Here is a 114,147-nt window from a genome sequence, read left to right on the forward strand (position 1 = left end):
TCGCCGTTCTCCATGAACCCGGCGGGCAGGGTCCAGTAGCCGAGGCGCGGTTCGATGGCGCGGCGGCACAGCAGGACCTGGTTGCCATGGCTGGGCAGCACGCCGGCGACGATGTTGGGATTCTGGTAATGGATGGTCTGGCAGTGATCGCAGACATAGCGCAGGCGGGAATCGCCGTCGGGAATGCGCTGGGTGACCGGCTTGCCGCACGCGCTGCAGTATTTCATGCTTATCTTCCTTAGAGTTGCCGCTATCTTCGCGCTCCGTTCGCGCGGGCCGCAAGTGCGATCGTCAGCGGGGGTTGGGCGCGACGCGGCTTTGGTGCATGATGCAGGACGCTATTGGACGAGAGAAACCATGCTGGACGAGCTACTTCGCCGTGTGAGCAGTCACACCCCGGGCACTTTGGAAACCGACAGACGTTTTCCCGAGGCCGCGGTGTTGTTGCCCATCACCCGCAGCGAAGAGCCGGAGCTGGTCCTCACGTTGCGCGCCAAGGGCCTGTCCACCCATGGTGGCGAGGTGGCCTTTCCCGGTGGGCGCCGTGATCCGGAAGATCCTGACCTGGTGTTCACCGCGCTGCGCGAGGCCGAGGAGGAAATCGGCCTGCCGCCGGGCCTGGTCGAGGTGATCGGCCCGCTGACGCCGCTGGTGTCGCTGCATGGCCTGAAGGTCACGCCGTACGTCGGGTTGATTCCCGACTACGTCGAGTACCAGCCCAACGACGCGGAAATCGCCGCGGTGTTCACCGTGCCTCTGGAGTTCTTCCGCCAGGACCCGCGCGACCACACCCACCGCATCGACTACCAGGGCCGCAGTTGGTACGTGCCGAGCTACCGCTTCGGCGAATACAAGATCTGGGGATTGTCGGCGATCATGATCGTCGAACTGGTCAACCTGCTCTACGACGCCAGGATCAGCCTGCACCAGCCACCCGAACGCTTCACTCCAATCTGACGAGCGGGACCACCCGCCGCGCATCCACCGTGAGGATCCACGCATGAAATACCGTCTGGGCGACCTGCGGGTCGAGACCCATCCGCAAAGCTGGGTGGCGCCCAACGCCACGCTGATCGGCAAGGTGCGCCTGCAGGCCGGGGCCAGCGTCTGGTTCAACGCGGTATTGCGCGGTGACAACGAGCTGATCGACATCGGCGAGAACAGCAACGTCCAGGACGGCACGGTGATGCACACCGACATGGGTTCGCCGCTGACCATCGGCAAGGGCGTGACCATCGGCCACAACGCCATGCTGCATGGCTGCTCGGTGGACGACTACAGCCTGATCGGCATCAACGCGGTGATCCTCAATGGCGCGCGGATCGGCAAGCACTGCATCATCGGCGCGAACGCGCTGATCCCGGAAGGCAAGGAAATCCCCGACGGCTCGCTGGTGATGGGCTCGCCGGGCAAGGTGGTGCGCGAACTGACCGACGCGCAGAAGAAAATGCTCGAAGCCAGTGCCGCCCACTACGTGCACAACGCCCAGCGCTATGCCCGCGACCTGGTCGCCGAGGACGCGTGATGAGCAACACGGAAAAACCGGTCGCCTCGCCCTGTGTCAGCATCTGTGCGCTGGATGACCACGATATCTGCACCGGCTGCCAGCGAACCGCCACGGAAATCACTCGCTGGGGCCGCATGGACAACGCCGAGCGCCGGCAGGTGCTGGTCCTTTGTCACGAGCGGGCCCTGGCCGCCGGCCTGATCTTCGGCCAGGCCGCCAAGGTCAGCTGACTCAAGGGACTTGGCCGCGCAGGGGCTGTGCATTACCCTGTGCGGCTTGTCCATCGGTTCTCTCCCATGTTCTTTCTCATCGCCTACATCAGCAGCGTGGTGCTGATCAACTACGCCTTCTCCAGTGCACCGCACCTGGATGTGATCTGGTCTGCCTGGGGCGGGCTGGTGTTCGTCCTGCGCGACATGGTGCAGACCCGCTTCGGCCATGGCGCGCTGGTCGCCATGCTGGTGGCGCTGGTGCTGTCCTATGTCACCTCGGATCCTGCCATCGCCCTGGCCAGTGCCACGGCCTTCGCCGTGTCCGAGCTGATCGACTGGCTGGTGTTCAGCATCACCAAAAGGCCGTTGCATGACCGCCTGTGGATCAGTTCGGCGCTGAGCATTCCCATCGATACCTTCATCTTCTTCGGCATGATCGGCGCCCTGACGCCGGCGGTGGTCGGTACTGCGCTGGCGTCGAAGTTCGCCGGGGTCACCGCCGTGTGGCTGGCGATGGCCTGGCGGGTGCGCAAGAACGCCATCGCTGGCTGATCCGCGGAAGGACCCAAAGCGGGTGGGCTCATGTAAAATACGCCCCTTTCGCTGGCCCGCACCGTGCTGGGGCGGTCCTGGATCTATCCCGCTGAGGACCTGAAATGACTCGTATCGGAACTCCATTGTCGCCCACCGCGACCCGCGTACTCCTGTGTGGCTGCGGCGAGCTGGGCAAGGAAGTGGTGATCGAGCTGCAACGCCTGGGCGTTGAAGTGATCGCCGTGGACCGTTACGCCAATGCCCCGGCGATGCAGGTGGCCCACCGCAGCCACGTGATCAACATGCTCGACGGCGCCGCCCTGCGTGCAGTGATCGAGGCCGAGAAGCCGCACTACATCGTCCCCGAGATCGAAGCCATCGCCACCGCCACCCTGGTGGAACTGGAAGCCGAAGGCTTCACCGTGGTGCCGACCGCCCGTGCCGCGCAACTGACCATGAACCGCGAAGGCATCCGTCGCCTGGCCGCCGAAGAGCTGGACCTGCCGACCTCGCCGTACCACTTCGCCGATACCTTCGAAGACTACAAGGCGGCCGCCCTGGACCTGGGCTTCCCTTGCGTGGTCAAGCCGGTGATGAGTTCGTCGGGCAAGGGCCAGAGCCTGCTGAAGAGCGCCGACGACCTGCAGAAGGCGTGGGACTACGCCCAGGAAGGCGGTCGCGCCGGCAAGGGCCGGGTGATCATCGAGGGCTTCATCGACTTCGACTACGAAATCACCTTGCTGACCGTTCGTCATGTCGGTGGCACCACCTTCTGCGCACCTGTCGGCCACCGCCAGGAGAAGGGCGACTACCAGGAATCCTGGCAGCCACAGGCCATGAGCCCGGTAGCCCTGGCTGAGTCCGAGCGCGTGGCCAAGGCGGTCACCGAAGCCCTGGGCGGTCGCGGTCTGTTCGGCGTGGAGCTGTTCGTCAAGGGCGACCAGGTCTGGTTCAGCGAAGTGTCGCCGCGTCCGCACGACACCGGCCTGGTCACCCTGATTTCCCAGGACCTGTCGCAGTTCGCCCTGCATGCCCGGGCCATCCTCGGCCTGCCGATCCCGGCAATCCGCCAGTTCGGCCCGTCGGCCTCGGCGGTGATCCTGGTGGAAGGTACTTCGCAACAGACCGCCTTCGACAACCTGGGTGCCGCCCTGGCCGAGCCGGACACCGCGCTGCGCCTGTTCGGCAAGCCGGAAGTCAACGGCCAGCGCCGCATGGGCGTGTGCCTGGCGCGTGACGAGTCGATCGAAGCGGCCCGGGCCAAGGCGACCCGTGCTTCGCAAGCGGTCAAGGTAGAGCTCTAAGCGCAACGCATCGGACGGCCGCAATGGCCGCCCGATCTGCTTTCACAACTCCGAGTGCCGGGTTTCCTTCAGGCACAGCACCGCGATCAGGCTCAGCAGGGCCGCCACCGACACATACCCGCCCACCCAGCTCAAGCCTCCCATCAGCACCAGTTTCTGCGCGAAGAAGGGGGCTGCCGAGGCACCGACGATACCGCCCAGGTTGTATGCCGCCGACGCACCGGTGTAGCGCACGTGGGTCGGGAACAGTTCAGGCAACAGCGCGCCCATCGGGGCAAAGGTCACGCCCATCAAGAACAGCTCGATGGCCAGGAACAGCGCCACCCCGGCGGTGGAGCCGGAGGTCAGCAGCGGTTCCATGGCGAAGCCCGAGGCAATCGCCAGCAGGGCGCCGACGATCAGCACCGGCTTGCGCCCGTAGCGGTCGCTGAGCCAGGCCGACAGCGGCGTGGCCAGGGCCATGAAGACCACGGCGAAGCACAGCAGGCCGAGGAAGGTCTCGCGGCTGTAGCCCAGCGTCGATACGCCGTAGCTCAGGGAAAACACCGTGGAGATGTAGAACAGCGCGTAGCACACCACCATGGCCGCGGCCCCCAGCAGCACCGGCATCCAGTACTGGGCGAACAGTTCGACCACCGGCAGCTTCACCCGCTCCTGGCGGGCGATGGCCTTGGCGAAGACCGGCGTTTCTTCCAGCTTCAGGCGCACGTACAGGCCGACGATGACCAGCGCGGCGCTGAGCAGGAACGGAATACGCCAGCCCCAGGCGCGGAAGTCTTCGTCGCTGAGCAGCATGGCGAGGGCCAGGAACAGGCCGTTGGCGGCGAGAAAGCCGATGGACGGGCCCAGTTGCGGGAACATGCCGAACCAGGCGCGCTTGCCCTTCGGCGCGTTCTCCGTGGCCAGCAGTGCGGCGCCGCCCCATTCGCCGCCCAACCCCAGGCCTTGGCCGAAGCGCAGCACGCAGAGCAGGATGGGGGCCCAGATGCCGATGCTGTCATGCCCTGGCAGCACGCCGATCAGCGTGGTGCAGACTCCCATCAGCAGCAGCGAGGCAACCAGGGTCGACTTGCGCCCGATGCGGTCGCCGAAGTGGCCGAACAGCGCCGAGCCCAATGGCCGGGCGAGGAAGGCGATGCCGAAGGTGAGGAAGGCCGAGAGCATCTGTGCGGTGCCGGAGGTCTGCGGAAAGAACACCGGACCGATCACCAGCGCAGCGGCGGTCGCGTAGACGTAGAAATCGTAGAACTCGATGGCGGTGCCGATGAAGCTGGCGGTGGCGACCCGTGCCGGCGAGTTGCCGGACGGCGCGGCGTCCGCTTCGTTGTAGGTGCTGCTGGTTGTCATGCGGTGTACCCCTGACAGTCGAGTGCTCTTCTGGCGACCACGCACGGATGGCAGCGAGGGGCGCCGGAGCGTTATTTATTGGAATGACTCGCGTCGCCGAGCATACGCCCTGTGGGGATAAGGACGGGCGCGGGCACTGTTCGGGGTGTGAAGCAGTACCGCTGGAGCGCGCGATGCAGGCGGAGTGCGCTGGCCGCAAGGCGCCGGATGCGGGTAGCGGGCGCGACGGCAGGGCTGGGTAAGCGTGGAGCGAGTATAGCCACATTCGATACCGGATGTGTCTATCTCGGCGCCTGGCGGGTAGCGGATCAGGCGGTGGGCAGGCGCGCCACGGTCCAGGCCAGGATGCGGCTGGCGCGGTTGTCCTCGGTTTCGAGGATTTCCAGGCGATAGCGGCCGATCCTCAGGCAAACGGCGCTGTCCGGGATGCTCTCCAGGGCTTCGGTCACCAGGCCGTTGAGGGTCTTGGGGCCGTCGCTGGGCAGGTGCCAGCCGAGGCAGCGGTTCAGTTCGCGGATGGCGATGGCGCCTTCGATGACGTAGCGCCCGTCGGCCTGCGGGTGGATGTGCGGGTTGTCCTGGCTGTCCTGTTCTTCGAACTCGCCGACGATTTCCTCAAGGATGTCTTCGAGCGTGACGATGCCCTGCACCTCGCCGTACTCGTCGACGACGATGCCCATGCGCCGCTGCTGCTTGTGGAAGTTCAGCAACTGCATCTGCAGCGGGGTGCTTTCCGGAACGAAGTAGGGTTCGTAGCAGGCGGCCAGCAGGCTTTCGTGGGTCAGCTCGGCCTTGGGCAACAGGTGGGCGATGTGGCGCAGGTTGAGCACCGCCTGGACCTGGTTGATATCGCTGTGGAACACCGGCAGGCGGGTGTGCTTGCAGGCGACCAGTTGTTCGATGATGGCCTCGATCGGGTCATCGAGGTTGACCCCGTCGACCTCGCTGCGCGGCACCAGGATGTGGTTGACGGTGATCTTTTCCAGGGCCAGGAGGCTGTTGGGCAGGGTGTGCGGGCCGGGTTTTTCGTGGTCGTCCTGGTCGTCACCGGTTTCCTCGGGATCCTGCTCGTGGTGATTCACCAGTGCCGGCTGCACCGCGAAGGGCCGAACGATCAGGCGGGCAATGCCATCCAGCAGGCAGGCCAGCGGCTGTAGCAGGCGAAGGGGCAGCCTGAGGATGATGCCCAGGCCGATGAAGGCCTCGGGATTGCGCCGGGCCAGTTGGCGTGGCAGGTACTCGGCGCAGACCAGCAACAGCACGGCGGCGCCCAGGCAGCCCTGCCAGAAACCGCTTTCGCCCTGGCAGCGCAGGCCGGTGAGGGCGGCGAGGGCGAACACCAGCAACTTGCCGAGGCTTGCGGCCAGGACCAGGGACTGGGCCGGGATGCCGTCGAGGGCAGGGTGGCTGTCGCTGTGCCGGGTACCGGCCAGGCGCTGGCGCGCGGCGTCGACGGCGGTGAACAGCGCCGACCACAACAAGGCCAGGGCGAGGAGCCCGAGCAGCGGAGCCAGCGGCAGAGTGTTCATCGATCGCCCGTCAGATATGCAGGATGAATTCGCGTACCAGCTTGCTGCCGAAGTACGCCAGCATCAGCAGGCAGAACCCGGCCAGCGTCCAGCGGATCGCCTTGTGTCCGCGCCAGCCGAGGCGGGTGCGGCCCCACAGCAGCACGCTGAAGACGATCCAGGCGACGCAGGCCAGCAGGGTCTTGTGTACCAGGTGCTGGGCGAACAGGTTGTCGAGGAACAGCCAGCCGGAGATCAGCGATAGGGTGAGCAGGCTCCAGCCGGCCCAGAGGAAGCCGAACAGCAGGCTTTCCATGGTCTGCAGCGGCGGGAAGTTGCGGATCAGGCCCGACGGGTGCTTGTGCTTGAGCTGATGGTCCTGCACCAGCAGCAACAGCGCCTGGAACACCGCGATGGTGAACAGGCCGTAGGCCAGGATCGACAGCAGGATATGGGCCAGGATGCCCGGTTCCTCGTTGATCAGCGGCACCGTGCCGGACGGCGCGAACTGGGCGATCAGCGCCGTCAGCAGGCCGAGCGGGAACAGCAGCAGGAGCAAATTCTCCACCGGGCTGCGCAGGCAGGCGAGCAGCGTGATGGCGATGACCGCCGTGGCGATCAGGCTGGCGGCGCTGAAGAAGTCCAGGCTCAGGCCCAGGGGCGTGAGCAACTGCCAGAACAGCGCCGTGCCCTGGGCGACGACCGCCACTGCGCCCAGCAGGCCGAGCAGGCGCTTGTCGGCCTTGACACCGCGGGACAGCCCGGTGGCTTGGAGGGCGAACGCGGCGGCGTACAGGCAGGCGGCGATCAGGTTGGGTAGCAAGCTGGGTGACAAGGGGAGCATAAGTCCTGTTAGGCAAGCCCGAAAGTCGCCGAGTTTGGCATAGAACGCGGGCCCCTAGGAAGACTGCGCGCCGACGGCATGGTGTGCGCTGGCGCCAGTCTTCGTTATAATCGCGCCCCTGCCCGCGCCCCTGGGCTGGCTAAACCCCGGTTCCACAGAGCCTGAAAGGATCCCCATGTTTGAAAACCTGACCGATCGTCTGTCACAGACGCTGCGCCATGTCACCGGCAAGGCCAAGCTGAATGAAGACAACATCAAAGACACCCTGCGCGAAGTGCGCATGGCGTTGCTCGAAGCCGACGTCGCCCTGCCGGTGGTCAAGGACTTCGTCAACAAGGTCAAGGAACGTGCGGTCGGTACCGAGGTTTCCCGCAGCCTGACCCCGGGCCAGGCGTTCGTGAAGATCGTCCAGGCCGAGCTCGAAGAGCTGATGGGCGCAGCCAACGAAGACCTGAGCCTGAATGCCGCACCGCCTGCCGTGGTGCTCATGGCCGGTCTGCAGGGGGCGGGCAAGACCACCACCGCCGGCAAGCTGGCGCGCTTCCTCAAGGAACGCAAGAAGAAGACCGTCATGGTCGTCTCCGCCGACGTCTATCGGCCGGCGGCGATCAAGCAGCTGGAAACCCTGGCCAACGACATCGGCGTGACCTTCTTCCCGTCCGATATCAGCCAGAAGCCGGTCGCCATCGCCGAAGCGGCGATCCGCGAAGCCAAGCTGAAATTCATCGACGTGGTCATCGTCGACACCGCCGGTCGTCTGCACATCGACGCCGACATGATGACCGAGATCAAGGACCTGCACGCCGCGGTCAAGCCGATCGAGACGCTGTTCGTGGTCGATGCCATGACCGGCCAGGACGCCGCCAACACCGCCAAGGCCTTCGGCGACGCGCTGCCGCTGACCGGCGTGGTGCTGACCAAGGTCGACGGTGACGCCCGTGGCGGTGCCGCGCTGTCGGTGCGCGCCATCACCGGCAAGCCGATCAAGTTCATCGGCATGGGCGAGAAGACCGAGGCCCTGGAACCGTTCCACCCGGACCGTATCGCCTCGCGGATCCTCGGCATGGGCGACGTGCTCAGCCTGATCGAGCAGGCCGAGCAGAACATCGACAAGGCCAAGGCCGACAAGCTGGCCAAGAAGCTGAAGAAGGGCAAGGGCTTCGATCTTGAAGACTTCCGCGACCAGCTGCAGCAGATGAAGAACATGGGCGGCCTCGGCGGCCTGATGGACAAGCTGCCGAGCATCGGCGGGGTCAACCTGTCGCAGATGGGCAACGCCCAGGGCGCGGCCGAGAAGCAGTTCAAGCAGATGGAAGCGATCATCAACTCGATGACCCCGGCCGAGCGCCGCGATCCCGAGCTGATCAGCGGTTCGCGCAAGCGCCGCATCGCCCTGGGTTCCGGCACCCAGGTGCAGGACATCGGCCGCCTGATCAAGCAGCACAAGCAGATGCAGAAGATGATGAAGAAGTTTTCTGCCAAGGGCGGCATGGCCAAGATGATGCGCGGCCTCGGCGGCATGATGCCTGGCGGCGGCATGCCCAAGCTGTAAACCCTATTCCGGGGTGGTGGCGCTTGCGGCACCACCCTCGAAACCCGCCCCGGCGGGAAAATTGCCGCCTTATATAAGGCGGCCTCATTGCAGATCTGTATGACAGACAGGCAGTTGCCAGAAAAAAGGCATTTGCAAAAGTCCGTGCATTCCCCGAGAATATGCGGCCTTTCGGGCACCCGTGCCCGTTTGGCCTATAGATTTGCAGCACCGACTACAGGAACGATGTTCACATGGTAACCATCCGTCTTGCCCGTGGCGGCTCCAAAAAGCGCCCATTCTACCACCTCACCGTGACCAACAGCCGCAATGCGCGCGATGGTCGTTTCGTTGAGCGTATCGGCTTCTTCAACCCGATTGCTTCGGGCGCAGAAGTCAAACTGTCCGTAAACCAAGAGCGCGCCACCTACTGGCTGGCTCAAGGTGCACAGCCGTCTGAGCGCGTTGCTCAGCTGCTGAAGGAAGCTGCCAAGGCTGCTGCCTGAGCACTATGAACGCGACGCCAGAAACTGCGGATGACCTCATCGTCGTCGGCAAGATTTTTTCGGTACACGGCGTTCGCGGCGAGGTGAAGGTCTTTTCCTTTACCGATCCGATCGACAACCTGTTGCAGTACCGCCACTGGACGCTTCGGCGCGAAGGCGTGGTCAAGCAGGTAGAGCTGGTCAAGGGCCGATCCGGTCAAAAGGATCTGGTCGCCAAGCTCAAGGGGCTCGACGATCGCGATGAAGCTCGTCTTCTGAGCGGTTATGAGATCTGTATCTCGCGAAGCCTTTTGCCCAACCTGGCCAACGACGAGTACTACTGGTACCAGCTCGTGGGCCTGAGCGTCATCAACCAGGACGGACAGCTGTTCGGCAAGGTTGATCACCTGTTGGAGACCGGCGCGAACGATGTAATGGTGGTCAAGCCCTGTGCTGGCAGCCTCGATGATCGTGAACGACTGTTGCCGTATACCCGGCAATGCGTCCTTTCGATCGATCTGGCGGCAAGTGAAATGAGGGTCGAGTGGGACGCGGATTTCTAAGCAATGGCCAGCCTGCGCGTAGAAGTCATCACGTTGTTCCCCGAGATGTTCTCGGCCATCAGTGAGTACGGCATTACCAGCCGAGCGGTGAAACAGGGGTTGTTGCAACTGACCTGCTGGAATCCGCGGGACTACACCACGGATCGTCACCACACGGTGGATGATCGGCCTTTTGGCGGTGGTCCGGGCATGGTGATGAAGATCAAGCCCCTGGAAGACGCCCTGGTCCAGGCCAGGCAGGCAACCGGAGGCGAGGCGAAGGTGATCTACCTGTCGCCGCAAGGCCGCAAGCTGAATCAGTCGGCGGTCAAGGACCTGGCGAAGCATGAATCGTTGATTCTGATAGCCGGTCGTTACGAAGGCATCGACGAGCGTTTCATTGAAGCTCATGTCGATGAAGAGTGGTCGATTGGCGACTATGTACTGTCTGGCGGCGAGCTGCCGGCGATGGTCCTGATCGATGCGGTTACACGGCTGCTGCCCGGAGCTTTAGGGCATGTGGACTCGGCGGAGGAAGACTCTTTCACCGACGGTCTGCTGGATTGCCCGCACTACACCCGACCGGAGGTGTATGCGGATCAGCGTGTTCCCGACGTGTTGCTTAGTGGCAACCATGCACACATCCGGCGCTGGCGTTTGCAGCAGTCCCTTGGGCGGACCTGGGAACGACGCGCTGATCTTCTGGAAAGTCGCTCACTTTCTGGAGAAGAGAAGAAGCTGCTCGAGGAATACATCCGCGAGCGGGACGATAGTTAACGTATCGATGGTAAATCCGAGATTTGCCTTAGGAGCACAAGATGACCAACAAAATCATTCAGCAGATCGAAGCTGAACAGATGAGCAAAGAGATCCCTACCTTTGCCCCGGGCGACACCGTTGTCGTTCAGGTGAAAGTGAAGGAAGGCGATCGTTCCCGTCTGCAGGCGTTCGAAGGCGTTGTAATCGCCAAGCGCAACCGCGGTCTGAACAGCGCATTCACCGTTCGCAAGATCTCCAACGGTGTTGGCGTTGAGCGTACTTTCCAGACCTACAGCCCGCAAATCGACAGCCTGGCCGTGAAACGTCGTGGTGACGTGCGTAAAGCCAAGCTGTACTACCTGCGTGACCTGTCCGGTAAAGCAGCTCGCATCAAGGAAAAACTGGCCTGAGTCCAGTCCGACCTTTGCGAAAGAAAGGGCAGCCTGCGGGCTGCCCTTTTTGTTTTCCGCAAATCCAGTTTTTGCCCAAGTGATGCCATGACCACCCGAGACCAGGAAATCGAACGCCGCACCGAACTGTCGGTGACCCGCGTGACCAAGGCTGTGTTCCCTTCCACCACCAACCACCACAACACCCTGTTCGGCGGCACCGCCCTGGCCTGGATGGACGAAGTCTCGTTCATCGCCGCCACGCGTTTCTGTCGCCTGCCGCTGGTGACCGTGTCCACTGACCGCATCGACTTCAAGCACCCGATCGCCGCCGGCTCCATCGTCGAACTGGTCGGACGGGTGGTGAAGGTCGGCAACACCAGCCTCAAGGTGGAAGTCGAGGTGTTCGTCGAAAGCATGAGCTGCGACAGCCGCGAGAAAGCCATCCACGGTCTGTTCAGCTTCGTCGCCATCGACGAGGACAAGCGTCCGGTGCCGGTACTGCCCGGCTTCTGAGCCTTCACTCCTTCTGTTGCTGGATCAGTGCCAGCAATGTCCATCCCGGCCCCGGCTTGAGCGTACTGTCCGGCCCGCACACATGCACCCAGCCATTGGCGTCGCGGGCGAACAGCAAGGTCGCCCGCTCGCCATGCAGCGCGCGATAAGCGTCCCAGTCGAAGGCTTCGGTCAGGTGCGTGCTGTACAGCTCTGCGCCCTGGTGCAGCTGATTGGCCAGTTGTACGTAGGTCAACGGCTGGCTGCCCAGCGCCTGCCCGCGGTGTTCGTCGCTGGCGCGGTGCTTGTCGCTGCGGCTGAGCTCCAGGCCGCTGGCCAGGGAAAACAGGCGCTGTGCACCGAAATCATGGCGAAAGCGCATGCAGGCCAGGGCGTTCAGCTCACCCGCCGGCGACAGGCCGAGCAGGTGGCCCAGCCCGACCAGGTCCAGATGAGCATCGGCGTGCTGTGATGCAGGGTTGCCGAAATAGGTCGCCAGCCCGTCCATGCGCGCCGCGCGAATGTTCTCCCAGCTGGAATCGGTAAGCAGCACGCGGCTGCCCATCTCCTGCAAGGCCTTGGCGATGGCACGTGCCGGCGGGTTGGCGCCCACGATGAGAAAGCCGCTGGGCGCCGGTTCCGCCACTTTCAACAGGCGGGCCAAGGGACGCGCTGTGGCGCTCTGCAACACCACGGTGCCGATGATTACGGCGAAGGTCAGCGGCACCAACAGCAGGGCGCCCTCATGTCCGGCTTCGTCGAGGCGGATGGCGAAGATCGCCGACACCGCCGCCGCGACGATGCCACGCGGGGCGATCCAGGCCAGCAGGGCGCGTTCCCGCCAGTTCAGTGGCGAACCCCAGGTGGACAGGGCGACATTCAAAGGCCGGGCGACCAACTGGATCACCAGCAGCAGTGCCAGCACCGCCGGGCCGAGGCCGAGCAGGGCATGCAGGTCGAGGCGCGCCGCCAGCAGGATGAACAGCCCGGAAATCAGCAGGACGCTGAGGTTTTCCTTGAAATGCAGGATCTGCCGGACATCCACGCCCTTCATGTTCGCCAGCCACATGCCCATCACCGTCACCGCCAGCAGCCCGGATTCGTGCATGACCTGGTTGGCGGCGATGAAGATGCCCAGTACCGCCGCCAGCGAGGCCAGGTTGTGCAGGTATTCCGGTAGCCATTGCTCGCGCATCACCTGGCCGAGGATCCAGCCACCGGCGGCACCGAAGGCGCTGCCGCAGAAGATCACTCCGGCAAAGGTCTTCAGGCTCTGGCTCAGGCCGTCGTCCGCGGCGCTGGCGATGATGAAGCTGTACACCACCACGGCGAGCAGGGCGCCGATCGGGTCGATGACGATGCCTTCCCAGCGCAGGATGTTGGCGACCGCCGCCTTGGGCCGCACCACCCGCAGCATCGGCACGATCACGGTGGGACCGGTGACCAGGGTCAGGGTGCCGAACAGCACCGCCAGCGGCCAGTCGAATCCCAGCAGCCAGTGGGTGGCCACGGCGATCACCAGCCAGGTGGACAGCGCGCCCAGGGTGACCATCCGCTGTACCACGCTGCCGATCTCGCGCCATTGCGAAAGGTGCAGGGTCAGGCTGCCCTCGAACAGGATCAGTGCCACCGCCAGCGATACCAGCGGCATCAGCAGGGGGCCGAACATCTCCTGGGGATCGAGCCAGCCCAGCACCGGTCCGGCGACGATGCCGCTGAGCAGGAGGAAGAGAATGGCCGGCAGTTTCAGGCGCCAGGCCAGCCACTGGCAGGCCAGTGCCGCCGCGCCGATGCCGCCGAAAGCCAGCAGGATCTGTTGTTCGTTCATGCGGATTCCCTATCCTGGGCGGGTTATGGAAGACTAGCCACATTTCGGCGTTTTCATCGCCTGTTCTCAGAGCCGTCATGCCCGCAATAGACCATCCCCTGATCGACCAGTTTCTCGATGCCCTGTGGCTGGAGAAGGGTCTCTCCGACAACACCCGCGTGTCCTATCGCAGCGACCTGGCCCTGTTCAACGGCTGGCTGCAGGAAAAGGGTATTGCACTGCCCGACGCCGGTCGCGAGCTGATTCTCGATCACCTCGCCTGGCGCCTGGACAATGCCTACAAGCCGCGCTCCACGGCGCGTTTCCTTTCCGGCGTGCGCGGCTTCTACCGCTACCTGCTGCGGGAAAAACTGATCGCCGTCGACCCCACCCTGCAAGTGGACATGCCGCAGCTGGGCCGGCCTCTGCCCAAGTCCCTGTCCGAAGCCGATGTCGAGGCGTTGCTGCGCGCGCCGGACCTGGGCGAAGCCATCGGCCAGCGCGACCGCGCCATGCTTGAGGTGCTCTACGCCTGCGGCCTGCGGGTGACCGAACTGGTCAGCCTGACCCTCGACCAGGTCAACCTGCGCCAGGGCGTGCTGCGGGTGATAGGCAAGGGCAGCAAGGAGCGCCTGGTGCCGATGGGCGAAGAGGCGGTGGCCTGGCTCGAACGCTACCTGCGCGACGGCCGCAACGAACTGCTCAACGGCCGTCCCAGCGACGTTTTGTTCCCCAGCCTGCGCGGCGAGCAGATGACCCGGCAGACCTTCTGGCACCGCATCAAGCACCACGCCACCGTGGCCGGGATCGGCAAGGCGCTGTCGCCGCACACCCTGCGCCATGCCTTCGCCACTCACCTGCTCAACCATGGCGCCGACCTGCGGGTGGTGCAGATGTTGCTGGGCCACAGCGACCTCTCCACCACGCAGATCTACACCCACGTGGCCAAGGCCCGCCTGCAGGAACTGCACGCCCGTCACCATCCGCGCGGTTAGCCGCTATTTGGCTTCTCGACGGCCCGTGTACTGGGCAGTGAATGTGTTAGTCTTTCAATGTTTACGTCCTGGGCCGGCGAAATCCCCGCGTTTTCAGCACGGGCGTCCCTATTCCGGTCCTATGCAAGGAGTTTCCCCTCATGCGCTTGATCCAGACACTCGCGGCCGCCGCCCTGGCGCTGGTCACTTCGTTCGCCGTGGCTGACGATGCCGAAAAGGCGATCCGCGAAACGCTGAAATCGCTGGATTCCGAAATCCCCGTCGAGAGCATCGCCAAGAGCCCGTTCTCCAGCCTGTACGAAGTCAAGCTGCAGGGCGGTCGCGTTCTCTATGCCAGCGCCGACGGCCAGTATGTGATGCAGGGCAACCTGTTCCAGGTGGAAAACGGCAAGCCGGTCAACCTCACCGAGAAGGCCGAGCGTGCCGGTATCGCCAAGACCATCAACACCATCCCGACTTCGGAAATGGTGATCTACCCGGCCAAGGGCCAGGCCAAGTCGCACATCACCGTCTTCACCGATACCACCTGCCCGTACTGCCACAAGCTGCACGAGGAAGTCGCCGAGCTGAACAAGCTCGGTGTCGAAGTGCGCTACGTCGCTTTCCCGCGCCAGGGCCTCGGCTCGCCGGGTGACGAACAGCTGCAGGCGGTCTGGTGTTCCAAGGACCGCAACGCGGCGCTGGACAACATGATCGGCGGCAAGGAAATCAAGGCCGCCAAGTGCGAGAACCCGGTGGGCAAGCAGTTCGCCATGGGCCAGTCGATCGGTGTCAACGGCACCCCGGCCATCGTCCTCGAGGACGGCCAGGTGATCCCGGGCTACCAGCCGGCGAAACAGGTGGCCAAGCTGGCCCTGGCCAGCACCAAGTAATTCAATCAGCGGGCCGTCTTCATGGGGAGACGGCCTTTTTCACGACCGGCCGCGCGTCGGTCGTTCAATGGGGAGTTCACAGTGAAACCGGTCAAAGTAGGCATCTGTGGGTTGGGGACCGTCGGTGGCGGAACCTTCAATGTTCTTAAGCGAAACGCCGAGGAAATCGCCCGCCGCGCCGGGCGTGGCATCGAAGTGGCACAGATTGCCATGCGTTCGCCCAACCCGAACTGCCAGATTACCGGTACCCCCATTACCGCTGACGTGTTCGAGGTCGCGAGCAACCCCGAGATCGATATTGTCATTGAACTGATCGGCGGCTACACCGTGGCCCGCGACCTGGTGCTCAAGGCCATCGACAACGGCAAGCACGTGGTCACCGCGAACAAGGCGCTGATTGCCGTGCACGGCAACGAGATCTTCGCCCGCGCCCGCGAGAAGGGCGTCATCGTCGCCTTCGAGGCCGCGGTGGCCGGCGGCATCCCGGTGATCAAGGCGATCCGCGAAGGCCTCTCGGCCAACCGCATCAACTGGGTGGCCGGCATCATCAACGGCACCGGCAACTTCATCCTCACCGAGATGCGCGAGAAGGGTCGCACCTTCCCTGACGTGCTGGCCGAAGCCCAGGCCCTGGGCTATGCCGAAGCCGATCCGACCTTCGACGTCGAAGGCATCGACGCTGCGCACAAGCTGACCATCCTCGCGTCCATCGCCTTCGGTATCCCGCTGCAGTTCGACAAGGCCTATACCGAGGGCATCACCCAGCTGACCACCGCCGACGTCAACTACGCCGAGGCCCTGGGCTATCGCATCAAGCACCTGGGCGTGGCCCGCAGCACTGCTGCCGGCATCGAGCTGCGCGTGCACCCGACCCTGATTCCGGCCGACCGCCTGATCGCCAACGTCAATGGCGTGATGAACGCGGTCATGGTCAACGGCGACGCCGCTGGCTCCACGCTGTTCTATGGCGCCGGCGCCGGCATGGAGCCGACCGCTTCCTCGGTGGTCGCCGACCTGGTGGACGTGGTTCGCGCCATGACCGCCGACCCGGAAAACCGCGTACCGCACCTGGCCTTCCAGCCGGATTCGCTGTCCGCCCACCCCATTCTGCCGATCGAAGCCTGCGAGACCGCGTACTACCTGCGCATCCAGGCCAAGGACCATCCGGGCGTACTGGCCCAGGTGGCGAGCATCCTTTCCGAACGCGGGATCAACATCGAGTCGATCATGCAGAAGGAAGTCGAGGAACAGGACGGCCTGGTCCCGATGATCCTGCTGACCCACGAGGTGCAGGAGCAGCGCATGAACGACGCGATCGTCGCTCTGGAAGCGCTGCAGGATGTGATCGGCAAGGTCGTGCGGATCCGCGTCGAACAACTCAATTAATTCCAGCCGCGAGTCGCCGCGCCAGGTGTGCGGCTCGCGACGCCAAGAAAGGTTTGTCCCATGCGCTATATCAGTACCCGTGGCCAGGCGCCGGCCCTGAATTTCGAAGACGTGCTGCTGGCTGGCCTGGCCAGCGACGGCGGTCTCTACGTACCGGAAAACCTGCCGCGTTTCACCCAGGAAGAGATTGCTTCCTGGGCTGGCCTGCCGTACCACGAGCTGGCGTTCCGGGTGATGCGCCCGTTCGTCACCGGCAGCATCGCCGACGCTGATTTCAAGAAGATCCTCGAAGAAACCTACGGCGAGTTCGCCCACGCGGCGGTCGCGCCGCTGCGCCAGCTGAACAGCAACGAGTGGGTGCTCGAGCTGTTCCACGGCCCGACCCTGGCGTTCAAGGACTTCGCCCTGCAACTGCTCGGTCGCCTGCTCGACCACGTCCTGGCCAAGCGTGGCGAGCGCGTGGTGATCATGGGCGCCACCAGCGGTGACACCGGTTCCGCGGCGATCGAAGGCTGCCGTCGTTGCGACAACGTCGACATCTTCATCCTGCACCCGCACCAGCGCGTGTCGGAAGTGCAGCGCCGGCAGATGACCACCATCCTCGGCGAGAACATCCACAACATCGCCATCGAAGGCAACTTCGACGACTGCCAGGAGATGGTCAAGAACAGCTTCGCCGACCAGGGCTTCCTCAAGGGCACTCGCCTGGTGGCAGTCAACTCGATCAACTGGGCGCGGATCATGGCCCAGATCGTCTACTACTTCCACGCGGCCCTGCAGCTGGGCGGCCCGGCCCGTTCCGTGGCGTTCTCGGTGCCGACCGGCAACTTCGGCGACATCTTCGCCGGCTACCTGGCGCGCAACATGGGCCTGCCGATCAGCCAGCTGATCGTCGCGACCAACCGCAACGACATCCTGCACCGCTTCATGAGCGGCAACCAGTACGTCAAGGAAACCCTGCACGCGACCCTGTCGCCGTCGATGGACATCATGGTCTCGTCGAACTTCGAACGCCTGCTGTTCGACCTGCACGGTCGCAACGGCGCGGCGATCGCCGAGCTGATGGCCAACTTCAAGCAGGGTAGCGGCTTCAGCGTCGAGCAGGACCGCTGGACCGAAGCGCGCAAGCTGTTCGACTCGCTGGCCGTGGATGACGCGCAGACCTGCGAAACCATCGCCGAAGTCTTCGCCCAGACCGGCGAAGTGCTCGACCCGCACACCGCGATCGGCGTCAAGGCCGCCCGCGAATGCCGCCGCAGCCTGGACACCCCGATGGTGGTGCTGGGCACCGCGCACCCGGTCAAGTTCCCGGATGCGGTGGAGAAGGCCGGTGTCGGCAAGGCCCTGGAACTGCCGGCGCACCTGTCCGACCTGTTCTCGCGGGAAGAGCGTTGCACCGTCCTGGGCAACGACCTGGCCAAGGTCCAGGCGTTCGTCAGCCAGCATGGCAATCGGGGCAAGCCGCTGTAAGCCTGTTGTCTGATGCAGAAAAGCCCGTCTTGCGACGGGCTTTTTCATTTCCGCAGGATTGCCCTGCGATCCACCATCGGAAATAGAAGCCCTTTCTTCGGATTTGTCCTATAGGGGCCCCGGTGAGTTTTCCCTAGAGTGGCCGCTTCGTGCCATCACGGAGAACTGTCCATGCACTCCCTCAAGGTCCTGATCCTCGAAGACCATCCCTTCCAGCTCATGGCATTGCACCAGATGCTCAACGCGGCGGGCGTCTTCGATGTGCTCGCAGCAGAGTCGGTGAGTTGTGCCCGGCAGATGCTCGAACGCCGTGGCCCGGTGGACGTCGCCATTTGCGACCTGTACATGGATGGCCCGGACGGGCTGGCGATGATCAACCACCTGGCCGACAAGCGACTGGCCGGCGCATTGATCGTGCTCAGCGATGCCGAGCCTGCCTTGCTCGACACAATCGCCGAACTTGCCCCGCAACTTGGCCTGCAGCTGCTGGGCTGCTTGCAGAAACCAGCCAGTGGCGCCGTTCTCCACCGCCTGCTGAGTGAATACCGAGACTGGCGCGGTGATCCGCCAGTGTCGGCCAGCGCGCCGCCGATACATGCCTTGAGCCGGCTCTCGGCGGAGCAGCTGGCCCAGCTACGCCAGCAATGGCAAGTGAACTACCAGCCCAGAATTGACGCCGATGGCAGCCTGGCCTGCGTCGAAGCCTCGGTACGCTGGCAACATCCGACCCTCGGTTCACTGGTGGCGGGTCAGTTCTTCACCGTACCCGAGGGCACCGCACTGCTGGAGATGCTCACCTGGCACGTGCTGGAGAACGCCCTGGCGCTCAGTGCGACGGATGGCCGAGACCTGCCGGTGGCGGTGAGCCTGCCGCCCGCGTTGTTGCTCGACGAAGCGCTGGTCGAGCGCCTGGAACGCTTGCTGGCCCAGCATCGCCTGCCTGCCAGCAGCCTGACCCTGGCAATCGGCGAACTTCATTGCGACCAGCTCGATCCTTGCCAACTGCAACGCCTGGCCTTCCTGCACCAACTGGGTGTGCGGCTATGCCTGGACGAATTCGGTCGTGGCACCGCGAACCTGCCTCAGCTGTTCGACCTGCCCCTCAGCGAATTGAAGCTTCCCGTTGAGTTCGTCCGCGGCATGGCCGAGGAGGGCAGCAAGGCGGCAGTGGTAGCGGCGGCGCTGATACTGGCGCGACGTTCGGCGCTGGAAGTGGTGGTGACGGAGGTGGATACCCTGGCCGATTGGCAAGCGCTGCGGGGGCTGGGGCACCCCAGGGTGCAGGGGCGTTTCGTTGCCGGGCCGATGTCGGGCGACGAACTGCTCCGGTGGATAGACGCCCGTGCGTCGAAAACACGGGACGAACAAGGAGTGGCTTGATAGATGGGTGGCTTTTTGATATCACCGTTTCAGGGGGCATTCAATCTGTCATGTTTCCCGGGCATGCTCGCCTGACCCCTGGTAAAACCCCGCGTTGCCGAACTTTCCCGGCATTGGCGGGGTCAGTCGAAAACCACTTGGTCCTATCGAGGTGAAGATGGAATCGATCAGCGTGTTGCTCAATGAAGCATTGGCACCTTATCAGGTCACCCTGGTTCCCCAGGGCACTGGCGACTTCAGCGTGTCGCTGCGTGACGAGAATGGTTTCGACATATTGCAACGCACCGCCCGCGCCACTCAGTTGCAGGACCAGCGCCTGCTGGTGGACCTGGTGGACGGCCTGCAGCGCGACCTGCGCATCGCCGAGGGCCGCCTGCAGCCCTGCGTGATCGCGGCCTGGCAACATGCACGGCAGGGGCGTGGTTTATCGGCTACCTTGTGAGGGGAACCTTTGCCGGAGGAGGCAATCAGACACCATACAGGCAGGCAGTCAGCATTTTGCTCCGATGCTGACTGAATGCCTTCACGAAAGGCCCCCCAATTGGCCTTCGTTTAACCCCGTTCGGGCTCCCCACCGTTCGGGGTTTCTTTTTGCCTGCCGATCAGGGGTGGTCGTCGTTGAAGAAGTGTTGCGCGTCCTGCAGATAGGTCTCGCGGGTGTGCTCGTCGAGCCATTCGGCATACAGCGGCGGCAGGGCGCTTTCGCGCATCTGCAGCAGTAGCTGGTTCACATGGGTCACGGCTTCACGGCCCAGCGGCGTGTCGGAACAGCCAACATGAATGAACTGGTACTCGGCCATGCCTTGGATCGGGTAGAAGGTCAGCGCGTCCAATGGTTGGCCCAGCTCCTGGGTCAGGTAGCGGACTTCCGGCCAGTACCCCAGCAGCCATTTCAGCCGCCCCAGGTTCTGCATCTGCAACAGGCTGCGCACGGCGTCGTTGCCGTAGTGCGGGGTGAGGTTGTCTGGCGGGGTGGCCTTGAGCAGGATGTCCACCGGTGTGCTGTAGCTACGCTCGGCGACCATCCCCAGGCGCGCGGTCTGGCTCGCCAGCAGTGCCTTCAGATCGACACTGCCGTCCACCAGGAAGGGTTCGACCATCGCCGCATCCTGCTTGCGCACGATCAGGCCGTTGCTCAGGGTGCCCATGCTCGGCACCGAGAAATGAATGAAACGCGCCCGCTCCGGGGTCCACAGCAGGGTCGCGTCACAGGTGAAGTTGCGCTCCTGGAGCATCTGCAGGGCCCGGGCGCGATTGACCCGGAGGATGCTGTGGTCGTACTCGGGCATCTGCTCGATCAGACGGGCGAGCATCTGGTCCACGGCGCCCTGGCCCTTGCGCGTGCCCTCGAAGATGGTCAGCGGCGGCAGGTCGCGCAGCAGCCAGGTCAGTCGCTCCTTGGCCGTCACCATGCCGGAAGTGCCCAGCAGCATGCCGAGCAGCAGGCCCAGGCCAGTGACGCGCCAGAGCCGCTTCAGATGGCACCCTGCTCGCGCAGGTCGCTGATGGTCGCCGGGCTGTAGCCCAGTTCGCCAAGCAACTGGTCGGTGTGCTCGCCGAGCTTCGGCCCGACCCACTCGCTGGAGCCCGGGGTGTCGGACAGCTTGGGCACGATGCCCGGCATCTTGAACGACTTGCCGTCCGGCAGCTTCGCCTGGAGGAACATTTCGCGGGCGAGGAATTGCGGGTCGCTGAACATGTCTTCGGCGGAGTAGATGCGGCTGGCCGGCACCTGCGCGTCGTTCAGGGTCTGCATCAGGGCGTCCAGCGGCACGCTGTTGGCCCAGCGGTCGATCACGCCGTACAACTCGTCGCGGCGCAGGTCGCGGCCGTCGTTGCTGGCCAGTGCAGGATCCTCGGCCAGGTCGGTGCGGCCGATGGCGAGCATGAAGCGCTTGAAGATGGCATCGCCGTTGGCACCGATCTGCACGTGCTTGCCATCGGCGCTGGTATGGATGGAGGAGGGCGTGATGCCCGGCATGATGTTGCCGGTGCGCTCGCGGATGAAGCCGAACACATCGAATTCCGGGACCATGCTTTCCATCATGGCGAAGATCGCCTCGTACAGCGCCACGTCCACCACCTGGCCTTCGCCGCCGTTGACCTCGCGATGACGCAAGGCCATCAGCGCGCCGATCACGCCCCACAGGGCAGCGATGGAGTCACCGATGGAAATTCCGGTGCGCACCGGCGGACGGTCCTCGAAACCGGTGATATAGCGCAGCCCGCCCATGGATTCGCCCACCGCGCCGAAGCCCGGCTGGTCCTTCATCGGCCCGGTCTGGCCGAAACCGGACAGGCGCACCATCACCAGCTTCGGGTTCAGCGCCTTGAGCACGTCCCAGCCCAGGCCGAGCTTTTCCAGCACGCCGGGGCGGAAATTCTCGATCAGGATGTCGGCGTCGGCCAGCAGGCGCTTGAGGATCGCCATGCCTTCGGGATGCTTGAGGTTGAGGGTCAGCGACTGCTTGTTGCGGGCCTGGACGAACCACCACAGCGAGGTGCCCTCGTACAGCTTGCGCCACTTGCGCAGCGGATCGCCGCCGTCCGGCGACTCGACCTTGACCACCTGGGCGCCGAATTCGGCGCAGATGCGCGAGGCGAACGGCCCGGCGATCAGGGTTCCGAGTTCGACGACTTTCAGACCGGCGAGGGGTTTGCTGGGCAGCGACATCGGGGCATCCGTGGCAAAGGGTGGAGCGCTCGTTTTTATCACAGGGCGACAGCCTCAGATACTGTTGTAGCGCAGGATTGTGGCAGCGCGTCGTCGATTGTCGGCGCATCGGGTAGACTGTCCGACTTTTCCGATACCAGAAGCCCGCCCCCATGGCCCAGCCGTCCACCACCTACAAATTCGAACTGAACCTCACCGACCTCGACCGTGGCGTCTATGAAAGCGTCAAGCAGACCATCGCCCGGCACCCGTCGGAGACCGAGGAGCGCATGGCCGTGCGTCTGCTGGCCTATGCCCTGTGGTACAACGAGAACCTGTCGTTCGGCCGTGGTCTGTCGGACGTCGACGAAGCCGCATTGTGGGAAAAGAGCCTGGATGACCGCATCCTGCACTGGATCGAAGTCGGCCAGCCGGACGCCGATCGCCTGACCTGGTGCTCCCGTCGCACCGAGCGCACCAGCCTGCTGGCCTACGGCAGCCTGCGGGTCTGGCAGAACAAGGTGGTGGACGCGGTGAAGGGCCTGAAGAACCTGAACATTGCCGCCGTTCCCCAGGACGTCCTGGAGACCCTGGCCACCGACATGCCGCGTTCGATCAAGTGGGACGTGATGATCAGCGAAGGCACGGTGTTCGTCACCGACGATCGCGGCCAGCACGAAGTGCAACTGGAGTGGTTGCTCGGGGAGCGTGGCTGAGCCGTCCCATGCGCATCGAACCGCGATCCCTGCCGCCGACCCTGCCATTCCTCGGCGACCTGCCGCCACTGCTGACCCGCCTGTACGCCGCCCGTGGCGTGCAACGCGCCGAAGAGCTGGACAAGAGTCTGGCGCGGTTGCTGCCGTTCACCCTGCTCAAGGGCATCGACGGGGCGGTGGACCTGCTGGTCGAGGCCCTGGCCCAGCGCCAGCGCATCCTGATCGTCGGTGACTTCGACGCCGACGGCGCCACCGCCAGCAGCGTCGGCGTGCTCGGCCTGCGCCTGCTGGGCGCGGCCCATGTCGAATACCTGGTGCCCAACCGCTTCGAATATGGCTATGGGCTGACCCCGGAGATCGTCGCGGTGGCCTTGCAGCGCACGCCAGACCTGCTGATCACCGTGGACAACGGCATCTCCAGCGTCGACGGCGTGGCGGCGGCCAAGGCGGCAGGGCTCAAGGTGCTGGTCACCGACCACCACTTGCCCGGCCACGAACTGCCCCTGGCCGATGCCATCGTCAACCCCAACCAGCCGGGTTGCGAGTTCCCGAGCAAGTCGCTGGCCGGGGTCGGGGTGATCTTCTACGTGCTGATGGCCTTGCGCGCGCGCCTGCGTGCTCTCGGCCATTACGAGAACAAGCCGCAGCCGAACCTCGGCGAACTGCTCGACCTGGTGGCCCTGGGCAGTGTCGCCGACGTGGTGCCGCTGGACGCCAACAACCGCATCCTGGTGCACCAGGGCCTGGAGCGCATCCGCGCCGGCCGCGCCCGCGCCGGGCTCAAGGCGATCCTCGAAGTGGCCCGTCGCGACCATCGCCGCATCACCTCCACCGACCTCGGTTTCATCCTCGGTCCACGGCTCAATGCCGCCGGTCGCCTGGACGACATGAGCCTGGGCATCGAATGCCTGCTCAGCGAAGACGAGACGATGGCGCGGGAGATGGCGGTACAGCTGGACGAGCTGAACCAGGACCGCAAGTCCATCGAGCAGGGCATGCAGCGCGAGGCCCTGGCCCAGCTCAAGGACTTGCCCGTCGAGTCGATGCCATACGGCTTGTGCCTGTTCGAGGCGGATTGGCACCAGGGCGTGATCGGCATCCTCGCCTCGCGCCTGAAGGAGCGCTACCACCGGCCGACCATCGCCTTCGCCGATGCCGGCGAGGGCATGCTCAAGGGCTCGGCGCGCTCGGTGCCGGGTTTCCATATTCGTGATGCGCTGGATGCGGTGGCGGCGCGCCATCCGCAACTGATCAGCAAGTTCGGCGGCCATGCCATGGCCGCCGGGCTTTCGTTGCCGGCGGACAATTTCCCCGCCTTTGCCGAGGCGTTCGACGAGGAAGTGCGCAGGCAACTGCGGGAAGAGGACTTGACCGGCCGTCTGCTCTCCGACGGCACCCTGGCGGTGGAGGAGTTCCACCTGGAACTGGCCCGTGCCCTGCGCCATGCCGGCCCTTGGGGCCAGCACTTCCCCGAGCCGCTGTTCCACGGCGTGTTCCAACTGGTGGAACAGCGCGTGGTCGGCGAGCGGCACCTCAAGGTGGTGCTCAAGAGCGAATGCGGTTCGGTGAAGCTCGACGGTATTGCCTTCAGCGTCGACCGCGAGGTCTGGCCGAACCCCACGGTGCGCTGGGTGGAACTGGCGTACAAGCTCGACGTCAACGAGTTTCGTGGCCAGGAAAGCGTGCAACTGATGATCGCGCATATGGAGCCGCGCTGATCGGGGGTAGGATTGTGGTCTAGGCTGTGTAGGACCGGCACTGAGCCAAAAGGGAAGAACGAGCGCTCGGTTCGGCCTACCATTCGGAGTCCTGGGAGGTGCCCTCATGAGCCTGCTGCTTGAGCCTTACACCCTGCGTCAGCTGACCCTGCCCAACCGCATCGCCGTTTCACCCATGTGCCAGTATTCCAGCGTCGACGGCCTGGCCAACGACTGGCACCTGGTCCACCTTGGCAGTCGTGCCGTCGGCGGCGCCGGGCTGATCTTCACCGAAGCCGTGGCGGTTACCGCCGAAGGGCGTATCACCGCCCAGGACCTGGGCCTGTGGGACGACGTGCAGATCCCGCCGCTGCAACGCATCACCCGTTTCGTCACTGCCCAGGGCGCCGTCCCGGGCATCCAGCTGGCCCATGCCGGGCGCAAGGCCAGCACCCATCGGCCGTGGCTGGGCAAGCACGGCAGCATCAGGCCGGATGACGGCGGCTGGACCCCGGTAGGCCCGTCGAAGATCGCCTTCGATCCGGAGCACACGCCGCCCAGCGAACTCAGCGAAGGACAGATCCGTGACGTTATCGACGCCTTTGTTGCCGCCGCCAAGCGGGCGCTGGTGGCGGGGTTCAAGGTGGTGGAAATCCATGCGGCCCATGGTTACCTGCTGCACCAGTTCCTCTCGCCGTTGAGTAACCAGCGGCGGGACAGCTACGGCAGTTGCTTCGACAATCGCATTCGCCTGACCTTGCAGGTCACCGAGGCGGTACGCGAGGTGTGGCCGGAATCGCTGCCGCTGTTCGTGCGGGTGTCTGCGACGGACTGGGTGGAGGACGGCTGGAACCCGGACGAGACCGTGGAACTGGCCAGGCGCCTGAAGGCGCTGGGGGCGGACCTGATCGACGTGTCGTCGGGTGGGACTTCAGTGCATGCCGAGATTCCTACCGGGCCCGGCTACCAGACGCGCTTTGCCGAGCGGGTGCGCAAGGAGTCGGGGATCGCCACCGGCACCGTCGGCATGATCACCGAACCGGCGCAGGCCGAGCATATCCTGCGTACCGGGCAGGCCGACCTGATCTTCCTCGCGCGGGAGCTGCTGCGTGATCCGTACTGGCCGCTGCATGCCGATGATGACCTCGGTGGCAACAAGGCGACGTGGCCGGCGCAGTATCAGCGGGCTACCAGTCGGGAGCAGCCGATTCATGAGTCGGATTTACGGGAGCCCTAAGAGAAGTGTCGAATAAGGGAAAACATCGTTTTTTAAATATTTCTAGCTCTGGGCTTTCTATAGCGTCCGCGCTATTTTAGGCCCTTTCCGTGGCGCGATGAGGTCAGTGCTGTGGTGAGAGAACAGGCAACCTGCCGATCTTTGGTGCTGGTTTCCTCTGATTTGAAGTGAAAGGAGCAGGAGTGAAAAGGAGTTTATTCTTGAGAGATTTGTATGAGAATTAAAAGTATTGAGTTTAGTGGCTACAAGTCATTTTCCGGAGATGGCGAGGGTAGTGCTAGCCAGACGTTGAAGCTTGCTCCGCTGGTGTTGATATTTGGAAAAAATAACAGTGGTAAAAGTTCTACTGCTAGATTGCCTCGATTTCTGCTTGGTGGGATAGAGTGTTCCGATGGCAAGGTCTTGCCTCTTGATGTAAGAGGACTGCGGTATGGGGCGAAATTCCTTGATGTCGTTCATGGAGGAGCATTTTATCAAAAGCCATTTTTCAGAGTGCAAGCTGAATGTGAAGGTGGCCCTCTTGATTTTTCTGTGAAGTTGTATAGCGAGGGTGTCTTCTCCGCTGAAGATGCACCTCTGGTTTGGTCTTATATGATGACCACTCCCAAGCAGATCAATATGCCTTCGCCGGAGAATAAAGTCAGATTTTCTGGTCTTTTGCCCCCGGGTAACGAGTGGAGCGATCTTCGTCGAGCTGCAGGAGTGGTTCTAGACGAGATGGTCCACATAGGACCAATCCGAAGCTCGATAAAGCCAAGTTATTCTAATTTGTCTTTTGAGAGGATCGATTTCGAAGGGGCGAACGTTCCGCAATTACTGCGTGTCGACTATCGGTTGGCAGATGTTGTTGGGCGATGGTATGCGGAGTATATGGAGGGGTGGCGTCTCTCTTTACAGCGTGACTCTGAAAGCTTCAGCGTTCGTTTGAATCGTGGAGGAATAAACGCGAATTTGGCATATGGTGGGGAAGGCCTACAACAGGTTCTTCCTGTTGTTGCACACCAATTGTGGCGCCAAGCTAGTGGCTCTAAATATTTTTTGGATGTGGTAGAGCAACCGGAGCTTCATTTGCATGCAGCGGCGCAAGCACCGCTGGCTGATCTGTTCATTAATACTGCCAATTTAGGAAGTGGTTGTACTATCGTTGAAACTAATTCTGAGCCTCTGCTTTTGCGTGTTCAGCGTAGAGTTGCAGAAGGTTTAATCAGTCCAGAAAAAGTTTCTATGTATTACATTCAAACCAATGAAAATGGCAGCGAATTATTGCCCATAGAATTGCATGCTGATGGTGAAGTGGCATGGTGGCCTGCTGGGGTTTTTGAGGAGGACTTCAGCGAGGTGGCAGCTATTCGTCGTGCACAAAGGGAAAGAAAAATCAAGGAGTGATAGTGCGATTCGTAATTCATCAGGAAGCATTAAATGGAAGTGATGAGGTCCTAGCGCTCGTAGATCGTCTGATAGATCGGGTCGCAGATGAAATCCACAAGATTGAAGTCTTGGATGCTGATATGGTCAAATCATCTGCTTGGTATGCTAGTGCCAGGCAGACGAGAAAGAAAATTTTGATATCTGCAATATCCGTCCCACCAAGAGCCAGTCCGTCTTCAGATAGTATGCATTCTGGCACATTTGATATTGCTGATCTTGATGCAGCCATAATGGCTGATCGCCTGGCTCATGCGCCATTGACTATTTTGGTCGAGGATCGAGAAGCCGATGGGGTGTTTCTCGATATGGTTGTTGAAGAGTTGGCTTCTGATGAGTTTAAAGCTATATGGAAGAGAGGAGCTGAAAGTACCCCGAGAGCCTATGAAATAGTTACTTCTGGTGGAATAGATGCAATGCCGCTGCGCATTGAGAGACTCGTTGTTGATGCCCAGGCAGAGTCTCGACCCCATCGGGTCTTTGTATACTGTGATTCTGATGTCAGGTGGCCGGGGGACGAAGGACTTACCGCTAAGACGAGAAGCGATCTGAAGGAAAAATGCAGGCAACATGGTATAGCTCTCCATGTTCTATCAAAAAGGAATATAGAGAATTATATCCCCGATACCGTCTTTCAAGCCTTGCAGGCGGAACCGTATAATCATGCTAGGCAGCGTGTTTTCGACGCATTTTTCAAGTTGACTCCATTGCAAAGAGATCACTTCCCAATAAAAGATGGATTATCCAGAAGAGAACGGGATGAGGCTCATCGTGCGGGGCTGTACGTGCAGGCTGACCTTGAGACGTTGGAAGCCTTGGAGGAGCGGTTGTTGCCTAAGCGACCGAGGCCGATGATCACCGTCAAAAATGAGCGTCGTGATTGCATAACCGCTGCTGCTTTGAAAGAAAGGGATGCTCAGGGAGAGCTTGAGCTCTTGTTAATCAAGATTGCGAGTGAATTGTAAAATGTACGAGACTGAAGGCGCTTCGCTTGAGATAACTCCACAGGTTGTCCACTTGATTGATTTGCTTAAGAGAGCAAAAGAAGGTCGTTTGAGGGTTCCAAGATTTCAGCGAGAGTATGTCTGGCGTCGACAGGATATTATTGATTTGTTTGACTCTGTTGCAAGTCAGTATCCAATTGGAACACTCTTTCTCTGGGGGGGTCAACCAGTTCCCAATAGTAGGTCCAATATCGGTCCCTTGAGCCTCCCTCAGTACAATGGTGAAACTTGGTTGGTTCTGGATGGGCAGCAAAGGCTGACTACTCTTGTAGGGGTTCTGCTTTTGGGAGAAGAGCAATGGACTGACGTAGATGATGAGGATCCCGCTAGGTGGCTACTTTTTTTTGATGCGCAATCGAACAGTTTTGTTCATCTTTCACCAGGCGAAGCGGCGCCTGACTATTGCTTCCCGGTTCCAGCGTTGTTAGATACAGTCAAACTTTTTTCTCAGCTTGAGAAGTTGATGAAGTCTGTCGAGATAGATGGCGCTGGTGGCGGGTCTCGTGATCGAATATTTCAGTGGGTTACTCAGGCGCAGAAAGTTGCGAGGGCCATTCAAAGCTATCGTATTCCCTTGGTCGAAATTAAAACTAATGATCTTAGTGTCGCGGTTGAAAGCTTTTCTCGCTTGAATAAGAAGGGTAGAAGCATAGGGCAGGATGAAATGTTTTCTGCTCTTACCTATGGAGAAAGTGAAAGTAACGCGTTTCATTTGGCTGCTGAGATCGACAAGCTTCAAGAGGGGATGGTTCGCTCCGGTTTTGGAGAGGTTGATAGAAATATCTTGCTCCGCGCAGTGCTGACAGCTGCGGGTCTCGATATGTACCGTACGGACTGGACTCGCCTAGGTGAGCAGGTCAAGCAAAATCTACGTGGGCACTTGCCTCATGCGATAAAAGAGGCCGAAATCGGACTCGAATATGCACGGCGGTTTCTAATTGAATTGGGTGTTCTTAACGAAAGAATGCTTCCTTATAGTATGCAGTTGGTTGCTCTTTCTGCGTTTTATGGGAAGTGCCAAAATCCGACTGCTTCACAAAAGCAGCTGTTGACTCGATGGTTCTGGTCGTCCTCATTCACCGGCTGGTTTGGTTTTGGTAATCCTGCACGTGTAAGAAGATTGGTTGATGAGCTTCGAGATCAGGTTTCTCAAAACCCCAATCCTACGTGCTTGGATAATATGGATATTGAGCATCCTGCCTTGTCTACTCCCCTTAGATTTGATTTGCGTAGTGCTCGAGTTAGAGCAATGTTATGCGTATGTCTATCAAGGCGTCCTTTGCGGCCAGATGGCTCGGAGCTAGGCGTGGCGGAAGCAGCAAGACTCCTCTTCGAAAGAGGCCCGCAGTCCATGAGCACCCTTTGTGCTACTGTCCGTGACGCCGATCTCAGAAAGAGCCCTGCGAACAGAATCATCGACGTGACTTCTGATGCTTCCGGCCAAGCGAAAACTTGGATCTTGAGCTTGGGTTCAGACGTGAGAAATGCTGTTCTTTTAAGTCATGCAATTCCTCCTGACAGCATATATTTGTTAGCTTCCGGAAAAAACGATGAATTCCTTCAGAAAAGATTGGAGTTTCTATCGTCTATCGAGCGAGACTTCATGGCGAAGGTCGGGGTTACCCCTCCAGTATCAGATATCCCGGCACTATCACCATTAGACGCAGATGATGTCGACGACTTTAAGCTTGTCTAAAGACTAGGCGGTTGGAGGGCTTTTCAGCTCGCTAACCGCCCGCCACGCCTCATCGATCGCCGCATGCGCATACGCACTCCACGCCGCATCCGAGTTGGCGATGGTCACGTTGCCCAGCGGCTTGCGCGCGGTTTCCTGCCATTTCTCCGTCTGCTCGGGATCATCGAACAGCGTATTGGTGAAGCACGCATACCCGTGTGACCAGCGATTCACCGTGATCGCCAGAATGTCCTTCTGGTGATCGAAGCCACCCGGCCCCAGCATCCGCTGCAACTGATCGCGCAATTGCGCTTCCAACTGATCGAAGCTTTGCCCATACAGCTTGGCCCGCCCGGTACGCGCCTGGTCGCGGGCATTCATCCCGGCATTCGGCGTGGTCGGCACGTAGACCATGTGCAGGCCGATGGCCCTGGACGGATCCCGCGGATGCTCGTAGCCGCCCATGCTCACCGGATAATCCAGCTTGATCCGGCTGTACGGCTGGGTCACGGCATAGATCTCGTGCACACCCAGTTTCTGGAACGCCTGCCAGTTGCGCACCACCACCTTGGTGTACACCAGCGGGAACTTGACGTTCTGGCTCAGGGCATTGGCCTGCTCGGCCGGCAGGTCGCGCAGCAGGTAGGGGATCATCATGTTGTAGCAAGCCATCACGCAGTGCTTGCCACGCACCTGGGCCAGTTGCCCGCCGCGGCTGTAGCCGACGTTCACCCCGCCCTCGACGTTGCGCACGCTCACCGCCGTGCTGTTCAGGCGGATGCGCACCGGGTGCGCGGCCTGGTCCAGCTGGCTGTAGTCGAACTGCGCGAGGATGATGTCTTCCATGCCCTTGCCCGGTGCCACCTGGGGAATCAGGTCGCGTACCAGCAGGCGTGCCAGCGAGGCGTTGCCGTCGGGGAAGTGGTAGATGTACGGCTCTTCCATCTCCGCCCGGGCTTCCTCGCTGATCGGCTCCAGCTGCATCGCGGCGAAGCCGGGGAAGCCGACGTTGTAGGCGTCGGCCGCCGCCACCGCGTCGATGCTCAGGGCCATGAAGTCGTTGGTGCGCCCCTGGAAATACGCCACCGCCGTCGGCGACAGGCCGACGTCCTTGAGCAGGAAATCGCGGTAGCTGGTGCGCTCCAGATAGTCGGTCTTGTCCTTGAGACTCTTGCCGGCGAGATAATCGCGCGGCGTTTCGTGCAGGGCGATCAGCGCCTTGCGGTCGGCTTCCGACAAAGGGAAGTCGTTGATGAAGTCGCGGATCGAGCGGGCATTCAGGCGCTCCGGGGCGATGTCATCGGCCACCATCGGCGTCGGGTCGCCGGTCACCAGCTTGTCTTCGCCGAAGGTCTCCTTGTCGAAGAACACCCCGCGGGACAGTTTCAGGTCCGGGTAGAAGTTGCGGTCGAAGGCGCTTTCAAAGCGCTTGATCTCGACCCCCAGCGCCTTGAGCAGGCCGTTCACTTCCTTGCTGTACAGGTGGTTCGGCGACTGGAAGGCCTCGCTGCCGCCGTAGCCGATGATGGTCCGCCCGTCGGCGCTGAACTCGTTGCGCTTGGCATGGCCGCCGAAGTCGTCGTGGTTCTCGATCACCAGGATCCGCGCCTGCGGATGGCGCTGGCGATAGAACCAGGCCGCCGACAGGCCGCTGATGCCGCCGCCGACCACGATCAGGTCGTACTGCTCGGCGATCGGCAGGGCATCGGTGTCGAAGGTCTTCTTCTCCCAGCCCATCTGGTGCGCCACTTCGAAGGCGCCGGGGTGGCTGCCACGCAGGCCGGTCAGGGACGGCGGGTAGTAACGCCCGTCCGGTGCGGCCTGGAGGATCTGCAGCGGGGTCATGCCCGCTGCGATACCGATGGCGACGCCGTTGAGAAAATCGCGTCGTGTGATCTGCATGAAAGGTCCTTGTCGATCAGTGCTTGAACATCACATGGCGGATGCAGGTGTAGTCTTCCAGGCCGTACATGGACATGTCCTTGCCATAGCCGGACAGCTTCTGCCCGCCATGGGGCATTTCGCTGACCAGCATGAAGTGCGTATTGACCCAGGTGCAACCGTATTGCAGGCGCGCCGAGACGCGGTGGGCGCGGCCGACATCGGCGGTCCACAGCGACGAGGCCAGGCCATAGTCGGAGTCGTTGGCCCACTCCAGCACCTGCGCTTCATCGTCGAAGCGGGTCACCGAGACCACCGGGCCGAACACTTCGCGGCGGACGATCTCGTCGTCCTGCTGGGCATCGGCCAGCACGGTCGGCTCGAAGAAGAAGCCATCGCCCGGCACCGCCTTGCCGCCGGTGACCAGGCGGATATGCGGCTGGGCGATGGCGCGCTCGACGAAGCCGGCGACACGGTCACGGTGCTGCGCGGTGATCAGCGGGCCGAGCTCGGTTTCCGGGTCATCCTGCAGGCCGTACTTGATGCTCGACACCGCCGCGCCCAGCTTCTCCACGAACTGTTCGTAGATGCCGCTCTGCGCGTAGATGCGGCAGGCTGCGGTGCAGTCCTGCCCGGCGTTGTAGAAGCCGAAGGTGCGGATGCCTTCCACCGCCGCGTCGATATCGGCGTCGTCGAAGATGATCACCGGGGCCTTGCCGCCCAGTTCCATGTGCATGCGCTTAACGCTGTCGGCGGTGCTGGAGATGATGTTCGAGCCGGTGGCGATGGAACCGGTCAGCGAGACCATGCGCACCTTCGCATGGGTCACCAGCGGCGCACCGACGCTCGGGCCCTTGCCGAAGACGATGTTGAGGACGCCGGCAGGGAAGATCTCCGCCGCAATCTGCGCCAGGCGCAGGGCGGTCAGCGGGGTCTGCTCGGACGGCTTGAGCACCACGGTGTTGCCGGCGGCCAGGGCCGGGGCGATCTTCCACGCCACCATCATCAGCGGGTAGTTCCACGGCGCGATGGAGGCGATCACGCCCACCGGGTCGCGGCGGATCATCGAGGTGTGGCCCGGCAGGTACTCGCCGGCGGCCGAACCATTCAGGCAGCGGCTGGCGCCGGCGAAGAAGCGGAACACGTCGGCGATGGCCGGGATCTCGTCGTTCAGCGCGGCGGCGTAGGGCTTGCCGCAGTTCGACGATTCCAGTTTCGCCAGTTCCTCGCCGTGGGCCTCGATGGCATCGGCGAGTTTCAGCAGCAGGCCGGCGCGCTCCTTCGGCGGGGTCTGCGACCAGGCGTCGAAGGCATGGTCGGCGGCGCGAACGGCGGCATCGACCTGGGCGGCGGTGGCTTCGTTGATGCTCACCAGGGTGGCGCCCAGGGACGGGTTGAGCACGTCGTAGGCAGGTCCTTCGCCGGCCACCAGTTGGCCGTTGATCAGCAGCTTGGTTTGCATGATTCAGTCCTCGTCAGGTTATTTGCCGCTGCCAGCGACGCTTTCGCCGCCGCGGGTCAGGTAGTAGGCGCCAAGGATCGGCAGCATGGTCACCATCATCACCAGCATGGCGACCACGTTGGTCACCGGTACGTCGCGCGGCCGGCTGAGCTGGTTGAGCAGCCAGATCGGCAGGGTGCGTTCGTGTCCGGCGGTGAAGGTGGTGACGATGATCTCGTCGAACGACAGGGCGAAGGCCAGCATGCCGCCGGCCAGCAGCGCCGAGCCGAGGTTCGGCAGGATGATGTAGCGGAAGGTCTGCCAGCCGTCGGCGCCGAGGTCCATGGACGCCTCGATCAGACTCTGGGAGGTACGGCGCAGGCGGGCGATCACGTTGTTGTAGACGATCACCACGCAGAAGGTGGCGTGGCCGACCACGATGGTGAAGATCCCCGGTTCGATGCCCAGGCTCTTGAAGGCCGAGAGCAGGGCGATACCGGTGATGATCCCGGGCAGGGCGATGGGCAGGATCAGCATCAGCGAGATGCCTTCCTTGCCGAAGAAGCTGCGGCGGTACAGCGCCGCCGAGGCCAGGGTGCCGAGCACCAGGGCGATCAGCGTGGCCAGGCAGGCCACTTGCAGCGACAGCTTGATCGACTCCAGCACGTCGGGCCGCGAGAAGGCCACGCTGAACCACTTCAGGGTGAAGCCCTGGGGCGGGAAGCTGAAGGCCGCGTCCTCGGTGTTGAAGGCGTAGAGGAAGATGATCAGGATCGGGAAGTGCAGGAACACCAGCCCGCCCCAGGCCGCGATGCGCAGGCCCAGCGAAGCTTTTTCAGAGTGCATCGAAGGCCCCCAGGCGTTTGACGATGGACAGGTAGATGGCGATCAGCACGATCGGCACCAGGGTGAAGGCCGCGGCCATCGGCATGTTGCCGATCGCGCCCTGCTGGGCGTAGACCATGCCGCCGATGAAGTAGCCGGGCGGGCCCACCAGTTGCGGGACGATGAAGTCGCCCAGGGTCAGGGAGAAGGTGAAGATCGAGCCGGCGGCGATGCCGGGCACCGACAGCGGCAGGATCACCTGCATGAAGGTCTGCCGCGGCGTCGCGCCGAGGTCGGCGGAGGCGTGCAGCAGCGATGGCGGCAGGCGCTCCAGCGAGGCCTGGATCGGCAGGATCATGAACGGCAGCCAGATGTACACGAACACCATGAAGCGCCCCAGGTGCGAGGTCGACAGCGTGCTGCCGCCCACGCCGGGGATGCCCAGGATGAACTGCAAGACCGGCTCCAGGTGCAGCAACGAGACGAACCACTGGGCCACGCCGCCCTTGGCCAGCAGCAGGGTCCAGGCGTAGGCCTTGACGATGTAGCTGGCCCACATCGGCATCATCACCGCGATGTAGAAGAACGCCTTGGTCTTGCCCGTGGTGTAGCGCGCCATGTAGTAGGCGATGGGGAAGGCCAGGGCGGCGCTGGCGATGGACACGGCGATGGCCATGACCAGGGTGCGCAGGATGATGTCGAAGTTCGCCGGGTTGAACAGCGCGGCGAAGTTGGCCAGGGTCAGGTCCGGCGTCACCGCCATGGTGAAGTCGTCGAAGGTGTAGAACCCCTGCCACAGCAGGCCCAGCAACGAGCCGAGGTAGATCGCGCCGAACCAGATCAGCGGCGGGATCAGCAGCAGCGCCAGGTACAGGTTGGGCTTGCGGTACAGCAGGTTGGAGAAGCGCCGCATCGGCGATCCCGCATTCGGCGCAAGGGCCGGTTTTTCCAGGGCCAGGCTCATCTCAGCGGCCCTCGCCCAGTACGGTTTCCTGCAGCGGCGTCATCGCCTCGCGGGCCCAGTGCGCGGCCAGGCGCTGGCCCGGTTGCAACTGGGCGGCGTCGGCCTGCCACTGGTTGTTGGCCTGGCTGACGTTGAGCAACTGGCCGTTGTCCAGTTTCAGTTCGTAGCGAGTGGCGCTGCCCTGGTACTGGATGTCGTGGAGCACGCCGCTGACCTGCACCTGGCCGCTGGCCGCGGATTCGCCCAGGCGGATGTGCTCGGGGCGGATGGAGAACGGCTGGGCATTGCCCGCGAGCTGGCTGGCGAGGTCGCCACGCAGCACGTTGGAGGTGCCGACGAACTCGGCGACGAAGGTGGTGGCCGGCTTCATGTAGAGGTTGCGCGGGGTGTCCACCTGTTCGATGCGGCCGCGGTTGAACACGGCGACGCGGTCGGACATGGACAGGGCTTCGGTCTGGTCGTGGGTGACGAAGATGAAGGTGATGCCCAGCTGGCGCTGCAGCTTCTTCAGCTCGGTCTGCATCTGTTCGCGCAGCTTCAGGTCGAGGGCGCCCAGGGGCTCGTCGAGCAGCAGCACGCGGGGGCGGTTGACCAGGGCGCGGGCCAGGGCCACGCGCTGGCGCTGGCCGCCGGACAGCTGCACCGGCTTGCGGCTGCCGTAGCCGCCGAGGGCGACCATCGACAGTGCCTCTTCGGCAAGTGCGTGGCGCTCCTGCTTGCCGACACCCTTGACCTTGAGGCCGTAGGCGACGTTGTCCAGCACGCTCATGTGCGGGAACAGGGCGTAGTCCTGGAACACCGTGTTGACGTCGCGCTGGTAGGGCGGCAGGCCGGCGGCTTCGGCGCCGTGGATGCGGATCGAGCCGTCGCTGGGTTGTTCGAAGCCGGCGATCAGGCGCAGGCAGGTGGTCTTGCCCGAGCCGGAAGGGCCGAGCATGGAAAAGAACTCGCCGTCCTGGATATCGATGGATACCCGGTCGACGGCCTTGACCTCGCCGAACAAGCGGGAAACCTGGGTGAACTGGACTGCAAGGGTCATGGTGCGGTGCTCCGGATAGGCGTGGGTATGTGCAGCGGCCCAGGCCTGGACGACTGACGAAGGTGGTGCGGGTTTGCAGGTGGCATCAGGCTGATCGCGGACCCTGTGGGAGCGGGTTCACCCGCGATTGCGATGGTGAATCCACTACAGCAATCGCGGGTAAACCCGCTCCCACAGGGTTCAGCGGTGCCCTGGCGAAGGGCTAAGGCTTACCGCCCACCCATGATCGCGATGTAGTCCTGGGTCCAGCGGCTGTACGGCACGAACTTGCCGCCCTCGGCCTGCGGGGTTTTCCAGAAGGCGATCTTGTCGAACTGGTCGAAGCCGTTGGTCTTGCAGCCCTCGGCCCCGAGCAGCTCGCTGCCGGTGCACGCCGCCGGCACCGCCGGCAAGGAACCGAACCAGGCCGCCACATCACCCTGGACCTTCGGTTGCAGCGACCAGTCCATCCACTTGTAGGCGCAGTTCGGGTGCTTGGCCTCGACATGCAGCATGGTGGTGTCGGCCCAGCCCGTGGCGCCTTCCTTCGGAATGGTCGAGGCCACCGGCTGGTTGTCGGCCTTCAGCCCGTTGACCATGTAGCCCCAGGAGCTGGAGGCGGCCACGCCTTCGTTCTTCACGTCGCTCATCTGCACCGTCGCGTCATGCCAGTAGCGGTGGATCAGCGGCTGTTGCTGGCGCAGCAGGTCGAGCACGGCCTTGTACTGGGTCTCGTTCAGTTCGTAGGGGTTCTGGATGCCCAGTTCCGGCTTGGCCGACTTCAGGTACAGCGCCGCGTCGGCGATGTAGATCGGACCGTCGTAGGCCTGCACGCGGCCCTTGTTCGGCTTGCCATCCGGGAAGTTTTGCGGCTCGAACACCACGCCCCAGCTGGTCGGCGCCTGCGGGAACACCTTGGTGTTGTACATCAGCACGTTCGGACCCCACTGGTACGGGGTGCCGTAGACCTGCTTGTTGACCACGTACCATGGCCCGTCCTGCAGGCGCGGGTCGATGTTCTTCCAGTTGGGGATCAGCGCGGTGTTGATCGGCTGTACCCGCTTGCCGACGATCAGGCGCAGCGAGGCGTCGCCGGACGCAGTGACCAGGTCGTAGCCGCCCTTGGCCATCAGGCTGACCATCTCGTCGGAGGTGGCGGCGGTCTTCACGCTGACCTTGCAGCCGGTTTCCTTCTCGAAACCGGTGACCCAGTCGTAGGCCTTGTCGCTGTCACCGCGTTCGATGTAGCCCGGCCAGGCGACGATATCCAGCTGGCCTTCGCCGGCACCCACGGCCTTCAGTGGTTCGGCGGCCTGCAGGCTGGCGCTGGCCAGCAGGGCGGTGCTCAGGGCGCTGAGCAATGCGGTCTTGTGCACGAACATGGTGTTCCCTCTTGTTCAAATCATTGTCGGGGGCAGGTTGGCAAACGGTGCAGCGGTACAGCTTGTTGTAGTGCGAACGTGTTCAGGCCAGGGTTTCGCCATGGCGCGCCATGATGTGGCGGACCACGCTGTAGTCCTGCAGCGAATCGCTGGACAGGTCCTTGCCGTAGCCGGAGCGCTTGAGCCCGCCGTGGGGCATCTCGCTGACCAGCATGAAATGGCTGTTGATCCAGGTGCAGCCGTACTGCAGGCGCGCGGCGATCTGCATGGCCTTGTCCAGGTCGCGGGTCCACACCGAGGAGGCCAGGCCGTACTCGGAGTCGTTGGCCCATTCCACCGCCTGGGACAGTTCGTCGAAGCGGGTCACGGTGACCACCGGGCCGAACACCTCGCGCTGGACGATCTCGTCGCGCTGTTGGCAGCCGGCCAACAGGGTTGGCTGGTAATAGTAGCCGGCCCCCGAATGCACGGCGGCGCCGGTGACCCGCTCGATATGCGGCTGGCTCAGCGCGCGCTCGACGAAGCTGGCCACGCGGTCGCGCTGGCGGGTGCTGATCAGCGGGCCGATCTCGTTGTCGGCGTCGCGCTTGCTGGCGAAGCGCAGGCTGCTCACGGCCCAGCCGAGCTCGGCCACCAGCTTGTCGTGGATGCCGGCCTGGGCGTAGATGCGGCAGGCTGCGGTGCAGTCCTGCCCGGCGTTGTAGTAGCCGTAGGTGCGCACGCCCTGGACCACCGCTTCGAGGTCGGCGTCGTTGCACACGATCACCGGGGCCTTGCCGCCCAGTTCCAGGTGGGTGCGCTTGAGGGTTTTCGAGGCCGCCTGGAGGATCTTCTGGCCGGTGACGATATCGCCGGTCAGCGACACCATGCGCACCCGGGCATGGCTGACCAGGTGGCTGCCAACCCCTTCGCCGCCGCCGCAGACGATGTTCAGCACGCCTGCCGGCAGCAGCTCGGCGAGGGCCGGGGCCAGGGCCAGGATCGACAGCGGCGTGTGCTCGGACGGCTTGAACACCAGGGTGTTGCCGGCGGCCAGGGCCGGGGCGATTTTCCACGCCGCCATCATGATCGGGTAGTTCCACGGCGCGATGGAGGCGACCACGCCGAGCGGGTCGCGGCGCACCATGCTGGTGTAGCCGGGCAGGTACTCGCCGGCCAGCTGGCCGGTCTGGCAGCGCACCGCACCGGCGAAGAAACGGAACACGTCGATGGCCGCCACCAGGTCGTCCTGGCGCGCCAGGTGCAGGGGTTTGCCGCAGTTCAGGGCTTCCAGCTGGGCGAGGTGATCAGCCTGTTTGTGGATAGCGTCGGCGATGGCGAGGAGGATGTTCGAGCGTTGTTGCGGGGTGGTCCGCGACCAGCTGGCGAAGGCCTGGTGCGCGGCCTGGATGGCCGCCTCGACCTGCTCGGTGCTGGCCTCGGCGATGCGGGTGAGCACCTCGCCCGTGGCCGGGTTGAAAATCGGTTCGGCGACGCCCGCGCCGGCGACCAGTTCGCCGTCGATCAGCAATGCGGTGGACAGGGTCGGGTGCGCGCTGGACATTCGAATGCTCTTTGTTCTGTTGTTATGTATCGCCCTACCGGAGTGGGCGATATTTCTTACAGAGCCTAGAGCGGAGCGTGCAGGTCGACAAATTCTAAATACTGAAGGGTGCGTTCGATTAAATCGAAAGCTTGCGCCCGCTGCCCGGTTCGCGAGCCACCGTCAGGAAGGGATCGACCAATGCCGGCCGCGCCGTGCCGCGACGCCAGGCCAGGCCGATATCGAGGGTCTGGCTCAGGTCGGCCAGGGGGCGGGCCTCGATGATGTCGCCTTCCAGCGACCACGGGCGGTAGGTCATGTCCGGCTGGATCGATACCCCCAGGCCTGCTGCCACCAGGCTGCGCACCGCCTCGGTGGACGCCGTGCGCAGGCTGATCTGCGCCTGCAGGCCGGCGCCGGCCCACATGCGCCGGGCGTTCTGTTCCATCTCGTCGACGTTCAGCTGGATCAAGGGTTCGTCGGCCACATCGGCGAGGCTGATGCTGTCCCGTTCCAGCAACGGATGCTGGGCGGGCAGCCAGAGGCGGTGCGGCGAGTGGGTGAGGACTTCGGTCTGCAGGGCCAGGCGGTCTTCCAGGTTGGACAGGATCAGCACGCCGACATCGATCTCGCCGGACACCAGCAGGTGCTCGATATAGGGACGTTCGTCCTCGGTGACGCGGATTTCCACGTTGGGGTAGGCGCGCTGGAAGCGGGTCAGCAGGTCGGCCAGGTAATAGCCGGCGACCAGGCTGGTCACGCCGATGGTGAGCTGGCCGGCCACCTGGTCGGTGCTTTGCTGCAGGCTGCGCTTGGCGTTGTCCACGGTGGCGAGGATCAGGTGCGCCTGGCGCAGGAACTGGTGGCCCTGGTGGGTCAGGGTCATGCCCTTGGCGTGGCGGTTGAACAGGCTCACGCCGATTTCCTGCTCCAGTTGCTGGATGGCCAGGGTCAGGGTGGATTGGGAAATGAACACGGCCTGGGCGGCGGCGGAGATGGAACCGGTTTCCGCGACGGCGATGAAGTGGCGGATCTGGCGGAGGGTCATCATGGGGGAGGGGCTTTATGAGTTTTGTTGGTGCTGGGGAGTGTATATCTTTTTTTTCGATGGCTCCGCTGTGTGTTTGAGCCTTGCTAGCGCATGCCCATGTGGTTTTTTAATAAAGTTTGAACATTCATAATAAAGTATGTACATTCATAATAAAGTATGTACGTAAAGGCGCGGCTCAGCTCGGACTCCCCGGTAAGCAGCCCACGCTGTGGATTGAGGTGAGTGATGGCGCGTCGCAGGTACGAGATCGATGAAGCAAAAACTCAAAAATTCCTCAAAGAAGGGAGAGGGCAAGGCGAGGGCGCTCATTATCTTCCATGGCTGACTATCCAAGACGTTCCTAGCTCAGGCCGATCGACACGAGCCTTTGGTGGCACCACTGGTCGAACTCACCACCTTCTTTCTGACCTTGAAACTGGGCTTTTCCTAATCCTGGATCGCTCGTCGCTCGTGGTTGACATACGAGAACAGTTCCCCCTTCCCCGTGAGGAGACGCGACAAATTGCTGCCAGCATGGGGATCAAGCATCCTCGTGAGCCCAAAGCAGGCAACGATATTGTCATGACCACCGATTTCCTCATCACGATGCGAGAAGGATCCGAAACATGGGTTGTGGCGAGATCTGTAAAGCCCGCCGGAGAGCTTGAAAAAAAACGGGTACTTGAAAAACAAGAAATCGAGCGACGGTACTGGAGTTCTCAGTCCGTGAATTTTGGTATCGTGACTGAAAACGAAATACCAAAAGAACTTGTCAAAAATTTGAGATTTCTCAGTGAGATGAGATCACTGGATGGACTGATTGTGCCCTATGAAGAGTATTGGTCAGATCGTCAGTCGGTATTTATAAACCAATTCCGGAATGTCGCTAGCTGTACTTTGAAAGAGTTTTTTACTCATCTCGAAATTTCGCAGGGGTTTCAGGTGGGAGAGGCATTAACAGTCTTTCGTCATTTGGCTGCCAGAAAAATTATTTCGTTTGATCTGAGTAAAGAGTGGCATGTACATCTGCCAGTTGAGCATTTTGTTATTGAAAAATATGAATATGCTGCTGAGGTGAAACCAAATGTTATTGGTCAATGATGTCTTGGAGTACGTAGGTGCGGGTGCGCATCAGATTCGAGTACTTTGGATTTCAAACAAAGGCGATAATGCTGTAACTTTCGAAATTGGTAACCCCAAGGCACTTCCTGTTTTAGTTAAGTTGGAAGTGCTCTTGGAAGAAGTTGGCGAAGGTAAGCTCAAAATTATTCCTGATCCGTACCTGAGCGCGGCTAGTCCTAACAGTGCGAGTGATAAGGCGAAGTCCAAACGAGACCATAATTGGTCGCTCATAAAAGACGTTGTCAACGATGTACCAGCAGTTTTTGTCAAAACGAAACGTCATAAGTTGGTGAGCGAAGCTGCTGAGAAGAATTCGTTGTCACATGTCGGTTTCTATCGGCTGATGAGAAGATATTGGCAGAGGGGGCAGACCATAAACGCGTTGTTACCTGACTATAGACATTCGGGTGGCAAAGGCAAGCAGCGCTTCGCGAGTCCCTCATCAGTGAAACGTGGACGTCCAGTGAAGTTTGGTTCTCTTCCTGGCATGAACATAGACGAAAACTTGAAGGAAATATTTAGGATAGCTGTCCAGAGAAAATATGCGCGGATAAACGGGAGATTTAGTATCTCCGCAGCGTACGACGATATGATCAAGGAGTTTTTCTCTGATGTCATCGTAGATGAGAACGATGAGGAAATTGTATCGCTTCAAAGGCAGTACCAAGAGAGTGGTCCGCCCACTTATACCCAGTTTTATTATTGGATGACCCAAGAAGTTGATGTTTTAAATATTCGGCGAAAACGGGTTGGCGATAAAGCGTACAGCAAGGATATGCGTGGGTTGCCGGGTACTTCTGCTGCGGAGGTTTGGGGGCCAGGCGCGCGGTATCAAATCGATGCGACACTGGCGGACGTCTACATAGTTTCCGCGCTTGATCGTAGGAAAGTAGTTGGTCGTCCTGTGATATACGTCGTAGTTGATGTTTTCAGCCGTATGGTGGTGGGATTATACGTTGGTATTGAGGGGCCGTCATGGGTCACAGCGATGATGGCCTTAGCCAATGCAGCAACGGATAAGGTGGAGTATTGTGCGAAGTATGATATCCCTATTGAAGAAGCTGACTGGCCATGTAAGGCTCTGCCTGCGGTCTTACTGGGAGATCGGGGTGAGATTGCAAGTCATAATATTGAGACGCTTGAGAAGAGTTTTAATGTCTTTGTCGAAAACGCAGCTCCGTATCGAGCTGATTGGAAAGGCATTGTAGAAAGACAATTTAATACTATTCCATTAAGTTTCAAGCCTTATGCACCAGGTTACGTGCAGCCACAGCCTAGACAACGAGGCGAAAGGGATCATCGCTTAGATGCGAAGCTAAATCTGCATGAGTTCACACAAATTGTCATCACTTCCGTGCTGGCGTATAACAATAATCATGAGATCAAAGGATATGATCGATCTGCCGGGTTGGTCCGAGATGGGGTTCTTGCCATCCCTATTGATATGTGGGAGTGGGGGTGCCAAAACGCAAGTGGGGTGATGAGATCCTATCCTGCGGAAGCTGTTCAATTTGCCCTGATGCCCACAGCTCAAGCAACGGTGACGGTACATGGTATCAAAATATTTGACCTGTACTATGTTTCGCGGGAAGTTTTGGCAGATAAATGGCTAGACCGCGCTCGTCAAAGTGGTGAGTGGAAAGTAACCATATCGTACGATCCTAGGTCTGCGGATACTATTTACCTTCATTATCCAAAAGCAGTAGGTGGGTTTGTTGTCTGCTCATTGAGCGAGCGCAGTCGTGCCTACAAATCAGGCTCATTCTGGGAGTCTGGACAGTCGTTCGAAGATTTGAAAATAGCATCAGCAAATAATCGCGTAAAGCGCGCAGATGCTAAGTCTACGCGAAGCAAGCGAATTCAGGATATTGTTAAGAAGGCCACGGATCAAACAGAGGCTGCCGCCGCTTCTGCGGGAGATATAAGTGACGGTAAAATTTTAAAATCCATCGTGAAGAATCGCGCCGAGGAGAGGCGTAATAATCGCCTGTCAGAGTCATTTAAGTTGGGTGAGAAGAATATATTAGATACAGGAAAGGTTTTGGATTTCCCTAAGTCTAATAAGGCTGATTATTCATCCCCAAATATTTCTGAGTTGATTTCGGGATTTGAGGACGACAGCGATGAATGACGATGGTTTTTATACGATCCCGGAATATGATTGCAATCCCTTTATCGATAATTTGCCTCGGCTAAAAACTAGAAAGGCGATCTTTAAGGCGCTGCAGTTCAAGCCGGAGTACTCTGAAAGCGAGTGCGGCTATCCTTCGCACTATCGAAAACATTTCGTTTTACGATTGACGCGGTTCTTCGAACCTGTAAGCCGTCATGTCGAGTTGGCTGAGCGACTGGACTACATTTTGCGTCAAGGCTATGTAGGCCGAAATCCGCTGACTCATGATTATATTAGGCACCTTCAGAACGATTTTAAACGAACAATTCAGAAAAATGTTTACGCCGAAAATGTTTTGCGGGTTGAGAATACTGCTACAAGTTTTTCAATTATCGGGTGTTCAGGCGTCGGTAAGTCTAAAGCTATCGAAAAGATTCTACATCAATATCCTCAAACAATTACCCACTCGGAGCCATTTCGCCTCATCCAGGTGCCGTGGCTAAAGTTAGACTGTCCCCATCAGGGATCGCCGAGACAGCTCTGTAAAAATTTCTTTGTCTCTATTGATAAAATACTTGGAACTGAGTATGACAGGCTGTATGGAAAAACGAAGTCTAGTCTGGATGAGATGATGGTTCACATGGCCCAAGTCGCAAATCTGCACGCGTTGGGTCTGCTCGTTATAGATGAAATTCAACACCTTCGTAAATCAAAGAAGTCTGTTGATCTCTCTGGATCTGACCAGCTACTTAACTTTCTCGTTACGCTTGTGAATACGATAGGTGTGCCGGTGGTTTTGATTGGCACGCTCAGTGCAAAATCGATACTTCAAAAGGATTTTCGTCAAGCTAGGCGCGGTGCAGGCTTCGGTTCTGCTCAATGGGATCGTTACGCCTACGACGTCGAATGGAAGCACATCGTCCAACGCCTGTGGAAGTATCAGTGGACTACAAGCCACTCACCCCTAACGCCCGAGATTGAAAGAGTTCTGTATGACGAGTCGCAGGGGATCTTGGATGTATTGGTTAAGCTTGTGATTTTGTGTCAGCTTAAAGTGATAAGCATTAACGAGGCGCGTGGACAAGGTGAAGAAATAAATCCTGAGCTAATCAGGCGCGTCGCGTCCGACGAGTTTAAGTTGATACAGCCTATGATTGATGCTCTTAGGCGCAATGACCATAAGGCTATTTTTCAATATGATGATCTTTTTGATTTTGAGGAGCATATATCGGGTCGATACTCTCAGGTTGAAATGACCTCCAGAGCGAGCGAGTCTGCGGATGCCCCTCCGCCAGAGACCGATAAACTTGTAGTATTGATGAGGATGGGGATACCTGAAGAAGAAGCTAGGGGGATATTGAGAAATTTAGAAAAATCATCGACGCCTATCATGCCGGTTGACATGGTTGTTGACGAGTTTGGTTCGGGTATATCAAAGGTGCAGAAGGAGGAAAACCAAGTTCCAGGAGATTTACGTAACGCAAAACAATTAGTTTGTGAATCGCAGCCTTCGGTATACCACGTTCTCAAAGATCAGGGCATGATTTCTTGTCCATTAAAAGATTTCAAGGTTGGCACATAATGCATCGGAGGTGGGAGGAGGTACTGTTATCTGGTTACAGCTACGAAATATATTGGTTGATTGGTGTGGTCCGGGGGACGACAGGATGGATGGTAAAGTTCCTTATCAGAAAGGCGAGGACTAAAATTTATGAGGAAGTCATTGCTCCAATCAATAGATACCCTGGAATAGTAATAGGTGCTCTATACAAAGACGGCCAACGTTTGAGTGTTAGCAGGGGCGGGCTGAGTACAGTTGAGATATCTGACGCATCAGACTTTTACCGTGTTCCAATTAATGCAGTGCCAGCAGAACTTTATCCGATGCCTGCTCAGTATTCGCAGGATCTTATCACCTACACCGTAGGCGGCCAGTTATATCTAATCCCAGAGTCGGAATTGATTCGTGGGTTCTTTGAGCTTGATGTGTATCTTTCTGACATTGTCATGTCTCCCGGTGGGCTTTGTCTGCTAATATCTCCGCTATTAGAAACTAGAGATGATCGATATTATGCAGGTTTTTCTAAGTTGATTTCTCAGGCGCACCGGAAACTCATGAGGCTTGAACACTATGTTTGGTTGAGTTTTAATCCTGAAATTCGTAGGGCGTGGGATAGCATTGGGGAGTTTTCCACCTGTGAGAAAATATCGTTCAAGCCTCCGCCGGTAAAGTTGTCATTGACCATTGCTTCTATACAGCGTGGGAGCGTCCATTTTGTTACCGAAATCGTGCAATCCAATTCGGTTAACTCCTATTCAGGACTGCTCTGCATGACTTGAGGTTCTCGAATGAAATAATCGTTAACGATTCTCAACGATATCTTATCGCTGCCCCTTGAGTAATCATAGCTCCAACTTTCAATTATGTCGTGCTCATACAGTTGCTCCAGAGCTTCTCTTATGCGTCTGTTGTTGTCTGGATTCCTTTCTGAAAGTCTAAGTGGGCTGGCGTTAATTAATTTTGTAGAGGAAAGTAATGTGCTTTGGTTTGTAATCTCATTTTGGAATCTGACTATAAACTTGTATATGTGTCTTGCTAGGGATCCCATTTTTGTGACTTTCGAATAATCTAAACGCTCTGTTTCTCCGGAAAGAATGCGTGTGGAAGTAAACTTGCTAAATTTTATACTGGATTTTACATCTCGAGAGTCTTTTGTTGAGTCTCTGAGGGATAGATGAGTGAAGGGTTTGTAAATGCAGTTTTCGTATCGCTGTCCTTGAAAAGTTCCGCTAAAACTAAGGCTCGTTTCGAATAGCACATTAAGTGCGCTGCGTAGCTCTGGAACCGAGGGCGTTTTCTGGACTGAGATAAGCTCATTTCTTAGTTCGTAGATACTGAAGTAAACTGAAATAAATCCGTTGTCGTTGTAGCAGCGCTTGGATGCTAGATTAATTAGAGCGTCTTCGACATTCTCTTCCCTAATTCCGGGATACTGAAAGACTGTTTTCGCGCCATTTTGCGTAGCATAGCCGTGGTAAGTGATTTCACCAGATAATTCTGAGTCACTCGACTTAATGCTAAAGCTAGGGGTGCTTCCAAACTTACCTTTGGATGCAAAAAATCGTGGTACTTTGAATAGGCAGCTGTTCCATAGTTCGTCATGTGTGTCTTGCTCTTCCATAGAGAATAGTTCAAATAATTTATGCCTGTACATGCTTTCGCTCTTGACGGACTGGTCTATAATTTGATGGTTGCGGAGGGACTGTGATGTATGCATATTTCCCTGAGATGTATCCAGACGAGTCATTATACAGCGTTCTCGCGCGTTTGCGGACCCATTTGGGCGGTATGTCATCAATGCAATTTCAACGATGGCTATACGAAGATCGCCTCCACCCAGCAGACTTTGAGCTGATTGGCGGTGTTAACGTTATAGCTCATAATGTCTACGAAACATCAACGCTAATGCTTGATGCGCTTATCGATGAACATACTGGCTTGAACTATTATCTGAAATATCAGGAGCCTCAACTGGCAGAGTCCTGCCGGCGTATGTATGCCGGTGGTGAGGTGAGAGGTTTGCTAATTTGGACTGGGTCTGCTGACTCAAATATAAATAGGATAAAGAAAATCCGTTATTGTTCGGAGTGTTTGGAGGTAATGCGTACATCTTACGGAGAGCTTTACTGGCGACGAGCACATAATTTGCGCGGATGCCTAGTATGCCCTGATCATGGATGCCCCCTCTATTTGAGCTCAGCCGATCTGAACAGAGGTGGGCGGTTCGACTTTATATCGGCAGACATGGCGATATGTTCAGAGCGTGATCAGCTGGCGGCCAAAATGCCGCCGGAGGTTCTCCCGTTGGCACAACAGCTGGCCAAGACTTCCGAAGGTTTTCTTACAGCGTTCGACCCTCATCACAGTCCTGGCGGTTGGGCTACGGATTATATGAGTGAAATGCGGGCGCTAGGCCTGATGAGAGGTACCACCATGATCAACGAAAAAAAGCTGGCGATTATGGTGAATGAGGTCTACGGCCGAATTTATCCCTACTTGCAGGATTGCTTCACCGAGCGCAGAGGTAGTTTTTTCCCTATTTTCCGCATGCTCCAGAGCCCGAAGTCAGGCTTTCATCCTCTTGATCATACTTTGATGCAGGTCTTCCTATCTCGTGCTGGAAGCCCTTGCTCACATGAAATATCACGAGTCATCAATCTTCATGACCCTGAGCATGGTGTTATAGATGCCGGCTACCTTAGGCCCCGCTTTGACGATCTTGAGGACTGGGACTCGATTGATCGAGTGCTGAGTGCGGCAGTGCTTGTGATAGCGGATTGCATCGACGCGGAGCGGCCGCCCGTTAGAGTTTCTCGTGCCGAAATTGAGCGTCGGTTGCCGGTAGGGGGCAGGATAGGAAAGCGCCTAGAGCATTTACCCAGAACAGCTGAAGTTCTTCAACGATACGTGGAAACGACCCAGGCGTTCCAAGCTCGGAAGGTTCGTTGGCATATCAGCCAGTTTGTTCGCCTTGGAAAACCCATTACTGCCCCCGCGATCTTAAAAGCCACACACATACGTTTCGTCCATCGCTCCTGGATAGAGCAGTTGATTGTTGAGTTCACGGATTCCTGTACTTCTGAAGTGGTCGCTGGTTTAGAGCTCACCAAACGGGGAGTACCTTGAACGTACATGCTCTGATAACGGGCACTTATATTGCAGATTATGGCTGGCCCTTATGCTTCAGAAATCGAAAAACCACTCAAGAGCCTCCCTCTTCGCCAGGCCAGCATGCTTCACATACGGATCGAAGTGCGCATCCGGCAGCGTGCCCAATCGCTTGGGCTTCGAATGCCTCCAAGGCACGGTCTGTTGGCGTGAAGGTATCTTTCTCTGCCACCAGCATCAGTCAGCAAGGGCGCAGAGCGTAGGGCGGACACGCTCGATCAGCAGGCTGGGCTCGAACTCGCTGGCCTTTTAGCAGGATCCCAACGTCACCCGATTCTCCCAGCCTTCCGCCAGTGTCCAGGCCGCGCTGAAAAACGCCTCGGCTCCATTGCTGGAGCACATCTCCGATTCGAAGTCCTGGGCGATTATCCGACGATAGAGTGGACGTTCTGGTATCAGCTGATCGTCGGTACTGGCGACACCACGCAGCGCACTCTGCGATCCAGAGCACCTGTCACTTCTCAGATGGTCCGACCCCATATTTGCCCAAAATGATTACTTTTGGCAGCCACACTGTGGTCGTGAGCGGGACTACCTCAATACCGGTTGACGGTGAACCAGGTTAGGGCTTCGCCTAATTGTAAGCTATAAGGGCACATTACAGCGATTTGGACATCCAGTACATGGGCTCAAGAGTAGTTATTGACTGACAATTGGCCCTATGGTTCAAGCGCTGCCTTCCTAGGACTACGCTCGAGCTTAGAAGGCAGCTTACGCCTTTCAGAATGTCTATCTTATAATGCTATGAGTAAGGGTTTTCATGGTTTTATTGGGCTTTTCACCGTTTTTCTAATACGTAACCGACTCCTCTTAATGTATGTATTAGTTTGCTTTCGAACGGGTCATCTATCTTTGCTCGAAGCCGGCGAATTGATACTTCTACTACGTTTGTATCGCAGTCGAAGTTCATATCCCATACTTGAGAGATTATCTGTGTGCGGCTCAATACTACACCGGAGTTACGCATTAAATAGTGTAATAGTGCAAATTCTTTTGTCGTCAAATCAATTCGCTGTCCATCTCTAAAGGCTCTATGCCGGCTCTGATCAAGCTCCAAGTCAGCCACGCAAATTATTTCTACAGATGCAGGATGGTCGGATCTGCGCATCAAGGCGCGAACCCGGGCCAACAGTTCTGGAAACTCAAATGGCTTTATTAGGTAGTCATCTGCTCCGTTTTCAAGTCCCCGTACTTTATCTACCAAACGGCTTCTCGCTGTAAGCATCATGATGCGGGAAGGGCAGTTTTTGCGCCGTAACATCTCAAGGACCTGCCACCCATCCATTTCTGGAAGGTTTATATCGAGAATGATCAACTCGTAGTCGTGTTGCTTGGCTAAGAATAATCCATCTGACCCCGTGTGGACACAATCAACGACATAGCCGCATTCAGTCAGGCCTTGACGCACATATTCCGCAGTTTTTACTTCATCCTCAATTACCAGAATTCGCATGGATTTTTGTCTCGATATCGCTGAGCAATTAACCGCGCACGCGCGCCGGAATATTTACGGAATGGTAAAGCAAATTAAGCGCGCCGGGGTCTAAATGACGAATTTGTAATTTCTAGGTAATATGATTGATAGCCTTGCGGTATATCTTGTGGCGGTTTGGATTTGTAGATACGAGCCCTGTCTCCAGTAGGCGGTTTAACATTATGAAATATTGGATTGTTTTCTTCTTTGTATTGGCATCGTTCCGTTCAGATGACGGTGAGGTCGCCCACATTGTGGAGACAGGTCACTGGTGTAGTCATGAGCTTCATCGAGATGCGATGAATACAATTGAGCGGTTTTTTGAGTTCTAGAAAAAAGGCGCCCCAAAGGGCGCCAAATATCCACCTTTTACCAAAGGAGCTCTTAAGCCACTCAAGGTGAATTTGTAATGCTCGTTTTTCTAATCGGGCTAGTTGATGAGTAAACTAGCCCGATTAGCTAATTACAGAATCGAAAGGGGGTACTCAATGATCACGCGAGTTTCATCCAGATCCGATTCGAAGGCAGTGGCACGCGTAGTTGCCTGGCGCAACCGGAAGGACAGATCTTTTGCTGGCCCGGTTTGTAAAACATACTTGACCTCAACGTCACGCTCCCAACGTTTCTGATTGGTGAGCGGATTGCCGTTGTCGTCAGTACGCATGTAGAACTGGTTAGCGTTCGAGTAATCTGCGCCCGAGCCTCTGGCGTAGCGGGTCATGAACGTCAGACCTGGAATGCCGTAGTTAGTGAAGTTCAAGTCATAGCGCAGCATCCAGGAGCGTTCTTTCGGCGAGTTGAAGTCGCTGTACTGGATGGAGTTGTCCACGAAGATCGAGTCCGACTGACGCAGATAGTCGAAGTCATTGTCGCCGTTGTTGCGCTGGTGTGACAGTGCCAGAGTGTGTGCACCGTAGCGTACACCGACCTTAGCACTCCAGATGTTGTTGTCGAATTCGCCCAGGCGTCGCTTTCCTTCATCCACGGCTTTGTAGTAGTTGAAGCCACCGATCAGCGCCAAGTCGTTGCTCAGTGGGTAGGCGAAACTGGTGCCGGCGTAGTACTGGTTCCAGACATCTTTCAACTGGCTGCCATACACGCTCACAGTCCAGTTGTCGTTAATCGAATAATCACCGCCGCCGTAACCGATCCAAGGCGAATTCACTGGACCGCCATAGAAGGTAACGAAGTTGTCGTTAAGGTTGCTAGAGACCGGTTGACTCATCGCATGGAGTCGGCCGCCCTGTAGGGTAAGGCCTTTTATGCTGGTATTCTCAACAGTTACGCCGCGGAAACTTTCTGGCAGTAGACGCGAGTCACCCGATGCAACCACAGGAGTCGATGGGAAGACATCACCCACTTTCACGACTGTATCGAACAAGCGGACTTTAGCTGCTCCGCCGACCTTGGTATATTCGTCGCGAGCTTCGCCCTTGTTATCAACGGGCAACACATCAAATGAGCTACGACCACCGTTGCGCCCATCGCCGGTGTCGAGTTTGAGACCGATCATGGCAAAGGCATCAACGCCGAAACCGACGGTTCCCTGAGTAAAACCAGAGTTAAATTTGCTTATGATCGCGTGCGCCCAGGCTTCGGAGTAGCCATTGGTATTGCCCTTGCCACTGTTGTAAGTGGGCGCCGAGCCGTCACGGTTATCGCGGTTGAAGTAGAAGTTACGATTTAACACTGTAAGGCTGCTGCCTTCAATAAAACCTTCCGGCTTGTCCTCAGCTTGTGCCGTAATGGCATAGCTTGCTGATAGCGCCGAAACCGCTGCCAAGTACAGTGGTAATTTTTTTTTCATCAGATGCTCCTTTGATTCATGGCAGTTTTTATTATGGTTGCCGCGGGTGTCGTTATATTTCTCTTACCCGGAGGCGCGCCTAGCGTAGCGCCGACATCATATTTGCAGGCCGAAGATAACGAGATGGTGATAGGGTAATTACAATTTCGTCATCTTATTGTTATTTTCCCCCCTCGTACCGCGTGGTTGCCATCTCCATTGCTTGTAAAAAACTGTCGACAAGCTGAATTTCTCTGTGTTTATGGGGGCTGCAGAGTTTTATTACGGAATTGTAATTTTCTCGCCACCCCTCTGATAGCTACCGCTCATTAGAGTGCCACCACCTAATCAAGTGGGGCTTGGCAGCTGTTTCGGTGTTCTCGCCAAGCTTTATCGAAGTTTGTGCACGAGGACCCTAAAGTGCCCCGGTATAACCGCAATGTCTTATCCAAGACCTTCATCTCACCCTGGAGGATTGCCGCGCTCTGTGCCGCCATCTCCGGATTTATGGCGCCTGCAGCCTTTGCCCAAAGTATCAGCTTGCCCCAGGCGCTTTCGACGGCTATGGAATCCAACCCTGATCTGGCCGCAGCCCGGCAAGAGATTGGGATCGCAGATGGCGCTCGCAGGCAGGCCGGGCTTATCCCAAACCCCACAATTTCGTACGAAGTGGAAGACACCCGGCGCAACACCAGCACGACAACCGTTTCGCTCAGCCAGACCCTGGAGCTGGGCGGTAAGCGCGGTGCTCGTGTTGACGTCGCCACCTACGGACAGACCGTCGCACAACTGGAGTTGGACCGTCGTGTGAATGGTCTGCGAGCAGAAGTTGTGCAGGCCTTCTACGCAGCCTTGCGAGCACAGACTGGCCTGGACCTGGCCAAGCAATCTCTAGAACTGACTGAACGCGGCCTTCGCATTGTTGATGGCCGTGTTCGAGCAGGTAAATCGTCCCCTGTGGAGGCTACTCGCGCCCAAGTGCAACTGGCCGAAGCCAAGCTGCAAGCTCGACGCGCTGAAACGGAAAAAACAACCGCTTATCAACAGCTCGCTCAAATTACAGGGAGCTCAGTTACCGTCTTTGATCGCCTCGAATCGCCAACCCTTTCTCCGGGTTTGCCGCCTCGTGCAGACGATCTGCTGGCAAAGCTCGACCAGACAGCGGAAATGCGGCAGGCCGTGGTGCAGATTGATAAAAGCGACGCCTCGCTTGGTTCAGAGAGAGCTCAGCGCATCCCGGACCTCACTGTTAGCGTGGGGAGCCAGTACGACCGTTCTGTACGCGAGCGCGTCAACACTGTGGGGCTGTCCATGCCTTTACCGCTGTTCGATCGTAACCAAGGCAACATTCTCTCGGCTTCTCGACGCGCGGATCAAGCCCGAGACCAGCGTAATGCTGTAGAGCTGCGCCTGCGCACCGAAACCCAAACCGCCTTGAATCAGTGGTCTACCTCGATGCAGGAGGTCGAGTCCTACGACAAGACCATTCTGCCGTCAGCCCAGCAAGCCGTGGACACAGCAACCCGCGGGTTCGAGATGGGAAAATTCGGCTTCATCGAAGTGCTGGATGCTCAACGCACCTTGATCGTTGCTCGTGGCCAATACCTTGAGTCGTTGGCAGCGGCGACCAATGCGCGCGCGCAGGTGGAAAGGGTTTATGGCGAAGTCGGCTCAACTGCCGGCACACGCTGAACAAGCCAAACATTTTCTTCGGCACTCAGTCCTGAACAAGCCGGTGCCTTCGATCAGCAGGAGTAGCAATGGATAACAAACGCAAGATCGCCCTCGCGGTAGCCGCAGTGGCAGCCCTCGGGTTTGGCAGCCTTGCCTGGAACAATAGTTCCGGGTTGCAGGCTGCCAGTACCGCCGAGCACGGCGCTAACGACGGCCATGGTGATGAAAAGAAATCCGCATCAGCGACCAAAGAAGAGGGAGAGGAGGGCCATGGTGAAGAAGGTCACAGCGAAGAGGGCGGCGAAGAGGAGGGCAAGTTGACGCTCAGTGCTGAGCAGATCAAGGCAGCAGGTATTGTCCTGGAAGCTGCAGCGCCCCGTGACCTGGGGACAGTCGTGAGCTTCCCGGGTGAGATTCGCTTTGACGAAGACCGTACTGCACACGTCGTTCCTCGTGTCCCCGGTGTTGTTGAGACTGTTCAGGCTAACCTGGGCGAGACGGTCAAGAAAGGTCAAATCCTCGCTGTAATCGCAAGCCAACAGATCTCTGATTTGCGTAGCGAACAGCAGGCCGCACAACGCCGAGTAGAGTTGGCACGAGTGACCTTCGAGCGTGAAAAGCAGCTATGGCAGGACAAGATTTCCGCTGAGCAGGACTACCTTCAGGCACGTCAGGCGCTGCAGGAAGCTGATATCTCCCTTGCCAACGCAAAGCAGAAGGTTGGAGCGATCGGCGCCTCGGTTAACTCTGTCGGCGGCAACCGATACGAGCTTCGGGCTCCCTTCGACGCCGTGGTAGTGGAGAAGCATCTCACCGTAGGTGAAGTCGTCAGCGAGGCAACTAACGCTTTCATCCTTTCTGACTTGAACCAAGTCTGGGCTACCTTCGCCGTCCCACCTACCGATCTGGGCAAGGTCGTGACCGGCCGTGCGGTGAAAGTCTCTTCACCAGACATGAATGTAGAGGTCGAAGGCAAGGTGGGTTATGTCGGCAGCCTTCTGGGCGAGCAAAACCGTGCTGCGACAGTCCGCGTCACCTTGACCAACCCCAATGGTGCCTGGCGTCCGGGCCTATTTGTGAACATCGCCGTCACTTCCCAGACCGATCGTGTAGCTGTGACTGTGCCCGAAGGCGCCGTGCAGACCGTGGAAGACAAGCCATCGGTATTCGTACGCACTCCAGAAGGTTTTGACACGCGTCCAGTAAAAACGGGCCGCCGCGACAATGGGTACGTGGAAATCACAGACGGTATTGAGGCCGGCGCCCAGGTAGCAACCAGTGGCAGCTTCACACTCAAGTCCGAGCTCGGCAAAGCATCTGCCGAGCATGGTCACTGATGCGAACTGACAGGATGATTTCTCATGTTTGAACGTATCATCAGATTCGCCATTGAGCAGCGCATCGTAGTAATGATCGCTGTTCTGATCATGGCGGGTATCGGTATCTACAGCTATCAAAAGCTGCCCATTGATGCGGTACCCGATATCACCAACGTCCAGGTACAGATCAACACTGCGGCCCCTGGCTATTCTCCGTTGGAAACCGAACAGCGAATTACTTTTCCAGTTGAAACGGCCATGGCCGGTCTCCCGGGTCTTCAGCAGACCCGTTCCCTGTCTCGCTCTGGCCTGTCTCAGGTCACCGTGATCTTCAAGGATGGCACTGACATCTTCTTTGCCCGCCAGTTGATCAACGAGCGCCTACAGGTTGCGAAAGAGCAATTGCCAGAAGGGGTGGAGGCCGTAATGGGACCGGTATCCACCGGTCTCGGCGAGATCTTCTTGTGGACCGTTGAGGCCGAAGATGGCGCGGTCAAAGAGGACGGTACCCCGTACACCCCGACAGATCTGCGCGTGATCCAGGACTGGATCATTAAGCCGCAGCTGCGCAACGTCCCGGGCGTGGCTGAGATCAACACCATCGGCGGCTATGCCAAGCAGTTCCTGGTTGCGCCGGATCCGAAGCGCCTAGCTACCTACAAGCTGACCCTCAATGACTTGGTCGCAGCGCTAGAAAGCAACAACGCCAACGTCGGAGCTGGTTACATCGAGCGTAATGGGGAGCAGTTGCTCATCCGTGCGCCGGGTCAGGTAGGTAGCATCGAAGACATCGCGAACATCGTCATCACAAGCGTGGATGGTGCTCCGATTCGCATCAGCAACGTCGCGGATGTCAGCATCGGTAAAGAACTGCGTACAGGTGCTGCTACTGAGAACGGCCGCGAAGTCGTGCTCGGTACCGTCTTCATGTTGATTGGTGAAAACAGCCGTACAGTGTCTCAAGCTGTCGCCGCCAAACTGGCGGATATCAACCGTACCCTGCCAAAGGGCGTGGTGGCTGTGACCGTTTATGACCGTACCAACTTGGTTGAAAAAGCGATCGCGACGGTGAAGAAGAACTTGGTGGAAGGCGCGATCCTGGTAATCGCTATTCTGTTCCTGTTCCTCGGCAATATCCGTGCTGCACTGATCACCGCGATGGTGATCCCGCTGTCCATGCTGTTCACCTTCACTGGCATGTTCAACAACAAGGTCAGTGCCAACTTAATGAGTTTAGGGGCACTCGATTTCGGCATCATCGTCGACGGTGCGGTGGTTATCGTCGAAAACGCGATCCGCCGCTTGGCTCATGCGCAGCACAAGCATGGCCGTATGCTTACCAAAGCCGAACGCTTCCATGAAGTCTTTGCTGCCGCGCGTGAAGCTCGCCGCCCGCTGATCTTCGGTCAATTGATCATCATGGTGGTGTACCTGCCGATCTTCGCCCTCACCGGCGTGGAAGGGAAAATGTTCCATCCCATGGCCTTCACCGTTGTGATGGCGCTGCTGGGTGCAATGATCCTGTCGGTCACCTTTGTTCCTGCGGCGATTGCCATGTTCGTTACTGGCAAGGTCAAGGAAGAGGAAGGCATCGTTATGCGCACAGCTCGACTGCGTTATGAGCCAGTGCTGCAGTGGGTGCTTGGGCACCGGAACATCGCCTTCTCGGCTGCAGTTACCTTGGTCGTGCTCAGCGGTGTCTTGGCGAGCCGAATGGGTAGCGAATTCATCCCGAGCCTCAGCGAGGGTGACTTTGCGATGCAGGCCATGCGCGTGCCAGGAACGAGCCTCACTCAGTCCGTCGAAATGCAACAACGGCTGGAGAAAGCAGTGATTGCGCAGGTCCCAGAGGTAGAGCGGATGTTCGCTCGCTCGGGTACTGCAGAAATTGCATCTGACCCAATGCCGCCTAACGCTTCCGACGCCTACATCATGCTCAAGCCGCAGGATCAGTGGCCAAACCCTAAGAAGCCGCGTGATGAGCTGATTGCTGAGGTGCAGAAAGCCGCTGCCGGTATTCCAGGGAGTAACTATGAGTTGTCTCAGCCCATCCAACTGCGTTTCAACGAATTGATCTCGGGTGTGCGTAGCGACGTCGCGGTGAAGGTCTTCGGCGATGACATGGACGTGCTGAACAATACCGCCAACAAGATTGCGGCAGCACTCAAAGCGGTACCGGGTTCGTCGGAAGTGAAAGTTGAGCAGACATCCGGCCTGCCGGTGCTGACTATCAACATCGATCGTGAGAAAGCTGCACGATACGGTCTCAATATCGCGGATGTTCAGAACTCGATCGCTATCGCGGTGGGTGGCCGCCAGGCCGGCACGCTGTATGAGGGCGACCGTCGGTTCGACATGGTAGTACGTCTGCCTGAGACTGTTCGCACCGACGTAGCAGGTATGTCCAGCTTGCTAATCCCGGTACCTGCCAATGCGGCTCAGGGCGCCAATCAGATCGGCTTCATCCCGCTTTCGCAGGTCGCTAACCTGGACCTGCAGTTGGGCCCGAACCAAATCAGCCGTGAGAATGGCAAGCGTCTAGTAATCGTCAGTGCCAACGTTCGAGGTCGTGACCTGGGCTCCTTTGTTGAGGAGGCGACTGCCTCTCTGGATAAGAAAGTGCAGATCCCAGCGGGCTACTGGACCACTTGGGGTGGCCAGTTCGAACAGTTGCAATCGGCAGCAAAACGCCTGCAGATCGTTGTTCCAGTCGCCTTGTTGCTGGTCATGACCTTGTTGTTCTTGATGTTCAACAACCTGAAGGACGGCATGCTTGTCTTCACCGGTATTCCATTCGCACTCACCGGCGGTGTTGTGGCGCTGTGGCTGCGGGATATCCCGCTCTCGATATCGGCAGGTGTCGGTTTCATTGCGTTGTCTGGCGTCGCAGTACTGAACGGCTTGGTAATGATTGCCTTCATCCGCGGACTACGAGAGGAGGGGCGAACGCTAAGACAGGCGGTCGATGAAGGCGCATTGACCCGTCTGCGACCTGTTCTGATGACCGCACTGGTGGCGTCCCTGGGCTTCATCCCGATGGCCTTGGCTACAGGTACCGGTGCTGAGGTTCAGCGGCCTCTGGCGACTGTGGTGATTGGCGGGATCTTGTCTTCCACCGCACTAACCTTGCTGGTACTGCCTGCTCTGTATCACTGGGCGCATCGCAAGGATGAAGACGGCGAGGAGGCCGAAGTAGTTAGCTGATAGCCGCCAGCCCACAACACATGTTGTGGGCTTTTTATTTAATGTGAAGAAAATGCGCTTAGCTTTCAAAATTGTAAGTTTCTCGTCATGCCGGTGATGCCTATGCATTGCTAAGGTTAAGCTCGAGAGTATTTGAATTTGAGAGGGTTTATGAAGAATATAATTGTCGCTGCTGCACTTGTTGTTTTCTCTATGGTGTCGCAAGCTAGCTCTTTTTCCGAAAGTAGGCAGATACAATATATCAAGGAGCATCAAGCTGCTGTGGCCCGCTATGCGGAGAAGAATGGTAAGCCTATGCCGGAGATTCAGGACTACAAATATGGCATGAAGATAGACGTTGCTAAGTTTGTGCGCCAGTCAGAGGATCCCCGTAACTGCGAGGTCTCTCCACGGCTCATGAGTTATGAGGACTCTCAGGGTACACTTAAGACTGTTCGTTACTCCGTATTCTCTCAGTGTTCCAATAACAAGTAGTGAGTTTTTGGAATGTGGTTGTTGGATAATTAATAAATGCCAGGCAGTGCCTGGCATTTTTTATTGCTCCCGATGAGTCCTGTTATTTTCGAAATGATAATTTCTGGTGTCGGAATATCTTGTAGTAGACCTCAGCTAATTACTAGAAATCGCTCCCAACGGCAGAGCGAGATTGGAAACCTCAAAACCAGAGGGAAAAGTTATGAAAAATTTGCTTGAGCGCCCAAACGAACAGGCAGGGTGTGAAGTTCATGGCCATAAGCATGAAGGTATTTTCGGTATGAACACCGAGCTTGTTTTCGCGCTGATCTGTGGTGCCCTTCTGGGGGCCGGGGTCCTCGCAGGAAAACTCGGCCTAGTTGAACGGCTACCGCTGGTCCTATATGTGTCGGCCTACGTATTTGGCGGATGGTTCACTACCAAAGAAGCAATCAGTAACATCTGCCAAAAACGTTTCGAGATCGATTCACTGATGCTGCTCGCCGCTGCGGGAGCCGCGAGTATTGGTGCTTGGGCGGAAGGTGCTCTATTGCTGTTCCTCTTCAGTCTGGGGCACTCCCTGGAAAGCTATGCGATGGGACGAGCTAAGAAAGCGATCGAGGCTTTGTCCGCGCTCGCGCCAGCCACCGCAATCGTTCAAAGCACTAACGGAATGAAGGAAATTCCTGTGGAGCTTCTAGTGCCCGGTGATGTTGTCATCGTGCGCCCCAATGACCGGCTGCCTGCCGACGGCTTTGTAGTCACCGGGTTCTCAAGCATCAACCAAGCGCCAGTGACTGGTGAAAGCGTTCCTGTGGACAAGCAGCCAGTCGCTGACGCTGAGCTCGCACGCAGCAAGCCGGATGCAGTAGATGCAGCTTCGAAAGTCTTCGCTGGCAGTATTAATGGCGAAAATCTGATCGAGGTCGAGGTAACACGGCGCTCTTCGGAAAGTACTCTGGCCAGAGTCATCAAAATGGTCAGTGAAGCCGAGGTCAGGAAGTCACCAACCCAGCGATTCACGGACCGTTTCCAGCGCGTATTCGTTCCCTTAGTTCTTATGCTGGTGGTAGGGCTCATGTTTGCTAGCTTTTTCCTGGATGAGCCGTTCCGTGACTCGTTCTATCGAGCCATGGCTGTTCTGGTAGCAGCAAGCCCTTGTGCGCTCGCAATCGCGACCCCGAGCGCAATTCTTTCTGGTATCGCTAGGGCAGCCCGCGGTGGGGTATTGATCAAGGGGGGGGCACCGCTTGAAGAGCTCGGCTCCTTGAATGCCATGGCATTTGATAAGACCGGCACACTAACTGAAGGGCGCCCACGAATCACTGACGTGATACCGGTCGCAGGTACGAAGATTGAAGATCTGTTGGGCGTCGCTATCGCTGTGGAATCGTTGAGCGACCACCCACTTGCTGCTGCAATTGTGCGTGATGGTGAGGAGATGATAGGCACGAGACACCGATTCAGGGCTGGGAACATGAGCAATATGATTGGCCGCGGAGTGCGAGCCGAACTTGATGGTCAGTTCGTCTGGATCGGTAAGGTTGAGATGTTCGGTACTGATGGTGTTCCCGCTCTGAGTCAAGCAGCCCTGGAGGCTGCGGAACGTTTGCGCCAGTCTGGCCGTACAACTATGGTAGTACGTCACGCTGACAAGGACCTAGGCGCTATAGGGTTGTTGGACACCCCTCGTGGAGGAGCTAAAGAGGCACTTCAGAAACTCAGAGACATGGGCATCAGTCGCATGATCATGATTTCTGGTGACCACAATCGCGTTGCGGAAGCGGTAGCTGCTCAAGTTGGGTTGGATGAGGCGTGGGGAGATCTGATGCCAGAGGACAAGGTCAAGGCCATTAAGAAACTGCGCCTCAGTTCTAAGGTAGCCATGGTAGGTGACGGCGTGAATGATGCCCCTGCTATGGCCAACTCGAGCGTGGGTATTGCCATGGGGGCTGCCGGATCCGATGTCGCTCTGGAAACGGCAGATATAGCACTTATGACTGACGACATCAGGCAACTCCCCTTTGCGGTGGGGCTAAGTCGCTACACGCGATCGATCATCCGTCAGAACTTGTTTGTCAGCTTGGGAGTTGTGGCCATTCTGGTTCCGTCGACTATCATGGGCTTGAGCATTGGGGCTGCCGTTGCGATCCATGAGGGCTCCACATTGTTGGTGGTATTCAACGCCTTGCGACTGCTGGCCTACCGTAAAAACGCTTGATTACTCACTCTACGGGGAAAATCGGGGCTCGGAAAGCGCCCCGATTTTTACGTTTACTGGTGACTACTCAGAACACGTATTGCAGGCGGGACACGATTGCGTTGCCGCTATTGTCGCCGGCGGTGTTCTCGTTATTGTCGGTGCGCACGTTGATGTAGTCGGCACTGACTTTCACTGCCTCATTGACGTACCAGTTCACGCCAACAGTGTGGCTCTTGGCCTTGCGCTCGTTCGACTGGTTTACAGTAGTGACCAGGTTGCCGTCTTCGACTTTGATATCGTCAAAGCGGTAAAAGACTTCCCATGCACCCAGTTCTTTGTTCTGAGGCTTGATAGTGTCGAATTTGGCACCGTCAAGCTTGTAGATGCGCGGCTCGCCAGTCAGAGTGTACGCCATCTGAGCATAGTAACCGGAGGCCTTCAGGTCATTGCTGGCTTGGTCGGCTTTCAGTTTGCGACGAAGGTACTCGGCCTGGACCGAGAATGGACCGGTGGCCCAGGCACCCTCAAGGCCCCAAACCGAGTCATCCTTCCACAGGCCATCCTGCGCGGTAGCACCGCCAAACAGCATGCGGTTGCCGTTGGTGCCGGCATCTCCTCCGCCATTAGTATCTACCCCGCGGACGCCAAGGCGTGAGCGAATTCGGGTATCGACTGCGCTGTCCTTGAGGTCGCGGTAGGCGTATTGGGCGCCAACGTGCAGTACGTTTCCATCGCTATGCAGCGGCGCGAATACGCCACGTAAGTTGTAGCGCTTGGTGCTGTCACCATCCGAGTTGTTGTTGGTTTCGCTGAAAACGCTACCCGAGACGTAGGCCATTTCAGCGATGGTGCTGGTGGCCTGAACACCCATGCCAGCGTTGTCGTTGATCCAGTCGGCCAGATCGTATGAGAGATTCCGCTCCATGGCGGTGGTCCATTTCGAACTGGTAGCCTTCTCAAGACCGAAGTCGGTGTAGAAACGGCCGAAACGCAGCTGCACGGGTTTGAAACCGGTGTAGGTCAGGCTGGCTTCGTCGAAGTAACCGTCGGAATCGTTACCAGTGTTACGGGAGAGGTCGTAGTTGACCTGGTACTTCCAGTCTCGGTACAAGGTACCGCCGAACTCGATGTAGGCTCGGCGGAAGTATGCTGCATCCGCCGTATCGCCGTTCTTAGTGAAAACGCCATCGAATCTACCGTAATCAGCTTGAACTCGCCCCCCAAGTTTGAAGCTGAATTCCTTGTCAGTAGTCGATACTTCAAGACCGCCCTTGGTCTTCAGAACAAGATCAGCTCCGTCAGTGGTTACTGTTCCGGAGAATGCCTGAGAAGAAAAAGTGCTAATTATTGCGGCAGCCAACAGCTTTTCCCGCATGTTCGAAGAACGGATCATTGCTTGCCTCTCGTATGTTAAGTGCTTAGCTACCGACGTTGTATTTCGCCCCGCGTCGGCATAAATTGATCTTGCAGATTGAAGCAGGCCACGGTTGCCACCTGCTTTAACAAGATGCCTTTATTCTAAGCTCTCTGGCTAGGTCCTAAGCAAATATGACAGTTGTGTTTCTTTAGTGTTAACGGTAGGTTTCTTTGGCGTCGAAATTTTTCACTCGGAAAGCCAGTCGTTCTTATCCAAGAAACTTTTCTTAAATAATTTGTGAATTTCCAAAGCCTGTGGGTTTCGCAAAAGTTTAGTTTTTATTACAAGATAGACATGTTTGTCTTCTAGGTCGTCCAAAAAACCTGGTAGTGGTCGGAGGGTTCTCTCCATTTTTTGACTATATTCGGGCAGCACACCGATACATGCACCTCCAATAACAAGTGCGCGGGATAAACTATAGTTTTTCACCTTGGTTGTACCGCCATTATATTGGGCCATGATCGATTTCCACTTTATTGAGCTCGCTAGGAATTCATCATCCCAAGGGACAACTAGCATGAAATCGTGTAGGTCCAAATTTTTCACTGGAAGTGCGCCGCTTCTTGAGTAGCGACTGGAAATGAAAAGCTCATGTCCAATCCGACCAAGTCGTTCAAACTTATACGCAGGGTGGCGATCAATAATGTCATCATCACCCGGACTTACGAACGTTATACCCACATCAACTTTACACTCGGAGATCATTTGAGCCGTGCATTCAGAGTGGATCTCCAACTGCATTTCCGCATGATCTCGGACGTAGGCGACCAGATCGCGGTTCACAATGTCACTCAGCACTGGCTCTGTGACCGCGATGCTAAGTCGGGATAGTTCTCTTTCGCCAGCATTGCCAAGCCCGTCTGGGCCGAAGAGTTGGCAAAGGCTCTGGCTAACCCTTTCACCTGTTCGGGTCAGTGAAAGCTTGTTATTTTTGTAAACGAACAGGGGAGTCCCTATGTGCTCTTCAAGCTTTTCCAGGCGTTTCCGCAGGCCTACCACTGGAATATTGAGCCCTCGGGCAGCCTGTTTGAAACTTGCACACCGGACGGTTGCGAAAAACTCTACGGCCAGCTGATCATCAACTGGCAGATCATCCAATATGTTAGAACTGTAAGGAACGCCGCCGTTAGGAAATGTTTCATGTTGTGTAGCCATCTTATCCCCCTTAATTTGGGGAATTTATCTCAATGTCGTTTTGTGTTTCATATTTCTGACGAAATTGTAATTATTGAGCAATGTTGGTGTTATTGAGTTGCTTTATTGCAGGAGTGTAATTTTTAGGCAATCATTTTGATATTGTGGCGTGCTAGAATTAGGAGCTGACGTTATTAATTGCTGATGTGGTTTTTTTGTCAATGTAGTATTCATATTTGGTTCACTATTTTTTCACCTTTGCCTTCATAGGCTTTGGTCATGAAAAATAAAACACCATCTCTCATTACCTTGCTATTTCGTTATCTTGGAATCGGGGTTATAGCAACGGGAATACATTATGCGGTATTTCTGATTTTATTTACGACAGAGGCCGCTACTCCGTTGCTAGCCAGTATCTGTGGCAGCATGGCTGGCGCCGTCGCAAGCTTTATTGGAAATAAGACGCTCTGCTTTGTGGCAGATGGTTTTCGAAAACTTCAGCCTCTTAGGTTTGCATTGGTCGCGCTAGCAACCAACTTCGGCAACGGTGTTGGTATGTGGCTTCTTATCAAATCAAATATTTCGCCGTTTATATCCCAGGTGCTAATGACTGTGACGCTTACTTCACTTGGTTTCATTGCGCACCGCTTCTGGACATTTAATCATGCAGACATTACATCGATTTCCCGAGCGCCCTGACCCCTTGTTAACCATAGTGGTTCCGTGCTTCCAGGAAGAAGAGACAATTCCCGAATTCCACCAGCGCATCACTCTTGTCGTAAGGAACTTACCCGTCTCCTGCGAAATCCTCTACATCGACGATGGCAGCAATGACCGAACCGCCGAGCTATTGCGTCATTACCAAGATGGTTCATCTGTGCGCTGCCTGTTTCTGAGTCGTAACTTTGGCAAAGAGGCTGCTCTGAGTGCCGGCATAGATCACGCCCGTGGAAGCGCGCTGATTTTCATTGATGTCGATCTGCAGGACCCGCCAGAGCACATTTCAGTCATGGTGGACTACTGGCAGCGCGGCTATGACGTGGTGAACATGCAACGCAATTTGAGAATCGGAGATTCGTGGTTTAAACGCATGAGTGCCCGGGCCTACTACTGGGCCATGCAGCGACTGGTTGAGAAGGTGGATATTCCGGCCGATGTCAGTGACTTCAGGCTGATTGGACCTGCGCCGTTGGCTGCTCTGCGGGCACTGGATGAGCGCTCTAGGATTCTCAAAGGTATGATCGGGTGGGTAGGCTTTCGCACTATCGAGTTGCCCTACAACCGGACTGTTCGCCACGCGGGGAGTACCAAGTGGAACGCAGCTGGCCTGTTCAATTTGGCCGTTGAGAGTATTGTCAGCTTCTCCCGCAAGCCACTTCGCATTTTCAGCCTAATCAGCTTCGGTCTCTTCGTTTCAAGCATCTGCTATATGGTTGCGTCACTGGTGGCAGGCAGTTTCGACATCCATCATCTGATCGTCGGAATGGCTTCATTCATTTGCGTCGGTGTCGCCATGGTGGGTGAGTACCTTGGTGTGGCACTTGCGGAAGTGAAACGCCGCCCTCTCTATTTCCTGAAAGGCAACAGCAAGGCAGATCCTGTGCCGCTTCATCCTTCGGTTTCTTCGATTGAGGGTAAGAAATGCTGAGTCTGAAAAACGAGCGGACGCTGTGGTGGATCTTGGGTTCGATTTTAGCCTTGCGTCTATTAGGGCTGGGCATTTACCCATTGATGGACACTTCGGAGGCACGCTACGCCGAAATGGCTCGCAAGATGGTCGAGTTGAACGACTGGATAACGCCAATGTTCGACTATGGGGTGCCGTTTTGGGGTAAGCCGCCGCTGTCCTTCTGGACCCAGGCTGCGAGCATGACGGTATTCGGTGTGAATGAGTTCGCTGCTCGGTTCCCAGCCTGGCTGTTGCACTTAGCCAGTTGTTTCATCATCATCAAACTCGGCGCACAACAGATTTCGCGTAAAGCGGGCATCTGGGCCGCCATCATTCTTTCCAGCACCACATTGGGCCTAGTTTCCAGTGGTGTCGTGCTGACTGACCCTGTTCTGTCGTTCTCGATTCTGCTGGCCAGCTATGGATTCTGGCGTTGGATGAAGAGTGCCGGTAAAGCAGATGCTTACCTGATGTTCGCTGGCTTGGGATTGGGTTTGCTTGCCAAAGGGCCGCTGACCCTGGTGCTTATGGGAACGCCAGCTTTTGCCTGGATCACTATCTACAAGCAATGGGGTCGGGTACTTAGGCTTCCCTGGGGTACTGGCCTTCTCCTCATGCTTGGGATATCCGTGCCTTGGTATGTCGCGGCTGAGATGAAGACTCCAGGGTTTCTAGAGTATTTCTTCATTGGTGAGCATTGGAGTCGATACGTCGTCAGCAACTGGGCAGGAGATCTCTATGGCAGTGCTCATGCCAAACCTTATGGCACTATCTGGATCCAGCTCGGTTTATCGCTGCTGCCCTGGGCCTTCTTTCTCCCGCTACTGATTCGCAAGCGTGAATCAATGCAAGGCTTCGAAGCCTACCTGTGGCTTTGGGCCTTGGCGACGCCGGTCTTCTTCACGTTCGCCGGTAATATTTTGTGGACCTACCTGCTGCCTGCGTTGCCTGCCTGGGCTTTGTTGTTGTCCAGACGGATTAGCGAGGTTGGTTCGAAGACCACCTGGGCTGCCGCCATAAGCGCATTGGTGTTGCCAATCATTGGTGCGGGCTTGATCTATGCCGGAGTACTGGAGGAGCGGCCTCAGAACCAGCGAGATGTGGTTCAAGCTTGGCTCAATGTGCCGTCAGCCCAATCGGCGCCTCTGATCTACCCTGGTCGCCGCTCGTATTCGTCAGAGTTCTACAGTAGGGGGCAGTCAGAGAATATCAAGGATCCTGCCAAGTGGCCCCAGGATGGCCCGTTCTATCTGTCTAGGCGCTTGCGCGATAGCAAAGATGATTTGCCAGCTGATCTGGGTTGCGCAGAAATCACCGAAGTCAACGCCAGTCAGCTATTGTTGTGTCATTGGAATCGTACCGAGCAAGGTACCAAGGGGCTGGCTGGGGAAAGCGATTCGGGAGCGCCTCGCAAGAACGAAGGATAAATTACTGGCACAAAAAAGCCAGGTTTACCCTGGCTTCTTGTCGATTGCCTTCGTCATCTAAATTCCTACTTTACCACCGATTAGTTATCAGCTTTTTCATTGCTACTCTTCTCTTCTTTCTGTTGCTCTTGAGCAACTTTCTGCTTGTTCTGGTCCGAAGAGTCATTGCCCCACAGACGCGTCTGTTCGGCTCGGAAATTTTGGTTGAACTGTTTTGCTCGATCGTAACCATCTTCAGCGTAAGCAGTGCTCATAAGGCCAAGCAGCAGACTGCCAACAGCGATAGATTTGAAAATTTTCATTGTAAGCCTCGGTTCATACTAGACCAGCTTGATTAGCGGCCTTTGTTGGTTTCTAGTTTAGGAGCGAGTAGCTAACAGCAAGGTGAGTCAATAATTACAATTCCGTAATTTTAGTCTTGAACAGGATGCGTTATGCCTGAAAATCTGGAAGGATCAGGTCTATCTCGGAGCTTTCGAGGAAGAGTAAAACCTTTTATTAGATTACATTTTTGATATCTGGCGAGTTAATTCATCGCGGCTTTTTGGCCGCCCCAGGAGATACCCATGAATGACATAGAGCCTTGGGCAGTTGCCATTGGCGACTTTCGCCGTTGCAATGAAAAATTCACTGTCCAACTCGACGAACTGACCTCGCAAACTCGGACTTCTAGCGCTGTCCTAGAGATGTCGAACGATCTTGTGGTGCAGATGGATGCTGTCGGTCGTCAGATTCAGGAGGAGGTAGAAAAGGCACAGAAGGCTTGGTCCAACGCTGAAGAAGTAGCCTTGCGCGCAGCTGCAGAGGCCTATTCTGCTGCATGTAGGGGAGTGGATACTGCCATTCAACCGCTGATTTCAGAGCTTTCGACAGCGACAAAGGCTGCAAACGCCTCTATTGTCGAGCTTAAGCGCGCACCAGTATTGGCCAAGCGTTATGTGATGGTGGTGGCAACAGCGTTCTTCATTCTGGCGTTGATCTGCGTCTACTCGACCATGCGTCTCGTCGATGCCGTCGGCAGAGTAAATGCCCAAGAGAAAGTGAATGCTCAGTATTTCTCCCATCTGTGGAAGAATGCCAATCCAGACGAGCAGAGGATCATCAAATCGGTGATTCTGCGGTCGCCAATGGATCCTGTGGTTCTAAAGGACTGAGCTACTGAGGCAGGCCAAATGGCCCGTCGAACGACGGGCATATTTATGTCTGTGCTAATTAGGTGGCGGCCGTTACCGGTTGCAATAGGTGGGCGGCGGGAAAGTTAAGATGGAACCAAGTAAAGTTTTCTTCGGTCACTTCTACGCTCGCCGAACCCTGGTGCAGGCTCATGATTGACTGCACGATGGCTAGGCCAAGACCGGTTCCTCCTTCGCTTCGTGCTCGGCTCTTGTCCACACGATAGAACCGTTCAAACAAATGGGCATGGTGTTCCTTGGCAATCCCGCGGCCCGGGTTGCCGACGCTCAAGGTCGTACCGTTCGCAACGTGTTGCACCTTCACATAGACCGTACGGCCGCGAGGACAGTAGCGTATTGCATTCGATACGAGGTTCGAGACGGCTCGTTGAATCATTATCCGATTACCGCGCACCATGTCATCCCTGCCGGATATCTGCAGCTGGATTTCTCCTTCCTCGGCTGAAATGCTGAAAAGGTCGCACACCCGCTGAACCTCAGCGACCAGGGACACAGGTTCGAACTCCACCATGGATGCTGGATGACTGACCTGGGCCAGAAACAGCATGTCGGAAACCATGCGGCTCATGCGGTCCAGCTCCTCTGTGCACGACTCGAGAACCTCCCTGTACTCGGAAAGTGATCGTTCTCTCGTCAAGGCAACCTGAGCTTTACCCATTAGGTTGGAAAGTGGTGCCCGCAACTCATGTGCCAGATCGTCAGAGAACTGCGAAAGCTGTTGAACCCCCTCATCTAGGCGAGCCAGCATGATGTTGATGCCGTCGGCGAGCTCTTTGAGTTCTGCCGGCATCCCGTCAGTTGGAAGGCGATGTTCGAGGCTCTCGGTTGAAATCTTCGATGCTACCTTGAGGAATTTGGTCAGAGGTAACAGACCCCTGCGTACGGTCCACCAGCCGATGGCCAGGATCAACGCTAGGATAACGGGGGACATCATCAGGGCCCAGGTTAACAACGCATCGAGAAGCGCTTCACTGGATGACTGGTCCATGGTCATATAGACGCTGACCTCTGTTCCATCACCCAAGCGCATAACCCGAGAAGCGCTTAGCAGGGGGCGGTCCTGAGTGTCACGCCATTCGTGCTCTTTGGGCTGAGCAGATGGCTGAAACTTGTGAACCTCCAAATTGACCTGCTTCGATCCGATCGAAAGCAAGGGAGCCTGAGTTTTTGATGTATCGAATATGCTGACATACAGATTGTTGTGGCCCATTACTAGGTCGACGAGCTGATGCGCATCCGCATTGACGCCAGATATATCCGAAATGGTGGACAGGTTGTGAGCCATACCTGCCATTTTTACTTCCAGATCTGCTCTGGCATTTGTCTCCAGAGCCTTGCCTACAGTTAGGTATCCGAAGGTGGCGAACAGAAGTAGCACCGCTGCGCTCATCAATCCAACTTTTAACCCCAGCTTTGCAGCCAGGCTGAATGGCCTCATGCGCGCTCCTCAAAAACGTACCCAACGCCCCGAAGCGTGTGAATTAGTTTGGTCTCAAACGGGTCATCGATCTTAGAGCGCAAACGCCGGATGGCAACATCGATGACGTTGGTGTCGCAATCGAAATTCATGTCCCAGACCAGCGAGATGATCTGGGACCGAGTTAGCGCTTCGCCAGTTCTGCTCATGAGCAGATGTAGGAGCGCAAATTCCTTGGTAGTTAGATCGATACGTGTGCCTCCGCGAAAGACCCGATGGCGTACCGAGTCGAGTTCCAGGTCGGCAATTTTCAGCGAACTTTTCTCTACTAGCTCATCACCACGCCGTTGCAGCGACCGGATGCGAGCAAGTAATTCAGGAAATTCGAAGGGCTTCACTAGGTAGTCGTCCGCGCCGCCGTCCAAGCCCTTGAGCTTGTCGTTGATGCGTCCACGGGCTGTCAGCATGATGATGCGGACTCGGCTGGTTTTCCTGATGCTTTCCAGCAGATCCCAGCCGTCGATACCTGGGAGGTTTACGTCCAGAAGGACCAACGAATAGACATTAGTGTTAAACAAGTGCAGGGCATCAACACCGTTGTGCACAATATCAACGACATACCCGCTTTCGGAAAGGCCCTGCTGAAGATATTCGGCAGTTTTTATTTCGTCTTCCACAACTAGAACGCGCATAACTTATCTCAAGGTATGAGGAAGGAGTTGGTCTAATCCGCCAAGATTACGGCTGCAGGCTGTTCGACAGTTCGATTGAGGGTGTGGCATGTGGGAGTCGCTACCTCCGTCCATACACCGGGTCACCTGAGGACGCTTGAATCTTAACGCGAACAAGCTGTCAGCGGCGAAATCCTACAAATTTGTAATGTAGCCGCAAGATTGCTGACAGTCATGCGGCTCATCCCTGAGCATAGCGGATTCTGGGGCTTGCAACGGTTTATGGCGGTGTCGTTTGATGAACGGGCTTGATCTGGACGCGCAGCATTTCAGCCTCGTTCGCACAAGGGGGGTAATGGCTTTGTATCGTGCGCGCCACCTGGATGGTTCCTGTCACGTGCTTGCAACGCGCTGTGCCTTTTCTGCAAGTCAATCCGCCTAGCGGCTCAGCAGCATCTCGAGTCATAAATTTACAATGTGTTACATGTCCAAATTGTAATTGCGCGATCATCTTGTTGTTAGTCTCCTTTGCTAGCTTAGCGAAAGCGGAAGAGGCATCGCTGTTTTGGAATTTTCATTCCAAAGCGGCTTGGCAAGAGCAGCGAGAGGTTGTTCGTGTCAGTGCATTCACCTGTGAACCATACGCTCCTTTGGTAAGGTGAATTTTAGCGCCCTTCTATGGGCGCTTTTTTATTGTTGGGGCTTATTATTAACACTACGGTATCAGTGATCGCCGTGTTCATGCTCTTCTCACCTATTACAGTTAATGCAGAATTCAGTATGGAGCTCGGTCAGCGAATTGAGCGCTCTGCTAGAGAAGCTACTGAGGATTATGCTCAGAGAGTAAAAAAGCCAATGCCTCAAGTTGAAGATTACACCTATGGCATCAACATAGACATTAGTAAACTTGTGTATGTATCACCAGGCGTGCGGTACTACGGAAATGTAAGAGGTATGGTGACCTATGAGGACTCAAGGGGGGAGTTGCACATGCTTCGTTACCTATTGAAGGGCGATTGTATTATCAGTAGCTGAGCAGCATTAGATGGCGCTTTTTGTTGGCGAACTGTGGAAATTTAATGCCAAGTCGACGTGGTAGGGCGTATTCCGGTCGCTAGCCATAGGGATTAGGATACTGCCAATAAGTATCGGTCAAAATTCAAAGTTTGGTAGTGGCAGCGGAAGCACGGCAAACATTGGCGGTGCCGGTGGAGCGTACTGCGGCGTGTACCAGGTATGAGTGGAGAGTTTCTCTAGGCTCCTGGTCTCCAGGCGGGCGGGTGAGAATCAAGGCGTTGCTCAGGAGTATGGCGGCAATTAGGCTGCACAGCTTGTCACTGTGTTTTGCCGGTGCTAATACGAGAACCACTACTCTTGCAATGAGCAGGTGTCTCTTGATGATACAAGTCACCGATGGACCTTCAGGGGGTAGCAGAGAGGGGTATTTCTCTCGATTTCTATCTTCCCTGCCCCCTCCGTTTGGGCGGTGGGGGAGGGGACTGCCAGTCAGTGAGATGGTGATGTAGAGTTTTCGTGGAAGGTCCTGCGCTCGATCTGAATGGTGCAGTGATGGATTTCAAACGCGTCGCTGACTGCTTTAACGACGGCCGCCAGTACCTTATCCCCGTCTGCAGAGTCCTTCACCACTACATGCGATGTCATCACGTTGCTGCCGCTGCTGACGGCCCAAACGTGCAAGTCATGAACCTCTGTGACACCGTCGACACCGAGGATGCTGGACTCGATTGCGGTGATGTCGAGCTCCCTCGGAACGCCCTCCATCAAGATTCCCAAGCTTTCTCGAAGCAGTTGCCACGTCCGCGGTAATACCCAGAGGCCGATCGCCACAGCGACAATCGTGTCTACCCACGTCCAGTCGGTAAAGCGGATGATGAGAGCGGCTATGATTACGCCCAACGAGCCGAGCATATCGCTCCAGACTTCTAGGTAGGCCCCTTTTACGTTGAGGCTCTCCTTGCTCGCGGATGCTAGGAGGCGCATCGAGATTAGGTTGATGATCAGGCCGGCGATCGCAATCCACATCATCGCTCCGGTGGCGATCTCCGCTGGCATGAAGAAGCGCTGATAAGCCTCGTACAAAATGTACATCGCCACTAAGAAAAGCAGTACGGCGTTGAACGTCGATGCCAGAATCTCCAGGCGGGCATAGCCGAAGGTTCTTTTCTGGTCAGCCGGTCGCTTGGCTATCTGGAGTGCAATCAATGAGATTGCCAGAGCGGCGGTGTCCGTGAACATGTGAGACGCATCCGACAGCAGCGCAAGGCTGCCGGTGATCCACGCCCCGACTACTTCTGCGATCATGAAGCTGCCAGTCAAGGCGAGCGCTATGATTAGCTTCTTCTGATGCCCCTCGCGTACTGCAGTGCTGCCGTGATCATGATTTGAGCCCACGTAGTTCTCCTTGCGCAGGGTTGTGGTCTTGTTGGTCCTTTGCCTCGCATTTAGCGTGTGGCTTGGCCGCACTGACTGCAAAATTTTGCTCCTGGACTTAGCAAGGCGCTGCAGGCGGTGCAGCCACTCGATAGTGGTGTTCCGCAGTTTAGACAAAAGCGTGCTGATGGATCATTGGTCGTCCGGCATTGTCTGCACGCCTGCACTTCTTGAATGGAGGCTTGAACGGCTGTGCGCCCACCGTCATGCATCTGGTTGTCCCTGTTGCAGCTCTGCGGTCTGCCATGGTGGTCATATTGCTTGTTCCCATGTCCTTCACTGTGGTTTTTATGGCCATTGTGATTTCCACGATTATGATGGCCGCTCAGGAGATTTTTTAGGAAACTCATGGTGTTTGCCCTTTCTTGGTCTGCATAATAACTAGGAAAATAATCATCTGTTCGTAAATATGACTTCTAGATTTTTTTAAGGTTCAAGGCGAGCCTACGATAAAGTGAAGTGGTTTTTTTATTAAATTAAATTCATCTGGTTGGGCGCGGCGTGGCATTTTTCGGGCAAGATTATCCTATTGTTTATTGTGGTGCAGGTGGTGACAATTTAAAAACAGTAATTGAAATTCTTTCAGTATTGTAATTGTTAGGTCATCGTTCTGTTATCAGGTGCCAGAAATAATGTGCCCGCGAGATTTATTTCTCGTTAATCCCTATGCCGCAGACATCCTAAGCGTTCCTGACGCCTACGGGCTTAAGGCTTCTGGCGCTCTGCCCATTGCGCAATCGCCCAGCATCTGTCGATGGCTTTCCTGGCCGCTCCCGCTTACCTCCATAGCTATCGCCATGGATAAGCAGTGTTTCAGAGTTTGATAATGATATCTTCAAAATCCATTGTTCATGCCCTGCTAAATAGATGGATGTTCTCTATTCGCAATGCCCGGCAGGAAGGAGTAAGTACCAATCTTATAGTTGGGCTGGTGGCTCTTTGGTTATTGCTGTTCGCGAATGCCGAGCTTTGGAGTGTACTCTGGAAGCTAGCATTCAAAACTGATGTAGTGAACTGGTTGCTAGCTGCTAGCCTGCCAGTCATTGTGTTCGCTTGGGTGTTTACAGTACTGAGTTTGTTGTCATGGGGGCGGCTGGCTAAACCACTATTGTGCATAGTGCTGATCAGCGCCGCTTTTGCAAGTTACTTCATGAGCGCTTACGGTATTGTTATCGACTACACGATGTTCACCAATATTGTGGAAACCGACGTCGCTGAGGCGGCCGAGCTATTGAGTTGGAAGCTCGCTCTGTGGGTGGGAGCAGTTGGTGTGTTCCCCGTCTATCTGATCACCCAGGTTCCCATTCGTCGTAGGTCTTGGAGCAAAGCCTTGGTCAGCAGGCTCATTGCCTTGTTGATTGCTCTGTTGACCCTGTCCGGTATCGCACTCAGTCAGTACCAGTCATATGCCTCGTTGCTTCGTAACAATCGGGAGATCCGGCTTATTCTGGTGCCCACCAACCTTTTCGCAGCTGGTCATGGATACGTTAAACGTCAGTTGGCCATGCCTAAAACGCTGACTACCATTGGTACGGATGCGGTGGTTCGACTAGGTTCGGCTCGCAAGCCCAAATTGCTGGTGTTGGCAGTAGGAGAAACTGCTCGCTCCGCCAACTTCTCCCTCAATGGTTACTCCCGTAAAACGAATCCAGAGTTGGAAAGGCGAAATGTCATCAGCTTCTCAAATGTAAGCTCCTGCGGCACCGCCACCGCAGTTTCGCTGCCGTGTATGTTCTTGGACGTGGGTAAGGCGGATTACAAGGACGGCTTGGCCAAGAGTCGAGAAGGGCTGCTCGATGTACTTCAGCGGGCCGGTATCAGCGTGATGTGGGCTGACAACAACTCTGGATGCAAAGGAGTCTGTGATCGGGTCCCTAATCACAAGGTAGCCCCACGCGCGGATCCCAATCTTTGTACCAGTGAAGAGTGTAAGGACGGCGTGCTGCTCTCCGAAATGGAGGACTTCATCAAGCGTCAGGAGGGCGATGCGGTGCTGGTGCTTCACTACAAAGGCAGCCACGGCCCGGCCTATTACAAGCGCTACCCTCCGCAATTCAAGAAATTTGAACCCGTCTGCGAGACTAACGAACTAGATAAATGTCAGCAGCAGGAGGTGGTCAATGCCTACGACAACTCGATCCTCTACACCGACTACGTCACGGCTGGGCTAATCGACATTCTGGCAGCCAACACCAAATTCGACACTGCGCTCATGTATGTTTCGGACCACGGTGAATCATTGGGTGAGAGCGGCCTATACCTTCATGGACTGCCTTATGCGATGGCTCCGATAGAGCAAACTAGGGTGCCATTGGTGCTCTGGATGTCGGATTCACTCACAAAGAGCGAAAGGTTCAATGTGAGCTGTTTGAAAGCCGAGGCAAACTCACCGCTGAGCCACGACAACCTGTTTCACACCACTCTCGGGATGATGAACGTCCAGACGTCCTCGTATCAATCAGCGTTAGATTTCACAGCCCCCTGCAAGCCCTCGGTCGGAGGCTCTTACTCAGACCTATAATTGCTCGCAGTAACCCCCACCAAGCGGCTTTTGTGCCGTCTGTATTGACAGTTGCAAGAAACTGAACTAATTACATAGCTGCATTCAAAAAACCAAGCGATAAAGGAAATCTCGCATGAGCATCAAGCCAGGCCCTAAAAGAACGAACGAAGATGGTACTCCAGATAAAAGGCAGCGTGTCACGCCTGAAAAGCAGAAGGAGCACCCTGACCTGAAACCCCATAAGCATAAAAAGGGGGAGTAAGAAAAAAGCAGCTCCTGAGAGCTGCTTTTTGTGCGATTAAATCTAGATATCCACGCTGAGCAATCGTGCCGTGTCGTGAGCGAAAGGGGCTAGGATTAGAGGCAGGATCTTCCCCGCAGGCATTGGTGCAATCCACCGTTCATGAACCCACTCCCGGGCCATCCGCTCGACGTAAACTGTCATGTTCGGGTGAAGTCAATACTGATATCGCGAACCACGCTATCCAGTTCAAGCCCCCTCCCTGTTGTTTGATTATCAATGGAGCACAGAGCATCGGAATTTGCTGAATATCGACATGTTTTTCCGATTGCAGGTAGTGTGGTAGCTCGTAGACTCATTCGACAACGGCAGTCAGTGACTGACGTGATTCCCGAGCGCAGCGAGAAAGAAGAGGTATCGTTAAGGCGATCTGGAGGTAGGGACCGCTTCGGTTGTTATGTCGCCGAGAATCTGGCATCGATAGAAATTTTTCCCGATGATCACATCAATTCGGCAACTGATGCTGAGCTGTTGTTTGATATTCGCAGCATTTGACTTCAAGACGAAGCCGGCCTTCTAGCCGGCCTCGTCAGTCGTGTTTATAACCGCGCGTTGCAAACTCTTCTGTTTACGCTGCTCCTGTTTACAAAATCGCTGATGTTGTCCACTGCACCGTCCATCAGTTGTTGCATGGCATCCTCGCTGCTCCAGGCGATGTGCGGGTTGAGCAGAAAATCGTCACGCTCGATCAAGGTGAACAGCGGGTTGCTCGGGTGCAAAGGTTCGTGCTCGACCACATCCAGTGCTACACCGCCTAGCTGGCCATTCTCCAGTGCAGCGATTAATGCTGCTTCATTGATAACCCCACCGCGTCCGGTATTGACCACCACCGCATCAGGCTTCATCAGAGCTAGGTGTTCGGCGTCGATCAGGTTGTAGGTTTCAGGCGTCAGCGGGCAATTGATGGATAGCACATCGCAGCTTTCAAGCAGTTCGCCTAGTGGGCGGCAATCAGAACCGCGGCGCTTGCCACCGCGATCCTCAAACAACACCTGCATTCCCAGTGCCCGGGCCAGGTGCGCCAGCCGCAGGGCGATGGGGCCGCTGCCGATGATCGCCAGGCGTTTGTCACGGATATCACGTACCCGATGGTTGAAGTAAATGTTCTGATGCGGGGCCTGACCGGCATGGACCTGGCGCATCAGGCGAGTAAAGGCTGCAGGCCGGCGGAACAGCTCGAGAATCATCGCCAGGCTGTGCTCGGCCACAGTATTGGCAGCGTAGCCCGGCACACTTGAGACTTCGATACCATGGGCGTCGCAGTAGTCGACATCGACGATGTCACGGCCGGTCAGGGCTAGGGAAATCATTTTCAGTTTCGGCAACTGGCGCAGATGTTCGGCACGCAGTGGCACGCTGCAGGTCAGGGCGATAGTGGCATCCTGCAAGTGCTCCAGCACCTGGTCCGGATGGGTATAGGGGTACTGTAGCCATTTGTGTTCGAAGTCTGGACGTTTAAGGCGGGTCGACGGCGCCAAGCCGTCGTCATCGAGAAAGACGATCTGTTCAGTCACGATCAAATCCTTATTTCTTCTGTGCCGGCACGTAACCGGCAGGGGCCATGGCAACCAGTTGGCGGGTGACGAAACCGGCGTCTTGGTCGTGATCTTCGAGGGACTCCTTACGCACCAGGGCGTCACGCACCATGTGGGCTCCGAAAAAGCGGAACGGTTCCGGTGGCAATAGCTTCATCTTCTGGTTTACCAGCCCGCAATTGGCCCACTCGTCGTTGGCGTGCTCCACCAGCGACTTGATGATGCGGCTAGCGAATACTGTAGTGGCCACGCCATTGCCGGAGAATCCGATGCCGTAGCTGATGTTTTGGCGATGATCCAGGTAGCCGAAGTTGGGCAGACCTTTCATCGCACGGTCGATCGGCCCGGTCCAACTGCTGACCAACGGAACGTCTCGCAGTTGCGGGTAGAGGCGGCGCAGCTCCGCGGCGACTTTGTCGGCAGCCGGCGATGGTTTTTCATAGAGATTGCCAATTCGCCCGGCATAAGCAAACTGTCCCAGCGGCTTACCGAACACTACCCGTCCATCCGGGGTGTTGCGCCAGTAATTGAGCACGGTGCGTGAATCGGTCATGCACTCACCACCACGGAAACCGATGGCGTCAAGCTTTGCCTTTACTGGTGCAGTGGCGACCATGTCGCTGGACATGATCGCGATCATCCGTCGTAACTCAGGGAACTGGGCGCCCCAAGCGTTAAGAGCGAGCACTACCTGGTCAGCTTTTACATGACCCTTAGCGGTGTGCACCACCGGATGTGCGCCTCGTTCCAGATGTGTGAACGGCGACTTCTCGAAAATTTTTACGCCCAGCTTCAACGCTACCCGACGCAGGCCGCGGGCGAGCATCGCAGGTTGCACGGTGGCGGCGTTGGGGTCAAAGATCCCTCCCAGAACCAGTGGTGAGCCGACGCGGCCGCGGATGGTTTCACGGTCCAACTCAATGAACGGATTGACGCCCAGTTTCTGTAGGCCTTCGGTCAGCACTCGCCAGGAGTTCATCTGGCGCTGGTTGGTCGCGGTCCACAGCCAACCATCCTTGCGGTACTGGGCATCAATACCATGCTCCTCGCAGAAGCTGCCGATCTCGTCGATCGCTGACTCAGCGGCCTGGCAAATTCTTCGCGCTTCGACGTCACCGCAGATGGTACGAACAGACAGGTACTTGCCCCACCAGTTAGTCGCTACGCCGCCGTTGCGTCCACTGGCGCCGGAACCGCAGCGGTCGCGTTCGACGATGACGATATTCTTTTCGGGGTGGGCCTGTTTGAGGCGGATGGCCGACCACAAGCCAAGATAACCGCCACCGACGATACATACATCCGCATGAATGGAGTCTTGCAGTTCGGGGGCGAGGTCGCTGTCCAGGTCGAGCGCTTGGGCATACCAGAATCCACGGTACATAAGGGGGCCTTCAGCATGTGTTGTTTTGTGAGCACATGATGCGGAGCGGGACAGGGCGCTCACTATGATGCGGGGGACAATTGATAGAAGAACGTTGCAGGGGGCAGGTAAATCTTCAGGGCTCTTAAGAGCATGGGCGCGACATGCTTTAGAAGCCTGTCGCGCCTATGTTTACTATGCGGCTCTCAGTTGGCCGAACGCTTGGATTTCGATTCGATAATCTGGGCTCGCTAAGGCTGCACCGACACACGCGCGCGCTGGCGGCTGCTCGCCGACCCAGGCGTCGTACACCGCGTTCATCGCGGAGAATTCGTTCATGTTGGCCAGCCAAATTTGTATGCGGGTCAGGTTGTTCTTGTCTGCGCCAACCTGCGCCAGCCACGCCTCCAGTTGCGCCAGTACACAGCGCGTCTGCTCCGTGATGTCCCCTGGCGTAAGGGCGACGATGCCGGACGTTTCGATGCGCTCGTCGACCACTACCAACTGGCTGGCGCGGGTTCCTGGATTGATACGTTCGATCATCGTCGGCTCCTTAGAACAGCACGTAAGTTTTGCGCAGCGGCTCGCGGATGTCCCACACGCCTTCACAGTTTTCGGGGAACAGCACCGCGTCACCGGCGCGTAGTTCCACCGGTGCGCCGCCGTCTGGGGTGAAGGTGCACCAGCCGCTAACGATATGGCTGAATTCGCGGTTTTTCAGGTGACGGCGAAACATGCCAGGGCTGCTTTCCCAGACACCGATACTGGCGCCTGTTGCTGCGTCGGTCTGGGCCTGGCCGGTAGCGGCGACGGCAATCGTCTCGCCGATCGGCAAGCGCGCCGGGGCGGTTTCGCCCAGTGGAGAGATAGCGGCGTTGCGCACGACGGTGAGGACTTGGCTCATGAGTGGTTCCCTCTGGTTGGATGCCTTGCGGCAGACGGCTGGTACTTTTGCACCGCATGCGTGCGTACCGATATAACAGGACGGACCAGTCATTGAACGCCGTGATGACTCCAGTCGCGGCTAGGCGCCGGGATAATACAATTTGACCGGTTCATACAATTCAGGGGGGAGGCGCAGGGATAGAGTTCAGTTCGTTCGACAATAAATAGAAGAAGAGGGTCGTATGAGCCAGAGCGATGAGATTCTCTCGGTCCGCAACATTTTCAAGGTCTTTGGCCCCAATCCGGGCTTGGCCATGAACATGCTGAACAGCGGTGCCGACAAGGGCGAAATCTTTAAAGAAACCGGCCACGTGGTCGGTGTATTCGATGCCAGTTTTGCCGTACGACGTGGCGAAATTTTCGTGATCATGGGACTGTCCGGTTCGGGCAAGTCGACCATGGTGCGCCTGTTCAACCGCCTGATTGAGCCCACTTCCGGCAGTATCCACCTGAATGGCAAAGAAATTACTGGGTTGGGCGACAAGGCCTTGCTCGATGTGCGCCGCAAGGAAATGGGCATGGTTTTCCAGTCCTTCGCCTTGATGCCGCATATGAGCGTGCTGGAGAACGCTGCATTCGGCCTGGAAGTCTCTGGAGTCGCTGAGCGCGAGCGCCATGCCCGCGCCAGGGAAGCGCTGGCCCAGGTTGGTCTGGCCGGCCACGAATTCAGCTATCCCCATCAGCTGTCCGGCGGCATGCAGCAACGGGTCGGACTGGCGAGGGCGTTAGCCAATGATCCGACCATCCTACTCATGGACGAGGCGTTTTCCGCTCTCGATCCGATGATCCGCGGCGAGATGCAGGGCGAGTTGATACGCCTGCAGGCTGAGCAACAGCGCACCATCATCTTTATTTCCCATGACATCGAAGAAGCCGTTCGTATCGGTCATCGCATCGCGATCATGGAAGGCGGGCGGGTGGTTCAGATTGGTACGCCGCTGGAACTAATCGAACAACCGGTAAACGACTATGTGCGGGCGTTTTTCAAGGGCTTCGATGTCTCGCGCGTGATTAAGACCAGCGATGTCGCAGAGACCTCCACGGCCAGCCTGTGTCAGACGTGTCAGCAAGCGCTGCCGCGACGCCACACCCATCATTGAGCGATCGCCGCGAAGAGGTTAGCCAGGATGTCCGATTTCAGTTTGCTCGACCCGTTTCAGTCTACCGTCATTCCGCTCGGCAGTTGGGTGGAAGCCGCGTTGAACTATATGGTGCACAACTTCCGTGATGTATTCCGAGCCATTCGCTGGCCGATCGACCAGGTTCTCAACGGCATCGAATTCATCCTGATGAGCATTCCCCCCAGTATTGGAATATTGCTTTCGACGCTGCTTGGCTGGCAGTTGGCAGGCAAACGCATGGCGCTGCTGTGCTTTATCACACTGACCCTGCTGGGCCTGATCGGGGTGTGGTCGGAATCTATGACCACTTTGGCCCTTGTCCTGACCTCGGTGTTTTTCTGCGCGCTGATTGGAATCCCGCTGGGCATCGCTTGTGCCCGCAGCGACCGCCTTGAAAAGCTCACACGTCCGCTGCTAGACGCCATGCAGACCCTGCCGGCATTTGTCTACCTTGTGCCGGTGGTGATGCTGTTCGGCATCGGCAACGTGCCAGGCGTACTGGTGACCATTGTGTTCGCTCTGCCGCCTCTGGTTCGCCTGACCAACCTCGGCATCCGCCAGGTTCCGGAAGACAAAATCGAAGCAGCACGGGCTTTCGGTTGCACACCACGGCAGATGCTGACTCGGGTGCAACTGCCGCTGGCCACCTCGACCATCATGGCGGGCCTCAACCAGACCCTGATGCTGTCGCTGTCGATGGTGGTGATCGCCTCGATGATTTCTGTGGGTGGCCTGGGCCAGATGGTTCTGCGCGGTATCGGTCGGCTGGACATGGGCCTGGCGACAGTCGGTGGCTTCGGCCTGGTGCTGCTGGCGATCTTCCTCGATCGCCTAACGCAGGCCATGGGCGCCCGCACTCGCATCGACCCCAGCCGTCGCTGGTACCAAACCGGTCCGGTTGGTCTTCTGTTGCGCTTAAAAGGCGGCGGACAGCCAACAAAGCGGCGTGAGACCGCCTGAGCTTCACCCTTGTCTTTGATCGTCCTGCCATCCCAACAATAAAACCAGAACAGGTACGCAAAAATGCACGAGATGACTTTTACCCGCCGTTTGCTCCAATGCGCCTGCACCGTAGCGCTGACTGTGGTTTGCCTGGGCGCCACCGCCTCGTCGGACAAGCCGGGGGAGGGGTGAAAATCACTCCGGCATTCCCCACTGTCGATGAAGAACGTTTCCGTGGCGAGGTGGCGCTGAGTGGCTTGCGCGCATTGGGCTATCAGGTGCAACAGCCCAAGGAGACCGAATACGCCACCATGATCCTTGCCGTCGGTTTTGGCGATGCGGACTTCACCGTAAACGCTTGGGACAAGCTGCATGCGAGTTTCTACCAGAAGGCCGGTGGCGACGACAACATGCTCAAGGTGGGCAACATCATGCCAGGCGTGCTGCAGGGGTACCTGATCGACAAGAAAACCGCCGATCAGTACCAGATCAAGGACATCACCGACCTGAAGAAGCCCGAGATCGCCAAGCTGTTCGACACCGACGGCGACGGCAAGGCCGACATGACCGGATGCAACCCGGGCTGGGGCTGCGAGCTGGTCATCGAGCATCAAATGAAGGCCTACGACTTGCAGAAATCCATCCATGTGAACCAGGGCTCGTACTTCGCCCTGATGGCCGACACCATCACCCGCTTCAAAGAGGGCAAGCCGGTGCTCTACTACACTTGGGTCCCGCAATGGGTCGCCGGGGTACTGGTGGAAGGCCGCGATGTGGTCTGGCTGCAAGTGCCGAAGACCGACCTGCCGGCACAATACGGTAACGCCGATACGGTGTATGAGGGCAAGAACCTCGGCTTCGCTTTGGACCGGGTTGAGGCGCTGGTCAATCGCAAGTTCGCCGAGCGCAACCCAGCGGCGGTGAAGTTCCTCTCGCTGATGCAGATCCCCGCAGCCGACGAAAGTGCGCAGAACCTCAAGATGCAGCAAGGCGAGAAGTCTGCGGCAGACATCCAGCGCCACACCCGCGAATGGATCGCAGCGCACCAGCAACAGTTCGACAGTTGGGTGGCGGCAGCGCGGGCGGCGGCAACCCAGGCCAGCAACTGAACATGCGGCTCGCAGCCCGGCCGTCAGGCCGGGCTCCCCTCAAGCAGACCAGGAAGCTGCTCGCCATGATGACTTCGCCGTTTTCCATTCCCGCTCCTGCCCGCCGTATCGACCCGAACCGACACTCCTCCTTGAAGCCTGACGGCTCGCCGGACGATAACGACCGTACCGAGATTGGCCCGACGCCCCTGGCGTTCGCCGAATGGGCCGAACTGGGCCTGCAGGCACCGGACCTGTTGAGCATGCGCGGCTATCGCCTGCAACGTATCTGCCAGCAACTGGTAGCCCGCGACCTGGCTGGCATTCTGTTGTTCGATCCGCTGAACATCCGCTACGCCACCGACACCACCAACATGCAGCTGTGGACCACCCACAACCCGGCCCGCGCCTGCTTTATCGCGGCCAGTGGGTATGTGGTGCTGTGGGATTTTCACGGTTGCGATCATCTTTCCGCGCACTTGCCGCTGGTCAACGAGTTGCGCAGCGGTGCTTCGTTCTTTTATTTCGAGACCGGTGACCGTACCGAGCAACACGCCCGCCGCTTTGCCGCGCAGCTCGACCAACTGCTGCGCGAGCATGCGGGAAGCAACCGCCGCCTGGCGGTGGACCGTATCGAAGTCGCTGGCCTGCGCGCCCTCGACAAGCTCGCTGTGCAGGTCATCAATGGCCAGGAAGTTACCGAGCTCGCCCGGGTCATCAAGGGCCCGGACGAAATCCTGGCGATGCGCTGCGCAGTTGCCTCCTGTGAAGCGACCATCGTGGAAATGCGCGGCACCCTGCGTGCCGGCGCCACGGAAAATGATGTCTGGGCCGCGCTTCATGCCGGCAATATCCGCCGCGGTGGGGAATGGATCGAAACACGCATCCTCAGCTCCGGCCCTCGTACCAACCCTTGGTACCAGGAGTCCGGGCCAAGGGTCATCGGCGACGGTGACCTGCTGTCCTTTGATACAGATCTGATCGGTGTTTATGGCATGTGCGTAGACATGTCCCGCAGCTGGATCTGCGGTGACCTGGAGCCCACGCCCGAACAAAAACGTCTGTACCGCATCGCCCACGAACATATCAGCTACAACACCGGTCTGGTGCGCCCCGGTATGGGCTTCACCGAGCTGACCCGGCTGGGACACCGTCTGCCTGAGTCGTGCCGTGCCCAGCGTTACGGCGTGATGTTCCACGGTGTCGGTCTCTGCGACGAATACCCGTGCATCCGCTACCCGGAGGATGTCGACTCATATGGCTACGAAGGCGTGCTCGAACCGGGCATGGCGCTGTGCGTAGAGGCCTATATCGGCGAAGTGGGTGGGCGCGACGGGATCAAGCTTGAAAACCAACTGCTGGTCACCGAGACCGGCTGCGAAGTGCTGACCCGCTATCCGTTCGAGGAGAGCTTTTTGCGGGACTGAAAACGTTTTTGTCAAAGGAGGTAAAGCATGAGTGCAAGCAATAGGGGTGTGGTCTACCAAGGCGCCGGCAAGGTCGAAGTGCAGAACATCGATTATCCGAAAATGCAGGATCCGCGCGGCAAGAAGATCGAGCACGGCGTCATCCTCAAAGTGGTCGCCACCAACATCTGCGGTTCCGACCAGCACATGGTCCGGGGGCGCACCACGGCGCAGGTTGGCTTGGTGCTGGGACATGAAATTACCGGTGAAGTGATCGAGAAGGGGCGCGATGTCGAGCACCTGCAGATCGGCGATCTGGTTTCGGTCCCATTCAACGTCGCTTGTGGGCGCTGCCGTTCCTGCAAGGAAATGCACACTGGTGTCTGCCTCAGCGTCAATCCGGCGCGCGCTGGCGGCGCGTACGGCTACGTCGATATGGGCGACTGGACAGGGGGGCAGGCTGAATACGTGCTCGTGCCTTACGCCGACTTCAACCTGCTGAAATTACCGAATCGCGACAAGGCCATGGAGAAGATCCGCGACTTGACCTGCTTGTCCGACATTCTGCCTACCGGCTACCACGGCGCCGTGACGGCGGGTGTCGGCCCGGGCAGTACCGTGTATGTAGCGGGAGCCGGCCCGGTTGGCTTGGCCGCTGCGGCGTCGGCGCGTCTGCTGGGGGCGGCCGCGGTCATTGTTGGCGACCTCAATCCTGCCCGCCTGGCCCACGCCAAGGCCCAGGGTTTCGAGATTGTCGACCTGTCGAAGGACACCCCGCTGCACGAGCAGATCGTAGATCTGCTCGGTGAGCCGGAAGTGGACTGCGCTGTCGATGCTGTTGGCTTTGAAGCCCGTGGTCACGGCCATGAGGGGGCTAAACACGAAGCTCCGGCTACGGTGCTCAATTCGCTGATGCAGGTAACCCGAGTCGCCGGCAAGATCGGCATCCCGGGGCTGTACGTCACCGAGGATCCGGGTGCGGTGGATGCTGCCGCCAAGATCGGCGCACTGAGTATTCGTTTCGGCCTGGGTTGGGCCAAGTCCCACAGCTTCCACACCGGGCAGACCCCGACTATGAAGTACAACCGCCAACTGATGCAGGCGATCATGTGGGACCGTATCAACATCGCTGAAGTTGTCGGCGTGCAGGTCATCAGCCTCGATCAGGCGCCGCAAGGGTATGGCGAGTTTGACTCGGGCGTAGCGAAGAAATTTGTGATCGATCCGCACAAAAGCTTTTCGTGAGTCGTGAGTGCGACCCCGCTCATTACAGAGTAAACGCTAAGCAGACTATGTGAGGCGTGCAAGCCGAGAACAATGCCCGTATCGGTCGATACGGGCATTGTCGTTTATGAGCTTCATCCGCGGGTGTGATCAGGCTCGGCCTACTGGTACCCCTGATCGCTACATCACGAAGGGGCTCGGAATGCCAATGACACTCGCCAACTGCAGCCGATGAAGACGCGTTGCACGAATAGCCTGATGTTCCCCAGAAAAGCCAACGCCCCGAAATAGTCGGGGCGTTGGCTTGGCCTTGCTCTCAGCGTGTTTCACACAGTCTGCAAGACGGTCCTAGTTATTGATACTTTCTGGCACTCACCAGCGAAGCCCTAGTCTTCACCAGTGCATTTTCCATGGCCTTCAGCCCACTTCGGCAACCTCTCCACGATCACTGACAGCAATCTTGCCAGCCGAGAGATTCAGCTCCGCGTTTGCCTTGAGCGCCCGAATCAGACCGTGACTGGCGATTAGCATGTACACCGCTATCGGCAGGCCGATGACGATGCTTGCCATCTGAATCGCCACCAGCCCGCCGGCGATGATCAAGCTTGCCGCAATGGCCCCCTCAAGAACGCACCACAGCACGCGAAGCCAGTTCGGCGGGTTGATGTTACCCAACGAGTTGAGCATGCACAGCACCTGAGTACCGGCATCAGCAGCGGTGACGAAATGGACCGCGAGCAACAGGCAGACGATGATACTGAGGATGCCGCCGAGGGTTTTACCGTCCAGGCGTTCCAGCAGGGTGAACATCGCGGTGGTGGTTTCCTTGCGCGTGGCTTCAAGGATCGGGCCGCCGGTGAAGGGACCCGCCTCACTCTGCTCAGCGACCGGCAAGCTAGTGTAGGCCTGCCGAGTTCGCTGTTCGTCCTTGAGTGCGGTACCGCCGAACACCGCCATCCACAGGATGGTTACCAGAGTTGGCACTACCAACGCACCCACCACCAGTTCACGAATGGTCCGGCCACGGGAGATGCGCGCGATGAAGAGGCCTACGAATGGCCCCCAGGTCATCCACCAGGGCAGGTAGAAAGCCGTCCAACTTTTCTGCCAATTACTATCGTTCTGGGTATCTGTCCAAAGGCTCAAGCCCACGATGTTCTGCAGGTAATCGCCGGTCGATTCGAACAGCAGGTTCATGATGTAGTGGGTCGGCCCGAGCGTCAGTACCACCAACATCAGGCCAAGAGAAATGAACATATTGACGGTCGACAAGCGCTTCATTCCGCGCGACACCCCAGCCACTAGGGAGATCGAAGCAATCACCGTGACCACCGCGATGATTCCCAGCTTGAAAGACAGGCTTACTGGAACCCCGAACACTTGGTTCAGGCCAGTATTGATCTGTTCCACGCCCATGCCCAGCGACTGGGAGACACCGAAGGCGGTCACAGCAGCACCAATGATGTCGACGGTATGGCCGATCGGCCCATAGATGCGTTTGCCGATCAGTGGGTAGAGCACTGAGCGTAAGGCCAGGGGTAGGCCCTCGCGGTAGGCGAAGTACGCTAGGCCGAGGGCAATGACAGTGAAGATCGCCCATGGGTGCAGCCCCCAGTGGAACAGCGTAATGCGCATTGCCATGGAAGCGGCTTCATCACTTAGTCCTGGTGTGAAGGGGTTGCTGGCGTAATGTAGAACAGGTTCGGCGACTGACCAGAAAATCAGTCCCACACCCATTCCGGCGCTGAACAGCATGGAGATCCAGGCGGCGAAGCTAAATTCGGGCTTTTCCTCCGGACGGCCAAGCTTGAGCGTGCCGTGCTGGCTGAAGGCGATGTACAGCAAAAGGCCGAGCACTCCGCTGACCAGAGCGATGTAGAACCATTTGAGATTATCGAGGATAGCGTCGGAGGCGCGTTTGAATATGGTGGCGGCCTGTTCCCCTTGCGAGGCGCACAGCACCACGAATGCGACGACGATCAATAGTGACCAAATGGTCACAGCGGGATTTAGCCCTTTGAACGGGCCAGTTTTTGCACGCATCGTTTTTTCCTTTTTATTTTTGCGAGGCTGGGTGATGGACAGTAGAAAGGCGCCCGAAGGCGCCTTGTCAGAGGTCGATCACCAGATTGGACGTCGGGCGGCTGCAGCACAGCAAGCGCAGGCCTTTGTCTATTTCGCGCTGACGGATTCCGCCGTTGTGGCTCATATCCACACTGCCCTCAAGCACGGCGGTCTTGCACGTCCCGCAGACCCCTTGGCTACAGGAGGAGGGCACAACCGCGCCGGCTTTCTTCGCAGCCGAAAGCACGGTCTGGTCTGCGCTCATAGTGAACTCCTTGCCCGAGCGAGCCAGGCGCACAGTGAAGACGTCTTGGGCCAGCCCGGGGTCTGTAGTGCGCACGGGTTCGAGCACGGCTTCGGCACTGATGTCGAAGCTTTCCTGGTGATAGCGGGTCAAGTCGAACCCTGCGCTGCCCAAAAGTGATTTGGCCGCATCCATGTAACCCTTGGGGCCGCAGGTGAACACCGAGCGCTCCATGAAATCGGGGATGCGCTGCTGTAGTTCATCGATCGACAGGCGCCCGATCGGGCCCTTCCAGTCAGGCTCGTCACCCGTCCCTTCGCAGAAGAACAGGGTGCGCAGGCGCGGCATGCTGCGCTCCAAGCGAGCTAGCTCATCGCGGAAGATGATGTCCTTAGGGGTGCGGGCGCTGTGTACAAAGACGATATCGAGATCGGCATGCAGATCGGCTGCAGCACGCGTCATTGCCATCAACGGGGTAATTCCGGATCCGGCCGACAGGTACAGCAGTTTTCGCGCGGGGCCGGCCACCGGGGTGAAAATACCCGCTGGACCTGAGGCTGCCATCGCATCGCCGGCTTTAAGGTTATCGTGCAGCCAGTTGGATACCACACCTCCCGGTACTCGTTTCACGGTGATTGAAAAGGTGAACGGTCGGGTTGGGGTGGATGACAGCGTGTAGCAGCGCGACACGCTTTGCCCGTCGATCTGCGGCGACACGGTCAGGAATTGGCCCGGCTCGTAGGCCAGGGCCGGATAGTCGGGGCTGTGGAACGTGAAGGTCTTAACATCGTGGGTTTCCGCGACGACGCTCAGGCATTCGATACGTTTGCTGTCACCGCTGGCCCACTGGGCGCCATGGGCGGTCCAATGGTCGGTATCGGCGAAACGTTGGTCAGCGCGCAGGCTGGCGATGTTCTCGTACATGCTCATCACCGTTATACCCCATGGGCTTCAAGGCGCGCGCTGTACCAGCGCAGGAATTGGTCGACGTACGGCTCAGTGAACTCGGAGTAGGGCCCTGGGATGTAGGCTGGGTCCTGAGTGCCGTTGTGGGTGATAGCCACTAAGTCGGCGTCCTGGCGTGTGGTGGCGACCCAGACCTCGGTCAGACGCTGCAGGTCATAGTCGACCCCTTCAACGGCATCCTTGTGTACCAGCCATTTGGTCCTGACTAGGGTACGGTCCGGTGACAGCGGGATGATCCAACTGATCATGGCATGGTCGCTCATAACGTGAGTCCAAGCGTTGTTGCCCCACAGGTGAGTATCTCCGAGGTCCTTACGGGTAAGTTTGCCCAGTAATTTGGTGCAGGCGACTTTGGTGTCTAGGGTTTGGGATTCGCCGCTGCCAGCGATGATCATGCGCTGGGTACGGAACTGGGTAGCCGCGTGATCGTCTAGGTGTTCGACTGTTTCGAACAGGTGGCCCTCGCTAGCCCAGTTTGATTCGATTCCGGCCTTGCGCACCTGATAGGCGTCATAGGACGCACGTTGCTCTTCACTCATTTCTTCCAGGCTGACACCCAGGTCTTCTGACTGGTAGGACACCAACAATTCGGGGTGTGTGCCATGGCAGTGATAACACTCGCGATTGTTCTCCATGACCAGTTTCCAGTTGCCGTTCTCGACATAATCGAGTTCATAGGCAATTCGAGTATTGGTCAATTCATAAGGGGCAAAACGTGCCCCCATGATTTCTTCCTGATAAGCAATATCTTCCGGTGGATTATCGCTCAAGCAAACAAATACATGAGTCCCGATAACTTTAGAATGAACCGGGATGAGGCTGCGGCACTTGGGATCGAAGTTCTTGCCCATGTGCGCAGCATGCTTCAGGCTGCCATCGAGGTCGTAAGTCCATTGATGATAAGGGCAGACTAACATGCCGACGGTCGATTTTCCTGGTTCCTTGAGCCGCGCGCCACGGTGGCGGCAGACGTTGCGGTAAGCTCGAATCTGCTCGTCGTCGTCGCGCAGTACGATGATCGAGGACTTGCCGATATCGGTGGTAAAAACATCGCCGGGCTCTTCCACATCGGCGGTTACAGCAACGACGATCCAGTGTTTGTTAAAAAAAACATCAAGGTCGGTTTCAAATATATCCTGGCGGCTGAATATTTCACCGGGCATCCCGAAGCCGGGTTGACGGGACGCTATGACTTCGCGATGAGTTTTAACGGGCGCGTTGCTCATTGTTATTCCTCAGGCACTTTATTGTTAGTTTTTTAACACTTGTGCAAGGAATTATCTGAGGGGGTCAAAATACCGTCAATGCGCCTATTTTTACGCTTCGCATTACATAAAGTTATGAGTTTGCTTTCGATCAGGTTGGCAGCGGCGGGCGGTCCTGCAGCCATCGGATCACTGCTCGTATTTCGGGCGTCGCAGTGCGCCCATCGGGGATTACCGCATAATAGGCATCGGTAGGGCGCACGGAGAAAGGCTCCAGGCGGACCAAGGCGCCGCTGTCGAGCAGATGCTCTACCACGCGACCCCATCCCAATCCGATACCGTGGCCATGCACCGCCGCATTTACGACGTCGGCATGCAGGTTACCGCGCAAGGTGTAGTGGAACTTCTGCGAACTCAAGCCTAATTGCTTGAACCAGCCTTGCCATGTCAACCAGCCTTCGGAGGTGGAGTCTGAATCCAGCAGGCCAGCCGTGGCTAGTTCCTCCAGCGTGGTAGGGATGGGGTTGTGGGCGAGCCAGGTGGGGGAGCAGACCGGGAAAATTTCTTCCTGGAACAGCAGAATGGCTTCACCGTCATCCCAATGACCGTTGCCATAGCGTACGTAAAGGTCTGCCTCCTGCGTGCGTAAGTCGCCGGTGAACATCTGCGTAGTAAGGCGCAATTGCAGATCGGGCATAGCTTCGCGTAACGCAGCTAGGCGCGGTAGGAGTTGGAATTGGGAAAAGGAGGCAGTGATGCCGAGGCTGATTTCCCGGCGACCGCCCTCCTGGTTGATCTGGTCGAACACCGTGGCAATCTTTTGCAGCGACTCGGATATGGTTGCAAACAGGGCGATGCCCTCATCGGTCAATTCGATCCTGCGGTGGAGGCGATGGAACAGTTGGGCGCCGACGTTTTCTTCGAGCACCTTGATCTGTTTGCTTACAGCGGCCTGGGTGACGCCCAGCTCCTTTGCCGCTTGGGTGAAGCTTTTCAGTCGGGCGACCGACTCGAACTGGAGAAGGGCGGTCATCGATGGGATGATCCGTCGATATCCTTTTTGCCTGCTGCCAGCTTCTTGAGTGTGCATTGTTGTTGTTCTCAGGTTCGAAGGCCCCTTGGGGGGGCGGGCCATCCTATGAATTGATAGCTCGTCCCGTGGTGGCTCAGATTAGATGGCCATACTACGCTCTCGCAGGTCACTATTGAGGATGCGATCGTTCTCGCTGTAATCAACCGGAACGTCGATCACGTGCACGCCCGGAGTCTTGATGCAGTGCTCCAGCAGCGGCAGCAGGCCTTCGGCGCTTTCCACCCGGTGACCGTTGGCACCGTAGGCTTCGGCGTACTTGACGAAGTCCGGGTTGCCGTAGTCCAGGCCGAAATCGGTGAAGCCCATGTTCGCCTGCTTCCAGCGGATCATGCCGTAGCCATCGTCACGCAGGATTATCACGGTGACGTGCATGTTCAGGCGCACGGCGGTTTCCAGTTCCTGGCTGTTCATCATGAAGCCGCCGTCGCCGCATACCGCGATCACCGGACGATCCGGATAAACCAGGTGCGAGGCCATGGCCGACGGGAGGCCGGCGCCCATGGTCGCCAGGGCGTTGTCCAGCAGCACGGTGTTCGGTTTGTGCGCCTTGTAGTTGCGGGCGAACCAGATCTTGTAGATGCCGTTGTCCAGGGCCACGATGCCTTCCGACGGCAGGGCGCGACGGATGTCGGCGACCAGGCGCTGCGGGTACACCGGGAAGCGGTCGTCGTCCTTGCCTTCGGCGATCTGCGCTTCGTTGGCTTCGCGGATGGTCATCAGGCGGGTGAAGTCCCAGTGCGACACGTCGCCCAGGCCTTCGCCGATCGGCCAGACGGCGTTGGCGATGTCACCGATCACTTCGATCTGCGGGAAGTACACGGCATCGACTTCGGCGGAGCGGAAGTTGATGTGGATGACTTCGGTGCCGCCACGGACCATGAAGAACGGCGGCTTCTCGATCACGTCGTGGCCGATGTTGATGATCAGGTCGGCCGCCTCGACCGCACGGTGGACGAAGTCACCGGAGGACAGCGCAGCGTTGCCGAGGAAGCGCGGGTTGCGCTCGTCGACCACGCCCTTGCCGAGCTGGGTGGTGACGAACGGGATGCCGGTCTTGTCGATCAGTTGCTCGAGGACCTTGGCTGTCATCTTGCGGTTGGCGCCGGCACCGATCACCAGGATCGGGCTGCGGGCGGTGCGCAGCTTGTCGATGGCGGCGTCGATGGCCACGTGCTCGGCCAGCGGACGACGGTGCAGGCTTGGCGGGATCGGCAGGACGTCGGTCTGTTCGGCGGCGATGTCTTCCGGCAGTTCCAGGTGCACCGCACCCGGCTTCTCTTCCTCGGCCAGGCGGAAGGCTTCACGCATGCGCGACGGGATGTTGTCGGCGGAGGCGAACTGGTGGGTGTACTTGGTGATGGGGTCCATCATTGCGCACACGTCGATGATCTGGAAGCGGCCCTGCTTGGACTTCTTGATCGGCTTCTGCCCGGTAATCATCAGCATCGGCATTCCGCCCAGGTAGGCGTAGGCACCTGCGGTCACCAGGTTGGTCGCGCCCGGGCCGAGGGTCGACAGGCTGACGCCGGTCTTGCCGGTCAGGCGGCCATAGGTCGCGGCCATGAAGCCCGCGGACTGCTCGTGGCGGGTCAGCACCAGCTTGATCTTCGACTTGCGCAGGGATTCCAGCAGGTCGAGGTTTTCCTCGCCGGGAATGCCGAACACATACTCGACACCTTCATTTTCCAGGCATTGCACAACGACATCGGCGGCCTTGGCCATCTTGCTTTCAACCTCAAAATCGGGAGGTGAGATCAGAAATCTCTTTGTCTATCATCGGCCTCATCGCCGGCACTGCCAGCGAAGAGGTCATCGGTGATTCTGTCAATCCGTAGCCTTGGCTACATCAAGCCAACTGATAGGTGGTTTTGGTCCGGGTAAAGAACTGTCGGGCATGCGTGCCTTGTTCACGTGAGCCTAGACTGGAAGCACCGTTGCCACCGAACGGCACGTGGTAGTCCACTCCAGCGGTCGGTAGGTTGACCATCACCATTCCCGCAGAACTGTTGCGTTTGAAATGCTCGGCAGCTTTCAGCGAAGAGGTGACTATCCCACTGGATAGTCCGAATGAGGTGTCCTCGGCCGCAGCGAAAGCCTCCTCGTAGTCGCGTACCTTGAGCACGCTCAATACCGGGCCGAAGATCTCTTCACGATAAATACGCATGTCGGGATTAACCTCGGTGAACAAAGCCGGGGTGAAGAAATATGCACCTGCATCGTTCTCGATGCGCTCGCCACCACAGACTAGGTTTGCGCCCTGTTCCATACCACTGGCGACATAGGCCAGGTTCTGCTCCAACTGACGGCTATCAACAACTGGCCCGATATCGGTCGACGCTTGTAGTGCGTCGCCTACTTTTAGGGCCCGGGTACGTTCGGCCAGGCGTTCGACGAACGCGTTGTGGATTCCCTCGGTGACGATCACTCGGGAGCTGGCTGTGCAGCGTTGGCCGGTGCTGTAGAAGGAGCCGTTCAACGCAACATCCACTGCTTGTTCCAGATCGGCGTCGTCAAGAACGATCAGTGGATTCTTGCCGCCCATCTCCAACTGCACTTTCTTCATGCTCTCGGCGGCAAGACGGGCAATCTGCCGGCCGGTATTTTCCGAACCGGTGAAACTGATACCGTCGATCAATGGCGAGCGGATCAAGGTGTCGCCAACGCTGCGGCCCGGTCCTATCAGCATGTTGAAGACCCCGGGTGGCAGCCCTGCGCGGGAAATAATCTCTGCCAGCGCCCAGGCCGAGGACGGCACCAGCTCCGCGGGCTTGAATACCACACAGTTGCCGAAGCACAGCGCCGGAGCAATCTTCCAGGCAGGGATGGCGATAGGGAAGTTCCACGGTGCGATGATGCCAATCACCCCTAGCGGTTGGGTGAACACGTCGATGCCGACGTCCTGGCGTACTGACTGGTATTTTTCGCCTTCGGCGCGTAAGGCTTCCTGGGCATAGAACTTGAACGAGCGCCCAGCGCGTTCAACTTCGCCGCGGGCTTCACGTACGATTTTGCCTTCTTCTCGAGCGAGAAGGACGGCCAGTTCTTCGCGGCGCGCGAGAATTTCGCTACCGATGAAGTCCAAGGCATCAGCCCGCTGTTGCGGGTTGCTCCTAGCCCAACCCTGCTGAGCACGGCGAGCAGCGCTGATCGCCTGTTCGGTGAGCGCCTGGTCCGCCCGCACAAATCGATCGACGATGTCTTGGGGATTTGATGGGTTGTGGTTTTCCAGCAGGTCAGTGCTGCTTGTCGAGACAAATGTGCCGTCGACGTAGCTGCTCTTGATAACGGGGTTCATGCTTGGTGAATCCTTGTTGTGGGCTCTTCCGTGCATGATGCTCAGCGTGGTATCGCACCTGCTATTACGGGCATGACAATTGATAGGACGCACAAGTCGGAATAGCGTACGCCTGTCCGGAATATACGATTTGTCTGCGTTTATATGATATTCGGGTCATGCGACCAGGCGTAGAATGAATTTCTACCGGAGTCCCCCGGTGGCCCTGGAGACCGACCTTGAACACACAGCCTGCGGTGGTAAAACCAGATCTGCGAGTCGGTTTCGTATTGATGAACCAGTTTACCCTGGTACCGGTTGCAAGCTTGGTCGACTCTCTACGCTTTGCTGCCGATAAGTCGTTTCGCAGTCAGCAGGTGTATTGCCAGTGGGACTGGATGACCTGTAACGACCAGCCGGTTACCGCCAGTTGCGGCATGCCGATTTCTCCGACCAGACCGCTTAATCTCTGGGCGCAGTACGATTACATCGTGATCGCTGGCGGGTTGCTGGGTGAGACACGCAACCCGCCAGACTGGCTACTTGACGCGCTGCGGGATGTACACGCGGCGAATATCCCGATCATCGCCCTGTGTTCGGCGTCCTTTGTGCTTGGCAAAGCTGGTTTGCTCGACGATCGCCGTTGCGCCGTGCACTTCACTATTCGCGAGGAGTTTGGCGAGCTGTTTCCCAAGGCCACCGCAGTAATCGACAAGAGTTATGTGGATGACAGCGGCATCATTACCTGTCCGGGCGGCACAGCGATCGACCTCGCTGCCAGTTTGATTCGCCGTCACTGCGGCGAGGTACGGGCGCAGAAAGGTCTGGAATATCTGCTGGTGGAAGAGCGCGCCGATGAGAAAGACCAGGGTGGCAAGGTCTATCAGAATGACCGCGTGGAGCGGGCCATCGCCTTCATGCGCGATAACCTCGATGTATCGCTTTCGCTTAAAGCGGTAGCGGAGGCGGTGGGTACACATCCGCGCCAGTTGCATCGTGAGTTCGTAGCCAACACTCAAGAGCCACCAGCAAACTACTGGCGCAAGCTGCGTCTGGACCACGCTCGAAGACTGCTGGTCAACACCAGCCAAAACATCACAACCATCGCCTTGGCTAGTGGTTTCTCAGACGCCTCACACTTCATTCTGTGGTTCCGCAAACAATTCGGTGAGACGCCGTACAGCTTCCGTAAACGCCGCCATGAAGTGGAACGTTTCAATGGCGAGCGCTCTTTGCAGCGTGTCGGGCTCGACCCTGAGCTTTAACGCGGCAAGCGACTGAGCAACGCATCGAACACCACTTCGCAGGCCGCACCCAGGTGGCGTTTCCCGGTTGGTGATTGAGCACGTCCAGCCCGGTTGCGGTGAAGGTGCCGGGTGTGGCGATGGCCTTGCCCATGGATTTGAGGTCTTGATGCGGATTGGCACGGGCGCTGGCGATGCAATCTTCAAGATTGCCGAGCACCAGGGTGCGCGCTTGGTGCGCCGGGAGGCCTTTGTCTACTAGCCAGTGCTGCAAGTCATGCAGGAGAAAGTAGAACCATCCATTCATGCACGCTGCCACGGTAGCCAGTTCGAACGCTGCCTCGTCCTCCATCACCACTAGAGAGCCCAATGGGGCTAGCAGGTTTTGCGAGGGTAGGTCTGTCGGATAGATCGCTACTGTGGAGCGATTGAGTTGTGCAGCATAAGACAGCATCACCCGCAGTCCTTTGGCATACGCCCTCCAAGAACGGAGTTCGACGAACCAAACCAGAATGCCATCCCCCAGCCATCTTTTTTGGACGCTAGCGTGGTGATAACAGGGGCCAAACCTGGTCGGGGTTGGTAGTCGGCCGCAGGATCGAACGCGTAGATTGGAAAATAGTCGATGCCTTCATGGTGGAGGGCGAAAATCTTCCCTGCACGCCACCACTCAGCTACCAAGGAACACCTAAACTCTGAGTTCAACGGCGCAAGCTCGACAACCCTTTGAGCGGTTAACCAATCACCACTGTGCAGAATGCGAGTCTTTCCTTTTGCCAGCATTGCGGACTCACGTAGCTGGGTATGACGAGCAGGTTTTTGAGAAGTCATGTTAGGTTCCTAGCCGAGCAGTCACTGGCCATACGGCCTAAGTATAGCGGTGGGCTATGCCCTCAATGCTCACAGGTCGGCTTGATTATGAATCTAGGGCCTAGAGATGGGCGCGCCTGCCCTAGCCGGCTTGATCTGCCAGCGCCTTGAAAGCGCTGGAGTATTGCTATGGGGGTGTGTACAAACTTTATTAAAAAGGGAAATTGGCAGTTCAGCAGTTTACGTACAAACTTTATTATAAATTTTCTTTAGGGGTGTACGTAAAATCAAATAGTTACGTCTGTTTTTCGTACAATCGTTATTATAAAGAGACAGCCCATCAGCACTGATCTGGCTCTTTCGAGAAACGCCGAGAAGCTAGGCATTTGCTCTGCCAGGCGATCAGGATCAAATCCATTGGTGTCCAGCCAATCCACTAATGCCTCCGCAGTGGCGTCAGCTCCCAGTGCTTCGGCAAGCACCCGCTTGGCTGAGTTGGGAGAGTCGTCGTTGCCTGGAAGATCCTCGAGCGCTGCACAGTGCTGATAAGGATTTTGCTTGGTTGCGCAGAGAAACCAGGATTCCGACTTCGGGCGAGGCACGATGGGCACGCCGCGGTGAAAATCTGCCCTGATGAAGCCCCCTTCGATTGACGATGTTTTTCTTTCCCACAAGTCACGGGGAGAGGAATTGGTGCCATCCGTATCCCTGAACAGAAAGGCCGCGACAGAGTCGTTTTCTGCAGCCTCCAGTTCCAAAGCGATCTCACCGAGCATCCAGGCGTTGATGTGGAAGTAACCTGTCTCGACGCCCCGTTTCTTGCCGGTAAGCGAGAAGCCTTTTCGCGCTTTGGCACGTGCTGCCAAGGCCGATTCGCTGTAGTACCTGTAGCTTTCTGGATGTACCTCCCGAGGGCTATACCCCAGGCAAGTACTGACGATGCCGTCCACTACCAGGCTGATCGGTCCAAACCGGAAGTTGGTGCCGTCGCAGTTACCGATTTCGTTATCACAGACCCCTAAGTCGCTGATGCCCTCGCCGCTACACAGAATAATCATGCCTTGGTCTCTTCGGAGGCTGCCTTGTCATGCTCTGCGCATTCTTCCGCTAGCAATGAAAGGCTTGTATCCACGAATGCCTCGCCAGGCCCCATGATGCGTAATTTCTCTGCCATTCTCGGGATTTCAAATAACGGAACTGTTTTTGTGCCACCGTCAAAAGATCTGTAGACGAATCTCACGGACTGCTTCGCCACGTCATCCGGGAGATAGTTCAGAATCATAGGGCTATGAGTCGTAACAATAACCTGCTGGCCACAGGTTCGGAGAACATCGACCAGCTTTTCAACAACCTCTGGATTGATGCCGTTTTCGATCTCATCAAATAGCAGAAGAGACTTGCCGCTTGCCGACTGTGCGAGGATCGCGAGAATCCTCAAGACGCCATCATTGATATGCCTGGCATCTACTTCAACACGCTTTCCATCATACTCTTCGATTAGCGAAAGTTTTTTCCATCCTGCACGTTCTTGCTTCACCTTGAAGTCAACAACAGCTGGATAAAATTGCTTCAGCAGGCTAACCAGGTTTTCCCGAGATTCTCCTTTGATTCCATAGAGAAAGGGCGAGAGTTTTTCACCGCCCACCCCAATATCGATTGCAGTATCTCTATGAGATAACCTCATCAAATGAGGAGAGAGTAGTTCAAGGGAACGGATGCTTGAGAGCTCCGATTTGACTTCTCGCAACTCCGGAGTCAAAACATCATCCTTGAGGGTTGAAAGGATGGATCCCTGGTAGTTGAATGCCACCTTGGCTTCAAAATTTTCGCCGTCTGGAAGTTGTATGGAGTATCTTCCCTTGATTAGCGAGAATATTTTTTCCCCGCTTGATTCATCTATGACGTGCTCAACTGTACACATCATGGATGATCTATTAAAGCTTGCTACCCAAGTGAGATTTCGTCCTTTTTGAGTTTTAATTACGACGGCTAAAGAAATGTTCGACTGTGATGCGATTTTTGAGTGCAGATCCGAGGCGTTCCAGCGACGGTCACTGAGCCATCGGTCTATATCGCCTCGAAACAAATGGGAGGCGAAGTCTAGCAGCTGAAGTATCGAGCTCTTTCCCGCGCCGTTTAAACCAACGAAGCAAGTAAAGTTTCTCAAGTCCACGACAGAAAAACGAACCATCGATTTGAAAGCCCTTGCAGCAATCTCAACAATCATAGAGGCCGCCAACCTTTCTTGTGTGGAGTGCCATGAAGCATGTAGCCAGGAGCCGCCTCATCCCAAAAATTTCTTCCTGCAGTCACACGTTTCATTCAAAGAACCATACATGCTCGGATCTCGTAGCGTCGCAATGTATCACAAGCATAGTGCGACCCCTGTGCTCGTTTCAGAAACGGTTTTCAAAGAAATGGCCAAGACGTCACCGACTCAAGGTCGGGAGAGGACTTGGCACTGTTGGGACAGGGGTAAATTCTACACATCCACAAGATGTTGCATATCAGCCGCGAACTTCATTGATTTCCGGCTTTCTTGTAGGCAATTTCCCAAGCATACTCCCCGGCCCGCTTTTCGGTTGCGTGGCCTGGAAAGGGTGCCTAGTCTGCGTCGGTCGTTGCCAAATCAACGGCCGGATTTAGCAGTCCGACTTCCTCTCTACTCACCAGCCAGCAGTGTTATGGCGGCTGTACGCGTGGGCACCTTCGGGTGCGCCGGGTAAGTGTGGGTTCCAGAGGCTCGGTCTGCTAACCCGCGTACAGTCGCCACCCTTCGTTTAGCAGCGAGTCGTGGTTTTTCATTCCTCAATCTCTGCGAACCCAAAACCATGAAAAAGCTCGTCCCCGATCCACCTTATGCGCTCCACACCAAATCCGGCCTCACCCGCGAGGAAGCCATGCAACATGCACTGGAATACCTCGACAAGGCCATCGCCAGCATGGCCCGCCTGCCCGACCCGCCGATGGAATACGAGAAGCAGATGCTCACCGATGCCCTGATCGACATGAGGGTCAGCAAGGCGATGATGACGGTGGCGGTGGCGGCTTCTACCTTGAGTGTTCCGGTCTGACAGATCGCCTCGATCAACTGTGGGAGCGGGTTCACCCGCGATTGCGATGGTGAATCCACTACCGCAATCGCGGGTGAACCCGCTCCTACAGTGTTTCGGCAGTCAGAAGAACTTGACCTGATAACTCAGAATCACCCGGTTCTCATCGGCACTGTCCGCATAGTTCGACCGGTTGGTGGCGTTCCTCCAGCGCAGCGACAGGTTCTTCAACGGCCCGTCCTGCACGGTGTAGGTCAGGTCGGTGGCCCGCTCCCATTCCTTGCCATCGTCCCCCGCCGCGCGCAACGCCGCGCCCTGGCTGGTGCGGATATGCTGCGGATCCACCTCGTCCCCCTTCACATAGCGCAAGTTGAACGTCAGCCCCGGCACTCCCAATGCTGCGAAGTCGTAGTCATAGCGCAGATGCCAGACCCGCTCGTTTTGCAGGGCAAAGGTACTGACCAGCATCTCGCTGAACAGATAGGTATCACTGCCATTGAGATAGGCAAACGCCGTATCCCCCGAGCCCTTCTGGTACCCGCCGCTGAACCCGTGCCCGCCGATCCTGTAGCCGACGTTGGTGCTCACCGTCCGGTTATCCACCTCTCCGGCCAAGGCCCGTCCCTCATCGCGGGCAACGAAGTAGCGCACCTCGCCGAACACCTTGCCGGCCCCCAGCGGCTGGCTGAACTGTACTCCGGCATAGTCCCGCCGGTAGATATCGTCGAGCCGCGCATAGTGGTAGCTCAGGGTCACGGCATCGAGCTTGTAGTCGGCCCCCGCGTAATCCATCCCGTCACTGCGCGCGCTGCTGGAGTAGCCACCGGACATGCCGCTGATCGCCAGGTCCTCGAAATCCGAGGAATCCCGGTACTTCACCTGCTTGATCCGCCCCAGGGTCAGCGTGAGGTTGTCGATATCCGTGGACGTTAGCAGCCCGCCATTGAACACCTGCGGCAACAGGCGACTGTAGTTCGCCGCCAGCAGCGGCAGGGTCGGCGTCAACGCGCCGATGCGCAGCTCGCTGTTGCCCAGCCGCACCTTGGCCGTGGGCGCGAAGGTGGAGAAATCATCCGCCGCACGCCGGTCGGCATTCCTCGGCAACAGCCCGGTCCCGGCACGATCCGCGCTGGAGTCGAGCTTGAGTCCGAGCAGGCCCATGGCATCCAGCCCGAACCCCAGCGTGCCTTCGGTAAATCCGGATTGCACCTTGAGCACGAAGCCCTGGGCCCATTCCTCGCGCTTCGATTGGCTCGCCCCGTCGTTGCGAAAATCACGGCTGAAATAGAAGTTGCGAACCTCCAGCCCCGCCTTGGTATCCCCGACGAAATCGGCCAGTACCGGCCCCGAGCTCAAGCCCACGCCAAGCAGAACAACACCATGCCCGATCCTCATTTCGCCACCCGCTCTTTCGGCAGGCCCCAGAGAATCACCCCCACGCAGATCACGCAGAACGGCGCCAGGGCAAGCATGCCCATGTAGGTGTTGCCGGTCAGGTCATTGATCCAGCCCACCAGCAGCGGCGCGACCATGCCGCTCAGTTGCCCCACGGTGTTGATCGCGGCAATGCCGCCGGCGATCGCCAGGCCAGCGAAGGCCTGCTGCGGAATGGTCCAGAAGATCGGGATGGCGATGAACACGCCCGCCGTGGCGAGGATCAGGAAACTGGTCAGCAGCACGTAGTGATCGTTGAAGAAGCACGCGGCGAAGTAGCCGATGGCGCCCACGGCCATGCATTGCCACAGGTACTTGCGCCGCTCGCCCGAGGCATCCGAGCGGCGGGTGACGATGATCATCCCCAGCGCCGCCACCAGGTACGGCAGGGCTGTCAGGAAGCCTACCGCCAACTGGTTCTTGACTCCGGCCGAGCTGATCAGGTGCGGCATCCAGAAATTCAGGCCATAGCCGGTGAGCTTGATCATGAAATAGATGATCGAAAGGATCGCCACTTCGCGGGTGAAGATCACCTTGAGCAGCGAGGCATGGATCGGCTTGCTCTCCTTGCGGTCGTTGTCGAGGTTGCGCTGGAGAATGTCCTTTTCCGGCTGGGTCAGCCATTTCGCCGACTGGATATCACGGTCGAGACGGAACAGCACGATCACCCCGAGCAGGGCGCAAGGCAGTCCAGAAAGCACGAACAGCCAGTGCCAGCCGGCCAGGCCGAGGAAGCCGTTCATGTATTCGAGGATGAAACCCGACACCGGTGCGCCGAGCATTCCCGACAGCGGGATGGAGAGAAACCACAGGCCGTTCATGCTGGCGAGGTTCTTCTTCGGGAACCAGCAGGCGAGGTAGAACAGCAGCGCCGGGCCGAAACCGGCTTCCATCACGCCGATCAGGAAGCGCAGGAAATACAGGGTGAACTCGTTGTAGGCGAACACCAGTGCGGCGGTGGCCAGGCCCCAGGACACCATGATCCGGCAGATCCAGCTGGGTGCGCCGTAGCGCTTCAGGCCGTAGCTGCTCGGGACTTCGAAGAGCACGTAGCCAAAGAAGAAGATGCTCGCGGCAAAGCCGTAGGCCGCATCGCTCAGGCCCAGTTCGGCCTGCATCTGGGTCTTGGCGAAGCTGATGTTGATGCGGTCGAAATAGGAAAACAGGAAGCAGACGATCGTCAGCGGCAGGATGCGCCAGGCGACGCGGCGGTACAGCAGCAGTTCCTGCAGGTCGCGAGCGCCATCGGTGGCGCTCTGGGTCAGGGTGGCCATGGTGTATTTCTCCATTGTTGTAGTTGTCGGAGAGTCAGGTTGCTGCGCGCAGCAGCCATCGGTTTTTATCTCTTTGGCGGATCGAGCTCCTCTCGGGCCAGCAGCACGCCGTCCTCATCGGCGTACAGCCAGTCTCCCGGTTCGATGGAGACACCACCGAGCAGCAGGGGCACATCCAGCTTTCCGCCCTCACGGTTATGCGAACGCCGTGGCCAGGAGCCGAGGGCGAGAATGCCCAGGTCCAGCTCGGCGAGGGCGTGGCGGTCGCGGATATTGCCGTTGACCAGCACACCGGCCCAGCCGTTCGCCAGTGCCAGCGCGCCGAGCCGGTCGCCCAGCAATGCCCCGGGGTCGCCGCCGGCTTCGATCACCAGCACGCGGCCGGCTCCGGGCTCGGCCAGCTTCTGGCGGATCTCGCCATTGCAGCCCAAGGCATAGAGCGTCACCACCGGTCCGCTGAACCGGCGCCGCGCGCCGAACCACTGCCAGTTGCCCGGCAGGATGCGCAGCTCGGTGCCGTAGTGATCGCACAGGTCGGCGGTATTCATGCCACCTCCGCCTGCAGCTCGGCGAAGCTCGCCAGACGGCCAAGCAGGGCACTGGCGGCCACGGTGTACGGGCTGCCCAGCCAGACCTGCCCAGGTCCGGAGCGGCCGGGGAAGTTGCGGTTGATGGCGCTTATGGTGACCTGCTCGGCGCGGGTCGACGAGCCCGGCCCACAGTTCGCACAGGCGCCGCAGCCGGGCATGATCAGTTCCACGCCAGCCTGTTCGAAGGTGGCCAGGTAGCCCTGTTCGCGGCAGTAGTCGCGCACCGCCAGGGTGCCGAATTGCAAGTACAGGCGGGTGTGGTCGGCGACCTTCATGCCGCGCTCAAGACCCCAGGCCAGCACCTCGTGGTAGTAGTCGAAATCCTCGCGCTTGCCGGCGGTGCAGGAGCCGCCGTAGGCGATATCCACGCTCACCGGCGTTTCCAGTTCTTCGAGGGCCACGCCGTTGCCCGGATCGCCCGGCGCAGCCACCAGCGGCGAAAGGCTGGAGCAGTCAATGACCAGGTGTTCCTTGTAGTCGGCGTCGGCATCACTGAACAGCCAGTCCTCCAGCTCGACCTCGATGCCGCGCCGCTCGCGCAGGAAGTCCACGACCTTCTGGTCCGGCGCCACGATCCCGGTAAAGCCACCCAGCTCGGCGACCATATTGGTCAGGGTCGCCCGCTCATCCACGGACAGGGCACGCACCGCTTCGCCGCAGTATTCGAACACTGCGCCGATGGCCTGGCCCTGGCGAATCGGCTCGCTGCGCAGCAGTTCGAGAACGATGTCCTTGGCTGTGACGTCGGCGCGCAAGCGGCCGGCGAGCTCGACCTTGATGATCTCCGGCATGCGGCAGCGGATGAAGCCGGTGGCCCAGCTGTTGGCGATATCCGTGGCCCCGGCGCCGAAGGCCAGGCAGCCGAGCGCGCCGGAGTGCGGCGAGTGGGAGTCGGTGCCCACCACAACCTGGCCCGGCAGGGCGTGCAGTTCGGTCATCAGGGCATGGCAGATGCCTTCCGAACCGCTCTCGCCCTTGAGTGCGCCATGGGCTACCACCGGATAGCGGCGCACAAAATCGTCGTGGGCCGAGGCCAGGCCGCCCACCGCCGCCAGCAGGTTGTCACGGATATGCGGGTAGCTCTGGTTGGCCAGGATCAGGTGGTCCTGGAAGGCGATGATCTCGTGGGGACGGGCCAGTTCCAGGTTCTCGCCAAAGGCCTCGTGCATGAAGTGCGCGCACATGCCGGTGAAGTAGTCGTGGCTGAAGCGCCAGTCGGCGGAGAGGAACAGGCCGTCGCCCCGGGCAACTTCGCCGGCAGGGGCGACACGGCGGCGCTCGATGATCTTTTCCACCAGGGTCAGTGGCCGATGCGTGGGCAGCGGGTTGAAGACTTTCTGCGGCTGGCGTGGCAGGTGCAGCTTGCTGTAGGCCAGCAGGCCGCCAGCGCGGATCACCTCCTGAGTCACTGCATCGCGGCCGACCAGGAACTCTTCCAGGTCGATGGCCTCGCCGCTGCGGATGCGCTCGATCAGCGAGAAGTCGGTGGAGGTGTAGATGCCGATGTTGTCGCAGTTCTGCCGATAGATGCGCTCGAAGCTCTCGGCGATGATCAGGCGGATGCCTGCGGACTTTTCCGCCAGCGGGCTGGACTCGCGGGAAGAACCCTTGCCGTAGCGCTTGCCGGCCACGGTGATTTCGAAGCTGCCGTTCTTCACCGCATCGTTGCCGATGGGCAGCTCGCCTTCGGTCTTGAAGCCGACGTAGGGATAGGCGCCCAGACGCGAGTCGTAGGTCATCATGACCACTACCGGGGTGATCTCGTCGGTGGAGATGTTGTCGCGCAGGGGCAGGGCGTCGCTCAGTTCGAGGTCACGGCCTTCGAGCTGGGCGGTGACGGCCTCGCTGCTGCAGGACAGGAAAAGAAAGCGGCCGGCGAATTGAATTTTTCTTGTAGTCATAGTTATCTCCTCGATGCCCTGCATGTTAGGAACTGCGCGGCACGGGGCGTAGTGATGAAAATTCACGGCTGCCATCACCAAATATCGGGACCCATCATGCAAACCCTCTGGCGCTTCGATCCCACCTCGCTGAAGTTGTTTATCGCCGCCTGCGACGAAGGCAGCATCGCCCGCGCCGCCGAGCGCGAAAGCATGGTGCCGTCGGCGGTGAGCAAGCGCATCGGCGAGCTGGAAGAGGCGGTGGGTGCACCGTTGCTGTACCGGCATCAGAAAGGCATCGAGCCGACCCCGGCCGGCATCTGCCTGCTTGGCCATGCTCGCCACGTGCTGGAGGAACTGGCGCGGATGAGCGCCGATCTTTCGCAGTTCGCCAGCGGTGATCGCGGGCATATCCGCATCAGTGCCAACCGCTCCAGCATCATCCAGTTCCTGCCCGAGGATCTGAGCCGGTTCCAGCGCACCCATCCGAATATCGCCATCGAACTGCAGGAGCGCACCAGCGAGCAGGTCGGCGAGGACGTGCTGGGCAACCAGTGCGACCTGGGTATCGGTGCCGACCTCGGTGCGCTGGCGGACAGGGGCCTGCGGGTGCAGGAGTACCGCTCGGACCAGTTGGTGCTGATCGTCCCGGCCGGGCACCCGCTGGCGGGGCTGGAGCAGGTGCGTTTCGCCGACACCCTGGGCTTCGGCCATATCGCCCTGCACCGCGACAGCCCGTTGTACCGCATGCTCGACAAGGCCGCGCGAGCGGCGCGCAAGAGCATTCGCTACGGTATTCACCTGCAGAGCTTCGATGCGGTGTGCCGGATGGTCCAGGCGGACCTGGGGATTGCGGTGATACCGCGGCGGGCTGTGAGCTTGCAGCCCGAGGGGGCCGGGCTGGTGTGCGTGCCGTTGGAGGATGAGTGGGCGGTAAGGCGGTTCCAGATCGTCAGCCGGGCCGAAGGCTATCTGTCGGCGGTGTGCCGGGGGTTCCTGGAGTTCCTGGCCCGGGATTGAAAGACTGGCTCGTACCCTGTGGGAGCGGGTTTACCCGCGATTGCAGTAGTGGAATCACCGACGCCATCGCGGGTGAACCCGCTCCTACAGGAGGGGCGCAACTCAGACCTGAGTCACCTGAATCCTTTGAACACTGGCTTCATGAAACTGCGGCCCATTCCTCCATTCATCCAGCAGCTTGTGCCTTTGCGCTTCCGCCTTTTCAAGGTAGCGATCCTTCACCGCTCCATACCCGCGCACCGCATCCGGCAACGACGCCAGCTTCACTGCCAGCTCCAGGTTGTCCGCCCGCAGCCCTTTTTCCAGCTCATCCAGCACCGCCTCGTAGCTACGTAGCCATTGCAGTTCGACCTTGCGCTCATGAGTCCTGGCAAACGGGTCGAGCCAGGTATTGCGCAGCCGCCGTGCCTTCGCCAGTAGCTTGAAGCCCTTCATCATCCATGGTCCATAGCTGGACTTGCGGCCCTTGTTCAGCAACGGCGGGGCAAGGTGGAAATTCAGCCGATAGCCACCCTCGAAAGTGGCCTCGACCTGCTTGAGAAAATCGCCCTGGGTGAACAGCCGCGCCACCTCGTATTCGTCCTTGATCGCCAGCACCTTGAAGTAGTAGCGCGCTACCGCTTCCGACAGCGGCCCCGGCTTGCCATGCAGCCTGCGTTCGACCGCGATGAAGCGTTCGACCCGTACCCGGTACCCCTCGGCGAAGGCTGCATCCTGGTATTCGCTGAGGTAGGCGACACGCCACGCGACGATCTCCTCCAGTGTCTGCGCCAGTACTGGCGCATCGTCCTTGCGCAGCAGGGCCCGCACCCGTGCCAGGTCCACCGCCGCCCGCCGTCCCCAGAGGAACGCGGCCTTGTTGAACGGCACCGCCGCGCCATTGATCTCGATGGCCTGCAACAGCGCGGTCTCGCCCACCGGCAACCAGCCCTTCTGGCAGGCGAAGCCGAGCATGAAGGTGTTGGTGGCGATGGAGTCGCCCATCAGCGCGGTGGCCAGGCGGCTGGCGTCGATGAATTCGGCATGGGTGTCGCCCACCGCTTCGCGGATCTGCTTGTTCATCCCGGCAGTGGGGAAGCGGGTGTCCGGATGCTGTTGCAGGTCGCCGGTTTCCGCCTGGCGAGCGAAGGTGCGCACGGACGCGCTGGTCAGGCTTTCTTCGCTGTTGACCAGTGCATGGGTCACGCCCTGGCGCAGCTTGGACAGGGTTTCGGCATTGGCGCTGACCACCAGGTCGCAGCCCAGCAGCAGATCCGCCTCGCCCTCGGCGATGCGCGGGGCGTGCAACTGCTCCTGATGCCGGGCGATACGGATATGCGACCACACCGCACCGCCTTTCTGCGCCATGCCGGCCATGTCCAGGTTCAGCGTGCCCTTGCCTTCGATAAAGGCCGCCATGCCCAGCAGCGCGCCGATGGTGACCACGCCGGTACCGCCGACACCGGTGATGAGGATGCTGCAAGGCTGCTCCAGGCTGGCCAGCTGCGGTGTCGGCAGGGCCCAGTCATCATTCTGCGCCAGCGCCTTGGGCTTGCGCAGGCTGCCGCCTTCGATGGTGACGAAGCTCGGGCAGAAGCCATTGAGACAGGTGAAATCCTTGTTGCACGAGGACTGGTCGATGGCGCGCTTGCTGCCGAACTCCGTGTCGACGCTGGTCACCGACATGCAGTTGGATTTGCTGCTGCAATCGCCGCAACCCTCGCACACGGCCTGGTTGATCATCACCCGGCGAGCCGGGTCGGGGAACTTGCCGCGCTTGCGCCGTCGGCGTTTTTCCGCCGCGCAGGTCTGGTCGTAGATGATCGCCGAGACCCCGGCGAACTCGCGCATTTCCTTCTGCACCTCATCCATCCTGTCGCGACGCAGCACCGGGACGCCTGCAGCGAGGTCGGTGATCTGCGCGTAGCGCGAGGTGTCGTCGGTGACCACCACGATACGGCCCACGCCTTCGGCGGCAAGCTGGCGGGATATCTGCGGCACGGTGAGGCTGCCGTCCACCGGCTGGCCGCCGGTCATGGCCACGGCGTCGTTGTAGAGGATCTTGTAGGTGATGTTCACCTTGGCCGCGACCGAGGCGCGGATCGCCAGCAGACCGGAGTGGAAGTAGGTGCCGTCGCCGAGGTTGGCGAACACATGGGCCGTTTCGGTGAAGGGCGCCTGGCCGATCCAGGCCACGCCTTCGCCGCCCATCTGGCTGAAGGTCTTGGTCTGCGGGTAGATCCACGCCGCCATGTAGTGGCAGCCGATCCCGGCCAGTGCGCGGCTGCCCTCCGGGACCTGGGTCGAGCTGTTGTGCGGGCAGCCGGAGCAATAGTGCGGGACCCGCTCCATCAAGGTGCCGAAGCGGCCTTGCGCTGCAAGCCGGGCGTCCAGTACCGCCAGGCTGACCTGCAATTCGCCGCTTGGATGATGGCCGAGAATGCGCTTGGCCAGGGCCCGGGCGATCTGCGCCGGGGTCAGGTCGCCGGTGGCCGGCAGCAGCCAGTCGGTGTGCGGCCGGGTCCATTCGCCCTTGTCGTCGAACTTGCCGACGATGCGCGGGCGCACGCTCTCGCGCCAGTTGTACAGCTCTTCCTTGAGCTGGTATTCGAGCATGTGGCGTTTCTCTTCGACCACCACGATCTCGTCGAGCCCTTCGGCGAACTGACGCACGCCCTCGGCATCCAGCGGCCAGACCATGCCCACCTTGTACACCCGCAGGCCGATGGCGGCCGCGCGGGACTCGTCGATACCGAGGATCTTCAGCGCCTGGCACACATCGAGGTACGACTTGCCGGAAGTGATGATGCCGATCCGCGCCTTGGGCGAGTCCATGACCATCCGATCGAGGCCGTTGGCCCGGGCATAGGCTGCCGCCGCGTAGAGCTTGTGCTCCAGCAGGCGCTGTTCCTGGGCCAGGGGCGGGTCGGGCCAGCGGATGTTCAGGCCGCCTTCGGGCAGCGGGAAATCCGGGATGACCGGCTGCACGCGATTCAGGTCGATATCCACCACCGCGCCGCTTTCCACGGTATCGGCGACGGCTTTCATTGCCACCCAGCAGCCGGAGTAGCGCGACATGGCAAAGCCATGCAGGCCGTAGTCGAGGTATTCCTGGACCCCCGATGGCGCCAGCACCGGCATCATTACCGCCTTGAAGATGTGCTCGGTCTGGTGCGGCAGGGACGAGGAGCGGGCGCCATGGTCGTCGCCGGCAATCGCCAGCACGCCGCCGAACCTGGACGTGCCGGCGGCATTGGCATGGCGGAACACATCGCCGCAGCGGTCCACGCCGGGCCCCTTGCCGTACCAGATGCCGAACACGCCGTCGTAGCTGGCGCCGTCGAACAGGTTGACCTGCTGGGTGCCCCACAGCGAAGTGGCGGCCAGGTCCTCGTTGAGGCCGGGATGGAATTTCACTTTCTGCGCCTGCAGGTGCTCGCGGGCCTTCCACAGCGCCTGGTCGAAACCGCCCAGGGGCGAGCCGCGATAGCCGGAAACGAAGCCTGCGGTGTTCAGGCCGGCGGCCAGGTCGCGCTGGCGTTGCATCAGCGGCAGGCGGACCAGCGCCTGCACGCCGGTCATCAGCACCTTGCCGGTTGCCTGGGTGTATTTGTCGTCCAGCGTGGGAAGCACGGTACTCATGGCCAATCCTCCAGTTTCTTGTTGTTCAGGCGACCGTGGAGGCGGTGCGCTGATTTGCGCTGGAGTCTATGAACGCGGCCGGGTTATCGTAAATTCATAAAAAATGCGAACAGGTATCAGAAAAACAAATGTCAATTCGCAACGATATCTCCATGCGCCAGCTCCGCTACTTCGTCGCAGCGGCGGAGCTGGGCCAGTTTTCCCAGGCGGCGCTGACCGTGCATGTGTCGCAGTCGGCGATCACGGCGGCGGTCAGCCAGCTGGAGGACATGCTCGGCGTGCGCCTGTTCGAACGCCTGCCCCACGGGGTGAGCCTGACGGCCGACGGGCACCGGTTCTACCAGCATGCGAGGCATATCCTCGACACCCTGCAGGACGCCGTGGCCCAGCCGCTGTTCCAGCGCGACCGCCTGGCGGGCACGGCGCGGGTAGGGGCGTCCTACACGGTCCTGGGGTACTTCCTGCCGACCTTGCTGGCGCGCTTCAAGCGCAGTTACCCGCAGGTGGAGATCGACCTGATCGACATGGACCGGCCGGGGATCGAGCGGGGCGTGGCCGGTGGCGAGCTGGACCTGGGGCTGACCATCCTGTCCAACGTCGATGCCGCGCAGCCCTTCGAGCGGCATGTGCTGATGCGCTCGCGGCGGCAGCTATGGCTGGCCAGCGATCACCCGTTGATGGCGCTGGAGAGCGTGACCCTGGCGGATATCGCCGCGCATGCGTATCTCATCGCAACGATGGATGAGGGGGAAAGTTCGGCGATGCGTTATTGGCAGGCGGCGGGGCTGGCGCCGAGGATTGCCTTTCGCACCACCTCGGTGGAGGCGCTGCGCGGGCTGGTGGCCCATGGCTTCGGGGTGACCATCCTGTCGGACATGATCTACCGGCCCTGGTCGCTGGAGGGCAAGCGCATCGAGGCGCGGCCGGTGGCGGGGAATGTTCCGCCGATGGAGCTGGGGCTGATCTGGCAGGGGCAGCGGGAGATGCCGGAGGCGGCGCGGGCGTTCCAGCAATTCCTGATTTCGGCGACGCATTTGTAGGGGGCTTCCGGGCCTCATCGCTGGCAAGCCAGCGATGAGGCCCGGAAGAGCAATGAAATTCCTCAGGGCTCCAGACCAATGCCCCTTAACACCACCGCGGTGATCGTCTGCACCGCGCCCTCGAACTGCTCGTCACTGAGCGGCGCATGCCCGTTCAGCGCCCGCACCTGGTAGTCGAAGTCGGCATAGTGCTGGGTCGAGGCCCAGATCATGTACAGCAAGGCGAACGGCTCGATCGGCTTGATGCGCTTTTCCTCGACCCACTGGCGGATCTTGTTCTCCTTGAACTTGGCCCCGGCGAACAGGTGCTCGTCGAGGATGTCGCGGAACAGCGGGGCACCATGCATGATCTCGTTGGCCCACAGCTTCGAACCATGGGGCCGGGTGCGCGAGTGGGTCATCTTCTCGCGCACATAACTGGTCAGCACCACCCGCGGGTCGTCGAAGTGGGCGAAGCAGGCGCCTTCCTTCTCCCAGACGCTCAGCAGGTTGACCAGCACCTCGCGGTACAGCTCGTCCTTGGTGGTGAAGTAGTAATGCAGGTTGGAACGAGGCAGGTCGGCGTGCTTGGCGATATCGGACATCGAGGTGCCCGCATGCCCCTGCTCGGCGAACACCTTCTCGGCGGCGAGGAGGATCTTTTCGACGTTTTTGCGTCGGATATTGATCTTGTGGTTTGACATTGCATTCCTTGGCGTTGCCACTTGTGGCGGCAACGCTACTACAAGCACCGGGTGATTTCGTTGACATCGGACGCTGCCAGGGGCATTGGCGCTACAACTTTGTCGGACAATTCTGTCAGCGATAGATCTCCGCGTACATCGGCCAGTGGTCGGACACGCCCTGCGGGTAGTTGCCGCCCTCGAACCGCGCCGGCGACCCCCACTTGTTGACCTGGTAAGGGCTGTCCTTCGGCGTGCGGATGCTCGCGCTGTCCACCTTCCAGCCATTGAAGCCGGCGCCGGTCATTTCCTTGGGGAACAGCAGCAGGTCGAAGAACGACCATTCACGGTTGCGGTGGTAGTAGTAGCTGCCCTTGCAGTCGCCGCAGCCGATCAGGTGCGACACGCTCCAGGTGCTGGCCAGGCCGTTGGCGATGTAGTGGTGCTGGCGCTCTTCGCCGGCATTGATGTTGAAGTCACCGCCGACGATCGGCAGCACGTCTGCCGGCAACTGGCGCTTGAGCTCGGCCAGATGCTCCACCGCCTGGCGACGCAGGTAGCCGGGGCCGCCGCCGGACGGCAGGTGCACGGCGAATACTGACGCCTTCTGCCCGTCCGGCAGGCGCAGGCGCACTTCGAGGATGCCGCGGGTCTTGCCGGTCTTGTCCGAGGTGTCGCCGTTCTCGTTGCGGTACGGTACGCGATGCAGGATCGGCTCGCCCCACTGCGGCAGGCGGCTGAGCACGGCGGTGTCGATGCCGCGCTCGTCCCAGCCTTCCAGCAGCACCCGGGTCTGGTAGCCGGCCTTGTCCAGGCGGGCGTTGAGCTGCTCGACGACGTTGCGGTTTTCCACTTCCTCCAGCAGCAGGATGTCCGGGCCGCGACCGGCGTCGATCTGCTGGATCACCGACGCCAGGCGGGTGAGTTTTTCCTTGAGCTTGGCATCGGTCCAGTCGTTCTTCTCGCACTCGTCGCGCCAGGCCTGCACATTGATCCTGGCGCAGGTCGCCAGCCATTCCGGGTGCGCCTGCTTCAGGCTCAGGGGCAGGTAGGCGTAGTCCTCCTTGCCCTCGTCGTGGACGGTGTCGAACAGGTTCTCGACGTTCCAGGTCATCAGCGAAACCCGTTGTTCACCCTGCGGGGGAACAGGCGTCGAGGCACAGCCGGCGAGGCCGAGGGCGAGCAGCAGGGGCAGGTGACGCAAAGGCAAAGGGATCATGGAGTTCACGGTTCTCAGGAGGCGGGGCGACCGGCGACCAGCGCCGCGTTGAGCAGTTGTGCGAGGCGCACCGAGGCCAGTTGCACCTGCTTCTCGGCCACCGGCACGAAGGTGCTCATGTACCGGGCGTCGATGCCGTCGCCGGCGCCCTTGGGCTTCTCGTTCATCAGCTTGTCGCCGCGGCTGTAGTCCTTGCCGGTGCGGTTGTACTCGATGGCCTTGGCGGCGTAGTCGACACCGCCGTCATCGTCGTCGCCCTGGGTGCGGTGGCTCGGCAGCTTGCGTTTCTTCTCGGCCTTCTGCGGGTAGATGCCGTCGTCGCGGACGATGCGGCAGGCCTGCTGCGACCACTGTGCCGGATCGGCGGAGTCGGCGGCGGGCAGGCCGGCTTGCAGCTTGTCGGCGTAGGCCTTGACGTCCAGCCTGGCCGAGCCGAGCAGGAAGTCGTCCCAGACCTGGCGCAGGTTGTAGGTCTTGCCGCCTGCCTTGACCGGGAAGTCGTAGCCGCCCTTGTCGTCCTTGAAGCTGTTGTTCAGCGGCGAGCTGGCATCGCTGCTGTGGTGGATCAGGAACAGCAAGGCCATCAGCCGGGTCTGGTTGGGGGCCTTGGGGTCGGCCAGTGCTTTGCGGTTCTGCTCGATGGCCGCCACGCTGCAGGCGCCGCCGGGGCAGTCGCGAGGCAGCTGGAAGGTGCAGTCGTCGGCCTTGTAGATCACCAGGCGCTGGTTCTTCGTCTGCTCCCAGAGGTCCTTGGTCTGCGGGTTGTTGTCGAGGTTGCCGGCCCAGTTGGCTACCACCGCGAAGTCGTCCTGCTTGATCAGGCCCAGCAAGCGCATGGCCTCGGCCTTGGCTTCAGGCGTCAGCTGGCGCTGCGCCAGTTCACCGACCAGCGCGGTGCCTTGCTGGCCCCAGGCGAACACCTGGCCAGCCCACAGGCCGGCCAGCAGCACCAGGCCATTGCGTAGGGATTTGCTAACGATCACTTGCGGGTTCTCCTTGGAGGGCATCGAGGGTCAGTTTCATCATGGCGTGGAAGTCCAGTTGCCGTTGCTCGGCGCTGAGGGCCTCGCCGGTAAGGATGTGGTCGCTGACGGTGAGCACGGTCAGCGCCTGCTTGCCCAGTTCGGCGGCCACGCCATAGAGGCCGGCGGCTTCCATTTCCACGGCGAGGATGCCCATGCGGGTCATGCGCTCGAACAGGCCGGGGTCGGGTTCGTAGAACAGGTCGGCGGAAAACACGTTGCCCACGTGCACGTGCTGGCCGGCGTCATCGGCATGGCGTACCACCTGTTGCAGCAGGCGGTAACTGGCGATGGCGGCGAAGTCGAAGCCGTTCAGGCGCTTGCGGTTGACCGCGGAATCGGTGCTGGCGCCGAGGGCGATCACCAGGTCGCGGACCTGGATGCCCGGCTGCACGGCACCGCAACTGCCGACCCGGACGATGCGTTCGACGCCGTACTGGCTGAACAGCTCGTGGGCATAGATCGACACGGAAGGGATGCCCATGCCGGAGCCCATCACCGAGACGGGCTGGCCGTTGTACAGGCCGGTGTAGCCAAGCATGTTGCGGATGCCGTTGACCTGGCGGACATCGCTCAGGTAGTGCTCGGCGATCATCCTGGCGCGCAATGGGTCACCGGGCATCAGCACGGTGTCGGCGAATTCGCCCGGTTGGGCGGCGATATGCGGTGTGGGCATGTCAGGCATCTCCATCGAGGAACGAGCGGCCATGGGCCAGGGCGGGCAGGGCGAAGAACGCCGCCAGGGTCTGGCCGATGTCGGCGAAGCTGTCACGGGCACCAAGGCTGCCGGCCGTCACGCCCTTGCCCCAGGCCAGCACGGGAATGTGTTCGCGGGTGTGGTCGCTGCCCGCTGCGCTGGGGTCGCAGCCGTGGTCGGCGGCGAGGATCAGCAGGTCTTCGTCGCCCATGGCCGCCAGCAGTTGCGGCAAGCGTTGGTCGAAGGCTTCGAGGGCGGTGGCGTAGCCTTCGCTGTCGCGGCGATGGCCGTAGAGCATGTCGAAGTCGACGAAGTTGCTGAACACCAGGGTGTTGTCCGCTGCCTCGGCAAGGGCCTGCAAGGTGCTGTCGAACAGGGCGTCGTTGCCGTCGGCCTTGTACAGGCGGCTGATGCCCTGGTGGGCGAAGATGTCGCCGATCTTGCCGACGGCGAACACCTGGCCGCCGGCCGCGCAGAACTGGTCGAGCAGGGTTGGCGCCGGTGGCGGCACCGAGTAGTCGCGGCGGTTGCCGGTGCGCCGGAAGCTGGCCGCATCGACACCGCGGAACGGCCGGGCGATGACCCGGCCGATGTTGTACGGGTCGCACAGTTCGCGGGCCAGTTCGCACAAGGCGTAGAGCCGGTCGAGACCGAAGTGCTCTTCGTGGGCGGCGATCTGCAGCACGCTGTCCGCCGAGGTGTAGACGATCGGCTTGCCGCTGCGCAGGTGCTCCTCGCCCAGCTGTTCGATGATGGTGGTGCCCGAGGCGTGGCAGTTGCCGAGGACCCCGGGCAGGCCGCCGCGTTCGATCAGCTCGTCGAGCAGCGAGGGTGGAAAGCTGTGCTCCAGCGCCGGGAAGTAGCCCCAGTCGAACAGCACCGGCACCCCGGCCATTTCCCAATGCCCGGAGGGCGTGTCCTTGCCGCTGGACAGCTCCCGGGCATAGCCCCAGGCGCCCTCGACGGCGCAGTCGGCGACGAAGCCCGGCGGGAAGCTGCCGCCACTCAGCGCCGCCGCGTGCCCCAGGCCGAGGCGGGCAAGATGGGGCAACTGCAATGGCCGCCCGTCACGGGCACGGGCTTCGGCGATGTGCAGCAAGGTGTTCGCCCCGGCATCGCCGAAGCGTGCGGCGTCGGCGCTGGCGCCGATGCCGAAGGAGTCGAGGACCAGCAGCAGGGCGCGTTTCATGCGGGCTCCAGGCACAGGCCGGAAATCAGCGCCGGCGCTTCGTAGGGCAGGGTGGCGATGCTGTAGGCCGCCTGCACCGCGGCGGCTGCGCGCTCGGCCTGCTCCAGGTCGCGGGCATGCACCAGCGCCAGCGGCCGGTTGGCGCCTACCGCTTCGCCGGGGAAGCACAGTTGGCTCAAGCCCACCGCCGGGTCGATCGGGTCTTGCGGGTTGCGCCGACCGCCACCGAGTCCGACCACGGCGAGACCGATTTCCCGGGTATCGATGCGTTGCACGATGCCGGCCTGCGGTGCCATTACCGGGATTACCACCGGGGCCGCCGGCAGATGGTTTTCCGGGCGTTCGACCAGGTCCGCCGGCCCGCCCAGGGCCTCGACCATGCGCGCGAAGCGCTGCAGGGCGGCGCCGCTTTTCCACGCCGCGAGCAACTGTTCGCGAGCCAGTTCCGCACTGCTGGCCAGGCCGGCACAGAGCAGGGTCTGTTCCGCCAGCGCCAGGGTCACGTCCCACAGGCGCTGGCTGCGCACTTCGCCACGCAGCAGGGCGACGGCTTCCTCCACTTCCAGGGCGTTGCCCGCCGAACGCGCCAGCGGCTGGCTCATGTCGGTGATCAGGGCGCGGGTGCGCACCCCGGCGCCATTGGCCACGGCGACGATGCTTTCGGCCAGGGCCGCGGCGTCGCTGGCCTGGGCCATGAAGGCGCCGTTGCCGACCTTGACGTCGATCAGCAGCACGTCGAGGCCCGCCGCCAGTTTCTTGCTGAGGATCGAGGCGATGATCAGGTCGATGGACTCCACCGTGCCGGTGACATCGCGGATGGCGTACAGG

The 114,147-nt window shown here is 58.7% G+C and carries 100 protein-coding genes and 1 pseudogene (2 of these 101 running past the window's edge); 51 read left to right on the plus strand and 50 right to left on the minus strand.

Features of this window, described 5'->3' with window-relative positions:
* On the minus strand, positions 1–227 hold the start of the coding sequence (locus V0R59_RS08665; protein WP_330075068.1) for an NUDIX hydrolase. It extends 334 nt beyond the left edge of the window; only the first 227 of its 561 coding nucleotides appear in the window; it begins with the start codon at positions 225–227; its stop codon lies off the left edge, out of view.
* 130 nt (positions 228–357) lie between these two features.
* On the opposite strand from V0R59_RS08665, the gene V0R59_RS08670 reads away from it, so the two are divergent.
* From V0R59_RS08670 to purT, 5 genes are all read left to right on the plus strand, one after another.
* The gene (locus V0R59_RS08670; protein ID WP_330075067.1) at positions 358–957 is read left to right on the plus strand and encodes a CoA pyrophosphatase; all 600 of its coding nucleotides are present in this window, start codon (positions 358–360) and stop codon (positions 955–957) included.
* A 43-nt stretch (positions 958–1,000) separates the two neighbouring features.
* Positions 1,001–1,525 (plus strand): gamma carbonic anhydrase family protein, encoded by a 525-nt coding sequence (locus V0R59_RS08675; RefSeq protein WP_330075066.1) that lies wholly within the window; start codon positions 1,001–1,003, stop codon positions 1,523–1,525.
* Entirely contained in the window at positions 1,525–1,737 is a 213-nt protein-coding gene (locus tag V0R59_RS08680; RefSeq protein WP_330075065.1) for a DUF1289 domain-containing protein, read from the plus strand. Before V0R59_RS08675 ends, V0R59_RS08680 begins: the two co-directional genes overlap by 1 nt.
* Before the next feature lie 66 nt (positions 1,738–1,803).
* On the plus strand, positions 1,804–2,271 hold the full coding sequence (locus V0R59_RS08685; RefSeq protein WP_330075064.1) for a preQ0 transporter: 468 nt from the start codon (positions 1,804–1,806) through the stop codon (positions 2,269–2,271).
* Between the two features lie 104 nt (positions 2,272–2,375).
* A complete protein-coding gene (gene purT, locus V0R59_RS08690) occupies positions 2,376–3,557 on the plus strand; it encodes a formate-dependent phosphoribosylglycinamide formyltransferase (RefSeq protein ID WP_330075063.1) in 1,182 nt (393 codons plus the stop codon).
* Positions 3,558–3,599: 42 nt separating this feature from the next.
* Here the strand turns inward: purT and V0R59_RS08695 are convergent, their stop codons facing one another.
* The 3 genes from V0R59_RS08695 to V0R59_RS08705 all read right to left on the minus strand — a co-directional run bounded on the left by V0R59_RS08695 (position 3,600) and on the right by V0R59_RS08705 (position 7,256).
* Positions 3,600–4,904 carry an MFS transporter gene (locus V0R59_RS08695; RefSeq protein WP_330075062.1) on the minus strand — a complete coding sequence of 435 codons (1,305 nt, stop codon included), beginning with the start codon at positions 4,902–4,904 and terminating at the stop codon, positions 3,600–3,602.
* Between the two features lie 308 nt (positions 4,905–5,212).
* Positions 5,213–6,433, minus strand: a complete 1,221-nt coding sequence (locus tag V0R59_RS08700) for a transporter associated domain-containing protein (RefSeq protein ID WP_330075061.1) — start codon at positions 6,431–6,433, stop codon at positions 5,213–5,215.
* A 10-nt stretch (positions 6,434–6,443) separates the two neighbouring features.
* Positions 6,444–7,256 carry a cytochrome C assembly family protein gene (locus tag V0R59_RS08705; RefSeq protein ID WP_375547375.1) on the minus strand — a complete coding sequence of 271 codons (813 nt, stop codon included), beginning with the start codon at positions 7,254–7,256 and terminating at the stop codon, positions 6,444–6,446.
* A 175-nt stretch (positions 7,257–7,431) separates the two neighbouring features.
* On the opposite strand from V0R59_RS08705, the gene ffh reads away from it, so the two are divergent.
* From ffh to V0R59_RS08735, 6 genes are all read left to right on the plus strand, one after another.
* A complete protein-coding gene (ffh, locus tag V0R59_RS08710; protein WP_330075059.1) occupies positions 7,432–8,808 on the plus strand; it encodes a signal recognition particle protein in 1,377 nt (458 codons plus the stop codon).
* 233 nt (positions 8,809–9,041) lie between these two features.
* Positions 9,042–9,293, plus strand: a complete 252-nt coding sequence (gene rpsP / locus V0R59_RS08715) for a 30S ribosomal protein S16 (protein ID WP_042122088.1) — start codon at positions 9,042–9,044, stop codon at positions 9,291–9,293.
* Positions 9,294–9,298: 5 nt separating this feature from the next.
* Positions 9,299–9,835: a ribosome maturation factor RimM gene (gene rimM, locus V0R59_RS08720; RefSeq protein ID WP_330075058.1), complete on the plus strand. Its 537-nt coding sequence runs from the start codon at positions 9,299–9,301 to the stop codon at positions 9,833–9,835.
* 3 nt (positions 9,836–9,838) lie between these two features.
* Positions 9,839–10,591 carry a tRNA (guanosine(37)-N1)-methyltransferase TrmD gene (gene trmD / locus V0R59_RS08725; protein WP_330075057.1) on the plus strand — a complete coding sequence of 251 codons (753 nt, stop codon included), beginning with the start codon at positions 9,839–9,841 and terminating at the stop codon, positions 10,589–10,591.
* Positions 10,592–10,632: 41 nt separating this feature from the next.
* Positions 10,633–10,983, plus strand: a complete 351-nt coding sequence (gene rplS / locus V0R59_RS08730; RefSeq protein WP_042122082.1) for a 50S ribosomal protein L19 — start codon at positions 10,633–10,635, stop codon at positions 10,981–10,983.
* An 87-nt stretch (positions 10,984–11,070) separates the two neighbouring features.
* Positions 11,071–11,478, plus strand: a complete 408-nt coding sequence (locus V0R59_RS08735) for an acyl-CoA thioesterase (protein WP_330075056.1) — start codon at positions 11,071–11,073, stop codon at positions 11,476–11,478.
* A 4-nt stretch (positions 11,479–11,482) separates the two neighbouring features.
* Here V0R59_RS08735 and V0R59_RS08740 read toward each other — a convergent pair whose 3' ends face one another.
* On the minus strand, positions 11,483–13,285 hold the full coding sequence (locus V0R59_RS08740; protein ID WP_330075055.1) for a cation:proton antiporter: 1,803 nt from the start codon (positions 13,283–13,285) through the stop codon (positions 11,483–11,485).
* Between the two features lie 77 nt (positions 13,286–13,362).
* Here V0R59_RS08740 and xerD point away from each other — a divergent pair, with 77 nt between their 5' ends.
* The 6 genes from xerD (at position 13,363) to V0R59_RS08770 (ending at position 19,809) form a co-directional block, all read left to right on the plus strand.
* Positions 13,363–14,259, plus strand: coding sequence for a site-specific tyrosine recombinase XerD (xerD, locus tag V0R59_RS08745; protein ID WP_330075054.1), 897 nt, complete (start codon positions 13,363–13,365; stop codon positions 14,257–14,259).
* A gap of 140 nt (positions 14,260–14,399) precedes the next feature.
* On the plus strand, positions 14,400–15,131 hold the full coding sequence (dsbC, locus tag V0R59_RS08750; RefSeq protein ID WP_330075053.1) for a bifunctional protein-disulfide isomerase/oxidoreductase DsbC: 732 nt from the start codon (positions 14,400–14,402) through the stop codon (positions 15,129–15,131).
* A gap of 81 nt (positions 15,132–15,212) precedes the next feature.
* A complete protein-coding gene (locus V0R59_RS08755) occupies positions 15,213–16,517 on the plus strand; it encodes a homoserine dehydrogenase (RefSeq protein WP_330075052.1) in 1,305 nt (434 codons plus the stop codon).
* A 60-nt stretch (positions 16,518–16,577) separates the two neighbouring features.
* Positions 16,578–17,987, plus strand: a complete 1,410-nt coding sequence (gene thrC / locus V0R59_RS08760; RefSeq protein ID WP_330075051.1) for a threonine synthase — start codon at positions 16,578–16,580, stop codon at positions 17,985–17,987.
* A 171-nt stretch (positions 17,988–18,158) separates the two neighbouring features.
* A complete protein-coding gene (locus tag V0R59_RS08765; RefSeq protein ID WP_330075050.1) occupies positions 18,159–19,367 on the plus strand; it encodes an EAL domain-containing response regulator in 1,209 nt (402 codons plus the stop codon).
* Positions 19,368–19,524: 157 nt separating this feature from the next.
* Positions 19,525–19,809 carry a DUF3509 domain-containing protein gene (locus V0R59_RS08770; protein WP_330075049.1) on the plus strand — a complete coding sequence of 95 codons (285 nt, stop codon included), beginning with the start codon at positions 19,525–19,527 and terminating at the stop codon, positions 19,807–19,809.
* A gap of 160 nt (positions 19,810–19,969) precedes the next feature.
* On the opposite strand, the gene V0R59_RS08775 is transcribed toward V0R59_RS08770, so the two are convergent.
* On the minus strand, positions 19,970–20,800 hold the full coding sequence (locus tag V0R59_RS08775) for a TIGR02285 family protein (protein WP_330075048.1): 831 nt from the start codon (positions 20,798–20,800) through the stop codon (positions 19,970–19,972).
* A 41-nt stretch (positions 20,801–20,841) separates the two neighbouring features.
* On the minus strand, positions 20,842–22,041 hold the full coding sequence (locus V0R59_RS08780; RefSeq protein WP_330075047.1) for a CaiB/BaiF CoA transferase family protein: 1,200 nt from the start codon (positions 22,039–22,041) through the stop codon (positions 20,842–20,844).
* Positions 22,042–22,193: 152 nt separating this feature from the next.
* Between V0R59_RS08780 and V0R59_RS08785 the strand changes: the two genes are divergently transcribed.
* The 6 genes from V0R59_RS08785 to V0R59_RS08810 all read left to right on the plus strand — a co-directional run bounded on the left by V0R59_RS08785 (position 22,194) and on the right by V0R59_RS08810 (position 29,795).
* Positions 22,194–22,736: a YaeQ family protein gene (locus V0R59_RS08785; RefSeq protein ID WP_330075046.1), complete on the plus strand. Its 543-nt coding sequence runs from the start codon at positions 22,194–22,196 to the stop codon at positions 22,734–22,736.
* An 8-nt stretch (positions 22,737–22,744) separates the two neighbouring features.
* Positions 22,745–24,454, plus strand: coding sequence for a single-stranded-DNA-specific exonuclease RecJ (gene recJ / locus V0R59_RS08790; RefSeq protein ID WP_330075045.1), 1,710 nt, complete (start codon positions 22,745–22,747; stop codon positions 24,452–24,454).
* A gap of 106 nt (positions 24,455–24,560) precedes the next feature.
* Entirely contained in the window at positions 24,561–25,670 is a 1,110-nt protein-coding gene (locus V0R59_RS08795) for an NADH:flavin oxidoreductase/NADH oxidase (RefSeq protein ID WP_330075044.1), read from the plus strand.
* A 213-nt stretch (positions 25,671–25,883) separates the two neighbouring features.
* Positions 25,884–27,056 carry an AAA family ATPase gene (locus tag V0R59_RS08800; protein WP_330075043.1) on the plus strand — a complete coding sequence of 391 codons (1,173 nt, stop codon included), beginning with the start codon at positions 25,884–25,886 and terminating at the stop codon, positions 27,054–27,056.
* A 2-nt stretch (positions 27,057–27,058) separates the two neighbouring features.
* A complete protein-coding gene (locus tag V0R59_RS08805) occupies positions 27,059–28,060 on the plus strand; it encodes a hypothetical protein (RefSeq protein WP_330075042.1) in 1,002 nt (333 codons plus the stop codon).
* A 1-nt stretch (position 28,061) separates the two neighbouring features.
* Positions 28,062–29,795, plus strand: a complete 1,734-nt coding sequence (locus V0R59_RS08810; protein ID WP_330075041.1) for a GmrSD restriction endonuclease domain-containing protein — start codon at positions 28,062–28,064, stop codon at positions 29,793–29,795.
* 3 nt (positions 29,796–29,798) lie between these two features.
* Here V0R59_RS08810 and V0R59_RS08815 read toward each other — a convergent pair whose 3' ends face one another.
* The 8 genes from V0R59_RS08815 to V0R59_RS08850 all read right to left on the minus strand — a co-directional run bounded on the left by V0R59_RS08815 (position 29,799) and on the right by V0R59_RS08850 (position 39,858).
* The gene (locus V0R59_RS08815) at positions 29,799–31,676 is read right to left on the minus strand and encodes an FAD-dependent oxidoreductase (protein WP_330075040.1); all 1,878 of its coding nucleotides are present in this window, start codon (positions 31,674–31,676) and stop codon (positions 29,799–29,801) included.
* 16 nt (positions 31,677–31,692) lie between these two features.
* The gene (locus V0R59_RS08820; protein ID WP_330075039.1) at positions 31,693–33,117 is read right to left on the minus strand and encodes a gamma-aminobutyraldehyde dehydrogenase; all 1,425 of its coding nucleotides are present in this window, start codon (positions 33,115–33,117) and stop codon (positions 31,693–31,695) included.
* 18 nt (positions 33,118–33,135) lie between these two features.
* Positions 33,136–33,942 (minus strand): ABC transporter permease, encoded by an 807-nt coding sequence (locus V0R59_RS08825; protein ID WP_009403624.1) that lies wholly within the window; start codon positions 33,940–33,942, stop codon positions 33,136–33,138.
* Entirely contained in the window at positions 33,932–34,885 is a 954-nt protein-coding gene (locus V0R59_RS08830) for an ABC transporter permease (RefSeq protein ID WP_330075038.1), read from the minus strand. The genes V0R59_RS08825 and V0R59_RS08830 overlap by 11 nt, the downstream gene beginning before the upstream one ends.
* Before the next feature lies 1 nt (position 34,886).
* Entirely contained in the window at positions 34,887–35,924 is a 1,038-nt protein-coding gene (locus V0R59_RS08835) for an ABC transporter ATP-binding protein (RefSeq protein WP_330075037.1), read from the minus strand.
* A gap of 209 nt (positions 35,925–36,133) precedes the next feature.
* A complete protein-coding gene (ydcS, locus tag V0R59_RS08840; protein WP_330075036.1) occupies positions 36,134–37,285 on the minus strand; it encodes a putative ABC transporter substrate-binding protein YdcS in 1,152 nt (383 codons plus the stop codon).
* Between the two features lie 82 nt (positions 37,286–37,367).
* Positions 37,368–38,828 carry a gamma-aminobutyraldehyde dehydrogenase gene (locus V0R59_RS08845; protein ID WP_330075035.1) on the minus strand — a complete coding sequence of 487 codons (1,461 nt, stop codon included), beginning with the start codon at positions 38,826–38,828 and terminating at the stop codon, positions 37,368–37,370.
* Between the two features lie 118 nt (positions 38,829–38,946).
* On the minus strand, positions 38,947–39,858 hold the full coding sequence (locus V0R59_RS08850) for a LysR family transcriptional regulator (RefSeq protein ID WP_330075034.1): 912 nt from the start codon (positions 39,856–39,858) through the stop codon (positions 38,947–38,949).
* A 225-nt stretch (positions 39,859–40,083) separates the two neighbouring features.
* On the opposite strand from V0R59_RS08850, the gene V0R59_RS08855 reads away from it, so the two are divergent.
* From V0R59_RS08855 to V0R59_RS08870, 4 genes are all read left to right on the plus strand, one after another.
* On the plus strand, positions 40,084–40,938 hold the full coding sequence (locus tag V0R59_RS08855) for a TnsA endonuclease N-terminal domain-containing protein (protein ID WP_330075113.1): 855 nt from the start codon (positions 40,084–40,086) through the stop codon (positions 40,936–40,938).
* The gene (locus tag V0R59_RS08860; protein WP_330075033.1) at positions 40,922–43,090 is read left to right on the plus strand and encodes a Mu transposase C-terminal domain-containing protein; all 2,169 of its coding nucleotides are present in this window, start codon (positions 40,922–40,924) and stop codon (positions 43,088–43,090) included. The genes V0R59_RS08855 and V0R59_RS08860 overlap by 17 nt, the downstream gene beginning before the upstream one ends.
* Complete coding sequence (locus V0R59_RS08865; RefSeq protein WP_330075032.1) at positions 43,083–44,654, plus strand: ATP-binding protein; 1,572 nt, start codon at positions 43,083–43,085, stop codon at positions 44,652–44,654. The genes V0R59_RS08860 and V0R59_RS08865 overlap by 8 nt, the downstream gene beginning before the upstream one ends.
* A gap of 89 nt (positions 44,655–44,743) precedes the next feature.
* Positions 44,744–45,412, plus strand: a complete 669-nt coding sequence (locus V0R59_RS08870) for a hypothetical protein (protein ID WP_330075031.1) — start codon at positions 44,744–44,746, stop codon at positions 45,410–45,412.
* On the opposite strand, the gene V0R59_RS08875 is transcribed toward V0R59_RS08870, so the two are convergent.
* The gene (locus V0R59_RS08875) at positions 45,385–46,287 is read right to left on the minus strand and encodes a hypothetical protein (RefSeq protein ID WP_330075030.1); all 903 of its coding nucleotides are present in this window, start codon (positions 46,285–46,287) and stop codon (positions 45,385–45,387) included. The genes V0R59_RS08870 and V0R59_RS08875 overlap by 28 nt on opposite strands.
* 74 nt (positions 46,288–46,361) lie before the next feature.
* Between V0R59_RS08875 and V0R59_RS31865 the strand changes: the two are divergent.
* Positions 46,362–46,808, plus strand: a pseudogene (locus V0R59_RS31865) (TniQ family protein); the annotation flags it as partial.
* Between the two features lie 258 nt (positions 46,809–47,066).
* The gene (locus V0R59_RS08880; protein ID WP_330075029.1) at positions 47,067–47,759 is read left to right on the plus strand and encodes a hypothetical protein; all 693 of its coding nucleotides are present in this window, start codon (positions 47,067–47,069) and stop codon (positions 47,757–47,759) included.
* Positions 47,760–48,579: 820 nt separating this feature from the next.
* Here the strand turns inward: V0R59_RS08880 and V0R59_RS08885 are convergent.
* Both V0R59_RS08885 and V0R59_RS08890 read right to left on the minus strand, forming a co-directional pair.
* On the minus strand, positions 48,580–49,254 hold the full coding sequence (locus V0R59_RS08885; protein WP_330075028.1) for a heavy metal response regulator transcription factor: 675 nt from the start codon (positions 49,252–49,254) through the stop codon (positions 48,580–48,582).
* A gap of 484 nt (positions 49,255–49,738) precedes the next feature.
* On the minus strand, positions 49,739–51,082 hold the full coding sequence (locus V0R59_RS08890) for an OprD family porin (protein WP_330075027.1): 1,344 nt from the start codon (positions 51,080–51,082) through the stop codon (positions 49,739–49,741).
* A 399-nt stretch (positions 51,083–51,481) separates the two neighbouring features.
* On the opposite strand from V0R59_RS08890, the gene V0R59_RS08895 reads away from it, so the two are divergent.
* From V0R59_RS08895 to V0R59_RS08915, 5 genes are all read left to right on the plus strand, one after another.
* On the plus strand, positions 51,482–52,753 hold the full coding sequence (locus V0R59_RS08895) for a TolC family protein (protein ID WP_330075026.1): 1,272 nt from the start codon (positions 51,482–51,484) through the stop codon (positions 52,751–52,753).
* Between the two features lie 68 nt (positions 52,754–52,821).
* Positions 52,822–54,072, plus strand: a complete 1,251-nt coding sequence (locus V0R59_RS08900; protein ID WP_330075025.1) for an efflux RND transporter periplasmic adaptor subunit — start codon at positions 52,822–52,824, stop codon at positions 54,070–54,072.
* Positions 54,073–54,096: 24 nt separating this feature from the next.
* Positions 54,097–57,258, plus strand: a complete 3,162-nt coding sequence (locus V0R59_RS08905) for a CusA/CzcA family heavy metal efflux RND transporter (protein ID WP_330075024.1) — start codon at positions 54,097–54,099, stop codon at positions 57,256–57,258.
* A gap of 150 nt (positions 57,259–57,408) precedes the next feature.
* Positions 57,409–57,732, plus strand: coding sequence for a DUF2790 domain-containing protein (locus tag V0R59_RS08910; protein WP_330075023.1), 324 nt, complete (start codon positions 57,409–57,411; stop codon positions 57,730–57,732).
* A gap of 202 nt (positions 57,733–57,934) precedes the next feature.
* Entirely contained in the window at positions 57,935–59,932 is a 1,998-nt protein-coding gene (locus V0R59_RS08915) for a heavy metal translocating P-type ATPase (protein ID WP_330075022.1), read from the plus strand.
* 67 nt (positions 59,933–59,999) lie between these two features.
* Here the strand turns inward: V0R59_RS08915 and V0R59_RS08920 are convergent, their stop codons facing one another.
* Positions 60,000–61,307 (minus strand): OprO/OprP family phosphate-selective porin, encoded by a 1,308-nt coding sequence (locus V0R59_RS08920; protein ID WP_330075021.1) that lies wholly within the window; start codon positions 61,305–61,307, stop codon positions 60,000–60,002.
* A 210-nt stretch (positions 61,308–61,517) separates the two neighbouring features.
* The gene (locus V0R59_RS08925) at positions 61,518–62,486 is read right to left on the minus strand and encodes a LysR family transcriptional regulator (protein ID WP_330075020.1); all 969 of its coding nucleotides are present in this window, start codon (positions 62,484–62,486) and stop codon (positions 61,518–61,520) included.
* Positions 62,487–62,744: 258 nt separating this feature from the next.
* Here V0R59_RS08925 and V0R59_RS08930 point away from each other — a divergent pair, with 258 nt between their 5' ends.
* From V0R59_RS08930 to V0R59_RS08940, 3 genes are read left to right on the plus strand one after another with little or no spacing between them, the layout of a single operon-like run.
* The gene (locus tag V0R59_RS08930; protein ID WP_330075019.1) at positions 62,745–63,164 is read left to right on the plus strand and encodes a GtrA family protein; all 420 of its coding nucleotides are present in this window, start codon (positions 62,745–62,747) and stop codon (positions 63,162–63,164) included.
* Positions 63,130–64,113, plus strand: a complete 984-nt coding sequence (locus tag V0R59_RS08935) for a glycosyltransferase family 2 protein (RefSeq protein WP_330075018.1) — start codon at positions 63,130–63,132, stop codon at positions 64,111–64,113. The genes V0R59_RS08930 and V0R59_RS08935 overlap by 35 nt, the downstream gene beginning before the upstream one ends.
* Positions 64,107–65,561 carry an ArnT family glycosyltransferase gene (locus V0R59_RS08940; RefSeq protein ID WP_330075017.1) on the plus strand — a complete coding sequence of 485 codons (1,455 nt, stop codon included), beginning with the start codon at positions 64,107–64,109 and terminating at the stop codon, positions 65,559–65,561. The genes V0R59_RS08935 and V0R59_RS08940 overlap by 7 nt, the downstream gene beginning before the upstream one ends.
* A gap of 80 nt (positions 65,562–65,641) precedes the next feature.
* Here V0R59_RS08940 and V0R59_RS08945 read toward each other — a convergent pair whose 3' ends face one another.
* Positions 65,642–65,863, minus strand: a complete 222-nt coding sequence (locus V0R59_RS08945; protein ID WP_330075016.1) for a hypothetical protein — start codon at positions 65,861–65,863, stop codon at positions 65,642–65,644.
* Positions 65,864–66,127: 264 nt separating this feature from the next.
* Here V0R59_RS08945 and V0R59_RS08950 point away from each other — a divergent pair, with 264 nt between their 5' ends.
* Positions 66,128–66,715, plus strand: coding sequence for a hypothetical protein (locus V0R59_RS08950; RefSeq protein WP_330075015.1), 588 nt, complete (start codon positions 66,128–66,130; stop codon positions 66,713–66,715).
* 58 nt (positions 66,716–66,773) lie between these two features.
* Here the strand turns inward: V0R59_RS08950 and V0R59_RS08955 are convergent, their stop codons facing one another.
* Positions 66,774–68,192, minus strand: coding sequence for a heavy metal sensor histidine kinase (locus tag V0R59_RS08955; protein ID WP_330075014.1), 1,419 nt, complete (start codon positions 68,190–68,192; stop codon positions 66,774–66,776).
* Positions 68,189–68,863, minus strand: a complete 675-nt coding sequence (locus V0R59_RS08960; RefSeq protein ID WP_330075013.1) for a heavy metal response regulator transcription factor — start codon at positions 68,861–68,863, stop codon at positions 68,189–68,191. The genes V0R59_RS08955 and V0R59_RS08960 overlap by 4 nt, the downstream gene beginning before the upstream one ends.
* Positions 68,864–69,550: 687 nt before the next feature.
* Between V0R59_RS08960 and V0R59_RS08965 the strand changes: the two genes are divergently transcribed.
* Positions 69,551–69,877, plus strand: a complete 327-nt coding sequence (locus V0R59_RS08965) for a DUF2790 domain-containing protein (protein WP_330075112.1) — start codon at positions 69,551–69,553, stop codon at positions 69,875–69,877.
* A 471-nt stretch (positions 69,878–70,348) separates the two neighbouring features.
* On the opposite strand, the gene V0R59_RS08970 is transcribed toward V0R59_RS08965, so the two are convergent.
* Both V0R59_RS08970 and V0R59_RS31870 read right to left on the minus strand, forming a co-directional pair.
* Positions 70,349–71,254 carry a cation diffusion facilitator family transporter gene (locus V0R59_RS08970; RefSeq protein WP_330075012.1) on the minus strand — a complete coding sequence of 302 codons (906 nt, stop codon included), beginning with the start codon at positions 71,252–71,254 and terminating at the stop codon, positions 70,349–70,351.
* Positions 71,255–71,304: 50 nt separating this feature from the next.
* Positions 71,305–71,643: a zinc ribbon domain-containing protein gene (locus V0R59_RS31870; RefSeq protein ID WP_408005215.1), complete on the minus strand. Its 339-nt coding sequence runs from the start codon at positions 71,641–71,643 to the stop codon at positions 71,305–71,307.
* Positions 71,644–72,119: 476 nt separating this feature from the next.
* Here V0R59_RS31870 and V0R59_RS08975 point away from each other — a divergent pair, with 476 nt between their 5' ends.
* From V0R59_RS08975 to V0R59_RS08985, 3 genes are all read left to right on the plus strand, one after another.
* On the plus strand, positions 72,120–73,814 hold the full coding sequence (locus tag V0R59_RS08975) for a phosphoethanolamine transferase (RefSeq protein ID WP_330075111.1): 1,695 nt from the start codon (positions 72,120–72,122) through the stop codon (positions 73,812–73,814).
* A 115-nt stretch (positions 73,815–73,929) separates the two neighbouring features.
* Positions 73,930–74,058, plus strand: a complete 129-nt coding sequence (locus V0R59_RS08980) for a hypothetical protein (RefSeq protein ID WP_023094431.1) — start codon at positions 73,930–73,932, stop codon at positions 74,056–74,058.
* 354 nt (positions 74,059–74,412) lie between these two features.
* Positions 74,413–74,592: a hypothetical protein gene (locus V0R59_RS08985; protein WP_330075011.1), complete on the plus strand. Its 180-nt coding sequence runs from the start codon at positions 74,413–74,415 to the stop codon at positions 74,590–74,592.
* Positions 74,593–74,636: 44 nt separating this feature from the next.
* Here V0R59_RS08985 and V0R59_RS08990 read toward each other — a convergent pair whose 3' ends face one another.
* From V0R59_RS08990 to V0R59_RS09005, 4 genes are all read right to left on the minus strand, one after another.
* Positions 74,637–75,611 (minus strand): NAD(P)-dependent oxidoreductase, encoded by a 975-nt coding sequence (locus V0R59_RS08990; RefSeq protein WP_330075010.1) that lies wholly within the window; start codon positions 75,609–75,611, stop codon positions 74,637–74,639.
* 10 nt (positions 75,612–75,621) lie between these two features.
* Positions 75,622–77,013 (minus strand): NAD(P)/FAD-dependent oxidoreductase, encoded by a 1,392-nt coding sequence (locus tag V0R59_RS08995; protein ID WP_330075009.1) that lies wholly within the window; start codon positions 77,011–77,013, stop codon positions 75,622–75,624.
* Between the two features lie 174 nt (positions 77,014–77,187).
* A complete protein-coding gene (locus V0R59_RS09000; RefSeq protein ID WP_330075008.1) occupies positions 77,188–77,535 on the minus strand; it encodes a RidA family protein in 348 nt (115 codons plus the stop codon).
* A 10-nt stretch (positions 77,536–77,545) separates the two neighbouring features.
* Positions 77,546–77,896 (minus strand): cupin domain-containing protein, encoded by a 351-nt coding sequence (locus V0R59_RS09005; RefSeq protein ID WP_330075007.1) that lies wholly within the window; start codon positions 77,894–77,896, stop codon positions 77,546–77,548.
* Positions 77,897–78,119: 223 nt separating this feature from the next.
* Here V0R59_RS09005 and V0R59_RS09010 point away from each other — a divergent pair, with 223 nt between their 5' ends.
* From V0R59_RS09010 to fdhA, 5 genes are all read left to right on the plus strand, one after another.
* Positions 78,120–79,037 carry a quaternary amine ABC transporter ATP-binding protein gene (locus V0R59_RS09010; protein ID WP_330075006.1) on the plus strand — a complete coding sequence of 306 codons (918 nt, stop codon included), beginning with the start codon at positions 78,120–78,122 and terminating at the stop codon, positions 79,035–79,037.
* 27 nt (positions 79,038–79,064) lie between these two features.
* Positions 79,065–80,018 (plus strand): glycine betaine/L-proline ABC transporter permease ProW, encoded by a 954-nt coding sequence (gene proW / locus V0R59_RS09015; protein WP_330075005.1) that lies wholly within the window; start codon positions 79,065–79,067, stop codon positions 80,016–80,018.
* Between the two features lie 170 nt (positions 80,019–80,188).
* Positions 80,189–81,109: a glycine betaine/L-proline ABC transporter substrate-binding protein ProX gene (proX, locus tag V0R59_RS09020; protein WP_330075004.1), complete on the plus strand. Its 921-nt coding sequence runs from the start codon at positions 80,189–80,191 to the stop codon at positions 81,107–81,109.
* Between the two features lie 65 nt (positions 81,110–81,174).
* Positions 81,175–82,515 carry a dimethylsulfonioproprionate lyase DddP gene (dddP, locus tag V0R59_RS09025; RefSeq protein ID WP_330075003.1) on the plus strand — a complete coding sequence of 447 codons (1,341 nt, stop codon included), beginning with the start codon at positions 81,175–81,177 and terminating at the stop codon, positions 82,513–82,515.
* A gap of 27 nt (positions 82,516–82,542) precedes the next feature.
* Positions 82,543–83,739 carry a formaldehyde dehydrogenase, glutathione-independent gene (gene fdhA / locus V0R59_RS09030; RefSeq protein WP_330075002.1) on the plus strand — a complete coding sequence of 399 codons (1,197 nt, stop codon included), beginning with the start codon at positions 82,543–82,545 and terminating at the stop codon, positions 83,737–83,739.
* Positions 83,740–84,135: 396 nt separating this feature from the next.
* Here fdhA and V0R59_RS09035 read toward each other — a convergent pair whose 3' ends face one another.
* From V0R59_RS09035 to V0R59_RS09060, 6 genes are all read right to left on the minus strand, one after another.
* The gene (locus V0R59_RS09035) at positions 84,136–85,761 is read right to left on the minus strand and encodes a BCCT family transporter (RefSeq protein WP_330075001.1); all 1,626 of its coding nucleotides are present in this window, start codon (positions 85,759–85,761) and stop codon (positions 84,136–84,138) included.
* 67 nt (positions 85,762–85,828) lie between these two features.
* Positions 85,829–86,956 (minus strand): hybrid-cluster NAD(P)-dependent oxidoreductase, encoded by a 1,128-nt coding sequence (locus tag V0R59_RS09040; RefSeq protein ID WP_330075000.1) that lies wholly within the window; start codon positions 86,954–86,956, stop codon positions 85,829–85,831.
* 5 nt (positions 86,957–86,961) lie between these two features.
* Positions 86,962–88,218: an aromatic ring-hydroxylating oxygenase subunit alpha gene (locus tag V0R59_RS09045; RefSeq protein ID WP_330074999.1), complete on the minus strand. Its 1,257-nt coding sequence runs from the start codon at positions 88,216–88,218 to the stop codon at positions 86,962–86,964.
* Between the two features lie 130 nt (positions 88,219–88,348).
* The gene (locus V0R59_RS09050; RefSeq protein WP_330074998.1) at positions 88,349–89,230 is read right to left on the minus strand and encodes a LysR substrate-binding domain-containing protein; all 882 of its coding nucleotides are present in this window, start codon (positions 89,228–89,230) and stop codon (positions 88,349–88,351) included.
* A gap of 138 nt (positions 89,231–89,368) precedes the next feature.
* Complete coding sequence (locus V0R59_RS09055; RefSeq protein ID WP_330074997.1) at positions 89,369–91,012, minus strand: acetolactate synthase large subunit; 1,644 nt, start codon at positions 91,010–91,012, stop codon at positions 89,369–89,371.
* 124 nt (positions 91,013–91,136) lie between these two features.
* A complete protein-coding gene (locus V0R59_RS09060; protein ID WP_330074996.1) occupies positions 91,137–92,585 on the minus strand; it encodes an aldehyde dehydrogenase family protein in 1,449 nt (482 codons plus the stop codon).
* 218 nt (positions 92,586–92,803) lie between these two features.
* On the opposite strand from V0R59_RS09060, the gene V0R59_RS09065 reads away from it, so the two are divergent.
* The gene (locus V0R59_RS09065; RefSeq protein WP_330074995.1) at positions 92,804–93,829 is read left to right on the plus strand and encodes a GlxA family transcriptional regulator; all 1,026 of its coding nucleotides are present in this window, start codon (positions 92,804–92,806) and stop codon (positions 93,827–93,829) included.
* Here V0R59_RS09065 and V0R59_RS09070 read toward each other — a convergent pair.
* From V0R59_RS09070 to V0R59_RS09085, 4 genes are all read right to left on the minus strand, one after another.
* Positions 93,780–94,262, minus strand: coding sequence for a pyrroline-5-carboxylate reductase dimerization domain-containing protein (locus tag V0R59_RS09070; protein WP_330074994.1), 483 nt, complete (start codon positions 94,260–94,262; stop codon positions 93,780–93,782). The genes V0R59_RS09065 and V0R59_RS09070 overlap by 50 nt on opposite strands.
* A complete protein-coding gene (locus V0R59_RS09075) occupies positions 94,262–94,639 on the minus strand; it encodes a hypothetical protein (protein ID WP_330074993.1) in 378 nt (125 codons plus the stop codon). Before V0R59_RS09075 ends, V0R59_RS09070 begins: the two co-directional genes overlap by 1 nt.
* A gap of 266 nt (positions 94,640–94,905) precedes the next feature.
* Positions 94,906–95,676, minus strand: coding sequence for a hypothetical protein (locus V0R59_RS09080; protein WP_330074992.1), 771 nt, complete (start codon positions 95,674–95,676; stop codon positions 94,906–94,908).
* Complete coding sequence (locus V0R59_RS09085; protein WP_330074991.1) at positions 95,673–96,845, minus strand: AAA family ATPase; 1,173 nt, start codon at positions 96,843–96,845, stop codon at positions 95,673–95,675. The genes V0R59_RS09080 and V0R59_RS09085 overlap by 4 nt, the downstream gene beginning before the upstream one ends.
* Before the next feature lie 604 nt (positions 96,846–97,449).
* Between V0R59_RS09085 and V0R59_RS09090 the strand changes: the two genes are divergently transcribed.
* The gene (locus V0R59_RS09090; protein ID WP_330074990.1) at positions 97,450–97,692 is read left to right on the plus strand and encodes a hypothetical protein; all 243 of its coding nucleotides are present in this window, start codon (positions 97,450–97,452) and stop codon (positions 97,690–97,692) included.
* A 102-nt stretch (positions 97,693–97,794) separates the two neighbouring features.
* Here V0R59_RS09090 and V0R59_RS09095 read toward each other — a convergent pair whose 3' ends face one another.
* The 4 genes from V0R59_RS09095 to V0R59_RS09110 all read right to left on the minus strand — a co-directional run bounded on the left by V0R59_RS09095 (position 97,795) and on the right by V0R59_RS09110 (position 102,870).
* A complete protein-coding gene (locus tag V0R59_RS09095) occupies positions 97,795–99,066 on the minus strand; it encodes an OprD family porin (RefSeq protein ID WP_330077006.1) in 1,272 nt (423 codons plus the stop codon).
* On the minus strand, positions 99,063–100,379 hold the full coding sequence (locus V0R59_RS09100; RefSeq protein ID WP_330077005.1) for an MFS transporter: 1,317 nt from the start codon (positions 100,377–100,379) through the stop codon (positions 99,063–99,065). Before V0R59_RS09100 ends, V0R59_RS09095 begins: the two co-directional genes overlap by 4 nt.
* Before the next feature lie 65 nt (positions 100,380–100,444).
* A complete protein-coding gene (gene rraA, locus V0R59_RS09105; protein ID WP_330077004.1) occupies positions 100,445–100,927 on the minus strand; it encodes a ribonuclease E activity regulator RraA in 483 nt (160 codons plus the stop codon).
* Positions 100,924–102,870, minus strand: a complete 1,947-nt coding sequence (locus V0R59_RS09110; protein ID WP_330077003.1) for an aconitase family protein — start codon at positions 102,868–102,870, stop codon at positions 100,924–100,926. The genes rraA and V0R59_RS09110 overlap by 4 nt, the downstream gene beginning before the upstream one ends.
* A gap of 96 nt (positions 102,871–102,966) precedes the next feature.
* Here V0R59_RS09110 and V0R59_RS09115 point away from each other — a divergent pair, with 96 nt between their 5' ends.
* On the plus strand, positions 102,967–103,869 hold the full coding sequence (locus tag V0R59_RS09115) for a LysR substrate-binding domain-containing protein (protein WP_330077002.1): 903 nt from the start codon (positions 102,967–102,969) through the stop codon (positions 103,867–103,869).
* A gap of 102 nt (positions 103,870–103,971) precedes the next feature.
* On the opposite strand, the gene V0R59_RS09120 is transcribed toward V0R59_RS09115, so the two are convergent.
* Positions 103,972–107,490, minus strand: coding sequence for an indolepyruvate ferredoxin oxidoreductase family protein (locus V0R59_RS09120; RefSeq protein WP_330077001.1), 3,519 nt, complete (start codon positions 107,488–107,490; stop codon positions 103,972–103,974).
* 128 nt (positions 107,491–107,618) lie between these two features.
* Here V0R59_RS09120 and V0R59_RS09125 point away from each other — a divergent pair, with 128 nt between their 5' ends.
* A complete protein-coding gene (locus V0R59_RS09125) occupies positions 107,619–108,530 on the plus strand; it encodes a LysR family transcriptional regulator (protein WP_330077000.1) in 912 nt (303 codons plus the stop codon).
* A gap of 62 nt (positions 108,531–108,592) precedes the next feature.
* Here the strand turns inward: V0R59_RS09125 and V0R59_RS09130 are convergent, their stop codons facing one another.
* The 6 genes from V0R59_RS09130 to deoA form a co-directional block, all read right to left on the minus strand.
* Positions 108,593–109,213, minus strand: a complete 621-nt coding sequence (locus tag V0R59_RS09130) for a TetR/AcrR family transcriptional regulator (RefSeq protein ID WP_330076999.1) — start codon at positions 109,211–109,213, stop codon at positions 108,593–108,595.
* A gap of 115 nt (positions 109,214–109,328) precedes the next feature.
* Positions 109,329–110,411, minus strand: a complete 1,083-nt coding sequence (locus tag V0R59_RS09135; protein ID WP_330076998.1) for an endonuclease/exonuclease/phosphatase family protein — start codon at positions 110,409–110,411, stop codon at positions 109,329–109,331.
* Positions 110,412–110,425: 14 nt separating this feature from the next.
* Positions 110,426–111,394, minus strand: coding sequence for a S1/P1 nuclease (locus V0R59_RS09140; protein ID WP_330076997.1), 969 nt, complete (start codon positions 111,392–111,394; stop codon positions 110,426–110,428).
* Positions 111,384–112,109 carry a purine-nucleoside phosphorylase gene (gene deoD / locus V0R59_RS09145; protein ID WP_330076996.1) on the minus strand — a complete coding sequence of 242 codons (726 nt, stop codon included), beginning with the start codon at positions 112,107–112,109 and terminating at the stop codon, positions 111,384–111,386. Before deoD ends, V0R59_RS09140 begins: the two co-directional genes overlap by 11 nt.
* A gap of 1 nt (position 112,110) precedes the next feature.
* Entirely contained in the window at positions 112,111–113,319 is a 1,209-nt protein-coding gene (locus V0R59_RS09150; protein ID WP_330076995.1) for a phosphopentomutase, read from the minus strand.
* On the minus strand, positions 113,316–114,147 hold the 3' portion of the coding sequence (deoA, locus tag V0R59_RS09155) for a thymidine phosphorylase (protein WP_330076994.1). It continues 491 nt past the right edge of the window; 832 of the gene's 1,323 nt are visible here — the last part of the coding sequence; its start codon lies off the right edge, out of view; the stop codon is at positions 113,316–113,318. The genes V0R59_RS09150 and deoA overlap by 4 nt, the downstream gene beginning before the upstream one ends.

This window comes from Pseudomonas ulcerans (genome assembly GCF_036324125.1).
Taxonomy (GTDB): domain Bacteria; phylum Pseudomonadota; class Gammaproteobacteria; order Pseudomonadales; family Pseudomonadaceae; genus Aquipseudomonas; species Aquipseudomonas ulcerans.

Bases quoted from the DNA above. Each gene is read 5' to 3' on its own strand.
- V0R59_RS08670 (WP_330075067.1), top strand. From the start codon at position 358: ATGCTGGACGAGCTACTTCGCCGTGTGAGCAGTCACACCCCGGGCACT.
- V0R59_RS08675 (WP_330075066.1), top strand. From the start codon at position 1,001: ATGAAATACCGTCTGGGCGACCTGCGGGTCGAGACCCATCCGCAAAGC.
- V0R59_RS08680 (WP_330075065.1), top strand. From the start codon at position 1,525: ATGAGCAACACGGAAAAACCGGTCGCCTCGCCCTGTGTCAGCATCTGT.
- V0R59_RS08685 (WP_330075064.1), top strand. From the start codon at position 1,804: ATGTTCTTTCTCATCGCCTACATCAGCAGCGTGGTGCTGATCAACTAC.
- purT (WP_330075063.1), top strand. From the start codon at position 2,376: ATGACTCGTATCGGAACTCCATTGTCGCCCACCGCGACCCGCGTACTC.
- V0R59_RS08695 (WP_330075062.1), bottom strand. From the start codon at position 4,904: ATGACAACCAGCAGCACCTACAACGAAGCGGACGCCGCGCCGTCCGGC.
- V0R59_RS08700 (WP_330075061.1), bottom strand. From the start codon at position 6,433: ATGAACACTCTGCCGCTGGCTCCGCTGCTCGGGCTCCTCGCCCTGGCC.
- V0R59_RS08705 (WP_375547375.1), bottom strand. From the start codon at position 7,256: ATGCTCCCCTTGTCACCCAGCTTGCTACCCAACCTGATCGCCGCCTGC.
- ffh (WP_330075059.1), top strand. From the start codon at position 7,432: ATGTTTGAAAACCTGACCGATCGTCTGTCACAGACGCTGCGCCATGTC.
- rpsP (WP_042122088.1), top strand. From the start codon at position 9,042: ATGGTAACCATCCGTCTTGCCCGTGGCGGCTCCAAAAAGCGCCCATTC.
- rimM (WP_330075058.1), top strand. From the start codon at position 9,299: ATGAACGCGACGCCAGAAACTGCGGATGACCTCATCGTCGTCGGCAAG.
- trmD (WP_330075057.1), top strand. From the start codon at position 9,839: ATGGCCAGCCTGCGCGTAGAAGTCATCACGTTGTTCCCCGAGATGTTC.
- rplS (WP_042122082.1), top strand. From the start codon at position 10,633: ATGACCAACAAAATCATTCAGCAGATCGAAGCTGAACAGATGAGCAAA.
- V0R59_RS08735 (WP_330075056.1), top strand. From the start codon at position 11,071: ATGACCACCCGAGACCAGGAAATCGAACGCCGCACCGAACTGTCGGTG.
- V0R59_RS08740 (WP_330075055.1), bottom strand. From the start codon at position 13,285: ATGAACGAACAACAGATCCTGCTGGCTTTCGGCGGCATCGGCGCGGCG.
- xerD (WP_330075054.1), top strand. From the start codon at position 13,363: ATGCCCGCAATAGACCATCCCCTGATCGACCAGTTTCTCGATGCCCTG.
- dsbC (WP_330075053.1), top strand. From the start codon at position 14,400: ATGCGCTTGATCCAGACACTCGCGGCCGCCGCCCTGGCGCTGGTCACT.
- thrC (WP_330075051.1), top strand. From the start codon at position 16,578: ATGCGCTATATCAGTACCCGTGGCCAGGCGCCGGCCCTGAATTTCGAA.
- V0R59_RS08765 (WP_330075050.1), top strand. From the start codon at position 18,159: ATGCACTCCCTCAAGGTCCTGATCCTCGAAGACCATCCCTTCCAGCTC.
- V0R59_RS08770 (WP_330075049.1), top strand. From the start codon at position 19,525: ATGGAATCGATCAGCGTGTTGCTCAATGAAGCATTGGCACCTTATCAG.
- V0R59_RS08775 (WP_330075048.1), bottom strand. From the start codon at position 20,800: ATGCTGCTGGGCACTTCCGGCATGGTGACGGCCAAGGAGCGACTGACC.
- V0R59_RS08780 (WP_330075047.1), bottom strand. From the start codon at position 22,041: ATGTCGCTGCCCAGCAAACCCCTCGCCGGTCTGAAAGTCGTCGAACTC.
- V0R59_RS08785 (WP_330075046.1), top strand. From the start codon at position 22,194: ATGGCCCAGCCGTCCACCACCTACAAATTCGAACTGAACCTCACCGAC.
- recJ (WP_330075045.1), top strand. From the start codon at position 22,745: ATGCGCATCGAACCGCGATCCCTGCCGCCGACCCTGCCATTCCTCGGC.
- V0R59_RS08795 (WP_330075044.1), top strand. From the start codon at position 24,561: ATGAGCCTGCTGCTTGAGCCTTACACCCTGCGTCAGCTGACCCTGCCC.
- V0R59_RS08800 (WP_330075043.1), top strand. From the start codon at position 25,884: ATGAGAATTAAAAGTATTGAGTTTAGTGGCTACAAGTCATTTTCCGGA.
- V0R59_RS08810 (WP_330075041.1), top strand. From the start codon at position 28,062: ATGTACGAGACTGAAGGCGCTTCGCTTGAGATAACTCCACAGGTTGTC.
- V0R59_RS08815 (WP_330075040.1), bottom strand. From the start codon at position 31,676: ATGCAGATCACACGACGCGATTTTCTCAACGGCGTCGCCATCGGTATC.
- V0R59_RS08820 (WP_330075039.1), bottom strand. From the start codon at position 33,117: ATGCAAACCAAGCTGCTGATCAACGGCCAACTGGTGGCCGGCGAAGGA.
- V0R59_RS08825 (WP_009403624.1), bottom strand. From the start codon at position 33,942: ATGCACTCTGAAAAAGCTTCGCTGGGCCTGCGCATCGCGGCCTGGGGC.
- V0R59_RS08830 (WP_330075038.1), bottom strand. From the start codon at position 34,885: ATGAGCCTGGCCCTGGAAAAACCGGCCCTTGCGCCGAATGCGGGATCG.
- V0R59_RS08835 (WP_330075037.1), bottom strand. From the start codon at position 35,924: ATGACCCTTGCAGTCCAGTTCACCCAGGTTTCCCGCTTGTTCGGCGAG.
- ydcS (WP_330075036.1), bottom strand. From the start codon at position 37,285: ATGTTCGTGCACAAGACCGCATTGCTCAGCGCCCTGAGCACCGCCCTG.
- V0R59_RS08845 (WP_330075035.1), bottom strand. From the start codon at position 38,828: ATGTCCAGCGCGCACCCGACCCTGTCCACCGCATTGCTGATCGACGGC.
- V0R59_RS08850 (WP_330075034.1), bottom strand. From the start codon at position 39,858: ATGATGACCCTCCGCCAGATCCGCCACTTCATCGCCGTCGCGGAAACC.
- V0R59_RS08855 (WP_330075113.1), top strand. From the start codon at position 40,084: ATGGCGCGTCGCAGGTACGAGATCGATGAAGCAAAAACTCAAAAATTC.
- V0R59_RS08860 (WP_330075033.1), top strand. From the start codon at position 40,922: ATGTTATTGGTCAATGATGTCTTGGAGTACGTAGGTGCGGGTGCGCAT.
- V0R59_RS08865 (WP_330075032.1), top strand. From the start codon at position 43,083: ATGAATGACGATGGTTTTTATACGATCCCGGAATATGATTGCAATCCC.
- V0R59_RS08870 (WP_330075031.1), top strand. From the start codon at position 44,744: ATGGTAAAGTTCCTTATCAGAAAGGCGAGGACTAAAATTTATGAGGAA.
- V0R59_RS08875 (WP_330075030.1), bottom strand. From the start codon at position 46,287: ATGTACAGGCATAAATTATTTGAACTATTCTCTATGGAAGAGCAAGAC.
- V0R59_RS08880 (WP_330075029.1), top strand. From the start codon at position 47,067: ATGATCAACGAAAAAAAGCTGGCGATTATGGTGAATGAGGTCTACGGC.
- V0R59_RS08885 (WP_330075028.1), bottom strand. From the start codon at position 49,254: ATGCGAATTCTGGTAATTGAGGATGAAGTAAAAACTGCGGAATATGTG.
- V0R59_RS08890 (WP_330075027.1), bottom strand. From the start codon at position 51,082: ATGAAAAAAAAATTACCACTGTACTTGGCAGCGGTTTCGGCGCTATCA.
- V0R59_RS08900 (WP_330075025.1), top strand. From the start codon at position 52,822: ATGGATAACAAACGCAAGATCGCCCTCGCGGTAGCCGCAGTGGCAGCC.
- V0R59_RS08905 (WP_330075024.1), top strand. From the start codon at position 54,097: ATGTTTGAACGTATCATCAGATTCGCCATTGAGCAGCGCATCGTAGTA.
- V0R59_RS08910 (WP_330075023.1), top strand. From the start codon at position 57,409: ATGAAGAATATAATTGTCGCTGCTGCACTTGTTGTTTTCTCTATGGTG.
- V0R59_RS08915 (WP_330075022.1), top strand. From the start codon at position 57,935: ATGAAAAATTTGCTTGAGCGCCCAAACGAACAGGCAGGGTGTGAAGTT.
- V0R59_RS08920 (WP_330075021.1), bottom strand. From the start codon at position 61,307: ATGATCCGTTCTTCGAACATGCGGGAAAAGCTGTTGGCTGCCGCAATA.
- V0R59_RS08925 (WP_330075020.1), bottom strand. From the start codon at position 62,486: ATGGCTACACAACATGAAACATTTCCTAACGGCGGCGTTCCTTACAGT.
- V0R59_RS08930 (WP_330075019.1), top strand. From the start codon at position 62,745: ATGAAAAATAAAACACCATCTCTCATTACCTTGCTATTTCGTTATCTT.
- V0R59_RS08935 (WP_330075018.1), top strand. From the start codon at position 63,130: ATGCAGACATTACATCGATTTCCCGAGCGCCCTGACCCCTTGTTAACC.
- V0R59_RS08940 (WP_330075017.1), top strand. From the start codon at position 64,107: ATGCTGAGTCTGAAAAACGAGCGGACGCTGTGGTGGATCTTGGGTTCG.
- V0R59_RS08945 (WP_330075016.1), bottom strand. From the start codon at position 65,863: ATGAAAATTTTCAAATCTATCGCTGTTGGCAGTCTGCTGCTTGGCCTT.
- V0R59_RS08950 (WP_330075015.1), top strand. From the start codon at position 66,128: ATGAATGACATAGAGCCTTGGGCAGTTGCCATTGGCGACTTTCGCCGT.
- V0R59_RS08955 (WP_330075014.1), bottom strand. From the start codon at position 68,192: ATGAGGCCATTCAGCCTGGCTGCAAAGCTGGGGTTAAAAGTTGGATTG.
- V0R59_RS08960 (WP_330075013.1), bottom strand. From the start codon at position 68,863: ATGCGCGTTCTAGTTGTGGAAGACGAAATAAAAACTGCCGAATATCTT.
- V0R59_RS31870 (WP_408005215.1), bottom strand. From the start codon at position 71,643: ATGAGTTTCCTAAAAAATCTCCTGAGCGGCCATCATAATCGTGGAAAT.
- V0R59_RS08975 (WP_330075111.1), top strand. From the start codon at position 72,120: ATGATATCTTCAAAATCCATTGTTCATGCCCTGCTAAATAGATGGATG.
- V0R59_RS08980 (WP_023094431.1), top strand. From the start codon at position 73,930: ATGAGCATCAAGCCAGGCCCTAAAAGAACGAACGAAGATGGTACTCCA.
- V0R59_RS08995 (WP_330075009.1), bottom strand. From the start codon at position 77,013: ATGTACCGTGGATTCTGGTATGCCCAAGCGCTCGACCTGGACAGCGAC.
- V0R59_RS09000 (WP_330075008.1), bottom strand. From the start codon at position 77,535: ATGATCGAACGTATCAATCCAGGAACCCGCGCCAGCCAGTTGGTAGTG.
- V0R59_RS09005 (WP_330075007.1), bottom strand. From the start codon at position 77,896: ATGAGCCAAGTCCTCACCGTCGTGCGCAACGCCGCTATCTCTCCACTG.
- V0R59_RS09010 (WP_330075006.1), top strand. From the start codon at position 78,120: ATGAGCCAGAGCGATGAGATTCTCTCGGTCCGCAACATTTTCAAGGTC.
- proW (WP_330075005.1), top strand. From the start codon at position 79,065: ATGTCCGATTTCAGTTTGCTCGACCCGTTTCAGTCTACCGTCATTCCG.
- dddP (WP_330075003.1), top strand. From the start codon at position 81,175: ATGATGACTTCGCCGTTTTCCATTCCCGCTCCTGCCCGCCGTATCGAC.
- fdhA (WP_330075002.1), top strand. From the start codon at position 82,543: ATGAGTGCAAGCAATAGGGGTGTGGTCTACCAAGGCGCCGGCAAGGTC.
- V0R59_RS09035 (WP_330075001.1), bottom strand. From the start codon at position 85,761: ATGCGTGCAAAAACTGGCCCGTTCAAAGGGCTAAATCCCGCTGTGACC.
- V0R59_RS09040 (WP_330075000.1), bottom strand. From the start codon at position 86,956: ATGAGCATGTACGAGAACATCGCCAGCCTGCGCGCTGACCAACGTTTC.
- V0R59_RS09045 (WP_330074999.1), bottom strand. From the start codon at position 88,218: ATGAGCAACGCGCCCGTTAAAACTCATCGCGAAGTCATAGCGTCCCGT.
- V0R59_RS09050 (WP_330074998.1), bottom strand. From the start codon at position 89,230: ATGACCGCCCTTCTCCAGTTCGAGTCGGTCGCCCGACTGAAAAGCTTC.
- V0R59_RS09055 (WP_330074997.1), bottom strand. From the start codon at position 91,012: ATGGCCAAGGCCGCCGATGTCGTTGTGCAATGCCTGGAAAATGAAGGT.
- V0R59_RS09060 (WP_330074996.1), bottom strand. From the start codon at position 92,585: ATGAACCCCGTTATCAAGAGCAGCTACGTCGACGGCACATTTGTCTCG.
- V0R59_RS09070 (WP_330074994.1), bottom strand. From the start codon at position 94,262: ATGCTGTCTTATGCTGCACAACTCAATCGCTCCACAGTAGCGATCTAT.
- V0R59_RS09075 (WP_330074993.1), bottom strand. From the start codon at position 94,639: ATGACTTCTCAAAAACCTGCTCGTCATACCCAGCTACGTGAGTCCGCA.
- V0R59_RS09080 (WP_330074992.1), bottom strand. From the start codon at position 95,676: ATGATTATTCTGTGTAGCGGCGAGGGCATCAGCGACTTAGGGGTCTGT.
- V0R59_RS09085 (WP_330074991.1), bottom strand. From the start codon at position 96,845: ATGATTGTTGAGATTGCTGCAAGGGCTTTCAAATCGATGGTTCGTTTT.
- V0R59_RS09090 (WP_330074990.1), top strand. From the start codon at position 97,450: ATGAAAAAGCTCGTCCCCGATCCACCTTATGCGCTCCACACCAAATCC.
- V0R59_RS09095 (WP_330077006.1), bottom strand. From the start codon at position 99,066: ATGAGGATCGGGCATGGTGTTGTTCTGCTTGGCGTGGGCTTGAGCTCG.
- V0R59_RS09100 (WP_330077005.1), bottom strand. From the start codon at position 100,379: ATGGCCACCCTGACCCAGAGCGCCACCGATGGCGCTCGCGACCTGCAG.
- rraA (WP_330077004.1), bottom strand. From the start codon at position 100,927: ATGAATACCGCCGACCTGTGCGATCACTACGGCACCGAGCTGCGCATC.
- V0R59_RS09110 (WP_330077003.1), bottom strand. From the start codon at position 102,870: ATGACTACAAGAAAAATTCAATTCGCCGGCCGCTTTCTTTTCCTGTCC.
- V0R59_RS09115 (WP_330077002.1), top strand. From the start codon at position 102,967: ATGCAAACCCTCTGGCGCTTCGATCCCACCTCGCTGAAGTTGTTTATC.
- V0R59_RS09120 (WP_330077001.1), bottom strand. From the start codon at position 107,490: ATGAGTACCGTGCTTCCCACGCTGGACGACAAATACACCCAGGCAACC.
- V0R59_RS09125 (WP_330077000.1), top strand. From the start codon at position 107,619: ATGTCAATTCGCAACGATATCTCCATGCGCCAGCTCCGCTACTTCGTC.
- V0R59_RS09130 (WP_330076999.1), bottom strand. From the start codon at position 109,213: ATGTCAAACCACAAGATCAATATCCGACGCAAAAACGTCGAAAAGATC.
- V0R59_RS09135 (WP_330076998.1), bottom strand. From the start codon at position 110,411: ATGATCCCTTTGCCTTTGCGTCACCTGCCCCTGCTGCTCGCCCTCGGC.
- deoD (WP_330076996.1), bottom strand. From the start codon at position 112,109: ATGCCCACACCGCATATCGCCGCCCAACCGGGCGAATTCGCCGACACC.
- V0R59_RS09150 (WP_330076995.1), bottom strand. From the start codon at position 113,319: ATGAAACGCGCCCTGCTGCTGGTCCTCGACTCCTTCGGCATCGGCGCC.